Raw genomic sequence first — 115,343 nt, 5'->3', positions numbered from 1 at the left:
GGCCTGGTGGGGTCGTCGTTATTGTAGGTGCCGCCGGCAAGGATGGGCGCCTGGTAATCGACGATGAACCAGATGCGGTCGCCGTTGGCGGCCCAGCCCGAGGCTTTGAATACCCAGTCGGCCGTTTGCGGCTGTTTCGGTACGTAGTACACGCTGTCGCTGATGTTGAATGTTTCGTCCACCCCGCCTATGGTAGCGGTAATGGTGCCTTTGTCGATGGTGGTGGGCTTAACGTTCGACTTACTGACACAGGCGCACCAGGCCAGGGGCAGCAACAGGATAAGGGGCAGGAGACGTTTCATTTGGGTTGTTTGTATGATTTTTTGAGTGTTGAAGATAAGGAATTTTGGTTTGTGTTTGCAAGGGGTAACGGCAGAACGGCTTCGGGGACTCACCCGGTCGGCGCTTCGCTGGGACCACCCTCCGTGAGCGGAAAGAGGGTTTGGGGTTGATGTGCGTTGCGGCGTTGTTAGTGTTATCGCCAGGCGGGGACTCACCCGGTCGGCGCTTCGCTGGACCACCCTCTCTCCGCGAGCGGAAAGAGGGTTTTGGGTTGATGTGTTCTTTATTGTGTAGCATTTCCGGACGTTCCCGGTTCTCAGCCTGCACGAACTTCGATACACAAAGCATGTTCAGCCTGCCAAAAAAAACGCAGTTGGTTATTAGGTGTGCTTTTGTTGCCTGAAGTTGTATTTTTCGGCATAGCAGAAGCCTGAAGGGGCGTTTACAGGCTTTTTGTAAGTTGCTGTATATCAGTGAACTGGTGTTTGGCTTTTCGCAAGAGCAGGTGAAAGTACACTAAGGCCAGGGTTGGTGTATGTGTTATAATGCTGATGATCTGGTGCTTACAATGATTTGAAATCTCACGACCGGCATTTTTGTAAATACCTGGTGTAATGACAGATACCCGTAGCAGCAGCGGAAAGATCATGGTTACACCCTGTAATCATTAAGTATTTGATAGTCAATCTTTTAATCTTAGAAGGACCTGAAAAGTGTAAACCATGTTAACCGTTTGGAGTCTTAAGTCTGGAGTCGGAAGTCTTAAGTCGGATCAGGCAATTGGGCTTCTGACTTTAAGACTCAGGACTATGGACTCCAAGCTCTCTGATTCTGACATCCTGTCACCCAAAGTGTATTCTTTTATGACGATATAAACAGGGTTGAGACAGGTTTTTCGCCTAATTTCTGCCAAATGCGTATTGGCACAAGGCTTGTTAATATGGTATAGAATAAAACAGTTTAGTAAAGGAAAATCAATCATATATGTCTAAAATAATAGGAATCGACTTAGGAACAACGAACTCTTGCGTGGCCGTGATGGAAGGTAACGAACCGGTAGTTATAGCCAACAGCGAGGGTAAACGTACTACGCCGTCGGTTGTCGCATTTGTTGACAACGGCGAGCGTAAGGTGGGTGACCCTGCCAAGCGTCAGGCTATCACCAACCCAACCAAAACTATCTACTCTATCAAGCGCTTCATGGGCAACAAGTTCGACGAAGTGACTAAGGAGACCGCGCGTGTACCTTATAAGGTGGTAAAGGGCGATAACAACACCCCCCGCGTTGAGATAGACGACCGTAAATATACCCCGCAGGAAATTTCGGCAATGATATTGCAGAAAATGAAAAAAACTGCCGAGGACTTTTTGGGCCAGGAAGTAACCCGTGCGGTAATTACCGTACCTGCTTACTTTAACGATGCCCAGCGCCAGGCTACCAAGGAGGCTGGTGAAATTGCCGGCTTAAAAGTAGAACGTATCATTAACGAACCTACTGCTGCTGCCCTGGCTTATGGCCTGGATAAAGCGCACAAGGATATGAAGATCGTAGTGTTCGACTGCGGTGGCGGTACGCACGACGTATCGGTACTGGAGCTGGGCGACGGTGTGTTCGAAGTAAAATCAACCGATGGTGATACGCACCTTGGTGGTGACGATTTTGACCACGTAATTATCGACTGGCTGGCCGACGAATTTAAAAATGACGAAGGTATCGATCTGCGCAAAGACCCAATGGCTTTGCAGCGTTTGAAGGATTCGGCAGAGAAAGCTAAAATTGAGCTTTCAAGCAGCCCTCAAACCGAGGTTAACCTGCCTTATGTTACCGCTGTTGACGGTATGCCAAAGCACTTAGTTAAAACTTTAACCCGTGCCAAATTTGAGCAATTGTGCGATAGCCTGATCAAGCGTACCATCGACCCTTGTAAATCGGCTTTGAAAGCTGCCGGTCTGACAATTTCGGATATCGACGAGATCATCCTGGTGGGTGGTTCAACCCGTATCCCTGCGATACAGGAAGCTGTAGAGAAGTTCTTCGGCAAGGCTCCTTCCAAAGGTGTAAACCCCGACGAAGTAGTTGCCATAGGCGCTGCTATACAAGGCGGTGTGCTAACAGGTGATGTGAAGGACGTGTTGCTGCTGGATGTTACCCCGCTTTCATTGGGTATCGAAACCATGGGTGGTGTAATGACCAAACTGATAGAAGCCAATACAACCATCCCGACCAAAAAATCGGAAACATTCTCGACCGCGTCTGACAGCCAGCCTTCGGTAGAGATCCATATCCTGCAGGGTGAGCGCCCTATGGCCGCACAAAACAGGACACTGGGCCGTTTCCACCTGGATGGAATTCCGCCTGCACCGCGTGGTGTGCCGCAGATCGAAGTGTCGTTCGATATTGATGCCAACGGTATATTGCACGTAGCTGCTAAGGATAAGGCTACAGGTAAGGAACAGAAGATCCGTATCGAAGCTTCATCAGGTTTGACCGATGCCGAGATCAAGAAGATGAAGGACGAAGCCGAAGCAAATGCTGAAGCTGACAAGAAGGCAAAAGAGGAAGTTGAAAAACTGAACTCGGCCGACGCGCTGATCTTCACTACCGAAAAGCAACTGAAGGAATATGGCGACAAGATACCTGCTGACAAAAAAGCACCTATCGAGGAAGGTTTGACCAAGCTGAAGACGGCTTATTCGTCAAAAGACCTTGCTGCGATAGATACGGCACAAGCCGAGTTGAATGCAGCCTGGACAGCAGCTTCTGAGGACATGTACAAAGCATCAGCCGAAGGTGCCCAAGCTCAGCCTGGAGCAGGTGACGCGGGCGCCGGGGCCGGCGGTGACGCACAAGGTTCGGATCATGTAACCGATGTTGACTTCGAAGAAGTAAAATAATAACTCCATCATATAGCAAAGCCCGTCAGGATCATCCTGACGGGCTTTTTTGCTGTCAAACAAACAACCTAATCTGCATATTTATTCGTTCAGCATATATTTGGTTATACCGTCGGCTGGCTTCCAGGTGCTTTTGGGTTCGTAATAATGCCATAGCAGGGCTGATACTTTGCGGATAAGGATATCGGCCTCGTTATCCGGCACCCAGCGCTGGTCCTTATTGTTGTTGGTGATGATGGAGAATACATAGTCGCCATGCGGGGCGTTCACCAGCACCGTTTCCGATTTCGACTCGTCCAGGGCGCCCTGCTTGCTGGCGGTGTTCACATACGGCGGTATTTGGGAAAGGGCCTTGTCGTCCCAGAAGATACGTCCCAGGTTGCGGTACATGCGTTCGCTGGCTGCCGGGCTGACGGCTTCACCGTCGCGTATCATGGTGAACAGTCGGCACATCTCGCGCGGCGTGCTTACGCCCCAGCCGTAGCGGGCGCGTATCTTCTCGCGGCCCTTTACCCTTGAGTTCACGCGCATCACTTTAAACCCGTTTTGTTCGAGCCAGTTGTTGATATATTCGCCGGTTACTATCTTTTGCAGCCAGGTGCTGGCGGTGTTATCGCTCATGGTGATCATCAGCAAAACGGCCTTGCTCAGTTCTATCGTGTCTTTATCCTTAAACGACCCTAAAATGTCCTCGCCGGGATAAAGGAGAGAATCGCGGTAGATGAGTTTCTGGTTGTATTGGAGTTCGCCCTTTTCTATCTTATCCATCACCCCGCATTGAATGCTCACTTTGATCATGCTGGCAGTCGGGAACAGAGTATCGGCATTGATCTCCGCGTATTTCCCGGTTTTTAAATTCTTCACGTAAATGCCCACCTGGCCGTTGAAGCCCTTGACGGCATCCTGCAGTTGCAAGGTTAATTTTTTGTCGGTTTGGGCGAATAAGGCTGATGAGATCATCAATAACAGTAAGGACAATTTAAATTTCATGGCTGGCAGGTTTTAAGATTTCTAAGTTATAAAACTAATCACAAAATAGCTGTTAAAGCGTTTTCATATCTTTACCGTTTATATGAAGAACCTGCGCTGGCTATTACTCCCTTTCTCGCTTATTTACGGCCTGGTCGTGATTATCCGTAACTGGCTTTATGACGGGGGATTATTAAAAAGCAGGGAGTTCACCATCCCGGTGATTTGCGTGGGTAACCTTGACATCGGTGGAGCCGGTAAATCGCCCATGACAGAATATCTCATCCGCCTGCTCAAAACGCACAATAAACTCGCCACTTTGAGTCGCGGTTATGGTCGGACAACCCGGGGCTTCCTAACTGCCACTACCACTGCAACTGCCGCTGAAATTGGTGACGAACCATCTCAATTCAAACATAAATTCCCGGACATTACCGTTGCTGTTTGCGAAGACAGGGCAAACGGTATACAGCACCTGAAAAAAGAACACAACCTGGTGATACTGGATGACGGCTACCAGCACAGGGCAGTAAAGCCGGGCTTTAGTGTACTGATGTTCGATTATGGCAAAATATACGACCCGCATTGGCTGTTGCCGGCGGGCAATATGCGCGAACCATTCAGCGGGCGCTGGCGGGGCGACATATTGGTAGTAAGCAAATGCCCGGAAAATATATCGATAGCCGAGCAAACCAGTATTGCCGAGCGGCTGGAGCCATTACCCTTCCAGGCGCTGTTCTTTACCTCGATAGCTTACCAGCCTTTGCAGGATATAAACGGTAAGAAAGCTCACATCTCGCCGGATGCTGATACAATTGTTTTTTTGCTGACAGGTATTGCCAATCCTGCACCCCTGGTACGGCACATTACAAGTATCACCCCGCACATTATTCATCATAATTATCCCGATCATCACCGCTTTAGCTTAAAAAATATCGCTAAACTTGCCGATGAATTTGAAGCCTGCACAGCGCAAAAAAAAGTGATCATCACAACAGAAAAGGATGCGCAGCGTTTAGGTGAACACGAATTAAGGGCCGCGGTTGAAAAATTACCGGTTATGGTATTACCGGTTTCGGTTAGTTTTTTGAACAACAGCGGACCCGGTTTCGATCAATTAGTTACAGCATATGTTAGAGAGCATAGAACAAACCACATCATACATTAAACACCGCATCGGCGATTTTGAGCCGGAGGTGGGTATAATTTTAGGAACAGGGCTTGGCGGTCTTGTCAGCGAGATCGAGGTTGAAAAACAGCTGATGTATTCCAATATCCCCGACTTTCCGATATCCACCCTGGAGTTTCATGCCGGAAAATTGATATTCGGTACGCTTGCCGGAAAGAAGGTGGTAGCTATGCAGGGCAGGCTGCATTATTACGAAGGCTATACTATGCAGCAGATCACGTTCCCGGTTAGGGTAATGAAGATGCTGGGAATAAAAACACTGTGTGTATCCAATGCCAGCGGCGCGCTTAATCCCGAATTCCGCAAGGGCGACCTGATGGTAATCGAGGACCACATTAACCTGCAACCTTTAAACCCGCTTACCGGCAGGAACGAGTCGGAGCTTGGGCCCCGTTTCCCGGATATGAGCGAACCGTATAAAGCGCCGCTGATAAAAAAGGCATTGAAGATAGCCGCTGATAACAATATAACTTGTCATAAGGGAGTTTATGTAGCGGTTACAGGCCCCAATTTGGAGACAAAAGCCGAATACCGGTATCTCCGTATCATAGGTGGCGACGCCGTTGGAATGAGTACCGTGCCCGAAGTGATCGTAGCCAATCACATGGGGCTGCCCGTTTTCGCTATATCGGTATTGACAGATGAGGGCTTTCCGGAAAATCTTCACCCGGTTTCGCTTGAAGAAATATTGGCAGTGGCGCATGAGGCCGAACCCAAAATGACATTGATACTTAAAAAATTGATTGCCGGCCTTTAATGCTAAAGCGAATAAAATATATCCTCCTGTTGCTGTTTTGTATGTCGGCAGGCTATGCTTTTGCGCAGTATCCGCCATCGAACCAGAATTATCCCGGCAGGCAGCAGCGCCCCAGTTTTAACAATACAGATACTTCGACCAATAGGGCCAGCAAGAATTTAACTGGCGACCAGGAAATAGACGCGGAACGGAAAAAAGAAGAAAGCCGGCACGACTCGGTTGTTTTTACATCAAAGTTTATAAGAGTTACCAATGAACGCCTGTTAAGTGATAGCACCCAGGTGTTTCCGCTGGATACCGGTTTGACCAATTTTGAGAATTACAGCCCGTTGTATCAGCCACGGAGCCCAAAAATAAGTTTAGGGAGCCTTGGCTTGCCCGAAAGGCCGCTGTTATTTGAACCGGGCCGCACCATAGGATTCGATCCCGGTGTGCATTTCCTTGATGCTTATTTATTAGCGCCGGAGGATATAAATTACTACAAAGCGAGAGCACCCTATACCAATCTGTCCCTTTTCTCGAGCGGGGTGAAGGAGCAATTGTTCAAGGTTACCCATACACAGAATATAAACCCGCAGCTGAACATTGGTGCAAACCTGAATGTGATAGGTTCGCACGGGTTTTACCCGAGACAAAATGTCAGCGAAATAAGCGGTGCGGTGTTTAGCTGGTACGAATCAAAAAGTAAGCGGTACAACCTGCTGGCCAACGTTATCTGGAACAATATGAAAACGCCGGAGAACGGATCGATACTCAACGATTCGCTTTTTACCGCGCCGCAAAACTCTTATACAACGGCTCAAAACCAGCCGATACGGCTGCAAAATTCGTCGGATGTGATACGGACAAAAGGGATATACCTGAAGAATTACTATTATATCGGCAAGATAGACAGTACGAAAAAAAAGGGTGTTAGTTCCAGTGTACTGCCGACACAGCGTGTTGGTTATACTTTTTACTATAACACCAGCAAATACCTGTTCCTGCAGAACGAACCTGATACCTACGGCGTATTTCCCGATTATTATTTCAGCGCAAAATACTCGCACGATTCGCTTGCTGTCACGCATTTGCAGAACAGCTTTTCCTATAGTTTTTACCTGAGGGGTAAATCGACTGGTGTCATCAAAAATGAGGTAAAGCTTGATCTGGGCCTGGTGCAGGATATTTGGGGCTACAAGCAATTTGTGACCGATACGGGTATCATCAATACTTACGGGCGCATTATACAGCAAGACAAGAAACAAAACAATTCGTTCCAGGACCTTACAGTAAAAGCACGGGCAGGTTACCGTTTCAGCAACAGGATATTACTTGACGTAGACCTGCAGCAGGTAGCGCAGGGCCGCGATTTTGGCGATTTCCTGTACGATGCAAAGCTAACCCTTTCGGGCGGGAGAAAAGCTGGCAGGATAATATTGGGAGCCTATTCGCAGAACAGTTCGCCCCCGCTGGTTTATACCGACTGGGTATCCAACCACTTCATCTTTCATAATAAGTTCAGCAACCAAAAAATCAACAGTGTATCGTTCAATTATGTTAACGATGCCCTGCAGCTTGATCTGAAAGCTGAATATTTTTTGATAAGCGATTACCTATACTTTACCGCGCAGCCTAACGGTATCGATGCTACTCCCGCTCAGTTGCACGGGCCTATTAACCTGTTAAAAGTAAGCCTGGGTAAAAATCTTACTTTCCGTAAGTGGCATTTTGATAATTATGTAGTGTATCAGAAAACTGATAACGAGTCTGTATTGCGCACACCGGAAGTGTATACCTATAGCAGCCTGTATTATTCCATGTTCCTGTTCCATGTGCTGCACAGCAACCTGGGCACCAACGTACGTTTTAACACCGCCTATGTAGCGCCATCATACGCGGTTGGCCTGGGACAATTTTATAACAGCACACCAAACGTCACCTTTTCATCTTACCCTGTAGCTTCGGTGTTTTTCAAAGCGACGCTTATACGCACCAACCTGTTTATCCAGTACGATTATGCCAATCAGGGGTTATTCAGCAAAGGCTATTACATGGTGAACCGCTACCCCGGGCCAAACAGTTTGCTGAAGATAGGCGTGTCGTGGACGTTTTATAATTGAGGTGGGAGGTTAAGAGTCTGCAGTTAGATTCGATGCTTTCGGCCGCCCAAACTCACGTTTTCTGCTTCTTCTTCTTAGCCGCGGGGAACAGCACATTGTTCAGGATCAGGCGGTAGCCCGGCGAATTGGGGTGCAGTTTCAAATCGGTAGGGGGGTCGCCTACTACGTGCTGGTAATCCTCCGGGTCGTGGCCGCCGTAGAAGGTCCACTGGCCCTTGCCGTATTCGCCGTGTATATAGCGGGCCTCGTTGCCGGTTTTCATTTCGCCCATAATGGTTACGCCAGGTTTCAATAACTTCTCGTTAAAGGCTGTTGTCAGTCCCATAAAGCCTTTGATCACCTTGTCATGATTTTGGGTAAGCATACTGGGCACCACATCCCACTTTGCCGAAAAATCGAACAGCGTAAAAAAGTCGCGTTCCCGCTCTACCTGCCGGGTGGAAGTGACGTCGATATTGCTGAACTGGTGCGACATGGGGTTCATATCCAGCGTGAAATTCTGAAACGCGAAGGTTTGTGTAAAATCCAGTTTGCTTTGCGCATCCGGGTCGGCAGCGTCGCCATCAAACATGCTCTCGCAGATATCAGTATTTGCCGCTGCAAGGGCAATATCAAAGGTATCGGTACCCGAGCACATGGCAAACAGGAACCCGCCCCCTGCGCAAAAATCGCGTATCCGCTCAGCCACGGCGAGTTTCATTTGTGATACTTTTTTAAAGCCCAGTTTATGCGCTGTAGCTTCCTGTATTTTCACATCGTCGTTATACCATTGCGCATAGCGGAACGAGCCATAGAATTTACTGTATTGCCCGGTAAAATCCTCGTGGTGCAGGTGCAGCCAATCATACTTTGGCAGGTCGCCCCGTATTACTTCTTCGTCATAAACCACATCGTAGGGTATCTCGGCATATTTAAGGACCATGGTAACGGCGTCGTCCCAGGGCAGTTTATTTTTGGGGGAATAAACCGCCATACGGGGCGCCTTTTCCAGCTTCACCAGGTCCATATTTACCGATGGGTCGCTAACCTGGGTGATGATCTCGTTCACTTTGGCATCCGGCAGCACCTCGTAACTCACCCCGCGCACTTTGCATTCATTCTCCACCGCCTGGTTATATTTCAGCATGAAGCTGCCGCCGCGGTAATTCAACAACCAGTCGACCTCCTCACCGTTCTTAAGCGTCCAGTAGGCGATGCCGTAGGATTTAAGGTGATCCTTTTGTTCTTCGTCCATCGGGATGAGGATAGACGCGGCTTTTGCCATTATGGGCAGAAAGCAGAAAGCGAAAAACAGAAAGCAAAGGGTATTACGCTTCATATCCAAATGTAACGAATATTTGTGACAGCTATTATTGGTCGGCCGGCTTCAGTATCTGCTGAAAGGTTTTCGACTTACGTTCACTTTCCGGTATTTTCAAAAATTCCTGGTAACTGTCGTTGATGTAAGTGGTCAGGTTAAAATTGGGATCAGTATAGGTTTTAATGTCGGGCGTATAGGTGACAATAAAATTCTGCATTTCCTGCCCTTCCAATGGGATATAATCTTTCAGGCCTTTCGGGCTGAATATTTCAGCAATCTTGTTTTTGATGGCCTCATCCTTTGTCACCTGTGCCTCGTGCTTTCTCTTATTTTCGGCGCTATGCGAATCAAATATGTGCGCGGTCAGTCCGCCGGTATAGTTTCCTTTGCTATCGGTTGAATAAGTTAATGCCTGGCTGTTAATGGGCGACAGGGTAGGGGCGGCCTTAAGGTTGCCCAGTCTCGTTTCCTGGCCGGTAACCCTTACCTCATTCAACATATTAGATTTTAGTACCAGCGATATCTCGGTGTATTTCAGGCTGGTTACATACAGGGTATCAGGCACATACGAAAAGGCACTAAAAACCACCAGGTCGCCAATGTGCGCCGGTATCGAATAAGCCCCGGTGTGGTCGGAAATGGTGGTGCTTTGCGTTTTCAGGTTTTTGACGATTATTCCCGGCAGCATCACCTTGGTTTTGGCCTCGTAAATACGACCAGTCAGATTATCCTGGGCACGCACTCCGCTTACGAATAAAATCATCAAACCACAAAGAGTAATGGCCCTTGTGGCGGAGAAGAATTTAGAACAGTTTTTAAACATACTTGCTTTCAAATGTAATAATTCTGCGTCAACGGTATTATCCAATTGATTGCGATTTAACTAAATTTAACGAATCTGTCACCCAAACATTATGTATGGCAGCGTAATTCCTTTTTTCTGCTGGACAAAAAAACCGCGTACTTTAAACCTTTATCCTTTCACCTTTTGCCTTTATCCTTTTTTGTTAACTTTGCAGCCTCTTATTAAGAACAGAAATGAGCAAAGCAATAATAAAGACTGCCAAAGGCGAAATGACCGTTGAGTTTTACGACAAGGATGCGCCAAATACCGTAGCAAATTTTAAGAAACTGGCCAAAGAAGGTTTTTATGACGGATTGACTTTTCACCGCGTGATACCGAATTTTGTGATACAGGGCGGGTGCCCATACTCGCGCAGCCCCGAAACCGCTTATAAAGCCGGCAGCGGTGGCCCGGGCTACCACATTGATTGTGAACTGACCGGCGACAACCAATACCACGATCGTGGTGTATTATCCATGGCACACGCAGGACGTAATACAGGTGGTTCGCAATTTTTTATCTGCCACAGCCGCACCAATACAGCTCACCTCGACAGGAACCATACCTGCTTTGGTAAAGTGGTTGAGAACGTTGACGTGGTTGACGATATCCGCCAGGGTGATAAGATATTGAGTATCGAGGTAATTGAGGATTAAGTGAGTTGTTGAATAAGCTGAATGGTTGATATTTTTCAGTCAATCATTCAACCTGATCAACGCAATCAACTATAAAAATGAATTTACGAGGAATAGTAGCTGTAGCGGGTAAACCAGGTTTATGGAAGGCCCTGGCTCAGAATAAAACGGGCTTTATACTGGAAAGCTTGGATGTGCAGAAAATCAAGTTGGTTGTCAACCTGTCGACCGCTAAAATAGCGGCGCTGGACGAGATCACCATTTTTGGTGACGAAGAGGATATCAGGCTGGTGGATATATTCGAGCGGATGAAGACCCTTAAAAGTGTTCCCGATGCGAAGGCCGATGGTAAAGTGCTGCGCCAGCTTTTCAGGGAGGTAGCGGCCGATCATGATGAAGAAAAAGTTTATGCCTCTGATATGAAAAAGATCGTATCGTGGTATCACATCATGAAAGATATGCCGCTGTTCAGTGAAGAACCACCTGCGGAAGTTGCTGCCGAAGAACCGGTAAAAGAAGAAGTAGTTGCTACTGCCCCTGCGGAGGAAAAGAAAGAACCCAAAAAAGAGAAAAAGGGCAAAAAAGAGGGCGAAGAAAAAAAGGAAGAGGCTAAAGTAGTCAAGACTAAGAAATAAAGCCCCCGGCCCCTAAAGAGGAAGCATTTGTTCCCCTTTATGGGTTAGGGGTTTAACACCCCACCTTTACACATTTCTCATTTTCAAACTCCGGCTCGAAAGTGCTGTGGCTGATGGATAAATGTTCCAGCCGGTGACGCAGATCGTGTTTGATGTTGTCAAAAGACAACGCCGATCCTGGGTCTATCACCAAATGTGCCGTTAAGGCGTTTTCCGTGGTGCTGAGTGCCCACACATGGACATGGTGAACATCAAGCACGCCATCCGCTTTTTTGAGTTCCTGTTTGATCTTTTCCAGGTCCATTTCTTTTGGTACGCCGTCCATCTCCAGGCGAAGGCTGTCGATCAGCAGGCTCCATGTACCGCGCAGGATCACGATGGCCACAATAAGGCTCACAACGCTGTCTATCCAATATAATTTGGTAAAGTATATGATGGCACCTGATACCACCACGCCGAATGATACAATGGCATCTACCGCCATGTGCAGGTAAGCGCCTTTTACATTCAGGTCCTTATCTTTGTCTTTTACAAAAAGGTAAGCGGTAAATGCATTAACGCCTATGCCGGCAAATGCCACCCAGGCCATGGTACCGCCTTCTACGGTTTCCTGGTGGATAAAACGCATAATGGCCTCGTAGCCGATGAAGCCGACGGCGATGAAAAGCACCAGGGCATTAAAAAAAGATACGATAATGGTGGAACGTTTGTAGCCGTAAGTATATTCGCGGCTCGAACCAACTTTACTCAGTTTAAAGGCAAGCAGCGCCAGCGCAAGACCAGCAACGTCGCTTAAATTGTGGCCGGCATCGGTTAACAGGGAAAGCGAATGGCTCCACAAACCGGCTATTACTTCCAATACCACAAAAGCCGAATTCAAAATAATACCCACAATAAAGGCGGTATTCAGATGATCCAGTTTCGGGGTGTGATCGTGGTGATGATGCCCATGTCCATGGGAATGCGAATGATCGTGACCTGCTGACATGCAGCAAATTTAGTGTTTAAAAATCAGATTTATGATCCACCTGAAAAAAGCGAAGTACAGGATAACCAGCACCAGCAAGTATTTAATGGCATAATATAGCCTGCGGTTGTAAGCTTTTATAGCCTTGCCGAGCCGCCTGATAGAGTATACATACTTGAATGCCTTATTGATATTTCCTGTTTTATCGCCGCCCATGTTAGGCGATGCGCCCGAGGCCATGATAAACCAGCCGAAGAACTTATTCCATGCCCTGCCGAAAATGGTTTTTACCGGTCGCTGGATGTCGCAAAACAGGATGATCCGGTCTATATCTGTCTTATTTTCGGCCCAATGAATATAGGTTTCGTCGAAGATCACATCTTCGCCGTCTTTCCAGGCATAGCTTTGCCCGTCGACGATGATATGGCATTTTTCAGAATTCGGCGTGATCAACCCAAGGTGGTAACGCAGCGAGCCGGCATAAGGGTCGCGGTGCTGCAACAATTCGCTTCCGGCGGGCAACACGGCAAACATGGCGGCTTTTACCTGTGGAATACCTTTGATCAGCTCGCAGGTTTGCGGGCAGTATTTTTTTGCAGAAGGGTGAAAATCGTTATACCATTTCAGGTAAAACCGTTTCCAGCCGCGCCTGAAAAATGAATTGAACCCTGCATCGTTGTATTTGTCCGAGCCTTTGATCAGTTCCTCCCGCTCGAGTTGCAAAGCCTCGTCACGTATCACTTGCCAGTTGTTACGCAGGGCATCCAGTTGCGGGAAATTGGATGTTTTGATATAAGGCTTGTTCTCGACCCCCGACAGTGCATACATGGGCACGTTAATAGGCGCCATGAAGGTAGAATGGTCGGTTAATTGCCTGAAAAACTTGTAGCGAACCTTACCGCGGTAGTGAACGATAACAGTGGAAATGACCAGGATGTATAAAATGATAAATTTTACCGAGATGAGTTCGATCAGTATCTGATGCATATTTTTGGGATATCGCTCAAAATTACCAATAAACGCATTTATCAACAACTTAATTATAGTTCGGCGCGTTATTTTACAAATGCCTTACCGTTAGCCTCAATCGTGATGATAGGGCTCGCCTTTCAGGATGGTGAAGGCCCGGTAAAGCTGCTCGGCAAAAAACAGGCGTACCATCTGGTGCGAGAATGTCATTTTTGACAGCGACAGCTTATCATTAGCTTTTTGGTAAACCGATTCGTCAAAGCCGTAAGGCCCCCCGACAATAAACACAAGGTTGCTCACCGGGCTAACCGCTTTTTTGTCGAGATACTCCGCAAACTGCCGCGATGTCAGTTGTACACCTTTTTCATCCAGCAGGATAATATGGTCGGTGGGCAGCAGGCGTTTCAGGATAAGCTCCGCCTCCTTTGCTTTTTGTTGGTCCCGTGTAAGCGCTTTGGTGTTTTTTAGTTCCGGTATTTCGGCAATTTCAACCTTGCCGTAAAATTTCAGACGTTTCAGGTATTTGTCTATACCCTCTTTTAACCAGTTCTCTTCCGTTTTGCCGATTATCAGCAGCGTGATCTTCATATAACAAAGCAACGAATTATTTAAAATATAAGCGTTTAAAATTGCTTTATTTGCTTTGTATGGATAACCCGATGATTCAACAATACCAGCAAAATATTTTGCTGGCTCAGGAACAGGTAAAACTTTATGAGAAAAAGATAAACTTCTATTCGCTGATGCGGCTCACCGCGTTTGCATTGGTGCTGTTGTCGATCTACTTCTCGGTGAAATTCGAGAGCCTGGGTATGTTTTTCGCCTGTTTTATCATACTGGCGGTGGTCTTTAATTGGCTGGTATCCAAACAGGCCTGGTTTACCGCGCAAAAAGAGTATTATCAGCATTTTGAAAAGGTTAATGAGAACGAGATAAACAGTATTGAGAGTTATGCTAACCTATACGATAATGGCGCAGCTTACTATGACGAAAGGCACTATTACACATCCGACCTGGATATTTTTGCCGGTGGCTCGTTATTTAACCTGGCCAACCGCGCGGCAACATCGCATGGAAGGGACAAGCTGGCGTCGTGGCTCATGTCGCCTGCGCCGAAAGAGGTCATATCTGAACGGCAGGACGCTATCCGCGAGATCGGCCGGAAGAACGACTGGAAACTGGACATGCAGGCCCGGCTCTTTTTCGCCAATACCAACAATAGGGATGAACTGAAACAGTTTTTTACTTACCTCGATACCACGCTCGACCTGCCGGGCGAGAAATGGCTTAGCAAGTATATTATCATTGGTCCGGCCTTATTTTTTATCCTGTTGGTCGTGGCAATTTTTTATCCCGAACTTAAATACGGCGCCATTGGCATGGCGTTGATCAATTATTTCATATCGTCGTACCGGCACGAATACACCAGCAAAACCGACCTGATAGCCGGGAAGATCGGCGATACTTTAAAGCGGTATTCGGCGGTGTTCAACAGCATCGAAGGCGTCCATTGGCAATCGCGCCTGAATTCGGCTCTTGCGGGAAAGATCAGGAAGGAAAAGGATAAAAGTACTTCTGCAACAATAAAACAATTGTCTGTTCTGATTAACAACCTTAACGCAAGGCTGAATATGATGATAGGCTTTGTGCTGAATGCAACGCTGGTTTGGGATATACGGTTTGTGATAGCCATTGAGAATTGGAAACGGAGCAATCAACACGACCTGGAAGCGGCTTTTGATGTGATAGCCGAATACGAGGCGCTTATCAGCCTGGCAAGCCTGCATGTCAATTGTCCCGGGTGGTGTTTCGCGGAAATTGCGGATGGCGAACACTACACCGTCACCGCCAGAAATATAGCTCACCCGCTGATTGCCGCTGACACGAGAATTGAAAATGATTACGAACTGAATGATAGTTTAAACATCGACATCATCACCGGTTCCAACATGGCGGGTAAGAGTACCTTCCTGCGCACCATCGGCATTAACAGCGTACTGGCGCTATGCGGTGCACCGGTTTGTGCCGACGAAATGGAGGTGTCTGTCATTACGGTGATCACCTATATGCGCATCAAAGATTCGCTGAACGAAAGCACATCGACATTTAAAGCTGAGCTTGACCGCTTGCAAATGCTACTTGCCGCCGTTGAAACGCAGCCTAAAGTGTTCTTCCTGATCGACGAGATGCTGCGGGGGACGAATTCGGTAGATAAATACCTCGGCTCAAAAGCGGTTATCAAACAGCTCATCAGCAAGAAGGGTGTCGGGATGGTCGCCACGCACGACCTGCAAATAGCCCAGTTGGAAACGGAATACCCAGATTACGTGCGCAATTTTTATTTCGATATCAGGATCGAAAGCGGCGAAATGCTGTTCGATTACAAACTAAAACATGGCGAGTGTAAAACGTTCAATGCCTCGCTATTGCTCAAACGAATAGGCATTGACGTTGATGCTGTTTGAGATAAAAAAAATGTGCAGATGAGTTGAATCATCTGCACATTTTTAATTTGCTTATTAGCGCATTTTAACGGCTGCCCGGCGCGCCGCCAGCACCGCCGACGCCCTGGTCGCCTTGTTTCATGTCATCATTGTTGACACCTTTCTTCTGCTGATTGCTAAAGGTAACTTTACCAAAGCTATAGCTAAGCGTTAAGCCCACTGACCGGAACGGAAATGCGAAAGTACTTGTTTGGCTAAGTCCGGCGCTTTGTGTGCTGGTGTTGAAATTCTTGTATTTATTAAATGGCTCCAAGGTGTTGATACCTATGGATGCTTTCTTATTCAGGAATTGTTTGCGAATTCCGGCTCCCAATAAGCTGAAAGACGGACTGCTACCCTGGATAGTGCGGCGCGGCGAGCTGCCAAAGGTAAATACCTGTGCTATGAAACCATTTTTGAGATCCAGCTCTGCCGAAGCGAAACCGCTATATTGCCAGTAGACACCCGTTTGCGAAAAATATTGCTGGTACTGTGCGTAGGCGGTTGGATTGTAGGTATAAACGTTGATACTGGCGCGAAGGGTTAACGGTTTCCAGGGGCTTACTGAACCAAAGAAACTGCCACCAAAGGAGTTATTTTCTGCAGCGTTTTGATAGGTACTCAAAGTTCCCTGGTTTGCCGCTGTTCCTACCGCAATGTTTTCGATCACATTAGCCGTGTGCCTGTAATAAGCTGAGAAGTTCAGTACAGAGCCACCGATAAAGGTTATGTAGTCAAGCTCATAAGTCTGCGATATTTCCGGCGACAAAGTTGGGTTGCCTTCTGTTGCAGCCTGATTATTGTTCGTATTAACATAAGGATTCAAAAATTGCAGACTCGGGCGGGTGATACGTTTACTGTAAGCCAGCTTAACGGTTTGTGTTGTACTGATCTGTTTTTGTAACGTCAGGCTCGGAACAAACGTGTTATAATTAAGGTCAAATGGCTGTAGATTCTGCCCAAGCGATTGAGGAACAGCATGAATAGTCGTGTACTCATCGCGAACGCCTGCCAATATCGAATACCCTTTTGGCAGGGTAATGGTGAATACGGAATAGCCTGCTGTTACATTTTGATTATAGTCATAAGTGCTTGATCCAAGTGCATCAGGAATGAACCCATCCGAATTTTGCGGGTCAGGCATAAACAGGTCGGAATTACTGTTTATCCTCCTGATGATCTCCTTTCCGCCTGCTTCCAGTTTTAATTTTTTGGTCAACGGGTTGGTGTAATCCACTTGCGCGGTATATTCATTATTCAGCCCGTCTATATTATTCTTTTGGTTTGGATACTGCGCTGTATAACGCGTCATATAATCGGTTACGATCTTGCTATGGCTCCACTGGGTTGATATGTCCAGTTCATGACCTTCTTTTTTGAATTTGTGCGTATAATCCAGGTTCCAGTCAAACCCGCCGAAAGTATTGTGGCTTGTGCCGCGGCTTGTATAAGTACTGTTGGAGTCGGGATGGTTAAAATTAGTAAAGCTGGATATGTTAGTGCTATTCGGGTCAAATCCGCCCTGGTTAAGCCTGATATTGGAATGAATGCTGTTGAATGCATTAAAATCATAATTTACCGATACGTTGCCTATACCGCCGTGGCGTTTAAGATAAGTTTGACCGGCAGAACTGGTAGCATAATGCAGATTGGTTCCCTCGGGATGAATATCGTTGTTAAAAGTATTAAGCGAAGTTTGGGGCCAGGTAAGATTACCGCCGGCGTTAATGCTCAAACTGAAACGGTTCTTATTGTAATTAAAGTTTAAGTTACCGTTATTCTGACGGGTACCTATACCTCCGCTTACCGATCCACTCACACCTGACATGTTCTTTTGCTTGGTAATGATGTTGATGATACCTGCTGAGCCTTCCGCATCGTACTTGGCAGAAGGAGAGGTGATCACCTCGATACTCTTGATCTGGTCGGCAGGGATGGTTTTCAATACATCCGATAAACTTGCCGACGTAGCGCCTGATGGTTTGCCATTGATCAATACACGCACATTATTATCGCCACGCAGAGATACGTTGCCATTCAGGTCGACCGCTACCAACGGCACTTTTTGCAGTACGTCTGTAGCATTACCACCGGCTGCAGTAAGGTCTTTTTCGGCATTGTAAACGATCTTGTCGATCTTATTCTCTACCAGCGAGGCAGTTCCTGTAACCTGCACTTCTTTCAGGGACTTTGCGCTCGATACCACTAATACAGTACCCAGGTTTTTATCGGGTTTGGAGTCGGTTGTGGATATGCCCCCAACGAATTTTTCAGGATAGCCCACGTAGGTGATCCTGATCTTGTAGTCGCCGGGTTTCACACCATCTATTTTAAAGCCGCCTTTATCGTCAGTTAAAACACCGTTGATCGGCGCTTTGCCTGTCGCCCTGAACAGCGCCACCGATGCGTAACTCAAAGGCTGCTTTGTAACGGAGTCGACAAGCGTTCCTGATATTTTTCCAACGGTTGTAGAGCCGCCGCCGCCCGTACCGAACTGGGCTTTTGCGGTTATAACCGAACAGGATATGATTAAGATAAGTAAAAGTAATCGTTTCATTTGTTGCAATTTTTGTAATTGGAGGCGAAAATAGATTAAATGTTACACCGTGTTGTCCATTTTTTTGTCATAGACTGTAATTGTCATTGATTCGTTACATCTTTTGCCCGCGATGCTAAATCCTGCATTACGGAAAGGTATTTTTTCGTTGAGCAATAATTGATTTTGAGCACTATAGCATAACAAACATGCCGGCCGGAATTGGACAAGAAAATGCAGAAACGCCCTTTTTTGCGTTTCCATTAAATATGTCGGCGGGAGGGTTCTTATATAACGATATTGACGATACGCCCCTTTACCACGATAACCTTTTTAGGCGCTTTGCCATCCAGGTATTTCTGCACATCGGCACTGGCCAGAACAAAGTCTTCGATGGCCTTTGGTTCGAGTGTCAACGATATATTTAGGTTCATTTTGGTTTTGCCATTGATGGAGATCGGGTACGAGAACTCGTCTTCAATAAGATATTCCGGGTTGAATTTAGGATACGGCGCATACGAAAGCGATCCGGCTCCGTTACCTAACAGCACCCACAGTTCTTCGCAGATATGGGGAGCATAAGGTGACAACACAACAACTAAATCCTGCAAAATTGATTTCTTATTGCATTTCAGGTCGGTAAGCTCATTCACGGCTATCATAAAGCTGGATACCGAAGTATTGAACGAAAAGCGCTCGATATCTTCCTCCACTTTGCGGATGATCTTATGAAGTGATTTAAGTTCAGCCTTTGATGGCTCGGCATCCGATACGCGGAAGTTGAACTGCTCATCATGGAAAAGCTTCCAGAATTTCCGCAAAAACTTGAACACGCCTTCGATACCATTGGTGTTCCAGGGTTTGCTTTGTTCCAGCGGACCGAGAAACATCTCGTACATGCGCAAAGTGTCAGCCCCATAGCGTTCAACTAAAACATCGGGGTTTACAACGTTATACTTGGATTTCGACATCTTTTCGATCTCGACACCGCAGATGTATTTGCCATTTTCGAGAATGAATTCGGCGTCCTTATATTCTTCCCGCCATGCGCGGAACTTATCGATGTCGAGGATATCGTTATCAACGATATTCACGTCCACATGCAGTTCGGATGTTTTATATTGTTTGATGAGCCCGTGCGACACGAAGGTGTTTGTGCCGCGTCCTTCAGCATCGATCAACCTAAATACAAAATTCGACCTTCCCTGTATGTGCCCCTGGTTGATCAGTTTTTTGAAAGGCTCTTCTTCAATACCCAAACCTATATCCACCAAAAACTTGTTCCAGAAACGGCTGTACAGTAAGTGGCCGGTAGCGTGTTCGCTGCCGCCAATATAAAGGTCTACATCCTTCCAGTAGTCAATTGCTTTTTTTGATGCGAATTCCTTGTCGTTGTGCGCATCCATGTAACGGTACCAGTACCAGCTGCTGCCGGCCCAGCCGGGCATGGTGGAGTGCTCATATTGCCCTTCCGGGTGTTTCCAGTTTGAAGCTCTTGCCAAAGGCGGCTCTCCTGTTTCTGTCGGCAAATATTTATCAACTTCAGGTAATACCAAAGGCAGATCCTTTTCGTCTATCAAATAAGGCAGGCCTTCATTAAAGTAAACCGGCACCGGTTCGCCCCAATACCGCTGGCGACCGAATATAGCATCGCGCATGCGGTAGTTGATCTTGGCTTTACCCTGGCCTTTCTCTTCCAAAAAGGCGATCACTTTTGCGGTACCCTCCTTGTAGTCGAGCCCGTCCATGAAATCCGAATTGATATACCGGCCCTCTTTGGTCGGGTCGGCTTCGGTTTCAATATTTTGAATGTCCATAATGGGCACTATCGGCAAATTGAAATGTTTGGCAAAAAGGTAATCGCGCTGGTCGCCGGATGGTACGGCCATTACCGCGCCGGTGCCATATCCCGCCAAAACATAATCGGCTATATAAAGCGGCACTTTTTCGCCGTTCACCGGGTTAATAACATAACTACCCGTAAAAGCACCCGACACCGTTTTGGCATCGGCCATACGGTCAAGCTCCGATTTCTTTTTGGTTTGGGCAATATAAGCGTCAATCTCAGTCTTTTGTTCGGGCGTCGTCAAGCTTCCCACTAACTCATGCTCCGGCGCAAGCACCAGGAAGGTTACGCCGAAAATAGTATCGACACGGGTAGTGAAAACTTCGATGAAATCGGAACTCTGATTTCCGGCCTCAAAGATCTGAAATCTCACACTCGCTCCGGTACTTTTTCCTATCCAGTTCCTTTGCATTTCTTTCAAAGGTTCCGGCCAGTCAATTTTATCCAGGCCCTGCAACAGGCGTTCGGCATAGGCAGTAATGCGCATGCTCCACTGCATCATCTTCTTTTGTTCCACGGGGTAACCACCGCGTTCGCTAAAGCCGTCTTTCACTTCATCGTTAGCTAATACGGTTCCCAATGCAGCACACCAGTTTACGGTGCTTTCGCGCAGGTAGGTGAGGCGGTATTTCAATAATTCGGACTGCTGCTCGTTGTGGCTGAATGCTTTCCATTCAGCAGCGCTGAAAGTGAGTATCTCGTCATCGCAAACGGCATCAATGCCTGCCGAGCCGTTCTGCTCAAAATGTTTTACCAGCTTTTCAATACTTTCGGCCTTATCCGCAGCTTTGTTGTACCACGAATTGAACAATTGCATAAAAATCCACTGCGTCCATTTATAAAAATCGGGCGAGCTGGTGCGTACCTCGCGGCTCCAGTCGAATGAGAAACCGATCTGGTCAAGCTGGCGGCGGTAGGTGTTAATATTAGCTTCGGTAGTTAAAGCCGGATGCTGCCCCGTTTGAATAGCATATTGCTCCGCCGGCAGGCCAAAACTATCGTAACCCATCGGGTGCAACACGTTAAAACCTTTGAGGCGCTTGTAGCGTGCAAAAATGTCGGAAGCGATATAGCCCAGCGGGTGGCCTACATGCAACCCCGCGCCCGACGGGTAAGGGAACATATCCAGCACATAATATTTTGGCTTGTCCGACTGGTTATCAGCCTTAAAGGTATGATTGAGGGCCCAAAATTCCTGCCACTTTTTTTCTATATCTTTAAATTGGTAGTCCATCCGCTGTTTCGCTTTTTTTGAGGTGGCGAAATTACGAAAATTTAGTTAGTGATTTGTGATTGGTTAACCGGTGATTGGTGATTAGTTGATTTGCAGCTCGGTTTTTATAACAGCCCTAAAGCTTTTTTTACTTTAACGGGCAGCTTATTTGCGATCAATGCATGCGATTGCCTGATGTAGTGTTCCCATTCCTTTTTGCTCAGGCTGTTGATATCGGCTGCCAGCACCCATTTATACCGGGCGATATACGGCTGGGGTTGTAAACCTTCCCTGGCACTAATCTCTTCGAAAAGCTCATCCGGCACTTTGAACGAAGCCGATGGCGGAGTACCGCCCGGATAGGTAAACAAAAAGCTCTTCCCGCCCACGTTAAAACACAGGTGTTCGCCCAGCTTTATATCTTCGGTTACCCCGGGTAATTGATAGCAGATGTTTTGCAGGTCCTCGATGGTCATAAAATGCTCGTATAAAAGTAAATAATCGGAACATTTTTTTTGCAAAACTCGTTTCTATGGCTTAATGAAGATCAAAGTTATTTTTGGGGCCATTTTTCTTGTTTCTGCCATGCATCAGGCATCGGCGCAGAAACAGAATTCATCGCCTACCGAAAGCATCTTTATTATGAATGGCCGCCTGAGCCGTGCCCACCGTGATACGGTACTGATCTATTACGAAAGCAACCAGGGCGAAAGCCTTTACCAGTCGAGGCCAATAGCCAGCGACCGGTTTATTTTGACAGATAGCCTTAATCATCCCGTAAGCGCGTGGATAGCTTTTAAGGACCAGGGCGAAATGCTCGCCGACAGCGCGCTGGATGCCCGGTTGCGGGAGTTTTATATAGAACCGGGCCGGATCTATTTGTCGGGCGACCCTTCCCATCCTGATTCAATAAAACTGATCGGCTCGAAAAGCCAGGATGAATTTGTAGAGCTAAACAAGCGGACTGCCGATACCCGCAAGGAAATGCAGCCGATCTACGATCGTTATTACAAAGTGAAGGATGCGGAACAAGCGGCCCTGATAGGCACACAACTGGCGCCTTATGAGGATCGGTTAAAGATGCTTAACTATCAATTCTTTTTGACGCATCCGCGGTCCTACGTAACCTTACACGAAGCGATCTCCTTTGTACCGCAACTCGGGCTCGATTCGTCGAAGCTTATTTACGGCATGCTGCCTGCGTACATGAAACAAAGCCCCGACGGGCAACGCTTGGCCGCTGCCATCAAAAAGGTGGAGGCTGTACAGCCGGGTAACCTGGCTTCAGACTTTATATCAACCGACATCAATGGAAATGGGGTATCACTCACCGAATGCCGCGGCAGTTATATATTGCTCGATTTTTGGGCAAGTTGGAACCACAACAGCAGGCAAAACAACGCGCGATTGATGGACGTGTACAATAAATACAAGGCCAAAGGTTTTGTAGTTATCAGCATAGCCGATAATGATGCCTCGCCGAAGGCTTGGAAGAACGCAGTTGAAAAAGACAAACTTGGCGAATGGGTGAACGTGCTAAGCGGCAACGGTACCGATAACGACCTTGCCGATAAATATTCGGTGCATTACATGCCCACACAGATACTGATCGACCCATCGGGTAAGATCATAGGCCGCTACGGCGACAGCAACAATGTGCACGCCGATGTACTGCTGGACAGGCAGCTGGCGATGATTTTTAAGCAGTAGTTTTTTGGGTTTGACGGTGGATCTGTGACGTTTTAGGTTTTGAGGCGTCATAGCTTCAGGCTTGCAATTCGGCCCGGATTCTGTAAATTTATAGCTCAAGCCAAGTTATGAGAACCTTCCTGAAACACATTTTCGCCCTGCTATTCGCATTCATCGCCACCAGCGCTGCCTTTTCACAGGCCATACCCAATGCAACCGCTAAAAAGATAGACAGCCTGTTTAAATACTGGGATAATAACAAAAGTGCCGGTTTTACCATAGGCATCGTCCGTAACGATTCGCTGATCTATGCAAAGGGATACGGCATGGCCAACCTGGAATATAATATTCCCAATACGCCCGAAACCATTTTTCACATGGCTTCGGTCTCAAAGCAGTTTACTGCTTATGCCATAGTTTTGCTGGCAAGGCAGGGTAAACTGAACATGGACGACGATATCCGGAAATACTTAACATGGTTCCCCGACCTGAAACAGAAGATCACCATCCGTAACCTGCTGAACCACACCAGTGGCATACGCGATCAATGGCAGTTGCTTGCTATTGCAGGCACGCGGCTTGATGATGTGATAACAGAGGACCAGATCATCAAAATATTAAGTAAACAACAGGCGCTCAATTTTAAACCGGGCGACGAGTGGAGCTACTCGAACAGCGGGTTTACCATGCTGGGCGAGATCGTAAGATCGGTAACCGGCAAAACGCTGCGGCAGTTTACCGACTCGGCTATTTTTAAGCCGCTGGGAATGAATCACACCCATTTTCACGACGATTATACAGAGATAGAACCTAACCGTGCCTACTCTTATGATAAGGAAAAAGGGCATTTCATAAATGATGTGCTGAGCTATTCTAATGCCGGGGCCACCAGTCTGTTCACCAATATCCCTGACATGAGCCGGTGGATAATGAATTTTTATGATCATAAGGTGGGCGACCAACAGGATATTGAGACCCTGACAACCAAAGCCGTACTTAATAGCGGTAAGGTACAGGATTACGCAATGGGTATAGGTGTTGATACCTACCGTGGACAAAAGCGCTATTCGCATAACGGCGCCGACGCAGGTTTCCGCACTTCGGTCAGCGTTTTCCCCGATCTGAAAATGGGATTTATCGTATTCAGCAATGTGGGCGATGCCGACCCCTCCGGCAAATCGAACCAATTGGCTAACCTTTTTATAGCTGACCCTTCACCGAAAAAGAAAGAGGTCCCTAAAAAATATACCGACTTTAACCAAGCCGTACTAACGGATACCGTTGGTATTAAAAAGTTTACCGGCGATTACCTTTCTGCCGACGGCGCTCATTTTGCTTACCGCCTCAGCCATGGTAAATTGTATTGGATAACGCCCTACGGCGCGAGTAACCTTTTGATAAAAGCTGCGAAGGACACCTTTGAGATGTTTACCCGGCCCGAGGTTAAATTTTTATTCGGTATGGATGACAAAAAAATAAAGGTCGATCAATATTGGCCCGATAATCACCGGTTGCTGGTTAAATACGATACCACATCAAAATCCGATAAAATATTGCAAACCTATACAGGTACCTATTACTCACCCGAACTGGATTGTAATTACCGTATTGTACTGAAATACCATAAGCTGGTGCTCACTAACGCCAAATACAACGATTCGCCTTTAAAACTTTACGGTGATATCCATTTGACCAGCAATTTCTGGTGGATGGATAACCTGGACATACTGCGCGACGGTAAAAACAAGATCACCGGCTTCGAGGTCAACTCGGGCAGGGTGCAGCATGTGCTTTTTAAAAAGGTGGAGTGATTTTAAGGCGAAAGGTGGACGGCAAAAGGTTTTCGTGGGGAGTCGAATGTGGGCCTGAATTACTAAGTAAATGGTTGATTGGGTTTTGCTGAATTAACTTATTCAACCCAATCAACCTACTCAACTCAATCAACCTACTCAACTCAATCAACCGGCTACGCCGCAGACTCTGCGTACTTCTTAAAGTTATCTAAAATAGCCTGCCAGCCGCCACGCTGCATTTCAACGGGATTTTGATTTTCGGCTTCGAAGGTCGAGGTTATTTTGGTCGAATTTCCATGCCCGTCAAACAGTACCTCTACTTTCCTGCCGTCGCCAATGGTATAGGCAAGCCGTTTGTTAGGTGTAACATCGTCATAAGTGCCGCCAAAGTCGAACCCGAAGCTGCCGTCCTTTGCTTCCATACGGTACAGGAATGTGCCGCCGACACGCAGATCATTCTCAGCGCTGGGCGAATGCCAGTCGTCCGACGCGTGGTTCCATTGCGTAACGTGTTTGGGGTTGTTCCATAATTCCCATACTTTTTCTACAGGTGCGTTTACAACCGCTTCGATCGTAACCAGTGTTTTTTCTGTTGTGCTCATATTGTTGCGTGTTTTTTGATTCGTTTAACAATACAAACATACGGTGCTTGTGTTAGTTGCTGTGACAGGTGAAAACGACAATGTGACGGTAGGTTTGCGACAGGTTAGTTGAACTTTATAAAGCCGCACACCTGTGTGACAAGACAGGCAAAACCGAACATGTTCCGTCCGGTTTCATTACAAAAGCTTACGGCTGTTTTTCTTTAAAAGCTAATTATCAAATAATTATTAAATTGGAATACCGATTGCACAGTACTTACTGATTTGACCGGCCAACAACTACATATCAGCTTTTTCGACCTGCTCATGCTGGGAGCAGCCTTCACCTGCCTGGCTTTTAGTGTGCAGTTGTGGCTCAAAAAGCCGGGCGGGGACGCAAACCGGCTGCTTAGCCTTATACTGGCTGTCACAGCTTTGTGGCTGGTCGGGGGCTTTTGTGCCGATATTGGATTAGGAAACTATTTCCCGCGATGGAGCCGGGTATTATTACAATTCGTGCTTTCGGTTGGTCCGCTCGTGGGCTTTTATTTACGGAGAATTGCCCGGCCGGGTCAAAAGTTTACCCGTAAGGATCAGCTTTCTTCCTCAAAAGACAAGCTGATACAGCGGGGCTATTGGCTTCGGCATCAAATGAAGGTCAACCGCTTTTACCTGGATGCCGAGCTGAGCTTAAACTCGTTAGCCAAAGAACTCGGCATTTCCATCCACGAGTTGTCGCGGATCGTTAATACCGGCCTGCGAAAAAACTTCAATGATTTTGTGAATGAATTCAGGATACAGGACGTTGCCCGGAAAATGAAGGACCCGGCGTATGACCGGATGACCCTGTTGGGTATAGCGTATGATTGCGGATTCAACTCAAAAACTACTTTCAACCGCGCCTTCAAACAAATAACCGGGAAAAACCCCGCGGAATATAAGGCTGTATTGAAAAAAGAGCGACCAAATCATGATTTGGACCCTGTTTCGCGGTCTGCAGCGATAATTTCGCGTCACAATTCCATCGCTGCGTGGTCTTGTGAGCAATTAAATCGCAAATATATGTTTCGCAATTATTTGAAAATAGCCTGGCGCAATATGCTGTATAACAAAGGTTACAGCGCGCTGAACATTGCCGGCCTGGCTACCGGCATGGCCGTAGCGCTCCTGATCGGTTTATGGGTAACCGGTCAATATTCCTACGACCGTTTTTTACCCGATTATAAGCAATTGTACCAGGTAGAAATGAACCTGACCTCGCAGCACAACGGCACGACAACCCAAACATCCATCGCGCTGCCGCTGGTTAAAGTTTTGCGGGAGGAAATACCGGGGATAAAATATGTTGCCGAAGCCGACAATATAGGCAAGATGAACCATGACCTTTTGGTGGGCGAAAAGAAGTTTTACCTTGGCGGAGGAGCCGCGGGGCCGGATTTCTTCAAAATATTTCAATATGCCCTTATTAAAGGCAATGCCAATACGGCCTTGACGGATATTTATTCCGTCGTTTTGACCGAATCAACGGCCAAATCCTTATTTGGAGATACCGACCCGATGGGAAAAGTGGTGCGTTTCGATAACTCGCAGGATATGAAAGTTACCGGTGTTATTAAGGACATCCCTCAGAATGCGACGCTGCAATTCAATTACCTGGTGCCTTTTGCCTATTCAGAAGCAACCCAGGGGTGGATAAAAGACGGGCGCACCAAATGGACCTACAATTCATTTTCGGCCTACGTAGCGCTGGATGCCGGCGCAAACTATACGCAAATTGCACCTAAGATCAGGGATATTGTTGATAAACGAAGTCCCGAGATGCATGTGGCAAAACCCGAAGTGTTCCTGCACCCATTAAAGGACTGGCATTTATACAACGATTTTAAAAACGGGAAAGTGGCCGGAGGATTTGTGGATTATGTGCGCCTGTTCAGCATCATCGGCATACTGGTACTGGCAATAGCCTGTATCAATTTTATGAACCTTTCGACAGCACGGTCCGAAAAACGGGCCAGGGAAGTTGGTGTTCGTAAGGCCATCGGCTCGGGGCGCATCGACCTGGTTTACCAGTTTTTGCTCGAATCTTTACTGATAACTTCTATATCGTTCCTGCTGGGTTTGCTTTTTGTTCAATTGGCCCTGCCATCGTTCAATGCCTTAACCGGCACCTATACCCATGTTCCTTATGGCAGTGCCGGGTTCTGGGGTATTATGATAGCATTCGTGCTGCTTACCGGGTTGGCGGCAGGAAGCAGGCCCGCCTTTTACCTGTCGTCGTTCAATCCCGTTAAGGTGCTCAAAGGCAGCATACGGGCCGGCAAGGCAGCGTCGTTACCACGTAAGATACTGGTGGTGGTTCAATTCACCTGTTCGGTTGCGCTGATCATCAGCACGGTGATCGTTTACCAGCAAATACAATATGTTAAAAATCGGCCTATGGGCTACAGCGCCGACAGGCTGGTGATGACGGACATGAACGGCGACCTTTACCAGCATTATGATGCCTTAAAGAATGACCTGCTTTCATCGGGGCTTGTCGAAAGTGTGGCATCGTCCACATCGCCGGCAACGCAGGTATACAGCCATTTTTCATTACAGAAATGGCCGGGTAAAAATGCGGGCGAAGAGGAAGTAAACATCGGCGCCATCTGGATGTCCAATGATTATTTTAAAACCCTGGGGATGACGATGGCGGCCGGGCGTGAATTCTCGGCCGATTGGAAGAAGGATTCGCTGAACGTCATCGTTAATGAGGCCACCATCAGGCGAATAGGGCTTAAAAATCCTGTTGGTCAAATGGTATCGTGGAATGGCAGCGCCAAACCGGTAACGATAATCGGTGTGGTGAAGGACGCGCTGATGGAATCACCCTACAAACCAGTGGAGCCCGCCATCTTCGGGCACAATCCATTTGGGTTTGTAATAACATACCGGCTGCCGAAAAATGTGAATACGCATACCGCGATAGATAAGATCGGGAAGATATTTGAAAAATATAACCCGGCTTATCCTTACCTGTACAAGTTTGTGGATGATGAATATGCCTCCAAATTCAACCTGGAGGTGCTGGTAGGCAAACTGGCGGGCGTGTTTGCCGGGCTGGCCATATTCATATCCTGCCTGGGGTTGTTCGGGCTTGCCGCTTATGTTGCAGAGCAGCGCACCAAGGAGATAGGCATCCGCAAAGTCTTAGGTGCATCCATAGCGCAGGTATGGGTAATGCTTTCGCGCGATTTTGTGGTGCTGGTAATGCTCAGTTGCGTTATTGCCTCGCCGGTTGCGCTTTATTTCCTAAGGCATTGGCTCGAGAGCTATAACTACCGTGTCAGCATCGGTCCGGGCGTATTCATCGCCTCGGGCATAGCGGCAGTCGTCATTACCCTGCTCACTGTTAGTTTCCAGGCTATCAGGGCCGCGCTGGCTAACCCGGTGAAGAGTTTGCGTTCGGAATGATTTGTAGAGCCAGGAGCCGGGAATCAAGATTTGATCTGCCCGGATTCCTGACTCTTAACAAATGCCACCAACACTGGGTTAACATGGTTTACACTTTTTGATGTGCGTTAATAGCTAAGTTATTCACTATAAGTTAGTTAAACAAATATTACATTAAAAAGTGTAAACCATGAATTATTAGTTTACCTGCATCCAACTGTCACCCTCCCGTAATTTGAATATCGGCTTATTCGCACATCTGCACATTAACCTGTATCTTTGCGCTCTCAATAATTATAACCTATGCTCAAAGGATTTTTTAACGTCCCCACACCGCAGAACGAACCTGTTTTAAACTACGGTCCGCGCAGTGTGGAGCGTGCAGCGCTTAAAGCCGCATTGGACGAAGCGCGTTCGAAACAGACCGACATCCCGATGTATATCGGCGGAAAAGAAGTACGTACCGGCAATTTGCAGGAACTTCGCCCGCCGCACGACCACCAGCATTTACTGGGTAAATTTCACTACGGCGATGCCAGCCATGTTGCGGCTGCTATCGACGCCGCGCTGGCCGCTAAAGCCGACTGGGAAGAAATGCCATGGGAGCACCGTGCCGCCATCTTCCTTAAAGCCGCCGACCTGCTTGCCGGTCCGTACCGCGCTAAGGTGAACGCGGCTACCATGCTGGGCCAGTCAAAAAATGCGTACCAGGCCGAGATCGATTCGGCTTGCGAGCTGATCGACTTCCTGCGCTTCAACGTGTTTTACATGACGCAGATATACCAGCAGCAACCGCCAATTTCGGGCAAAGGTGTCTGGAACAGGGTTGAGCAGCGCCCGTTGGAAGGTTTTGTATTTGCTTTAACGCCATTCAATTTCTCGGCGATTGCCGGTAATTTGCCATCGTCCGCAGCTATGATGGGCAACGTGGTAGTTTGGAAACCTGCCAACACGCAGGTGTATGCGGCGAATGTCATCATGCAGGTATTCCAGGAAGCTGGACTGCCCGATGGTGTGATCAACCTGGTATATGTTGACGGCCCGACTGCGGGCGAGGTTATTTTTAATCACCCCGATTTTGCCGGCATTCATTTTACAGGTTCTACAGGTGTATTCCAGAATATCTGGAAGACCATTGGTAACAACATTCATAAATATAAAACCTACCCGCGCATTGTGGGCGAAACTGGCGGTAAGGACTTTGTGCTGATACACCCAAGCGCCGATGTTGATGTAGCGAACATAGCCCTTATACGCGGTGCATTTGAATACCAGGGACAGAAATGTTCCGCAGCTTCAAGGGCCTATATCCCGAAATCGTTGTGGCCCGCTATTAAGGAAAGGATGCAACGTGATATTGCAACTTTCAAAATGGGCCCGGTTGAGGATTTTGAGAACTTTATTAATGCCGTTATCGACGAAAAGTCGTTTGACAAACTGGCAAAATATATCGACGCTGCCAAAAAAGATAAAGGTGTCGAGATCATCACCGGCGGTAACTATGATAAGAGCAAGGGCTGGTTCATTGAGCCGACTGTCATCAAAGTTGACGACCCGCATTACGTAACCATGTGCGAGGAGCTTTTTGGCCCGGTACTGACGGTTTACGTGTATGATGATAAGGATTTTGACAAGGTAGTGGATATTGTCGACAACACTTCCATCTATGCCTTAACGGGCGCCATCATCGCGCAAGACCGTTACGCCATTGCCGATATGACTCACCGCCTGCGCAATGCAGCCGGTAACTTCTACATCAACGATAAACCGACAGGCGCCGTCGTTGGTCAGCAGCCGTTTGGTGGTGCAAGGGGTTCGGGTACGAATGACAAAGCCGGATCGATGATCAATTTATTGCGCTGGGTATCGCCAAGAACGATCAAAGAAACATTTGATCCGCCGAAAGATTACAGGTACCCGTTTTTGCAGAAAGAGATTTAGTGGTTCGTGGATCATAGTTCATAGTAAAATCTGCTATGAACTATGATCTGTCAAACCAACTTATTTAAACTTAAACACCTGGTCCAGGCTGTCGTTACTGGAGGTGCTTACTTTCAGATCGGTAATAATACCGGTGCTCAGGCTGTACACCCAGCCGTGTACGCTTAGTTCCTGCCCGCTTTTCCAGGCGTTTTGTACGATGGAAGTTTTGCAAAGATTGTTGACGTTTTCAATCACATTAAGCTCCACCATGCGGTTGGTCCGCGCTTTTTCGTCGCTTATGCTGTCCAGTTCAGCGGCGTGCAGACGGTACACATCTTTAATGTGGATCAGCCAGTTGTCTATCAATCCGAATTGCTGATCGCTCATGGCGGCAATTATACCACCACAGCCGTAATGCCCGGTTACGATAACATGTTTTACCTTTAAAACATTCACGGCATAATCCAGCACCGACAGCATATTCATATCGGTATGGATCACCATGTTCGCGATGTTACGGTGCACGAATATTTCGCCCGGTTTGGTGTTGGTTATCTGGTTTGCAGGCACGCGGCTATCGGCGCAGCCTATCCATAAAACAGGCGGGTTTTGCACCGTAAGTTTGTCAAAATATTCAGGATCTTCCTTTAATGCATTTGCAATAAATTCTTTGTTGCCTTCCAGCAGGCCTTCGTAGCTGATGTGGTTTGTTGTGCTCATCGCCGCAAATATACTAAACTCTGTTATACCTGCTTTTATCTGATAATTGCTATTTTTAGCGAATTCATTACTAACCAACCGGGACCGTGAACAAGAAGATCAAGACATTACGACATAAAAAGGAACATGCCCTGCTTGGCGGCGGCCATGCCCGTATTGAAAGTCAGCATAAAAAAGGAAAGTTAACCGCCCGCGAGCGCCTTCATTTTTTACTGGACGAAGGTTCGTTCCAGGAAATTGGGATGCTGGTTACACACCGCTCCACTGATTTCGGTATGGAAAAGGAAATATACCCCGGCGATGGTGTGGTGACCGGGTACGGAACGGTCAATGGCCGGCTGGTTTATGTTTTTTCACAGGATTTTACCGTGTTTGGCGGGTCACTTTCTGAGACCCATGCCGAAAAAATATGCAAGATCATGGACCTGGCCATGAAGAACGGTGCACCTGTAATAGGCTTGAATGATTCTGGCGGCGCACGTATACAGGAAGGGGTGGTATCGCTGGGCGGCTATGCCGATATATTTTATAAGAACACCATGGCATCGGGCGTGGTGCCGCAAATATCAGCTATCATGGGTCCCTGTGCGGGCGGCGCAGTTTATTCGCCTGCTATTACCGATTTTATATTGATGGTGGAGAACACCTCCTATATGTTCGTAACCGGGCCTAACGTGGTAAAAACAGTCACACACGAGGTGGTGACCTCGGAAGAATTAGGCGGCGCGACAACACACGCCACCAAATCGGGCGTTACACATTTTGCATGCGCCAACGAGATAGATGCAATTCAGCATGTAAAAAAACTGCTGAGCTATATGCCGCAAAACTGCGAGGATAAGGCACCGTCATTACCTTATGAAGGTAAGAATGAATCGCGCCCGGAGCTGAACGACATTATGCCCGAAAATAACTCACAGCCTTATGATATAAGGGATGTGATCACCCATGTTATTGACAGCGACTCGTTTTTAGAAGTACATAAGGACTTTGCCGAGAACATTGTAGTTGGTTTTGCGCGTCTTGCGGGTAGGAGCATAGGTATTGTGGCCAATCAGCCGGCATTTTTGGCGGGGGTACTGGATATTCATTCATCCACCAAAGGGGCGCGTTTTGTGCGTTTCTGCGATTCGTTTAATATACCATTGCTGGTATTTGAAGATGTGCCGGGTTTTTTGCCGGGTACCGACCAGGAGTGGAACGCTATTATCACCAACGGAGCCAAATTACTGTATGCTTTCAGCGAGGCTACCGTACCGCGCATAACCGTTATTACCCGCAAAGCCTATGGCGGCGCTTATGATGTGATGAATTCCAAGCACATCGGTGCGGATATGAACTTCGCCTGGCCAACGGCCGAAATAGCGGTAATGGGCGCCAAGGGTGCTGCCGAGATCATCTTTAAACGCGAGATCAATGCTGCTGAAGATAAAGAAGCCAAATGGCTGGAGATGGAACAGGCCTACTCCGATATTTTTGCCAATCCCTACCGTGCGGCCGAACGCGGCTTTGTGGATGAGGTTATAGAACCATCCGAAACCCGTATCAAACTGATCCATGCGTTCAAAATGCTGGAGAATAAGGTGGTGAATAATCCGAGGAAGAAACATGGGAATATACCACTTTGAGGTTAGGCGATGAAAAAGCCGGGCCCGTGCGATTCCTTCCCTCGGGAAGGGGAGGAAGGGGTGACGATTTCTTTCGGTAAGGAAATTATAGTTCATGAGTAAAATCATTCCATATAATCCAAATTTAAAGCGACTCGCACGTAAGCTTAGAAAAGATATGACCTTTGGTGAAGTGCTGCTTTGGAATGAACTAAAAGAAGATAAATTATGGGGCTTTGATTTTGACAGGCAGCGATGTATTGATAATTATATAGTCGATTTTTATTGTAAAGAATTAATGCTTGTTATTGAAATCGATGGCATGACGCATAACGGCGAAGAGGCTTTTTTAAATGATGAACTGCGACAAAATAAATTGGAAAGTTTAGGAGTTAGATTTTTGCGCTTTACTGAATCGGAAGTGAAGTACGATATGAATAACGTATTCAGGGCGATTGAAAGCAAAATAATAGAGATCATAAAAAATGATCCATGTGTCAAATTGCCTAAAAATTTTGATAATGGTTTAATAGCATAGCGGCGAAACCCCTCCCTGCCCTCCCCGGGGAGGGAAGGCCATCCCGCAGTCCCATAACCCATGAAATGAATCTCTCCATCGAACAGATCCGCCCTGAACTAACCTGGTATCTGCGCCAGAAGGTTTTATATCCTGCTCAAAAGCTGTACGAAATGGAGATGGACGAGGATATGGATGGCATCCATTTCGGTGCGTTTACTGATAATAAGCTGGTGGGTATTGTTTCTCTTTTTCAGAAGGATGACGATTACCAGTTCCGCAAATTTGCCGTCGATCCGGACTACCAGGGAAAAGGTACCGGTAATAAATTATTAGCTTACATTACCGATTTTGCTGCAACGGAAGGCGGAAAACGCTTGTGGTGCAACGCCCGTTTATCAGCTACCGGCTTTTACGATAAAAATGGATTTAGCCATACCGGGCAATTCTTTTCAAAAAACGGGTTTGACTACGAGATACTGGAAAAGCCGCTTACTCGTCCTTCAGATCCTGCAGCATTGTAGTAGCGTATTGGTTATTGAATTTATTGAGCGATAAAGAGGCCATTTCCCCTGCTTTTTCAATATTTCCTTTGCTTTCGTAGGCAATGGCCAGCATGTAAGCAGCTTTTCCGGCCTTCTTTGCATTTTTGTCCTGCACATATGGTTCAAATAGCTTGATAGCTCCATCCGGGTCGCCGGCGTACAGTTTTTCGACCCCTTTTTTCAAAAAATGGTCGGTATACAGCGGCCGATCGTGCGAAATGGTATTCGGGAAATAATCCTTAAGGGCATCCATCGCAGCGTTTTCTGATGACGTGTCCACGGCGGCCTTATACCGGTCAATTGACGGACTTACAAATACTTCGCCGGCAGACAGGTGTTTGTAATTCTCGCCCGATATCAGGTCACTTGCCGTGCCATGCAGCTTTTTAGAGAAAAGCCCGTTACTTTCATAAAGCTTGAAATCGGCATTGACCAGCGTATTAAGGTATATCTCTGAACTTTGAATATCGCTACGGATGATACTGGCATCGAAATTTTTTAGCGCCAGCACTTGTGTGGCATTGTATTTTGAAGCCAGGTTCTTTATTGAATCTTTGTTTACCCTGAAGTTTAGAGAATCTACCAGGTTGATTACACGTGTATGCGGCAGCAGATCGATCTGCGACCCGATAAATTTCAGCGATGTGTAAGCGGCGCCTTTGAGTGCGTCAATTTTTTTGGCGCTGGTATCTTTGGTGGCTTGTACATCAAATTGATTGATCACCAGTATAGTAGCGGTGTCCCTGCCAAAATAGTACCTGGCGGCGTAGGTTATCGGCACGTTGATGGCGGATGGTGCAGCGGGACCCTTGCTTACTATTGTGACGAAAATAGCAAGCAATAAACCTGCTATGGTTTTGGCGGTTTCCATATTGCATTCTAATATACTGCTATAATATGAAAACCCGGTGAAAAAAGCCGGTCTGATACATCAAGCCGGCCCGGTCAACTAAACTAATCTTTTGAAAAAATTTACTCATTCAAAATAATAAATGATGTGTGAAATTAATGTTAACCTGTTGACAATAAATTGAGGACGCCGCTAAAATTTGTTAACATACGCCATTCTCACAAGCTTTGCTATATTTGCTCCATTACTATAAAAACAGTCGCATAACATGGCTAAAAAAAAGGATGACAAGAAAAAACATGTAGGGGTGGTTAATAAAACCTCACTGGCATTTTTCGAAAAATATATCAATAATCCCTCACCAACCGGCTTTGAATGGACCGGGCAAAAACTCTGGCTCGATTATATCAAGCCTTATATCGATGACCATTACGTCGATAATTATGGCACCGCGGTAGGCATCATCAACCCAAAAGCCAAATACAAAGTAGTTATTGAGGCACATGCCGATGAGATATCGTGGTTTGTTAATTATATCACCAGCGATGGGTTGATCTATGTGATCCGCAATGGCGGTTCCGACCACCAGATAGCGCCCTCAAAAAGGGTAAATATTCACACGGATAACGGTATTGTAAAAGCTGTGTTTGGCTGGCCCGCTATCCATACCCGTTCGGGTGAAAAGGAAGAAGCGCCCACGCTGAAAAATATATTCCTGGATTGCGGTTGCACATCCAAAGATGAGGTCGAAAAACTCGGCATTCACGTGGGCTGCGTTATCACCTACGAAGATGAATTTATGGTGCTGAATGATCGCTATTATGTCGGTCGTGCGCTGGACAATAGGGCAGGAGGTTTCATGATAGCCGAAGTTGCGCGCCTGCTGAAAGAGAATAAAAAGAAATTACCATTCGGCCTTTATATAGTAAATGCTGTTCAGGAAGAAATAGGTTTACGGGGTGCAGAAATGATCGCCCACCATATCAAACCAAACCTGGCTATTGTTACCGATGTAACGCATGATACACAAACCCCTATGATCAGTAAAACCACCCAGGGCGACCTGGCCGGTGGTAAGGGTCCGGTAGTGTCATACGCCCCTGCCGTACAGAATAACGTTAACAAATTGTTGATCGAAACGGCTAAGAAGGCAGATATTCCTTTCCAGCGCCAGGCGTCGTCTAGGTCGACCGGGACGGATACGGATGCTTTCGCTTACTCTAACGATGGCGTGCCTTCGGCATTGATCTCCTTACCATTGCGGTACATGCACACTACGGTCGAGATGATACATAAAGAAGATGTGGATAACGTGATCCGCCTGATCTATGAAGTGTTATTGAGTGTTGAAGACGGACAGGATTTCAGATATATCAAATAAGTAATAGATAATTGTCATAAATACATTTATAATTAACTTTGAAAGGCTAACTTTACTAAAACAAATTAAGTATAAATGCCTTTTGAGATATAATTAAACTAAAAACACTCCATACAATACCTTTTTGAAAATATGAAACCTACACTACTGATACTGGCCGCAGGAATGGCCAGCCGCTACGGCAGCATGAAACAGGTAGACGGCTTTGGCCCCAATGGCGAAACCATTATCGATTATTCTATTTATGACGCTATTAACGCCGGCTTTGGTAAGATCAGCTTTATTATTCGTGAAGAATTTGCCGATCAGTTCAAATCCATATTCGAGCCGAAATTAAAGGGCCGTGTCGAGACCGATTATGTTTTTCAAAGCTATGACCTGAAACCTTTCGGCATCGATAAAACCATTGAAAGGGCGAAACCCTGGGGCACGCAACATGCGGTGCTTTCGGCACGTAACCAGGTACACGAACCTTTTTGCGTGATAAATGCCGACGACTATTATGGCAGGGAGGCCTTTGAAAAAATGGCTAAATTCCTGACCACCGAGGTCTCTGACAGTTTATATTCCATTATAGGGTATCAAATAGATAAAACCTTATCCGATTACGGTTCTGTATCGCGTGGTGTTTGTAAGGTTGATGACGACGGCAACATGGTTGAGATAAACGAACGCACCGAAGTATATTTTAAAGAAGACGGTACTGTAGCCTATAAAGATGCCACCGGCGAACATTCGTTATCGAACGATACCCGCGTATCAATGAATTTCTGGGGCTTTACACCGGCTATATTCAAACAAAGCGAGCCGATGTTCAAAAGGTTTGTTGAGGCAAATGAGAATAATCCCAAGGCTGAATTCTTTATCCCGCTTGCAGCCGACGAACTGATCAAAAGCGGAACAGCGGCATTTAAGGTAATACCGACGTCGTCCAAGTGGTTCGGCGTTACCTATAAAGAAGATAAACCGATTGTGCAGGCAAGCATATCCAAACTGGTAAACAGCGGGGTATATCCTGAGAATTTGTGGACATAAGATTAACAGATCCCGATAAAAACAAAAACGCCCGAACGAAAGTCCGGGCGTTTTGCATTGTTATATAGTTGGTCGGTTTAGTTCGATGCCAAAGTACTTGTCGCAGCAGGCGCAACCGGTTTGTAAATGATGCTGATGAAATTGGCGCCTTTTTTTGGATTGGCTACCAGGGTAACATTGTATGAATTATCCTCATCGCCCCAGATGGTGGTGCCCAGGCGGCAAAATTTACGGTCGAAACGCCATACTACTTCGTTCATATCTTTCTTATCGTAAGTTTCAATGTATGAAGTACAAACACCTTCAAAGTTGAACAGGAAGGTATAATCGCCTATAACGCGAACCTTGGTAAAGCAAAGTGCCTCGGTGCCGTTGGCGGTTTTAAATTCCTGCACATTGGCGTACGAAACATTTTCGCCAAAATAGGTTTTGATCTCCTCTTTGGTAGCACCCAGCGGGAACTGCGCAAATGCTGATACTGACAATACTGATAATGCGATGAGTAATAATAACCGTTTCATGCCGGCTATAATGCAACAGTTGCGCCAGCATGAAATAGTTTTAATTGACCCTTAAAGTGTATTGATTTACAGCTATTTATAAAATTAACTAAAAATCAATAAAATTCTCAAAAAGAAAAAAAGTGGGTAATTAACACAGCAATATTGTGTAATGCGTTCCACAGGCTGCCTGGTTAGCCTGTGGAAGGAAAGGGTTATTTTAGGGCTTACGAGTCCAGTTTATGGCCGGTAAGGAATACTTTGCCGCTGTTAGGTTCGCGTATAAGCGTGGTCTCTCCTTTTTCGTTTTTTGCGATCTTCAAAGTTTGGGTGATGTAGAAGCCTTTGTAATCCATCAGTATGTTCAAACCATCGTTGTTTACAGTAAGCTTTACGGTGCCGCCTATCATGTCCTTGCTATCGTCGTTTGTAACGCTGAAAGTTCCCTGGTTTTCCGAAGTAAAATTGAATGTAAACTGCTGTCCTGCACCCATATCCAATTTCTTCATCAACAATTCTCTGTACTCTTTGTAAATATCTTCCGGCTTAGCCATATCAATCTTTTTTTTGTCAGTTAAATAGGTATTTAATCTATGCTGAATCCTTATACGATTACCTTAAAAAAAAGATGCAATGATTTTTGAATTTTTGGGTAGTCGCGGGTACGGTGGGGCAGAACGGCAAAATAGTGGTATGATTGTTGAATTTAGGGTTGATTCAGACTATGCATTATACCTTTAATAAAAAGAGGATATAATTATTTAATAACAATTTGTTGCAGGCAAAACATAATTTGTGGACAGGTTTTTGTATCTTAAACCGTTGAATTGCCATATCTTAGCGAAAAAATAGAATTATTAAAAATCACAATTTAGCGTATGAAAATTAAACTTTACCTTATCGCGGCACTCGCAGCAGTGACATTAACTTACACATCGTGTAAAAAATCGGGAAGCGGACCCGCTAATACCGTTTCATCCAAACAGGTGAGCCAGCAAATAGCGCTTAATCTTTCGCAGACCCTTTATGGCGGACTTGGCGGCTTCAGTATTTTTGATGGTATCAACCCACCGTCAAATGTAAACATAGCCCGCAGGGGACGCGGGCTCAAATTAAATGATGATGGTGTTGACTTTGGCTGCGGAGCGGTTATTGACACCACTTTAACGTACAGCACCACGCTGGATGACGGCGGCTCGGCATCCATCAGCGGGGAGTTTAAATTTTCCGTTTTGTGTGCAAATGGTACGCCTAACGGCCTTAGCTTTTATACCAAGCTAAAGGTGACGGAAAGTACCGCGCAAATAGGCGCCACTTATAACCTGGGCGAAAACCTGATGATAACAGCGGTTAACCCTAACGATGACAATACATCTATTTTGATGAACGGATCGGTAAATGTGGACGCCAACGTTCAGCAAAAAACAGGCTCGAAATCAACGGACGCGGAGACGTTCGACTATGTATTTAAAGATGTAAAAATAGACCCTAACGTGGGCGACATTGTGAGCGGTTCGGCAACTTTCGCCACAAAGGGCGCCACCCCTTCGGGTACATGGAACTACAGCGGTACAATTACCTTCCTGGGCAATCACCAGGCTAAGATCGTTATCAATGGAACGACTTACACGGTCGACTTGCAAACAGGTACTGTTTCTTAAAATATTTTTCAGTAAGTCAAAGGCTTTCCCCGGCAGCGGGGGAGGCCTTACTTATTTTTTGTCGTTGATATGTTCGATCCCGTCTTCTAAAAACTGTTGCCATACAGTGTTAGGCTGCCATACATCTTCTACAAAGTCCTGTAGTTCCTCTTCGGGAAGTTTGCCTGCGGCAAAAAGATAAAGTCCTGTAAATACCGATGCCCGGTAATTTGCTGCACAGTGTACAAATACCCTTTTATCAGCATTTTGATCCATCAGGGTGATGAACTTATCAAGTTCAGTTAGTTGAGGGTTTTCAAACACTACCGGTATATGGTAATAGCGTATGCCCAGTGAAGCAACCAGCGCAGCTTCATCAGGCAACGCATATTTGGTGTTCAGCAAGCCGAGATTGATGACTACCTCGTACTGCCCGTTCACTAACTGGCTGAACTGTTCTTCGGTCGGCTGCCCGGCGCATGCCAGCGTGTCAGATATTTTTTCGAAATGATAAATGCCTCTCATCAGGCTGCTAAGGTATAAAAATGCACCGTTCCGGTTTAGCTAAATATTGAAAGGTAAATTGTATTATTGTTACTCCATGAAACGCCTGCTATCCAATCTCACCTTCCAGGTTATTACCGCTATTATTTTAGGCGTTATCGTCGGCTATTATTTTAGGGGCTTTGGTCCGACCGCTCAACTGATCAGCAAAAAGTTTGTCGACCTGATCACCATGTTGATCGCGCCTATTATTTTCCTTACCATCATATTAGGTATTGCAGGTATGAGCGACCTGAAAAAAGTGGGCAGGGTCGGTGGAAAGGCATTATTATATTTCGAGATCGTAACCACCTTTGCGCTCATTATAGGTATTACAGTTGCCAATGTTATCAAGCCTGGCGAAGTTAGCACGGTTACGGCATTAGCCCACAACACAGCCGATGCAGCAAAAATAGCAACCTATCAGAAAGCTGCCGCCGAAATGCACTGGGGCGATTTTTTTGCCCATATTATTCCTTCCAATGTGTTCGACGCTTTTGCTAAGGGCGACATCTTACAGATACTTTTCTTCGCCATCCTGTTCGGTTTTGGCTTAAGCAGAATGGGGGAGACGGGACAATCGCTCATTGGTTTCTTCGAAAAGCTGTCAAAGGTTTTCTTTAATATCATGCACGTTGTGATGCGCCTGGCCCCGGTTGGCGCTTTTGCCGGTATGGCCTTTACGGTTAGCACCTACGGCGTAGCAACGCTTAAACCGCTTGCATGGCTAATGGTTTCAGTGTATGCCACTATGGCTATCTTCATTTTCGTAGTGCTCAATATTGTTTGCCGCCTTTATAAATTCAGCCTCTGGCATTACCTGAAATTCATAAAAGAGGAGATCGTGATCGTTTGGGGCACCTCATCGTCCGAATCGGTGCTGCCCAGCATGATGGAGAAGATGGAGAAATTCGGCTGCTCGCGTTCGGTAGTAGGTTTGGTCATCCCGGCAGGCTATTCCTTCAACCTCGACGGTACAACCATTTATCTTTCCATGGCGGTTATTTTCCTTGCTCAGGTTTTTCATATCCCCTTATCTATCGGTCAGCAGCTCACCATCATCGGCATCCTGATGATAACCTCGAAGGGAGCTGCGGGTGTTACCGGCAGCGGCTTTATCGTGCTGGCGTCTACGCTTACCGTAATCAAAGTGATACCTGTCGAGGGGCTTGCAATTCTTTTTGGCGTCGATAAATTCATGTCCGAAGCGCGGGCCATTACCAATATGATCGGCAACGGGATAGCGACGATTGTGATAGCGAAGAGTGAGAAGGAGTTTAGCACGCCACCTGGAGCCGAAGCGCACTAATTACGATCTTAAAATTACGACTTACGATTTGGCGCCCCCTGGAATTAAGGACTATTGTCGATCTGAAATCCTAATTCGTACATCGTAAATAAACCCTGCAATGGGGCTTTGAGATTACCAACAATAACTTTAGCTTTGCGCGTACATTTTTAATCTATGAGCGTTCTCGTCAATAACGATTCCAAAGTAATAGTCCAGGGTTTTACAGGTAACGAAGGCACCTACCATGCCTCGCAGATGATCGAATACGGCACCAACGTAGTTGGCGGCGTAACACCGGGCAAAGGCGGCCAGAAACACCTTAACCTTCCTGTTTTCAATACGGTTAAAGAAGCGGTTGATATTACCGGTGCCAACGTATCCATCATTTTCGTACCGCCGCCCTTTGCTGCCGACGCTATTATGGAAGCTGCCGAGGCTGGTATCAAACTGATCGTCTGCATCACCGAAGGTATCCCGACCAAGGATATGATCATGGTGAAGGAATACATCAAGGATCGGGACACCCGCCTTATTGGTCCTAACTGCCCGGGTATCATAACCGCCGGCGAAGCTAAGATCGGTATTATGCCGGGCTTCATTTTCCGTAAAGGTCATGTAGGGGTGGTTTCCAAATCGGGTACTTTAACTTACGAAGCCGTAGACCAGGTGGTAAAGGCTGGTTTAGGCATCACTACGGCCATCGGCATTGGCGGCGACCCGATCATCGGCACACCAACCAAAGAAGCTGTTGAGCTGTTGATGAACGACCCTGATACCCATGGCATTATCATGATAGGCGAGATAGGCGGCGGTATGGAAGCCGAAGCTGCCCGCTGGATCAAAGCGAACGGCACCAAGCCCGTTGTGGGTTTCATCGCCGGGCAAACCGCCCCTGCGGGGCGCCGTATGGGTCACGCCGGAGCAATAGTAGGCGGAGCCGACGATACCGCGGCAGCAAAAATGAAGATCATGGCCGAATGCGGCATACGCGTGGTACAATCGCCTGCGGAAATAGGCGCTGCGATGGCAGAGGAACTGGCGAAGAAAGGTTAAAGCTGAAAGGTAAAAGCTTTTTTTCAACCTAATAAAATATAAATCCTGGTTTCGGCCGGGATTTTTTATTTTTATTTTGAATTACCTGAAACGATGAAGAAAACAAAGGAGTTTGTCTTTAAGAAAAAAAGTATCGTCATTGAAATATTTGCATTAATAATATTCCTGATAGGCATTATTTTCTCATTAATCAAAACCCATCATAATCCTACTTTCTTCTTATTTGCTTCTGCGATACTAGCGGCTCTTGCCTATTTGCAATTTTATGAGCTATACATGATTAGACAATTCAATTTTCTAGATAAGGGTAAAAAAATGATAATCAACAGCGATAATTCAAAACTTACAATTACAAAAAATGGAAAGGAGATTTCGATTGATCGTGATGATGTAAATAAAGTTGAAATTTTCGAACAAAAGTCATTAGGAAAGTTTGGGACTTATAATTACATAATTATATATACCTCGGATTTTAGAAAATTACTGGTAACAAAATTTACTATTCCTCTTTTGGCTTATGATACAGCGCTTCAATCTTTTTTAAGAAAGAAGCCAAGAATTTGTTATAGAAAATTCTTTAATTATATTGACAAACGTCAATTTGATATATGATCGCCTTTCATGTCCTTAGTCAACCCATTGTAAACAAGCCCCTCCTCAAAAATCAAAACGCCAAACCTGCCGTATATTTGTTATAATCAGTGAAATCAAATACCACATCGGTGTAATCAAAAATAATATGGAATACAATCAATTAACACCCCAGGAAGAAAGGGTAATATTATACAAAGGAACTGAGCGTCCGTTCACCGGCTCGCTGTTAAATAATCATGCACATGGGCTGTACGTATGTAAAAGATGCGATACGCCGTTGTACACTTCAGAAACCAAATTTGAATCGCATTGCGGCTGGCCAAGCTTTGACGACGAGATAGCCGGCGCAGTAAAACGTGTTCCGGATGCTGATGGTCGGCGCGTGGAGATAGTATGCGCCAATTGCGGCGCCCACCTGGGCCACGTTTTCGAGGGTGAATATCTAACCCCGAAAAACGTAAGGCATTGCGTTAACTCGGTAAGTTTGAAGTTTGTGCCGTTGGAGGGTTGATTAAGTTAAGTAGTTGATTAAGTTGGGGTCAAATTCTGTCAACTTGATCTAACCCAATCAACCATTCAAGCTGCCTTGTTCATAACTCCGGCCCTTGTTTAAAACTATCCTTAACATCGTAAGACCCCTGCAGCTTATCTTTGAATCCACAAGTTCTTTAACAAACGCTATAAAAGGTTGCCGGGTTAAAAACCGGCATTAAAAGGGAACCATGTGCAAATCATGGGCTGACGTGCAACTGTGAGATGGTGAATTGTGAGTAGTGAATAGTGATTGGTTAATGGTGAATAAAATTCGCCGCTGCCATTGACTATTGACCATTGACTATTGACCACCAGCCAGACACCTGCCATTATGGCTTGTCAAAACTTTCACGAATAAGGTTTTGATAAAAGCCCTGTCCCCGGTACTGCCGTAAAAGTGCCCGGTTCATTGTCTTTTGTCGACTCCGCTAAAATTAAAAAGACAAGGCATGAATCAGGAAAATGAAGTATTACTTCGGGAGAACAAGGACCGGTTTGTTATCCTCCCCATCAACTACCCCCGCATCTGGGAAATGTACAAAAAGCACGAGGCCAGTTTCTGGACCGCGGAAGAGATCGACCTGTCCGACGATCTGAAGCATTGGGAAAACCTCAACAGCGGCGAGAAGCATTTTATATCGCATATCCTGGCTTTCTTCGCCGCAAGCGATGGTATTGTAAACGAGAACCTCGCCGTAAACTTCATGAGCGAAGTCCAGGTGCCTGAGGCACGGTGTTTCTACGGCTTCCAGATCATGATGGAAAATATCCACTCAGAAACGTACGCACTGCTGATAGATACTTATATTAAAGATCCCGCCGAAAAAGACCATCTTTTCCACGCCATTGATACGGTGCCCGCTGTTCAGAAAAAGGCAGAGTGGGCATTGAAGTGGATCAATAACGGAACATTTGCACAACGGCTGGTGGCATTCGCGGCGGTAGAAGGGATTTTCTTTTCCGGCAGTTTCTGTTCCATCTTCTGGCTGAAAAAACGCGGACTGATGCCGGGCCTGACTTTCAGTAACGAATTGATCTCGCGCGATGAAGGCATGCATTGCGAGTTTGCCTGTTTACTGTACAGTATGCTGACAGAAAAGCTTTCCAAAGCAGAAGCGACCAAGATCATCACCGATGCGGTTGAAATAGAAAAGGAATTCGTGACCGACGCCCTGCCGGTAAACCTGATAGGCATGAATGCCAAACTAATGAGCCAGTATATCGAATTCGTCGCCGACCGATGGCTGACAGAATTGGGCTATGATAGGGTATATAATGCAAGCAATCCATTCGATTTTATGGAAATGATATCCCTGCAGGGAAAGACGAATTTCTTCGAAAAACGCGTAGGCGATTACCAGAAAAGCGGTGTGCTTAACACCGAAGTAAAAAGCCAGGCATTCTCGCTGGACGAGGATTTCTGAGCCCCGATCAGTTCAACAATATAACAGTAAAACAATTTATCAAGAGACACCATGTTCGTAATAAAAAGAGACGGTAAAAAAGAAACCGTAAAATTTGACAAGATAACGGCACGCATAGAGAAGCTGTGCTATGGTTTGAATCCGGCATTAGTCGACTCGATAGATGTGGCCAAAAAGGTTATCGAAGGTTTGTACGACGGCGTAACCACATCCGAACTGGATAACCTGGCGGCCGAAACTGCTGCTTCGTTAACTACCAAACATCCGGATTACGCCCTGCTGGCATCGCGTATAGCGGTATCCAACCTGCATAAAAACACCATTAAATCCTTTTCAGAAACCATGCGCCGCCTGCATGAATATACTGACGCAAAAACGGGCAAGAACGCGTCACTGCTGGCGGATGACGTTTGGGAGGTGATCAAAGAAAACGCTGAACTTTTGGACAGCACCATCATATATGATCGTGACTTCGGCTTTGATTATTTCGGCTTTAAGACGCTTGAAAAATCTTACCTGCTGAAAATAGAAGGCAAAATAGCCGAGCGCCCGCAGCACCTGTTTATGCGGGTATCGGTTGGTATCCACAAGGATGATGTGGACAGCGTGATAAAAACCTATAACCTGATGAGCGAGCGCTGGTTTACACACGCCACGCCGACGCTGTTCAACGCCGGTACGCCAAAGCCGCAAATGTCGTCCTGCTTTTTGCTGACGATGAAGGATGACAGCATCGACGGTATTTATGACACGCTGAAACAAACCGCCAAAATATCACAAAGCGCCGGTGGTATCGGGCTGAGTATCCATAATGTGAGGGCAACCGGTTCGTACATCAGCGGCACCAACGGTACCAGTAACGGCATTATCCCGATGCTGCGGGTATTTAATGACACGGCCCGTTATGTCGATCAGGGTGGCGGCAAGCGTAAAGGTGCGTTCGCTATATACCTGGAGCCGTGGCATGCCGATGTATTTGAGTTTTTGGACCTGCGCAAAAATCATGGCAAGGAAGAAATGCGCGCCCGCGATTTGTTCTATGCCCTTTGGGTATCGGACCTGTTTATGAAAAGGGTAGAGGCTAATGAAGACTGGAGCCTGTTCTGCCCCCACGAGGCGCCTGGCCTGGCTGAATGTTTTGGCCAAGAATTTGAAACGCTTTATGAGCAATACGAAAAAGAAGGCCATGCCCGCAAAACGGTAAAAGCCCAGGAACTTTGGTTTGCGATACTCGATGCCCAGGTAGAAACCGGCACGCCTTATTTGTTATATAAAGATGCAGCCAACAGCAAATCGAACCAGCAAAATTTAGGGACGATCAAAAGCTCGAACCTATGTACCGAGATCATGGAATACACCTCGGACAAAGAAGTTGCAGTTTGTAATCTCGCTTCGCTGGCGCTGCCGCGGTACGTTATCAACGGCATATTCGATCACCAGAAATTATACGAGGTAACTTACCAGGTAACATTGAACCTGAACCGCATTATTGACAATAACTATTACCCGGTTGAAGAGGCACGTTATTCAAACCTGCGCCACCGGCCGATAGGTTTAGGTGTACAGGGTTTGGCCGATGCATTTATTCAGCTGCGTTTGCCCTTTGAAAGCGATGAGGCCAAACAATTGAACAAAGAAATATTTGAGACCATCTACTTTGCCGCAATGACGGCCTCAAAGGACCTGGCGATCAAGGAAGGCGCTTATGAAACTTTCAAAGGCTCGCCCTTATCCAAAGGAAAGTTCCAGTTTGATATGTGGGGTGTTACGCCCAATAGCGGTCACTGGGATTGGGAAAACCTGCGGTTGGATGTAATGAACCACGGGGTACGCAATTCGCTGCTGGTGGCGCCGATGCCAACTGCTTCCACTTCGCAGATATTGGGCAACAATGAATGTTTTGAACCCTATACCTCTAATATTTATACCCGCCGGGTATTAAGCGGCGAGTTTATCATTGTCAACAAATTCCTGCTGCGCGACCTGGTCAATCTTGGCTTGTGGAACACGACAATGAAGGATAAGATAATTACCGCAAACGGTTCGATACAGGAAATTGCTGAGATTCCGCAGGAATTGAAGGACCTGTACAAAACCGTGTGGGAGATCAAGATGCGTAACATAATCGATATGGCTGCCGACAGGGGCGCTTATATCTGCCAGTCGCAGTCGCTAAACCTGTTCATCAACTCGCCAAATGCATCCAAACTAACCTCCATGCATTTTTACGCCTGGAAGAAGGGCCTCAAAACAGGCATGTATTACCTGCGCACACAGGCGGCATCGCAGGCTATTAAATTCACAGTAGAGAACCAGGGCGGCAAAAATATGGATCCGGTTATACCGGAACATGTGGAACAGGTTGCTGACGAAATACCCGCCGGGCCAAGCTGTTCGATGGATGAGGGATGTGTGACGTGTTCCGCATAAAAAATGCATTGTAGAGACGCATAATTATGCGTCTCTACCTATTATTATAATCATGCCAGTTCACCAAAAACACGAGATCGTTCGTTGCGAACGTTGTGGTTCGCCGTTTGAATGTAAGGCCAATTCATTCACCAAATGCCAGTGCGCCAAAGTGTCGCTCACGCTGAATGAAACTCAATATGTCAGCGAACAGTATGATGGGTGTTTGTGTGCGGGTTGTTTGATGGCGTTGAAAGAAGAGTTTGCTATCTTGTTAAACATTAGATGAGTGTACACTTTTGTCACGCAAGACGCTCTTAATTATGGGCTGTATGTACCAAATACCAATGGGGAAAAACCAAATATATAAGAAGCTTTTAAGCGAGTCACTGCGATTTGCCATCTCATTACTACGCGCTGATTCAAGCATTCGTGCAGCGAATCCGAAAGAATAAAATGAACTAGCGATTGTCAACCCAAAGAATACCCAGAAAATATATGCGTTGCTGCCGCCTGCAAAAGGGTCAGAAAACGCGAAAGGATTAAACAGACAACTTAATATTACTATCACAGCCATGCTAAAGCAGGTTATTTTGAAATAGATAATATTCGGTTTTGTTTTAGCTAAAATTAGCGAGTGCATTGTACTTCCAATAGCAAATATCCATGTTATATAAATGCTGTATCCAAACAGAACTATAACCTGGTATATGAAACCATTTGGTTGAAAGAGTAGCGGAATAACGATTAATATAAAAAGTTGCCAGGATTTAAGTTGTAGTAGTAATTTCATTATTATGATTTGGGATGAATAAAATTATAACTATCTGGCGGGTTTTTCCACTTTCCGACTAATTATCTATCTTCGACCCCCGAAACCATTCTGAAAATTATGAAATTACTGGAAGGAAAAACAGCACTGATAACCGGCGCCTCGAAGGGCATAGGCCGTAAGATAGCCGAGAAATTTGCCGAGCATGGCGCAAATGTAGCTTTCACCTACTTGTCGTCTGTAGAAAAAGGGCAGGCGCTGGAACAGGAACTGCAAAGCTATGGTACCAAAGTTAAAGGTTACCGGTCTGACGCTTCCAAATTTGATGAGGCCGAAAAGCTGATCAATGATATCATAGCCGATTTCGGCACGCTGCAAATTGTCGTAAACAACGCCGGCATCACAAAAGATGGTTTACTGATGCGCATGACCGAAGAACAGTGGGACGACGTATTGGATGTGAACCTGAAATCGATATTCAATGTCACCAAAGCTGCATCAAAGATCATGATGAAGAACCGGGATGGCGTATTTATTAATATGAGCTCGGTAGTTGGTGTCAACGGTAATGCCGGGCAATCCAACTATGCAGCATCCAAAGCAGGTATCATCGGTTTCTCTAAATCCATCGCAAAAGAATTAGGTTCAAGAAATATACGCACCAACGTGGTGGCCCCTGGTTTTATCAAAACCGAAATGACCGAAGTGCTGGACCCGAAAGTAGTTGAAGGCTGGGCGCAGGCCATCCCACTAAAACGTGGCGGCGAAACCGAAGATGTAGCCAATGCCTGCGTTTTCCTGGCATCGGACATGGCGGCATATATTACCGGGCAGGTAATTCCGGTTGACGGGGGAATGTTGTAGGCGAGGCCCATCATGAGTATTGGTTTTGAAAATCTTGATGATCATGTAATTCCAATGGCCGAATTCCTTTTGAAGTATCGTTTCACCGATCCCGACTATGAGGAACTTCCGCAGTCGCATTTAGCCCAGCTAAAACCATTAGATACTCACGGCTCTAAGTTTTTGTGGAATTACATCAAAGAAGCTAATATTCACCTTGATTTCCCTTTTAAGCGCGACTTGTTTAACGTTATTGATAAGTTTATGATAACAGGTGACGACGAGCAGGAAACAAAAAAATGGCTTTATAAACGTGGTTTCCCTTTTGACAAACCAGTTTATTTATCATGGCAGCCTGATTTGGCGATGATAATACCCTGGGAATTATTAATAAAATATTTTGACGCGTTTTATTACAGCATCGCGGACGATCTTACGGTGATAGATCAAAACTTAAATTGGGCATTGCTTTTTTTTCATGAACACGAAATCTATTTTGGTTCAAACGAGAAATATACACCGCATGAGGTGTCAGAAGATACAAGTTTCCTTTGATGACAAACTTTCAATCATCTCACAATAATTTCGCATTTTGCACCATAACGTAAAACGTATTACGTTTAACGTCAAACCCAAAGGATGCAGCTTTTATTTTCAGTAACATGGGGAACAGTTTCAGGATGGTGGACACCTATTTGCCTGTTGCTGGGTTTGCTTTATGCCTGGCTGCTGTACCGCAGTCCTTCTGGCCTGGCTAAAAAAATACGCTACGCGTTATTTGCCGCCAGGACCATTGCCGTTTTTATCACTTCATTTTTACTGATCGCGCCGCTTGTACGGTCGGTAAGTTATACGCAGCAAAAACCGCTGGTGCTGATAGTGCAGGATAATTCACAATCCATCGGCACGTTTAAGCCGGGCGGTTTTAAACCGGATCAATTTGTTGGCGAACTCGCAAAGCTGAAAGAACAGTTAGGCGATAAGTACGACGTTCGTGAGTTCAATTTTAGCCGCGACCTGAAAGATAGCCTTTCAAACAAATTCGACGGAAAGCAAACGAATATCTCATCGGCGCTGGATAAGTTGAACGAACGTTTCGCCAACCAGAACATCGGCGCTTTGGTGTTGGTTACGGATGGCTTGTACAACCAGGGCAGCGATCCGCTATACGAGGCGAAAAATCTTAAAACAAGCGTTTACACCGTTGCTTTGGGCGATACTACTGCCAGGCGTGATCTGTTGATAGGTAATGTCAACTATAACAAAACCGCTTTTTTAGGGAATGATTTTGTGATCGAAGTTTTGGCAGAGGCCTTCCAGGCAAACGGGGAGACTATAAGGCTTAACGTATCCGAAGACGGCAAGCAGGTGGCTAACCAAAATGTTGAGGTTAATTCGGATAACTTCCGCAAGGTAATACCACTGAAACTGAACGCCGATAAAAAAGGTATCCGGAAATTTACCATCGATATTACTCCCGTAAAAAACGAGTTATCGGTTCAGAATAATTCGGAAACTATTTATGTGGATGTGCTGGATGCCCGGCAGAAGATATTGCTGCTGTATGATGGTCCGCATCCGGACATCAGCACGATCAAGCAGGGTATAGAGGTTAACAAGAATTACGAAGTAAAAACCAGCCTGCTTACTGATGCGGCGTCGCTTAAACTGACTGATTATAGCCTGGTTATCCTTTACCAGTGTGTCTCAAATGGTTCAGGAGCCCTGCAGAGTTTTATCACGAAAGGTAAGGTGCCCGTATGGTATATGCTTGGCGCGCAAACCGATCTGCCGCAATTCAACAATGAACAAAAGGCTATACAGGTATACTCTAACCGTAACCAGGTGCAGGAGGTGTTCCCGATGCCGGCTAGCGACTTTTCACTATTCACCCTTTCCGACTCGACCAGGAACAAATTAAGCAAATTACCACCACTGATAGCGCCTTTTGGTAACTACCGTACGGCGGGAAACGATCAGCTGCTATTAAAACAGCGCATAGGCGAAGTCCCAACGCCGTACCCTTTACTCCTGTTCGGTGACGACAACGGGCGCCGTATAGGGGTATTAACGGGCGAGGGCCTCTGGCGCTGGTCGCTGGCCGAATACCAGTCGTACGGAAATCACCATGCTACAGAAGAGCTATTGGGCCAGTGTGTGCAATATCTTACGGCTAACAGCAACCGCCAGCGTTTCCGGGTCTATCCTGCTAAAAATGTATTTGATGAAGGCGAAAATATCATCCTGAATGCTGAACTATACAACGAAGCGCTGCAACTGGTAAACACCCCTGATATAAAGATCAACCTCAAAAGTGATTCGGGCAAAAATTATAGCTTCCTGTTTACCCGCAGCGGGCAAAGTTACCAGTTGGATGCAGGGACTTTACCCGTTGGCGATTATGGCTATACTGCTTCGGCGAAACTGGGCGATCAAAATCTGACAGCCAATGGCCGCCTAACCATTAAACCTTTAAATTTGGAGACCCGCCAAACGGCCGCAGACCATAAGCTTTTAGCGGCTTTGGCACAACAATCGGGCGGACAAATGCTGCAGCCATCGCAGGTTGGCCAACTGGCGGATCTGATCCAAAAGAACGAGAATATCAAAACGGTTGTGTATGAGGATAAGCATTATAGCGACCTCGTGGGTGTGAAATGGATATTTGTATTTATTGTAGCTTTGTTGAGCGCCGAATGGTTTTTGCGCAAGCGCGAAGGCGAAGTATGATGATCAACATTTCACCGGCCATAGAAATTGCAGGCACAGTGGCTTTTGCTGTCTCCGGCTCTTATTCGGCAATGCTGAAACGGCTGGATGTTTTCGGTGTGCTGATCATGGGTTTTGTAACGGCGATTGGTGGCGGCACCATACGGGATGTAATGATAGGTGATACACCAGTGGCGTGGATGCGTGATTACCGTTTGCTGCTGATCATATTGGGGACAGTAATAGCAACCATACTTTTCAAAAAATACATCAAAACACTCAAAACGACGCTGTTCCTTTTCGACGCGCTGGGCCTTGGGCTGTTTACAATCATCGGCACGCAAAAAGGCATTGCCGCAGGGCTTAACCCGGGTGTTTGCGTTGCGCTGGGCACCATAACAGGTTGCTTTGGCGGCGTTATCCGCGATATTTTGCTGAACGATATACCTTTGATATTCCGTAAGGAAATTTATGCTACGGCCTGCATTGTCGGCGGCACATTATACGTGCTGCTGGTGGATCATATGGATCCGCAGTTGGTAAAAATAATAGCTGTTGTGATGGTATGCGCGATCAGGATAGTAGCGGTGAGGTATAAATTATCGTTACCAAAATTTTACGCCTGACAGGGGTCGGAAATCTGATGTCTGCCCTCTGATCTCCGAAATCACTCCGCCTTTTTATCCTTTACGATAACGAAAACATCCTCATTGGCTTTCTTCATCAGGTATTTTTCGCGGGCGAATTTTTCGAGTTTTTCCTTGTTGGAGGTTAGTTCGTCCAGGTCCTGGGTAGCTTTGGCGGTCTCTTTCTGGTAAAAATCGCGCTCGTGTTTCAGCTTGCTCAGCTGCTGGTGATATTGATATTGCGAGAACAGGTCGTTTTTGTCAAAAAATACCATCCACACCAAAAAGGCAAGGCTCACCACGAAATACTTGTTCCTTAAAAGATGCAGCAGACGCTTCATTTCAAACCAAAATAATTTTCGTTTAAAGCTATTTATTTATTTTGAATGCCACAAGTGGGTTTATTAACTTGTTAACAGGGCAAACGTAGAGACGCATAATTATGCGTCTCTACAAAAATGTTATCTTCTTTTGCCCCAGCGCTTTTTGCCATCGCGGTGACCGGATGAACGCTGCTGTTTTGGTGCGGAAGTTCCGTTTTTGACAGTGGTGTCCATCTTCTTGGCCACAAATGTTGGGCTCATCGGGTAGGGGTGTGCGTCGTTTACCGGTATGGTTTTGCCTATCAGCTTATGAATATCCTTTAGGAAGTCAATCTCCTCAGCCTCGCAAAACGAGAAGGCAATGCCATCCTGCCCGGCGCGACCAGTACGACCGATACGGTGTACGTAAGTCTCCGGGATGTTAGGCAGTTCGTAATTGATCACGTGCGTAAGGTCATCAATATCGATGCCGCGGGCCGCGATGTCGGTTGCTATCAATACCCGTGTGGTGCGGTTTTTGAAGTTTGTCAACGCGCGCTGCCTGGCGTTTTGCGATTTATTTCCGTGTATCGCTTCGGCGGTAATGCCCGCGCGGGTAAGGTCCTTCACCACCTTGTCGGCGCCATGTTTGGTGCGGGTAAATACCAGCGCAGTTTTGATGGTCTTATCTTTCAGAATGTGCAGCAGCAGCGATTTCTTGTCCGTTTTTTCCACATAAAACAATTGCTGTTCTATTGTATCCGCAGTGGATGATACCGGTGTAACCTCCACCTTTTCAGGATTGCTCAATATTGAGTTCGCCAGTTGCTGTATCTCGTTGGGCATAGTGGCCGAGAAGAACAGCGTTTGCCTGCGTGAAGGTACTTTGGCGATAATCTTCTTTACATCGTGCACAAAACCCATGTCCAGCATGCGGTCGGCCTCGTCCAGCACCAGGAACCTGATGTGGTCCAATCTTACATAGCCTTGGTTCATTAAATCGAGCAAACGGCCCGGCGTGGCTACTAAAATATCTACGCCACGGCGCAAAGCGTCGGTCTGTGGATTCTGGGAAACACCGCCGAAAATCACCAGGTGTTTTAAGCCTGTGTGACGACCATAAGCAGCAAAGCTTTCGTCTATCTGTATGGCCAGTTCGCGTGTTGGGGTTAGTATCAGCGCCTTAATTGTTTTCTGCTCTTTGTGCTGCAGCCTGTCCTGGTATAAAAGCTGCAAAATAGGGATGGCGAAGGCGGCGGTTTTACCGGTGCCGGTTTGAGCACAGCCCAACAGGTCGCGCTGTTTTAATAAAATGGGTATGGCCTGTTCCTGTATCGGGGTGGGCGTGGTATATCCCTCGGTTTTTAGGGCCCTGAGGATAGGCTCAATTATATTTAAATTGTCGAATATCATGTAATGTATCTGCTATAATGTGCTAACGCGAATGCATAAGCGGATCTGAAGAGTCGTCCTGAGAAATCAAAACCGTAAGCGAACGGGTACTATATTTTTTGCAAAGATACGGTTTTTTGGTGAGGTAAAGGATAAAGGTTAAGTGCGAACGATTGACTGAGTTGGATATTACAAAAAGAAAGCCCCGGCAAAAGCCGGGGCCCGCTAAACGTAAAGTTGATCTGTTATGTAGTAATAGTTTGGGTAAGCAGGTTTACGTGGTAGATGGTGCTATTGCCGTCGATGATCATATCGGCCATGTGGTTGCCCAGGAAGGTCATGGTGCCGGTAATGCTCCAATGGTAGCCGTAAGCCTTAAAGGTTGCGGTACCGCTCAGGATATCCTTTTTGCACACATCTATTGTCAGGTCCTTCAGGTAGTACACCGAGTTTTCGATGTCGGCGTAAGTCTCGTCACAGCCGCATGATATGTTTATCAGCTGGTAAAAATAGTTGGTGCCGTTAACGCCGATGAATTGGTGCTTATCGTCCTTGCATTCGATGGTATAGTATTGTTTTACGTAATAATTTTGGAACAAGCCTTTGGGTGTAGTGCGGGTAGTGCCCAGCGAATCGTACGCGGTATAACCAGCATGCTTGCCGTCGACACAATTAAAAAAGAAGTTAAGGTTGCCGCCTGTGTGCGATACGGTATCGCCTTCCATCGAGTCAACGCTTACCAACGAATCTGTAAAAAATCCGCAAAGGGCGTTGGTGTTTAAACCGTGGTGCGGCCCCATGTGACCTGATAGCGAAACAGAATCGACGCCGTCCATCAGGTTTGCGCCGCCCAGTTTGCCGTAAAGCGAATTCGCCATATTTAACGCCAGCTGGCTGCCAATAGCTTTTGTATCTACTGTGTTTTTAGTAGTGGTTGTTGTGGTTGAAGGAACCGGGGTATTCTCATTTTTCCGGCACGAAGAGTAAACCAGCAATATGCAAACTGCGATTGCTATAAGCGGGTTTATGTTAATTTTTTGTTTCAGACCAGGTAACTGTTTCATCATGTTTGGTATTTAATCAATATTAAATAAATTCTCAAATTAGGTAGCCGGTAATTAACCGGCGAGAAAATTAGTGCGAATAGCATGCCACTACCTGCATATTTATGCAAGTGCAAGTTTCGGGCCACTTTAACAATATTTTATAAGTTGCTAATAACAGGCGTTTTATGCATAACATGCTGAAGTTCAATTTATCCTAAGCCGCTTTAACCCAGGTTTTGCAGGTAGCCGGATACCTTTAAACAACGCGGTGGGAAATTGGGGGAATTGTTTCCCCAGAATGGAAGGCGGCAGGCCCCAATGGCGTACCTGTTTATAAATAATAAAAGCCCCGGTTTTGCCGGGGCTTAGATAAAATAGCTTTTAGCTTTATACTTTCCGCTTTTAGCTTATTTGCGGTTCTTAAAATATTTAAAATCCTTACCGATAAACTTTGCGGTATCGCCCAGTTCTTCTTCAATACGCAGCAACTGATTGTATTTGGCGATCCTGTCCGACCTTGAAGCCGAACCGGTTTTGATCTGGCCGCAGTTTAAGGCAACTGCCAGGTCGGCGATAGTTGAATCTTCAGTTTCGCCCGAACGGTGACTCATTACCGAGGTGTAGCCATTGGTTTGTGCCAATGTAACCGCATTGATGGTTTCAGTTAAGGTGCCTATTTGGTTTACTTTTACCAGGATAGAATTGGCAATATCATTATCAATACCTTTTTGCAGGCGCTGCACATTGGTTACAAACAGGTCGTCGCCAACAAGCTGCACTTTGCTGCCTAGCTTTTCGGTCAATATTTTCCAGCCGTCCCAATCGTCCTCGGCCATAGCGTCTTCAATGGAAATGATCGGGTATTTTGCAGCAAGTTCGGCCAGGTAATCAGCCTGCTCGGCGCTGGTGCGGATAGCTCCTTTTTCGCCTTCAAACTTGGTGTAATCGTATTTGCCGTTAACATAAAATTCAGAAGCGGCGCAGTCGAACGCCAGACAAATATCAACCCCCGGTTTGTAGCCGGCTTTTTCGATCGCTTTTAAAATAGTTTCAACGCCATCTTCCGTACCGTCGAAAGTTGGTGCAAAACCACCTTCGTCGCCAACTGCGGTCGAAAGGCCGCGGTCGTGCAATATTTTTTTCAGGTTGTGAAACACTTCCGACCCCCAGCGCAATGCTTCGGAGAATGAAGGAGCGCCAACCGGCATGATCATAAATTCCTGGAAGGCGATAGGCGCATCGGAGTGCGAACCGCCGTTCACGATGTTCATCATCGGGATGGGCAGCGTATTGGCATTAACACCACCGATATAACGGTACAGCGACTGGCGGCTTTCCTGTGCAGCAGCTTTAGCCACAGCCAGCGATACACCTAAAATCGCGTTAGCGCCCAGTTTGCCTTTATTTTCGGTGCCGTCAAGTTCGATCATCAAAGCGTCTATCGCATTCTGTTCGAATACATCAACGCCCTGCAGTTCTTTGGCAATAATATCGTTTACGTTGGCAACAGCTTGCGAAACGCCTTTGCCCATATATTTTGTTTTGTCGTTGTCACGCAGTTCAACAGCCTCGTGTGCGCCGGTTGATGCACCGGACGGCACCGCAGCACGGCCCAAAGCGCCGTTTTCGGTCAAAACATCTACTTCGATAGTAGGGTTACCACGCGAGTCGAGTATCTGGCGGGCGTGAACGTCAATAATTAAGCTCATTTTGTATTGTTTTAGGTACTGAAATTAGTTAGTGTCAAAAGTACACTAATTATGTTTTATTTTCCAAATATAATAAGGATATTTAGTAGAGGGGTAATTTACTTGAATATTAACGGTAATTTAATGTGGATCGATGAGTGATTTGTCGATATACCAATCGTCTTTGTAATGTTTAAAATCGCTGGTAATCTTTAAGGAGTTAAGATTTGATTTTTTAGCTAAGCGGATAAGACATGGTGGATGACCCGCATAAAAAGGATTGATAAAAACGTCGCTGTCATCGTCGACACTTAAAAATTTGAAATCGAGTTTTCGGAATTTATTTATAAGTACATCAATTTGGCTTGCTGTAAAGTAATCCTTACCTTTTTGCTGTTGCAATTCCGGGTTTGTTATACCGGTAATTTTGTTTTTCGATTCATTAACCGTTACAAAGTACACCGCGGAATTTTTGTTGAATCTATTTAGTGTATAGGTTGTTTTAAAAGAGTCACTTAACCCGATGGTAATTACGACATTTTTAAACGCTGAAAAATCTTCGGTTTGATATTTTTTAACTAAGTTGTCAATTTCGGCTTTGGGTATCTTCTTATTATCGGCACCGACTACGTCTGTAAAGTTATTCTTATTGCCATGCCGGCAAGAACATATTAAGATGGCAATGAAAATATAAGCCAGATTTTTCATCTCTAATAATAGCCTACTCCCACTTAAACGTCTTAACCGCTGCGGTGTAAACGATAACGAACCAGATGGCCAGTATCAGCAGGTCGTGGGTTACATCGCCTAAGCCGGCGCCTTCAAAAGCTACATCGCGCATAGCCTTGTTAAGGTAGGTGAGGGGTAATATATTACTAAGCGATTGCAGCCACGACGGGAAGGCCGTGGTGGCGAAAAATGTACCTGATAATAAAAACTGCGGCAGTGTGATGATATTGGACAGCGGCGGTACCGTGCTCTCGTTTTTGGCGAGGCCCGATATAATAAATCCGAAGCCCATGAACACGATAAGCCCAAGTGCCGACAATATGAGCATATTAATTACCGTGGTAACGCCATGAATAAGGGTAAACCCAAACAGGAAATGCCCTACCAGGATAATGAACAAGGCGCCTATCCACGAGAATACCAGCCGTGCAATGGCCTCGCCCAGAACAATGCTGTAGCGCTTTACCGGGGTGGCAAAAAAACGCTTGATGACCAGGGTTAACCTTAAACTCAGGAATACAAATGCGGTACCGAATACCCCGCTGCTTAACAGCGAAAAACCCAGCATGCCGGGCAACAGGAAGTCGATGTATTTGTATGCGCGGCCCCTGATGGTGGTCTCCTGTAATTCAACTATCGGCGAAGGCTCTTTTTGGGCAGGCTTGTTTGCGTTGTAGGCGATATTGGTAAGGATCATTTTAAAGATATTTCCTTTATCGCCGGACGCAGTGCTGTATTTGGTATTCACCGTGATATAAGGCGGCGTCATGCTTTTTTTGATGTCTATGATAGCAGCAAGGTTACCCTTTGACAGATTTTTTTCCATTTCGGCGGTGCTCTGACTGGTTATCAGGTTTGCCACCTTATGGGTTTTGAGTCCCCTGTAAAAATCATTGGCCGTGTCGCAGGTTTTAGCTACCCCTACGTCGGCAGTAACAGCACTGCCGCCGATGTTGGCAAAAACCACGATAAATATCAGCGGAAATGCCAGGCTAAATACCACGGCCGACGGGCTGCGTAATATGGACCGAAAACTGGCTTTGGCTATGGCCAGTGTGGCCTTGGTATTGCTGTAGGGTTTGGTATTATTTGTCATTGGGTCATTGGTCATTAGGTCATTGATTTTATAGCCTGCTGCTGCAACTGCCACTGCTACTCAAAGTTTATTCCGGTCGCCATTCCTTGCCGGTCATATTGATGAAAACATCTTCCAGGTTGGCTTCTTTTACCTGTTTCTTTCGCTCAAATCCCGTAGCAACCAGGTTATCGATAAAGCTGTCGGGCGTGTCAATGCCGATCACATGCCCGCCGTCGATAAAGGCTACGCGGTCGCAAAGCACTTCCGCTTCATCCATGTAATGGGTTGTTATCACAACGGTGGTGCCGCGGTCGCGTATCTCCCGTATCAGGTCCCAAAGGTTACGGCGTGCCTGTGGGTCGAGGCCGGTAGTTGGCTCATCCAGGAAAATGATCTTGGGGTCATTAATGAGCGTGGTAGCTATGGAAAAGCGCTGCTTTTGGCCGCCGGACAGGTCTTTATATTTGGCCTTTGCTTTTTCAACCAGGGCCACTTTCTCCAGCATTTCCTTTGGTGTTTTATCCACACCATAAAGGCCGGAGAACAGCACGATCAGTTCGGAAAGGTTCAGGTTGGGATAATAGCCTGCTGCCTGCAATTGCACGCCGATACATTTTTTAATGCCGTCCTCATCCTTGTCGACCGAAAAGCCGTTGACAGTGACCTCGCCCGAGGTTTTTTCGCGAAGGGTTTCGATGATCTCGAGCGTGGTGGTTTTGCCGGCGCCGTTCGGGCCAAGCAGGCCAAATATTTCGCCCTCATAAACCTCGAAACTGATATCGTTGACGGCTGTAAAATCACCGTATTTTTTAACAAGGTTTTTTACGGTGATGATAGGTTGTTTTGCCATGGTGTAAAAATGGCAACGAAAAACGGAATATCAATGAAGTTTTCGGTAAATGGCCGAATTTTTTAGGTAAAAAGCTTCAGCCACGCTGCCCCGGTGGGGAGGGCATTCAAACCCTGCCCTATAGCGGGAGATTAAGAAGCGGGCTATTTCTTCAACTCGCTTTCCGATTTCAGTACTTTACTGCCGTCTTTTTGCTTAATATCATAGACTGGCTCGTCCTTGCTGGCGTTGCGTTTTACTTTTGTCCCTTTGATAGTTTTTTCGACTGGTTTATCGTGCTTGCCGGTTATTTTTCCTTCGGCTTCGTGTGCGCCCCATTTCCAGTGTACGGTGTCTCCCTTTTTCATAAGTTAATATTTAAAAGTTAAACACGCCAAACCGGCGTTAGTTCGCCGTTACCACAATAAGTTTTTCTTTTTTTGCCGGCAGCCTGAAACTGCCGATCACGATTTTGCCTGCCTGCATCGCTAATTTTCCGCCCGGTTTGATCGACTGATCGTTCGGGTCAAAATAACTGATAGTATAATTTTTGTCACTTGCCGCGAATGAAACCGGGGTGCTAACAGTTGCATCGGTATTGTTAAGTAAATAGATGAAATACTTATTACCGCATTTCACGCCATAGGCTTCAATATCACCCGAGGACACCGGGAATTGCTCAAAGGATCCCTTACCTGCTCTCAGCATTTCGTCGCTTATCTGGCGTAAGCCTTTGAAATAAGGTTCCATGTTCTGTTCGTCGAACATTTCCCACCACCAGCTCATAGGTAAAATAGGGCATGGGCTGAAAAGGCCGTACCACAGCCCGCGTTTAAAATCATAATCAGCTTCTACGGCATACTTACGGTCATCGTCCTCCCAACGGTATCCAAACTCGCCGACAACGTAAGGTTTTCCGAATCCATTAATATAATTCCAATAAATACCTGGAATTTTGTCGGTATGCTTATAAATGTGTTTCTGGTTAAAATCGATATAGGCAATTGAGTTCATCCCGGGAATATCCCTATGCGAAACGCTGGTGGTTACCAAATGCCCGTAAGGATCGATATCCTTCAAATAGCGGCTCATCTCATCATGCCATTCGGTAATGTAATGAAGGGGTATCAATACGCTGTCGGCGCCATTGAAAGCGGCGTTGTCTATCTCGTTAAAAAACTCAAAAGCCGCAATGCTGGTACTGTATCCCCACCGCGCAACAATGTAGCGCAGCTTATTTTTGTACATGGCGCGAGCTTTTTGCGAGGTAAAGTATTCGGTTGGTGTTTTGGCCGGACCTCCGTTTGCCGCGTTGTAATTGCTGTTCTTCCAGCCACCTTCTTCCATTAAGTGACCGTGCCAGTCCATCGTCAGCATAAATTTAAGATTTAACGAGTCTGTAAGGTTCACCAATTCATCCATCCGTTTAATGGCGCCGGGATTGTAGTAAGCATCGCTGTTGCTATAGCGTTTGGTCGAATGAACCTTCTTCCACTCCAGCGGCAGGTTCCAGTAGCACATCCAGGTGCGGAAAAAGTTTGCGTCGTTGCCACTCAGTTTGGGCAGCAGGTAATCATAAGTCCATTTATCCTTTTCGAACGAGCGCGATTCCCAGCCTACATTTTCGCCGATACCACGGAACAATTCACCGTTATCATATTTAAAGGTCCAAAGATTGTTTTTATGCAGGAAGCCTTTCTCGCTGCCCGGTTCTGCGATGAATGAGCCATTGGCCGATTCCAACCCTTTTCCACTGGTGTGCAGGACAAAATGATACTCGTATCTTCCGACTTCCTGCGGCGCAAAGCGTGCTTTCCATAACGAGGCCTTTTCATCACCGCTTTCGTAATAGCAAGGCAAAACAATTGGTTTTCCGGAAGGCGAGGTCATTACCATGTTAAGACTGATATCGGCTTGGTCGTAAGCATTGTTGAACGGCGCGGAGATATGAATATTCCACTCTGCTTTCTGATACTCTTTTACCTTGCCAGTTGTCAATTTGTAATCAGCAATACCAGGCTGGGCATAGCTTGTAAAAGCCATTAACGCGGCAAAGTATAGGAAGATGAGTGTTTTGGCTGCTTTCATTAGGTTTATTGGTTGGTGAAGCAGCTATAAAGATAGGGTATTATTGCCGTCGGCCTCCTGACGAAAAGCAACGAATGCTGGTATTAATTTAACATGTTCGCGAACGAACGAGTAAAGGTCTCCGCCCTTTCCAGCAGGTAATTGTAAAATTGTATTAATGTTTTCATTGTATAAGTAGTTGTGCAAAGTAAGGCAACTGCTATTAAGCTGATGAGTAATTGGTGTTAAGATATTGTTGCTTTATGTTAAGGCGTTTGATATCGATTCATCATGGACTCACCCGACCGACGCTTCGCTGGGTCACCCTCTCTACCGCGGGCGGTAAAGGGGGTATTTGTATTTTCCCTGAATTTAAAAAGCCCCCTCTTTACGAAGGAAAGAGGGGGCAGAGGGTGAGTCGACTCGCCGCTTTATTATATATTGAACCCCTTACTTCACCAAATGGCCCAATGTATGCAATATGGCATGCAGGTGCTGTGCGGTGTCGTGAACGAGGTGGAAGAGCTGTATGATCAATATGGTTTTCATGGTTTTATTTGTTTTGCGGTACAAATATGCCCTCACGTACAGGAAACCGTGATATTTATTTGGCGAACAGCCCGAAATTGTCGGTGAATGGATTAAGCGGGGGGATGAACCGGCGAAAAAACCCTGGTCAATAGCTCACCCTGTACCAACTATTACCGAGCTTTTTAACATTGCCGCCACCGAACGGGTCAATCCCACTGTTGTACTCTCGAATCTCGGCCGGATCATTTGTGTAGATAAAGGCGGAAAAATGGCCAAGAGACCCCCGGTCAATGAAAAATTCTACTGAAACAATACCGTGGGCTTTTTCTTTTATCAAAATATTGTCGCCACCATTTGAAATGGGCAAGATCGAATTTCTTGATAAGTGGTATATCCTGTTGTTTAAAAGGTTATTTGGTTTTAACAGGCCGTTCTTTACATCAATAATAATTTGCTCCCTTTCAGTTCGTCTTAATGTCCAGTCCAGGTATTCCATCGCCCGGTTCCCTCCAATGGTAGTAAAATAGCCGGTAACAACAACCAGCGTTACTGCGATAACATGATAAGGCAACGTTGTCGACCTGTATTTGATCAATTTTATGAGGAGGACAATTGTTAGAATTAACCCAAGCAATGCGTATGGAGCGAGGAACAGCAATTTTTCAAGACCGGAGGTATAATAATAGAAGAAAACGGCCTGAAAGATCACCATAATCAACAGAATATTTGAAAATATGGTTTTATGGGTCTTGCTCACGGCGATAAAGTTCGATGCAAAGTACTTAAAACTTTTCAAACAGAAAAGACCTGCGTTTGTGCAAGCCTTTTGATATTCTGTTTGAGCCGGTGTTCTTGACCAGCCATCACTATTTCATCAACTCAATAAAATCATCGAACAAATAGCGGCTATCGTGCGGGCCGGGCGATGATTCGGGGTGATATTGTACCGAGAATGCTTTTTTGCCCTTTACGCGGATACCCTCTATCGATTTATCGTTCAGGTTGACGTGGGTGATCTCAACCTTGTCCGATGCTCTAACGGCTTCGGGCACTACACCAAAACCGTGATTTTGGGAAGTTACCTCGCAATGATCTTTAATAATATTTTTTACCGGGTGGTTCAGCCCGCGGTGACCGTTGAACATCTTTTTGGTCGGGATGTCATTAGCCAGCGCCAGTAACTGGTGACCCAGGCAAATACCGAACATCGGCTTTTCTGATTTTAATATCTCTTTAACGGTTTCTACAGCATAAGGCATGGCAGCCGGGTCGCCGGGACCGTTGGATATGAAATAACCATTCGGCGCAAAATCTTTCTCCATTTCGGCAAAAGTGGTTTTGGCCGGGAAAACCTTAGCGTATATATCACGGTCGTGAAAATTGCGCAGGATATTCTTCTTTACACCCAGGTCAAGCACGGCCACTTTATATTTGGCGTTCTCATCGCCGAAGGTATAAGTTTCTGTAGTTGATACTTTGGACGACAGCTCCAGCCCGTCCATGGATGGCACTTCATCCAGTTTCTTTTTCAACTCGTCAATATCCAGTATCTCGGACGAAATGATGGCGTTCATGGCACCCTTATCGCGGATATGCCTTACCAACTGGCGGGTGTCAATGTCCGATATAGAAACGATGTTCTGCTCCTGGAAATAATCCTGTATCGATTCCTGCGCCTGCTTGCGGGTATAGTAAATGTTGTAATTCTTACAAACCAGTCCGGCTATCTGTATGTGGCCCGATTCAACTTCCTCGTGTGCGATACCGTAATTGCCGATATGCGCATTGGTGGTCACCATGATCTGCCCGAAATAGGATGGATCGGTAAATATCTCCTGGTAGCCGGTCATGCCGGTATTAAAGCAGATCTCGCCGGTAGTGGTGCCTATTTTGCCCGCGGCTTTGCCATAAAATACGGTCCCGTCAGCCAGCAATAAAACAGCCGGTAACTTGGTGAAGTTGGTGATCATATACGTAAAAAATTGAATGGTTAATGCGCCGGTAATACTGGTGTTCAGTTCCGTGAAATTCTTTGCAAGAAGTGCAGCCGGCAAAACTTGAATTCACGCCGCAAAAGTAAGGAATTATTTCGAATGCCGGATGCGGAATTTTGAATTTTTAAAAAGAGTCTTTGGGCGTTTCCCTGCGGGTCGCGCTATACGCTTATACGCCACGCGCTTTAAGCACTGGGCCGGTATTCCTGCCCTGCCGGCGGGCAGGCGCTTCTATCGCTAACGCATTTACCTGGCACTGAGATTTAGAAGATCAGAAGGTTGCGGGATAATTTGCCCGGGGATCATGGTAAGCCAATTGTAAATAAATCCGAAATTGAACATTCGAAACGGCAAAGCCTTCTTGAGCGCCAAAAACAAAATACATGCGAAAAATTCGAAATCACAAAAGAGTTTTACCTTTACCGCATATTTGCACACATCATGTCTGTCAATAAAGAGATCAAACGGGTTACTACCAATAGTTTGCAGGAAATGAAAAAGCGCGGCGAAAAGATAGCCATGCTTACGGCCTATGATTATTCAATGGCTACTATTGTGGACGAAGCCGGTATGGACATCATCCTCGTGGGCGATTCAGCCTCCAACGTAATGGCCGGGCACGAAACAACACTGCCCATTACACTCGACCAGATGATCTACCACGCATCGTCGGTGGTAAGGGCCGCCAGGCGGGCGCTGGTTGTTGTCGATCTGCCATTCGGTTCGTACCAGGGTAATTCAAAAGAAGCGCTCAATTCGGCCATCCGCATTATGAAAGAGGCAGGCGCGCATAGCGTTAAAATGGAAGGCGGCGTTGAAATAGCTGAATCGATCACCCGCATACTGGCAGCGGGCATACCCGTTATGGGGCATTTGGGACTTACACCGCAATCGATCTATAAGTTCGGTACTTATACCGTACGGGCCAAAGAAGAGGCCGAAGCACAAAAATTGCGCGAAGACGCGCTTAAACTGGAAGAACTGGGCTGCTTTGGTATTGTGCTGGAGAAAATACCCGCGCAGCTGGCCAGGGAAGTGACCGAAAGCATTCATATCCCGACCATCGGCATAGGCGCCGGTAAATATTGTGACGGGCAGGTGCTGGTAATACACGATATGCTTGGTATTAACAAAGGTTTTAAACCGAGATTCCTGCGACAGTACGCCGATCTGAACAATGTGATGAATTCTGCGTTTAAAGCATATATCGATGACGTGAAAGCTAAAAACTTCCCGAACGATAAAGAGCAATATTGATGTGCAGATGCGTAGATATGCAGATGTGCGGATGAAAGCTGTTTAGTGCATGGTTTTGCAAGTGCCATGAACTATTATCTATGAACAATATGCCTTACCTATGTGCGCAAGAGTTAATATAAAGTACGTCGACCGTGATATTACAGACAACGATATCCTGTATGAGGATAATCACCTGATTGCGATCAATAAAAGAGCGGGGGATATTGTACAGGTGGATGAAACCAACGACGAGCCGCTGGATGAAAAGGTAAAGAAATATATCGCCCAAAAATATAAAAAGCCCAATGGCGCTTTCCTTGGCGTGGTGCACCGGCTGGACAGGCCGGTAAGCGGTGTTATCCTTTTCGCCAAAACCAGCAAGGCGCTCGACCGGATAAACCTGCTTTTTAAAAACCGGGAGATGCAAAAAACGTATTACGCAGTTGTCCGCAAACGCCCCGAGCCGCCTGAAGGTAACCTGGTGCACTGGCTGCTAAAAAATCCGCAGAAAAACGTTACCCGTGCCTACGACCAAATGGTACCCGACGGGCAGCGGTCGGAATTGAATTACCGCCTGGCAGGCGAACTGGAAGGGTATTATTTGATAGAAGTAAATCCCATAACCGGGCGGCCGCACCAGATAAGGGTACAGCTTTCAACTTTGGGCTGCCCCATTGTCGGCGATAATAAATACGGCTACCCGCGCGGTAGTCTGCGAAAAAGCATTTGCCTGCACGCGCGCAGGCTGCGCTTTATCCACCCGATAAAAAAAGAGCCGGTAGAAATTGTTGCCCCTTTGCCAAAGGATGGTTTTTGGGAAAAGTTTGAGGGGATGGTGGACTAGACATCCTATAGTCCGTGCGCTTTCAACAATTCGCTGATATTCACCTGCCAGATATAGTTCTCCGTCGGTACTTTTACCCCGTCTTTATTAATCTGATTTGAAAAATAAAGTGTTTTGAGATCGGGAGAGAGGCGGGCCTCGACGCCAAATACCTTATCCGAAACCGCTTCGCGCAGGTCGATCGGTTCGCTCCAGCCATTCGGAGTTCGAAAGACGATGAACAGGTCGGAAGTTTTAGCTGGCGCCGGTGGCCGGGGTGATGAGAATACCAGGAAAGATTCATCGGGTGCTACCGCGGGGTCAAAATCTCCATGTTTGTCGATACAAAAGGACGCGCGTACAGGGGTTTGATATTGCCCTCCCTTCAATTGCGAGCGGTAGATGTGAAATACCCGCCGCTATCGGCCCGCATAAAGTACAGGCTGCCGTCGCCCGCAACAGCCGGACTAAATACGGAACCGTTTTGATTAATGATGTCGGGTAAACGCTCAGGCTCGCTCCATCCTTTTTTGTTGTGATTTGTCCTCCATAAATTGCCGCCGTGACCGGGATAAGCGTGTCCGCCCCAGTTTCCATCAAGCAAGGACCCTCCGGCTGTTTTTGGACGACTTGAGGCGAAGATCAAATATTTTCCATTAGGGGCAAACGCTGGTTCGAGGTTTGCATAAGTGCCGGAAAAAGGGGCGACGACCGGGTTGGTCCAGGCGCCGTTTTTAAAATAAGAAGCTACAATAGTAATGCTCTTTCTGTCCTCTGTTTGCCCGAGATAGACCGATCTCCCGTCGGGCGAGAAAGCGGGCGCGGCAACGACATTCGTTGTGCCCGGGAGTATTCCCGGCGCGAACATAACCACCTCCGGTTTTGCTTTCGCGGTGGTATCTGCTAAAATTGGCGTAAGGTTAGTTGTGCTATGCGCCAATATGGGTAGCAGGAAAATGGGAAATATTATCGGGTAAACCTTCATAATGATAGTTGCTGATCTATCAAAGGTTTTGAATTACGTGCGACTGGAAGAATCAATTCAACCACTGGGTGGTAATATTCAATAGCTTCGCACGAATATTTAGTAAACGGAATGGTTTAAAGAGTTAATACCTTTTCCCAAACTTTTTCATCCACCCAAACACCTTCTTTCAAACTTTTTTCACGGGTTCTCAAAGTGTTTTCGCCAGGGTAGAAAATAGTGCCGCCTTCTTTCCCGGGGCGGCTGCTTTTGGAATAAGCTATTATTTCTTCAATAAGACTTTCGGTTTGTGAGCCGGTTGGTCTGATCGCTATGAAAACCTGCGAAACACCTGATTCTGGTCCGGAATGGGTTATTGCAGCGGTTGAGCGCCCCTGGCTAAGCACGGTCGCCAACAGATCGAGCACCAGGGAAAGACCCGATCCTTTCCAAAAACCTACAGGTAAAACCCGGCCTGATTCAAGAATAGCAGCAGGATCAGTACTAAGAGTACCTTCGGCATCATAACCTCCCGGTAGAGGGAGCTGTTCGCCTTTTGATTTATAAAAATTCAGCTTACCGATGGAGTACTGTGATATGGCCATATCCAGAACTACGTGGCCACCTTTTCGGGGAACAGCGATGATAAGCGGGTTGTTCCCAAGCCTCGGATCAATACCGCCCCAGGGGGGCATATTGGCTATTGTATTAGTAAAACAAATGCCGATCATCCCGGCATCCGCTGCGTGCCAGCCGTAAGTGCCGCCGCGCATCCAGTGGTTAGTGTTTTTTATAGCGACGCAGCCAATCCCGTTTTCGCCGGCAAGGACGATGGCCCGGTCCATACAAATGCGCGCATTCAGCATACCGGGACCCAAATTTCCGTTCCAATGCTCCAGGCTGCCAAAGCCACCTTCTTTTACCGGCCCTGCATCTGGGATCACATACCCATCCTTCACATACTGAACAAAAGTTGGGAAGCGGTTAAGGCCGTGCGTATGCACCCCATCGCGACTGTTTTCGGCAAATATCTGCGCAATCTGATCGGCTTTATCGTGATCGAACGCAAGCGCAAGCAATATGCGTTTGAATTCGGATTTGAGCGTTGGGAATGGTATCAGCATAAGTTGATTTAGTTGATTAAGTTAGACTAAGTTGATCGGGCTGGATATGATTTAACTAAATCAACCACTCTCTCAATCAACTCAATCTAACTAAACTACAAAGAAGCCATATCGATCACAAAGCGATAACGCACATCGCCTTTTATCACGCGCTCAAACGCTTCGTTAATATAATCCATACTGATCACTTCCACTTCGGAAACAATGTTGTGTTCAGCGCAATAGTCCAGCATTTCCTGGGTTTCTTTTATGCCGCCGATCATGGAACCGGCCAGCCGCCTGCGTTTGGAAATCAGGTTAACAGCTGAAACCACGGGCGCTTCGGGCGGGATGCCCACCAATACCATAGTGCCATCCAGTTTAAGCAGTTGCAGGTAATCGTCATATTCATGCTGGGCCGAAACCGTATTGATGATAAAATCGAGCGAGCGGGCCGTAGCGGCCATTTGGTTGGGGTCTTTGGTTACAACGAAGTGATGCGCGCCTAATTTTTCCGCATCGGCTTTTTTTGACGGAGATGTACTTAGTACTGTTACTTCGGCGCCCTTTGAAACAGCGAATTTCACCGCCATGTGCCCGAGGCCACCTAAACCAACCACACCAACTTTGTGTCCCTTGCCCATTTGCCATGTTTGAATAGGCGACCACGTGGTAATGCCCGCACAAAGCAGGGGCGCCACGCCGGCAAGGGGTAATTTTTCAGAGACGCGCAGGGTGTATTTTTCGTCGACTACGATCTGGTTCGAATAACCGCCGTAAGTTACGTTGCCGTCCTTATCGATGCTGCTATAGGTAAAAACCGGACTCTCATCGCAATATTGTTCCAGCCCGGCAACGCAGCTTGGACAATGACGGCACGAGTCGACAAAAACCCCGACGCCCGCAATGTCGCCGGTTTTAAACTGCGTAACCTGGTCGCCCACCTTAACCACCCTGCCTACTATCTCGTGACCGGGCACCATCGGGAATATGGCGCCGCCCCATTCGTCGCGGGCCTGGTGAATATCGGAGTGGCAAACGCCGCTGAATAATATTTCTATCTGTACGTCGTGCGGACCAACGTCGCGGCGCTCGAACTTAAACGGCTCTAAAGGAATTTTCGCACCGGGTGCGGCGTAGCCTTTTGCTGGTATCATAAGTTTTTGGTTTTAGTTTACAGCAAACTTAATCGAATACCGTCAAAATAATTGTAATAAAAAGTACATATTATAAATTGATATTGTAAATGTTACACTTACACTAAACGAGCATTTTAAAAGTTATATAGGATGATGCGGCTATTGAGCCGGATTTCCTATTTTTGGCGATATTAATTTCATGAGAAATAAACTGCTGCTGTTGTTTTTGTCCGGAGCCCTGTTCGTCGGGTTTATCTCTAATTCGTGCAAAAAAACGCCTGATTATTTGCCCACGCTGATAACAGCGGGCCCGTGGCAGCTGGCTTCGACCCAGGTTGACCATTTGGTTGGCGATACGCTTAAATCGACCGATACTTTATATGCGGATTGCTCGCAGACACAAGTATTTACTTTCAATGCTGATGGCACCTGTACCTTTACCAATTTTTCCTGTAAAGAGCAAAAAACCACCGGCCATTGGTCTTTTTCAGCAGACAAGCTTAGCCTCAATTGCGATATGGTTTGCGACTCTGCAGGTAAATCAATAAAACCATTTGAAGTTGCGCAGATACGTAATCTCGGCCAATATTCATTGGTATTGCGAACGGGTAACCTACAGGCGTATTATCCGCCTAATGCCGCAAGGATAATCAGGCGCTATGGTTTTGTTCGGGTAAAAACACAATAACTTGTTGATTAAAAACGGTAAACCATTATCTTTGGGTCGGTGTCACGCCCGGGAGAACGTTTTAGCGCTTCCCGTCGTATAAACGATTAACTTTGCGAACAAAAGCCTTGTTTTGCAGTTTATTGCAGTTAACAAGAAACATTAATGAAAAAAAGGATTGCGATTTTTGCTTCTGGTTCCGGTTCAAATGCTCAAAAAATAATGGAGCATTTTAAGCGCAGTTCAGAAGCAGAAGTTGTTTTGATACTGACAAACAATCCCCAGGCCTACGTTTTACAGCGCGCCGACAACTTCGAGATACCTTCACATATTTTTTCGCGGCACGAGTTTTATGAGACTGACGGAATCATTCGCCTGCTCAAAAATCTGCAGGTCGACCTGATCGTGCTGGCGGGTTTTTTATGGCTGGTGCCTGCAAACCTGCTTAAAGCGTTCCCTAACAAAATTATCAACCTGCACCCGGCCCTCTTACCCAAGTACGGCGGCAAAGGCATGTACGGCGACCATGTACACAAAGCTGTGCTGGAAGCTAAAGAAGAGGAATCGGGCATTACCATCCACTTTGTCAATGAGAAATTTGATGAGGGCGAGATACTGCACCAATCCCGCTTTAAGATCGAACCAGGCGATAACCTGGAAATGATCAAGTTCAAAGGCCAGCAACTAGAGCACCAGCACTTTCCAAGAGTGATAGAGAGTTTGCTAAAGAAGATGAAGAGCTGAAATAAGAGGTCTGAAGTCAGATAATGGAAATGCTTTCCTTCTTTATTTCACAAACACAACTGAACATCCTTCGATACACCTGTTAGGCGCGATGGGCGACATCTTAAGCGTATCCTCGTTGATCTTATAAATGAAAGTTCCGTAATCGGTGCCTGTGCCCGTCAACTTAATGGTTATACTGTCTATCAGTGTGTAGTGATCAAAACCGGGGAAGGACGTTCCGGTTAAACTGCCATCCGTATTGAAAGTTGTTTTTGTTTGGGTCACCGCCGGTACAAAATATTGCGGCCCGCCGGCGCTTAAATAGTTGCCGATAAACTTCCAGTCGCCGTATAGCGAAGCATTGACCTTTTTGATATGGGTAGTAACAGGGTTCTCATTCTTTTTACACGCATAAAGCTGTACAGCGATAGCGATGATCAATAAGGCGGTTAATTTTTTCATGTTCAGGGCCGGTTTCTAACTAATACGAGGAGTAATACCCGCTTCGCGACACGGTGTTAAAGTTATCTTAAATTTTTCTTAATTAATCCCTAAAAAAACTAAACCCTTGTCTCAAATCTCTGATCTCAAATTACTACCTTTGCGGCTCAAAAAACAGTGTGCCCATGAGTCAGCCCGTGCAAATAAAGAATGCCTTAATTTCAGTCTATTACAAAGACAATCTTGAACCGATCATCCACGAATTACACCGCCTCGGGGTGAAGATATATTCGACCGGCGGAACGGAAACCTTTATCCGCAGCTTGGGTGCCGAGGTGATAGCGGTGGAGGACCTGACATCATACCCTTCTATACTCGGCGGACGTGTGAAAACCCTCCACCCAAAGGTGTTTGGCGGTATACTCGGCCGCAGGAATTTTGATAGCGACGAACAGCAGATGGAGCAGTACGAGATACCGGAGATTGACCTGGTGATCGTAGATCTTTATCCTTTTGAAGAAACGGTTAAGTCGGGCGCCGGCCAGGATGATGTGATCGAAAAGATAGACATTGGCGGCATATCCCTTATCCGCGCAGCGGCAAAGAATTTTAAAGACGTCGTTATCGTTGCATCGAAAGATCATTATACCGAACTGGCTGAAATTTTGAAAACGCAGAATGGCGAAACAGGTATAGAACAGCGCAAATCCTTCGCGCAGCGGGCGTTTAACATTACATCGCATTACGATACGGCGATATTCGAATACTTTAGCCAGGGCGAGCAATTGCCGGTTTTTAAACAAAGCATACAGCAAAGTTCGGTTTTGCGTTATGGCGAGAATCCGCACCAAAAGGGTGTTTTCTATGGCAACCTGGATGCGATGTTCACTAAACTAAACGGCAAGGAACTTTCTTATAATAACCTGGTGGATGTTGATGCAGCGGTAGCACTAATAGACGAATTTACCGAGCCGACCATCGCTATTTTAAAGCATACCAACGCCTGCGGCATCGCAAGCCGCTCGTTTATTAAAGAAGCCTGGATAGACGCTTTGGCCTGTGACCCGGTATCGGCTTTTGGTGGGGTGATTATATCTAACGAAGAGATCGATGCGGAGACCGCGGCCGAGATCAATAAGTTGTTTTTCGAGGTGCTGATAGCACCCGCTTATACCGACGAAGCGGTGCAGATATTCAAGGGAAAGAAGAACCGGATCATCCTGGTCCGTCAGCCTGTTGAATTACCTGTAAAGCAATTTAAAACACTTTTGAACGGGGTGATAGAGCAGGATAAAGACATGACCGTTGAAGGGCCTGACCAGATGCGGACGGTGACCGACAAACAACCGACGGAACATGAGTTAAAGGACCTCTACTTTGCCAATAAAGTGGTAAAACATACCAAATCAAATACAATAGTTTTCGCAAAAAATGCCCAACTGATGGCCAGCGGCGTTGGCCAAACCTCAAGGGTCGACTCGTTGAAACAGGCTGTGATTAAGGCAGAAAGCTTCGGCTTCGACCTAAAAGGCGCTGTAATGGCATCCGATGCGTTCTTCCCGTTCAGCGATTGTGTTGAGCTGGCCGCCGAAGCAGGTATCACCGCTGTGCTGCAACCTGGCGGTTCGGTGAAGGACCAGGACTCCATCGACATGGCTAATCAAAAAGGTATCGCCATGGTAATGACCGGGGTACGCCATTTTAAGCATTAATTAAAAGTTAAGGGCAATAAGTTGAATTTTTATTCGCTTTTAATAACAACTGTTAATACTATTACGTATAATTTTTTTCAACTTAGCAGATAAATTTTCGAAGTAACAAAACATGGGTTTATTTAATTTTTTCACGCAGGAAATTGCCATTGATCTTGGCACAGCGAATACCCTCATCATACATAACGACAAGGTAGTGGTTGACGAACCGTCCATTGTCGCTTTTGACCGCACGACGAATAAGGTGATAGCAATAGGGAGGCAGGCCATGCAGATGGAGGGCAAGACCCATGAGAACATACGTACCGTGCGTCCATTGAAAGACGGTGTTATAGCCGACTTTAACGCGGCCGAACACATGATACGCGGCATGATAAAAATGATCAACAAAGGCAAGGGCTGGTTCTTCCCGTCGCTGCGTATGGTGATCTGTATCCCATCAGGTATTACCGAGGTGGAGAAACGTGCCGTTCGCGACTCGGCCGAAATAGCCGGGGCAAAGGAAGTTTACCTGATACACGAACCAATGGCAGCCGCCGTAGGTATCGGCATCGACGTAGAGGAGCCTATGGGTAACATGATCATCGATATCGGTGGGGGTACTACCGAAATCGCGGTTATCGCTTTATCGGGTATCGTTTGCGACCAATCTATCCGTGTTGCGGGTGATAACTTCGACTCAGACATTGTACAATACATCCGTCGCCAGCACAACATTATGATTGGCGACCGTACTGCTGAAAAGATAAAAATTGAAGTGGGTGCGGCGCTGCCGGAAATTTCAGATCCTCCGGGCGACTTCGCCGTACAGGGTCGCGACCTGATGACCGGTGTGCCAAAACAGATCATGGTATCGTATACCGAGATTGCGCATTGCCTTGATAAGTCGATCTCCAAAATTGAAGAAGCTATCCTGAAGGCGTTAGAAATAACACCGCCGGAACTTTCGGCAGATATTTACCAGACCGGTATTTACTTAACAGGCGGCGGGGCGTTGCTTCGCGGCCTGGATAAACGGGTTGCGGCTAAAACCAAGCTGCCGGTTCACGTAGCCGAAGACCCGCTTCGCGCCGTTGTACGCGGTACGGGCACGGCGCTGAAAAATATCGGAAACTTTAAGTTTCTTATGCAATAATTCAGATGTGAGATTTGAGATATGAGATTTGAGACAGGCCGGTTTTTATCTCATATCTCAAATCTCATATCTCAAATCTTGATAGCACAATGCGTAACCTCCTGATTTTTATCACCAAGTACAACGCATTCTTTTTATTCCTCATTTTCGAGATCATCTCGCTTGTCATTTATATCAAATACAATTCGTTTCAAAAGGCCACTTTTATCAATTCTACGTCGCAGGTAACGGGCGCTTTATATACCCAGGTTAACGGCGTTCAGGACTACCTGTCGCTGAAGGAAGTAAACGACAGCCTTGCCCGCGAGAATGCCCGGCTCCGTACCCAGCTTAAAACTGCATTTTATACCGACACGGTTGCAAAGCATAAGGTGGACGACACTGTTTTTAAACAGCAGTACACCTATATCGAGGCTAAAGTGATCAATAACTCTACCAACCGGAGCAACAATTACCTCACAATCAACCGGGGAAGCCGCCAGGGCGTGGCTAAAGGCATGGGAGTTATATGCAGCTCGGGTCTGGTAGGCAAGGTTGTTTTTGTGGGCGAACACCTGTCGGTAGTACAATCGATGCTGCATAAGGACTCGCGCTTCAGCGCCATGCTGGCGAAGGATAAAGAGATCGGGTATGTGGAATGGAGCGACGACATGGACCCCCACAAAGGCATTCTGAAAGACGTGTCCAACAACGCTCAACCAAAAATAGGCGAAGCAGTATTAACATCTCAATATTCGCTGTTCCCGGCAGGTATCATGATCGGAAAAGTCACCAACCTGCATAGCAGGGCTGGCGGGTACACCCTCAATATGGAATTAGCGCTTTCGGTTGATTACAGCCGGCTGCATTATGTAAACGTGGTGGTAAATAAATACGCAGAAGAACAAGCGGGACTGGAGGCGCAGGAAAAGAAAGATGAGTAGAACGATCTTCATTAACCTTGTAAGGTTCATTGTGCTGGTTTTTCTGCAGGTTTTCCTGCTGAAGAATGTTACCCTATACAACCTTTCGACGCCCTACCTGTACATCCTGTTCATTTTGCTGCTGCCGTTTGAGACACCGAATATTTTACTGTTCGCGCTTTCGTTCATTATCGGCATCACTATCGATGCCTTTTACGATACACCCGGCCTGCATGCGGCATCGTGCGTGCTGTTGGCATTTGTACGGATATTATTTATCAGCATTACCGTTCAGAAGGACGGTTTTGACAACGAGCCCGAACCAACGCTGAGCAACATGGGTATCCGCTGGTTTTTTACATACGCTTTGATATTAACCTTATTTCATCACTTTTTCCTTTTCAACCTCGAAGTTTTTCGCCTTTCAGAAATACCTTACACACTTAGCCGGTTTGTTTTGAGTTCGATATTTACCGTATTTTTGATGCTGTTAACGGGGTTTTTATTTTTCAGAAGGAAAGAGCGTAAATGAACAAGTTTTTCGGGCGGCGATACATCATTTCCGGGATTTTTATTGTACTGATACTCACACTGCTCGGCCGCCTGTTTTACCTCCAGATCATCGACGACCGGTACTTGCTGTACGCCCAGGGCAACGTTTTGCGCCGCATTTACGTGAACCCTGCGCGTGGCCCGATACTTGACCGTAACGGTAAGATACTGGTGCAGAACCAGGCCTTTTACGATATTATGGTAACGCCCAGCCAGGTAAAGCCATTTGATACAGCCGAATTTTGCAAGCTGCTTGACATTGACACGGCCGAGTTCAACAAACGATTTGCCAAAGCTGTAAAATACTCGCGCAACCAGCAGTCGGTATTTGATAAACAGCTAACACCTGAAGATTTTGCCGCTGTCCAGGAAAGGCTTTCAGAGTTTCCCGGATTTAACTTTTCGCCCCGCTATTTGCGTACTTATCCCGACTCTACAGCGGCGCAGTTCCTGGGTTTCATCGGTGAGGTACACGATAACGACATAAAAAAATCGGGCGGATACTATCATCCCGGCGACTTTATTGGCGTTACCGGAGTGGAGCGCTCGTACGAAAAGGTGCTGCGTGGAAAACGCGGTGTGCAAAACCTGATGTACGATTCACATAACCGGGCAAAAGGTATCTACGCCGGCGGCGCTTATGATACGGCGGCAGTTGCAGGTGAGCGCCTGACATCGTCGCTGGACATACGAATACAGAAGCTGGGCGAGCAGCTGATGGAAAACAAGGTGGGCAGTATTGTGGCAATCGAACCCTCGACGGGCGAGATATTATGCTATGTAAGCAGCCCCACCTATGACCCTAACCTGATGGTGGGGCACGACCGGGGTAACAATGCAGCCGAACTTTATAAAGACCCTTACAAGCCATTTTTTATCCGCCCGATACAGGCGGCTTATCCCCCGGGTTCGTCGTTTAAGCCTATAGATGCCCTGATTGCAGAACAGGAGGGGCTGATAACACCTCAAACTACATATTTTTGCCCAGGATATTATGTATCGGGTAACCGGCATATCAAATGTTATCATAGCGAAGCACATGGAACCGTGAATCTGGCTAGAGCCGTAGCCGAATCATGCAACGGTTATTTTTTTATGGTGTTTGAAAAACTGGTAAACCGCTATGGCTGGAAAAACACAGATTCTACTTTCAATATTTGGAGGAATAATGTAAGCAAGTTTGGGCTTGGGGGGAGGCTGGACCTGGATATGCCCAGCGAAGCGAGAGGAAATTTGCCAAAAGCATCCTATTATGACAAAATATACCGTAAAGGCGGGTGGCGGTCTAGTACGGTTATCTCATTGGGAATAGGACAGGGTGAATTATTGGCGACACCGTTACAACTGGCCAATATTGAGTGTACGATTGCAAATCATGGATTTTACTATCGGCCGCACCTGATTAAAGGCATTGGCGACAAAAACATTATAAAGGCCGAATACACGCAAAAAAATTATGTAGGGATCGATTCACAATATTTTGAGCCGGTTATTGATGGCATGCAAGCTGTAGTTGAGAACGGCACAGCAGCCGCATCGAAAATACCGGGTATTGTTATGTGTGGCAAAACGGGTACGGCGGATAATAGTCACGGCGAGGCCCACTCGGTTTTTGTCGCATTTGCGCCGCGCGACAATCCCAAAATCGCGATAGCAGTTATCGTTGAGAACTCGGGTCAGGGTGCCAGCTGGGCGGCGCCGATCGCCAGCTTTATCGTCGAAAAATACTTGAGGGACAGTATTTCCACACGACCTTCGGGTCTTACCCCACAGTATTTTATGGATGCAAACCGTCTGCCGGATTTGAGTACTTATGAACAAAAGCTCAAATCAAAGCCAGTGCCCAAGGATACCCTGAATAAGTTGGGAATCGATACATCAGACAGGAAAAGAACGATAAAAGATACGTTGCCCGGGAAGGAGAAAAAAGGGTCGCGGCCGCATGCTGTTGCAGCACTGCCAAAAAAGGAGGAAGATGAACACTAACCAGCAGCGCAGCTTTTTTTTTAATGTGGATTGGCTGATGGTTTTCCTTTACCTCGCCCTGTGTGCCATTGGCCTGGTCAATATCCATTCGGCAGTATTCGATGATAAGCATCCGGGCTTTTTCGATCTCAGTACCGATTATGGCAAGCAACTGATCTACATTATTATTGGTATTACCGTTGGCATTGTCATTTTATTGCTCGAAAGCCGGTTCTTTAGCGCATTGTCGCCATTCTTTTATGGCGTTACGGTGCTGCTGCTGATGCTGGTACTGGTCGTCGGGCGTAACGTGGGCGGTAACCAGGCGTGGATTTCATTGGGAGGTGGTTTCAGGCTGCAACCCTCCGAATTTGCCAAACTGACCACCTGTTTGCTGCTGGCAAGGTATTTAAGCGGCACTAATATTAAGGTGACGGACACCAAATCGTTCCTGGTGGCGGGCGCCATTATCGGTTTCCCCATGGTGCTTATTATGCTGCAGCCCGATGCGGGGTCCACGCTGGTTTTCAGTTCATTGATATTCGTTCTATACAGGGAGGGGCTTTCACCTTATTTCCTGATACTTGAGGGATTGTTCATAGCACTCTTTGTGCTGACATTGAAATTGAACAACACCATGCTGCTCTCGGGCATACTGGTGGGTATAGCGGCATTGGTCATCCTGGTTACCCGCCGGAACCGGAAGCTGATGAAAGTTATAGCCATTGGCGCTGGTATATGTATTGCCTTTGTCTTTAGCGTTAATTTTCTGTACACTAAAGTTTTGAAACCGCATCAGAAAGTGCGTATCGATATTGTGCTTGGTATAACCAGCGACCCAAAGGGAAAAGGGTACAATGTCAATCAATCCAAAATTGCCATCGGTTCCGGAAAAATGTGGGGCCGCGGTTATATGAAAGGCACGCAAACCAAATATTCCTTTGTGCCGGAGCAGGGCACCGACTTTATCTTTTGCACCGTAGGCGAGGAATGGGGCTTTGCCGGCTCTATTGTGGTATTGGGCCTTTATCTTTTTATGGTACTGCGCATTATCCGCATGGCCGAACGGCAGCGGTCGCCGTTTTCGAGGATATATGCTTACGGGGTGGCTTCTGTTATCTTTTTCCATGTCATCATCAACATTGGTATGACCATTGGGATAGTGCCTTCCATCGGGATTCCGTTGCCGCTTATCAGCTATGGCGGCTCTTCGTTGCTAAGTTTTACCGTGATGCTGTTCATCCTCATCAAACTGGATTCGAACAGGATGGGAATAATTTGATGAGTGGCAGTAGCAGTTTAAAGTTGCAGTAAACCTTCACTAACTATTAAGCCTAAGTGCCACTGCTACTGCAACTGCCGCTTAAGAATACCTTCTCTTCAGCAACGCATAAAATTTCTCAACGGTACTCTCTTTAGCGTCCCAGTTGTTCTTGGTAGCGTAATTAGTTTTCAGGAAATCTTCCGCTTCCGCAAAAGTAGAGAATCTGTTTAACAGGTCGATCGCTTCGCTGTAAGCCAGGTTATAGCCGTTAAACAGGTCTTTAATATAAAGCAGCTTATCGTTCAGGTTGATGGCCTGTTTCAGATCGGTGATGGCCGGGGCATGCAGTTGTTCGGCCACCTTTGCTGTTTTATTCAGCTGGGCCGATATCATTTGGTTGATGGTCAATGGCTCTTCGGTAGCAGTGTCAGTTTTAACCTCAACCGGGGCCTTTGCCATTTGCAATTCAACGGATGGTGCCGGTTTGGGTGTTTCGGTTATCGGTGCTTCTTTCGCCAGTTCCGGCTGCTTTACAGGTTCGGGTTCTTTCACCGGCTCTTCTATAATCTCAGGTTGTTTTATGGGTGATGCTGATACCGGCTCTTCTTCAATTTCTGCTGTCTCATCAATCTCAAAACCAGTATCGTCTTCATCTTCCCACACCTCCGACTCGTCCAGCACCAATTCATGTTTGATCACTTCCGGTTCGGGCCGGATGTAAGAAAAATCGTCATCGGCACCGTTGGCCGACAGGTCGATATGTGGCGCGGGGCTGTCATCAACCTGGCTTGTTGTTTCAACTGGGGCTGGCTCATCGGCAGTTTCAGGTTCGGGCACCGATTTGGCCTGCTGAACTACAGGTTCGAAAAATTTCTCATCCGTTTTGGGCGTTTCTTCCTTAACAGGCACGGGTGGAGTAACTGTATTCTGCATGTTAAGTTTGCGGAGTACCGAGGAGTGGTCGGCGAGGAAATGCGCATTGGCGACGAACAGTTCAAGTTCGAGGTCGTTCAACTGGTTATCGGCGCTTTCCAGGTATTCATACTGGTCGTTTAATTCCTTTAATATGGTGCCTATCTTTTTAAAAACTTCCTGTTGCTTCATGGCAGTGTATCGAAAATCCTTATCAAAAGTAGGATTAAATTATGATATTTGCCCGCTATAAATGAGTTGAGCATGCTGTACACCGAGGATGTTTTTAGGCGAAGAAGTGAACTGGGCGGCAGCATCGAGGTTATTTGCGGGTCGATGTTCTCGGGGAAGACCGAGGAGCTGATACGTCGCCTGCGTCGCGCGCAAATAGCCCGGCTGTCGGTAGAAATATTTAAACCGCGCACTGATACCCGCTTTGACGAAACGGCTGTAGTATCGCATAACGCCAATTACATCCAGTCGACCCCGGTTGAAAATTCTTCATCCATTTTACTGCTTGGCAGCGACGTGCAGGTGGTGGGTATTGACGAGGCCCAGTTTTTTGACGATGAGTTGCCGAATGTTTGCAATATACTGGCAAACAGGGGTGTGCGTGTGATTGTGGCGGGCCTCGACATGGATTTCAAAGGAAAGCCTTTTGGCCCTATGCCACAACTGATGACTATCGCTGAGTCGGTGACTAAAGTACATGCCGTGTGCGTTCGCTGCGGTAACCCTGCCCTTTATTCCTACCGCCTCGTAGCCGATGAGGCAACAGTTTTGTTAGGCGAAAAGGAAAGCTACGAGCCCCGCTGCCGTGCTTGTTATAACCTTCCGGCGTAGTTTTATGCCATTCAAATCCTTTGGGAATAATTTTATTTCGCGGCTTTTTGCCATTTAATCAAAAAATCACTTTAAATTTAGAAGCCAATTTTATAGACACGCAAAAGATGAAATTCAGAAATTTATACCTGTTACTGATTGTTGTACTGCTAATCGGTGGTACTTCATGCAAGAAGACGCCTAAAAACGACAACGGCTCCGGGAACGTTACCGGAAACAAGGATGGCGTAGATCCGCCTGCCGGTTCAAAGGACGGCGTAACCTTTATCAACGCGGGCAAATCGGTAATATTCAACCTGTATGCCCCCAAGAAAAAGAATGTTTCAGTAATAGGCGAGTTTAACGGCTGGTCGCCAACAGCTATGAAAAATTCCAAAGACGGCAACCGTTGGTGGGTGCAGGTGGATAATCTTGATCCCTCCAAAGAATACGCTTACCAATATGTGATTGACGGCTCCATCAAAGTTGCTGACCCGTACACTGAAAAGGTGCTCGACCCGGATAATGATAAAAACATACCTACAACGGTGTATCCAAACCTGAAAGCTTACCCTGCGGGGGAAACGGGTATTGTAAGTACTTTCTGGTATAGCCAACCAACTTATAGCTGGACCACCACATCGTTCACCCGCCCCGACCCTAAGAACCTGGTGATCTATGAGTTGCTGGTTCGCGATTTTGTAGCTACGCACGATTACAAGACTATAAAAGACACGCTCAGCTATTTCAAAAATCTCGGCGTGAACGCTATCGAATTGATGCCGGTGAATGAGTTTGAGGGGAACGATTCGTGGGGATATAACCCTAATTTCTATTTTGCACCGGATAAATATTACGGCACCAAAAACGACCTGAAGGCCCTGATAGATGCCTGCCACAGCAAAGGCATAGCCGTGATACAGGATATCGTGCTGAATCACTCTTTTGGTTCGTCGCCTATGGTGCAGATGTACTGGAACGGTACCGCGCCATCGTCCACCAACCCCTGGTATAACACCAACCCCACTCACCCATACAATGTGGGTTTCCAGTTTAACCATGAAAGCGCCGCTACAAAAACTTTTGTCAAAAACGTGCTTAAATGGTGGGTACAGGAATACCATGTAGACGGGTTCCGGTTCGACCTGGCTAAGGGTTTTACCCAATTTAACAGCGGCAGCGATGTAAACCTTTGGGGACAGTATGATGCGAGCCGTGTTGCCATCTGGAAGGATTACAACAGCTATATGCTTAGTCTCGATCCTAAGCTTTACGTGATACTTGAAGATTTTGCCAGTCCGCAGGAAGAGTCGGAACTGGCTAATCAAGGTATGATGACCTGGCAAAACCTTTCGGGCCCGGCCGAGCAGGCGCTGATGAGCTATAACGATGCTGGCGGTTCGTGGGATTTTTCGGGTATCTTTTACGACCAGATGGGCTTTACCAATCCTTATGCGCTGGTAACTTATTTTGAGAGCCATGATGAGGAGCGCCTGCAATATAAAAACGGCATGTATGGCAACTCGAACGGCAGCTACAGTATCAAAGACTTAGCCACCGGTCTTAAGCGGGATGAAATGGGTGCGGCCTTTATGTTCTCATCGCCTGGGCCCAAGATGCTTTGGGAATTTGGCGAACGTGGTTACGATTTTAGCATCAATGACTTCGGCGGCCGCCTCAGCGACAAACCCCCGCACTGGGAATATATGGCCGATGCCAACCGCCATCAGCTGTATGCCACCTATGCCAAAATGATCAAATGGAAAATAAACAATGCCGTGTTTACCACCACTAATTTTCATTATGGACTAGGCAGCACGGTAAAATATATCCAGCTAATAGGAACCGATAACAATGTGGAAGTGGTAGGTAATTTTGGCGTCACCAGCCAGACCGCCAATGTGCCTTTCCCGGCGGTGGGTACCTATATTGACAACTTTACCGGCGGAACAATTAATGTGACTGCCTTGCCCATGTCTATGACGCTGGCGCCAGGCGAGTATCACCTGTATAGCACAACGGCGCTGCATTAGGGGTTTAAAGCATAAAGCTGAAAGACTAAAACGAGCGAAGTCCGGCTTTCAGCTTTGGTCTTTCTGCTTTCCGCTTCATCCGGCAAAGCCGGATGTGGATAACTGCCTGAACGTTAGTAACTTTTTGTAAACTATTCGGGGTGTTTGTAGTCTTAGTAGTAAATGTTCATTAAGACTAAACATCATGAGAGATCAGATCACTGATATATCGGAAGAATTTCCGCTGTTTAAGCAATTGCGCGAACAGGACAAAAAGCCGGTGTCTTACCCAGACCCGGCTTTTTGGCTTTTTATATATCCTGCTGCCGGCGAGCATCATAACATCCTTATACCCGGTTCGCGCCTGTTGTGCCCCTGGGCCATGGCTGCCGAGTACGGCGACGATAAAACATCACCTGAACGAAAACAGAACCTGCTTGAAGCGCTAAAAACCGGCCTTAAAACCTTGAGGGAATATCACCTGCCGGCCTGCCGTATTCTTTTTGCGGAGGATAATTCAACGAGGCAGATAACCGTTTGGGTGAATTAGAGGGGATGAGTTGAGCGGGACGGGAACGTCCTCGGTCGGTTTACATCGGCCTTCTCGGGCGTTTTTTCTTTAAGGGTTCGCCGGGTTTTGGAAGCTCTCTGAACACGCGTGGCGAAAACCGTTCGGCTGGGGCCGCAGTGCGGGGTGCAGGAGCAGCCGGGGCTGCAGGAGCTTCAGGCTCATCCTCACGAATATTGATGGTGAGCTTGCGGTCGCCCATTGGTTCACCATTTAGCGCGGCGATGGCATTTTCTGCCGAGGCCATGTCGGCCATTTCGATAAAACCGTAGCCTTTGCATACCCGCGTCTTTTTATCCCTCACCAGCTTTATCGTCTTGACATCGCCATGCAGGCTGAACATTTTTACCAGTTCTATTTCGTCCATATTCAGCGGGAACCCGCTGACAAATAGTTTTACCATGAGCGTAGATTACTCTGCTAAAGTAAAGCAAAAGTTTGTAATGCGGTAATTTTTGATAAATACAGGTGTTTTCACTGTGGCGCACAGCCGGAACGGGTTGACCAGGCGGGAATAAGCCAACTTGGTTTGCAGTGCCGGAACCCCGATGTGTAACCATGCCGGCCGGAAATTGCCCTGCCAACCGAAGATACCCCATCGATTAAAAACGGGGCTCGGTCGGCAAAATGCTCCCGAATGTCTAATAGATAATTTTCAGTGACTTTAATTGCATTGCTTTGTGTGTATAAATAACACAATGACACATGAAGCAAATTCTTACCCTCATATTACTAACAGTTATGACACTAACAGTTAGGGCCCAGTTTCCGGCAGGCGGTGGCCCAAACAGGCCCGGCGGCTCGTCGGTTGTAGGCAGGATAACGGGAACGGTGATCGATTCCATCTCAAAAAAACCTATTGATTATGCAACTATCGCCTTGTATGCTGAAAATGTAAAAGCGCCTATAAACGGCGTTATTACCGACGAAAAAGGAAATTTTAAATTTGAGAATGTGCAGGCAGGAACTTACAAAGTTACCGTCAGCTTCCTGGGCTATCCTTCAAAAACTATCAATTCGGTAATCACAACGCCAGGCAAACCCGACAGGAACTTAGGCGACATATTTTTGGCGCCAAGTCAGCGGAGTTTAAACGAGGTAACGGTAGTGGGACAGGCTGGTCTTGTCGAAAATAAGATAGACAAACTGGTTTATAATGTCGAGAAGGATATCACCGCATCGGGTGGTACGGCCAGCGATGTATTGGGCAAGGTGCCTATGGTATCGGTAGATATCAACGGCAATGTATCGGTAAGGGGCGACCAGAATGTGCGCTTGCTGATCAACGGAAAGCAAACCGGTTCATCGGCTGCAAACCTGGCCGACGTTTTGAAGTCTATCCCAGCCGACCAGATCAAGAATATCGAAGTGATCACCTCGCCGTCGGCCAAGTACGATGCAGAGGGTTCCGCCGGTATCATCAACATCGTTACCAAGCAAAAAAATGTTTCGGGTATCAGCGGCTCCATCAACGGCGGTGTGGGCACACGGCAAAATAACGGCAACATGAACCTGAACTATAACAAGGGCCGGTTCCACGCTTCGGCAAACCTGGGGTCGTTTTTAAGCTGGCCAGCAACCAGTACATCCGATTTTGAACAGCATATCCAGAACGATACCATCAACACAACCACATCAACCAAAGGCACAAGCCGGGTGGCACGTCATGGTATTTTCAGCTCGGCCAGCGCCGGTTACGATTTTAACGCGTACAATAGCATCAATACCACCTTCAGGCTGATGCATTTTAGCTTTACAACCAACGGTAGTTCAAATACCGATTCGGCCGTGCCATATTCCTTTACATCCGACGGTAAAAACTCGTTCAGCAATTTCGACTGGAACATGGACTATACGCACAAATTTGACGAGAAGGGGCACGAATTGGTTTTTTCAACCCAATGGAGCCGCGGATCAGGGGTGAACAATTATGCCAATACCTACACGGCGGCATTCTCCGACCTTACAAATAACATCAACAGCATCAATAACGAGTACACGTTCCAGTTGGATTACAGCCTGCCGGTTAGCAAGGTATTAAAAGTTGAGGCGGGTGGTAAAACCATCATCAGGCGCATCAACAGCGTTTCGGACTATTACGATTTTAACCAGGACCCGTCGAACCTCACGTTCGACCCTGTTCTGTCCAATATCTATAAATATAACCAGGATGTGTATGCGGGTTACACCGTGCTTACCTTTACCCTGCCGGATAAATGGGCCATTTTGGCGGGTATACGCGACGAGAATACCAATATTCACGGCGACCCGGTAAACGCCTCACAGAACCTGTCGCCTTTCGATCAGAGCTACAATACCTTTATCCCGAGCCTGACGCTGCAAAAACAATTGGGTGGTAATAATACCCTGAAAGTGATCTATTCGAAACGTATTGCCAGGCCGAGCCTGCAGTTCCTGAACCCGTTTATCAATACAAGCTCGCCGCAGAGCCAATCGGTGGGCAACCCCGAGCTTAACCCGGAAACGTCCAACACGTACGAGCTGGATTATAACGCTTTCTTCGGCACATCGTCGCTCAATACCAGTATTTATTACCGGCATACCACCGGCCTGATAGAAGGCATTGCGACCCCGATCTCGGTAATTGTGGACGGCACACCCGAAGGCGGTACGCTTACCCGTTTTCAGAATGTGGGGGTTAATAACTCCATTGGAGGCAGCTTGTTCGGCAGCGTTACGCCGTTCAAAATATTTACCATAACCGGCAATGTTAACATGTACACCTATAAACCCGACCCAACAGGAGAGTTTAGCACCGACAAAACACAAAACGGCACTTATATAATGTATAACGGGTTTTTGCGTGGTACGCTTACCCTGCCCAACAACTACCTGGCCGAAATGTTCGGCTTTGGCGGCTCGTCGCGCCGCACCATACAGGGTACCAACCCGGCGTTTGCCATGTACGGCATAGGTGTGCGCAAGCAACTGATGCAAAAGAAAATGTCGGTGGGCATCAATGTGGTGCAGCCCTTTGCTAACGACAAACATTTCGATAGCAAGATCAGCAGTCCCGGCTTTACGCAAACCAGCACCAATGTAGTGCCGTTCCGTTCGTTCGGCGTTACGTTTAGCTACAGCTTTGGCAAGATGACGTTTAGCCAGCCGCGCAAACAAGGCATCCAGAACGATGACCTGAAACAAGGCGACTCGAACCAGCAGCAGGGAGCCGGCGGCGCAGGTGGCGGCAACAGGTAATAATAGCCCGACGATACTCAATAATAACTAAACTAACCGTCCGTGGTGCATAAGCCCGGGCGGTTTTTTTGTTTGTCTGAACTATGATTTTTGTGATGGAATGAGGGCTATGATTCCAACGTATTGCCCGAAATCGTCATTGAGAACTTGTCCGGCAGGCAGGCGAGTAGTTACGACGAAGCAAAGCGACCGTCATTGCGAGGAGGAACGACGAAGCAATCTCCGAACTATGCTGGTCAGCGGACCAGGATTATTTAAAGGAACGAAAGCATTCGACTTTTACCATCCTCCCAACAATTCAACAATAAAACAATTTAACAATAAAACAATCCAGGAGTCCCCCGCCAACAAATCCGGCATCGGACACCCGATATTCGAAATCTTCCGTTAAATTGCGGTATCAATTTATAACCCATTTTTCATGCAGGCATTATTCGGAGTAATTTTTCACTTCATCGGCGGCTTTGCGTCGGGCAGTTTTTATATACCGTACAAAAAGGTGCGCAACTGGGCCTGGGAAAGCTTCTGGATAGTTGGCGGGCTCTTTTCATGGCTCATAGTCCCGTTCATAGCGGCGTGGCTTACGGTGCCGGGCTTTATGGATATTATCCGCCATGCAAGTGGCAGCGTGCGGTTCTATACTTATTTGTTTGGGGTGTTATGGGGTATCGGCGGGCTCACTTACGGGCTGGGTGTACGGTATTTGGGGGTGTCGCTGGGTAGTACCATTATACTGGGGCTATGTTCCATCTTCGGCGCGCTGATACCGTCGTTCTATTATGATTTTTACCCAAAGCAGGGTAAGGACAGCTTCAGCATGATGCTGCACAGTCATTGGGGGCAAATGGTGCTGCTGGGTGTACTGGTGTGTGTACTGGGCATTGTAATATGCGGCAAAGCGGGCACCATGAAGGAACGCGAGCTATCAAAAGGTGATGTAAAGAGCCATAACGCGGAGTATAAGTTTGGGCTGGGGTTGTTTGTATCGATAATTAGCGGTGTGCTGAGCGCCTGTTTTGCTTTCGGTATTGATGCCGGCAAGGATATGGCGAACGTAGCCAACGAGGTCTGGAAGAGTACTCACGCCGGGCAGGGCGAGTTTTTATTCCAGAATAATGTGACCTATATTGTGATATTGCTGGGGGGCCTCACCACAAATTTTATCTGGTGTATGGTGCTTAACGCGCGCAACCGTACCTTTGGTAACTATACCGACGGAAAAACGCCACTGGCGGCCAATTACCTGTTTTCGGCACTGGCGGGTACCACGTGGTTTATGCAGTTCTTTTTCTATGGCATGGGCGAAAGCAGGCTGGGCAACGGCGCCAGCAGTTGGATATTACACATGGCGTTCATTATCCTGACGGCCAACCTTTGGGGACTTGTGCTGAAAGAATGGAAAGGCGTAAGCCGCAAGGCCATGATGACCGTGATTGCCGGGATAGCCACCATTATGCTTTCGGTGCTGATTGTGGGGTATGGGAACTCCATAAAGTGAGCTGAAAGCTGAGAGACCAAAGCAGAAAGCTAAAAGAGGGTAAAGCTGAAAGAGCATAAGCCGAAAGACTAAGGCGAAAAGCTAAATGAAAAATGAAACTAACTAATGATAATAAATGATATGAAAGCTTAGAAGTTTAAAGGACAAGCCAAATAGCTTTGGACTTTATGCTTTCAGCTTTCAGCTAAAAATAACACCTATGAAATTCAAGCATGTAAGTTACCTCTGGGATGATGCGAAAGCGGCTGAGCTGGCCGGCGACGAGGTTGCTTTGTTAATATACCGGTCGAACCTGTTAGGGGCCGATCTGCGGCTGACGAATTATGGCGGCGGCAATACCTCGTGCAAAGTTATGAGTCCAGACCCGCTGACTGGTAAGGACGTAGAAGTGATGTGGATCAAAGGCTCGGGCGGCGACCTGGGCACGCTGAAAAAAAGCGGCCTGGCGGCTTTGTATGAAGATAAACTGCTTAGCCTGAAGAATATTTACCGCGGTATTGAGCACGAGGATGAAATGGTGGGCCTTTTCAATCACTGCATTTACGACCTCGACTCGAAGGCGCCGTCGATAGATACACCACTGCACGGATTTTTACCCTTTAAGCATATCGACCACCTGCACCCCGATGCAGCCATAGCCATTGCGGCGGCAAAGGATGGGAAACGTATAACGCAGGAGTTATTCGGAGGCAAAATAGGCTGGGTAGAATGGCAGCGCCCGGGTTTCGACCTGGGGTTGAAATTGAAACAGTGTTTGGATGATAATCCCGGCATCAGGGGAATTATGCTGGGCTCGCATGGACTATTTACCTGGGGCGATACGGCCTACGAAAGCTATGTAAATACGCTGGAAGTAATCGAGAAATGCGCTGAATATTTAGAAGCCAACTATGGCAAAACCCGGCCGGTTTTCGGCGGACATAAAATACAGAGCCTTGATGAAGCCGGGCGAAAAAACCAAGCTGCCGCCATTGCCCCGGTACTGCGCGGGTTTTGCTCGAGCCAGCGGCACATGATCGGTCATTTTACGGATGATGCGCGTGTACTGGAATTTATCAATTCGAACGACCTTGACCGCCTTGCGCCGATGGGTACCAGCTGCCCCGACCACTTTTTGAGGACAAAGATAAGTCCGCTGGTGTTGGAGCTTAAAGCAGATGACGATCTAAGCGATACCAAAGCACTGAAAGAAAAACTTGCGCCAGCATTTGAGGCCTACCGTAAAATGTATACGGAGTACTATGATAAGTGCAAACACCCGAATAGTCCGGCGATAAGGGACACCAACCCGGTGATCATTTTATATCCCGGCGTTGGTTTATTCTCGTTTTCAAAGGACAAACAAACGGCGCGCGTGGCAGCAGAATTCTATACCAATGCCATTAACGTGATGAAGGGTGCCGAAGCTATTTCGGAATATACATCGCTGCCGCGGCAGGAGGCCTTTGATATTGAATACTGGTTATTGGAAGAAGCCAAATTACAACGCATGCCGAAGCCCAAGGCTTTATCGGGCAGGATAGCCCTGGTAACGGGCAGTGCGGGAGGTATTGGCAAAGCTATCTCCAAAAAATTCGCCGAAGAAGGGGCGGTGGTTATCCTGAATGATATGAATGCCGAACGCCTGCAGGGAGCCGGTGAGGAGTTTAAGAGTAAATTCGGAAAGGATGCTTATACAACCGCGTTGTTGGATGTAACCAGAGCAGAGCAGATAAAGCAGGCTTTTGAAACGGCTGCGCTGGAATTTGGTGGGGTGGATATCGTGGTGAACAATGCAGGCTTATCTATCTCGAAGTCTATCGCCGATCATACTGAAAAAGATTGGGACCTGCTGTACGATGTGCTGGTGAAGGGCCAGTTTATGGTGACGCAGGCTGCAGTCGCTGTGATGAAAAAGCAGGACATTGGCGGTGATGTGATCAATATTGTCAGCAAAAACGCATTGGTATCCGGACCGAACAATGCAGGCTATGGCAGCGCCAAAGCAGCACAATTGCACTTAAGCAGGCTGAATGCAGCCGAACTGGGCGGAGATAAGATACGGGTAAACGCGGTGAACCCTGATGCGGTGATCAGCGACAGCAATATCTGGGCGGGCGGCTGGGCCGAGGGCAGGGCCAAAGCTTACGGTATTACGGTAGAAGAGCTGCCTGCCTATTATGCCAAACGTACATTACTGAACGAGGTGATTCTACCGGATGATATAGCTAACGCTTGTTTCGCGTTGGTAGGTGGTTTGCTGAATAAATCAACGGGTAATGTGCTGAACGTGGATGGTGGTTTGGCAACGGCGTTTGTAAGGTAGTTTTTTATTTACCGTGACCAATATAAATCAATAGTATGCAATTAGACAGATCGGTTATTGATGGGCATAACCAGCAGCGTATAAAAGAGCATCAGCGTAAATTTGAATTTGTATCGGCTGATGTGGCCAACCTTGACGAAGTGTTGCAAAAGCTGACAGCGTTCAACATAGCTATACCAAGCTGGGCCCTTGGAACGGGCGGCACGCGTTTTGGCCGTTTTAGCGGCGGTGGCGAGCCGCGCAATCTGGAGGAAAAGATAGAAGATGTGGGCCTGCTGCATGCGTTAAACCGTTCAAGCGGGGCTATATCCTTACATATTCCCTGGGATATTCCGAAAGACTATAAGGCTACAAGAGAACTTGCGGCACAATATGGTATCCAGTTCGATGCAGTAAATTCCAATACTTTCCAGGATCAGCCGGGGCAGGCGCTGAGTTACAAATTTGGCTCGCTACATCATGTCGACCCGAAAGTGAGAAAGCAGGCTGTTGAGCATAATATTGAAGTCATAAGACACGGGGTCGAATTAGGCTCGAAGGCGTTGACGGTTTGGCTTGCGGATGGATCGAGTTTTCCAGGTCAGCTTAACTTTAGAAAAGCCTTTCAGCGAACGCTCGAAAGCTTGCAGGAAATATACCAGGCCTTACATGCCGACTGGAAAATGCTGATCGAATACAAGGCTTTCGAACCAAGTTTTTATTCCACTACCATTGGCGACTGGGGGCAATCGTTTACGCTGGCCAATAAATTGGGGCCAAAGGCCTATACTTTGGTCGACCTGGGACATCATTTGGCCAACGCCAATATCGAGCAGATCGTAAGCCTGCTGCTGATGGAAGGTAAACTGGGCGGTTTCCACTTTAATGATTCCAAATATGCGGATGATGACCTGACCGCTGGTAGCATCAAACCTTACCAGCTGTTCCTGATATTTAACGAATTGGTTGAAGGCATGGACGCGCGCGGGATGGATCATGCCACGGGTTTGGGATGGATGATAGATGCTTCCCATAATTTGAAAGACCCGCTGGAGGACCTGATGCAATCGGTTGAGGCCATCAAGATTGCTTATGCGCAGGCGCTGATCGTCGACCGGGATGCTTTGAACACGGCACAGGAACAGAATGACGTAACCCAATGCCAGGAAATATTGCAGCAGGCGTTCCGTACCGATGTACGGCCCTTGGTAGCGCAGGCAAGAATGACAGCAGGCGGTGCACTGGATCCAGTTCAACTATTCAGGGAAGCAGGGATAAGAAAAACGCTTATCGGCAGTAGAGGGGAAAAGACAGTGGCCACGGGTTTGTAAATCATCAGCGTGAGACCCGTCATCGCTATATTCGACATCGGCAAAACCAACAAAAAGCTTTTCCTTTTTGATGAGGATTATCATATTGTTTATGAGCGGTCGGTGCGGCTTGCTGAAATAACCGACGAAGATGGTTTTCCATGCGAGAACGTACATGAGCTTGGAAAATTGGTGCTTGTAGAGTTTAAGGAAGCATCGGAGCAAAAAGAATTCGATATAAAAGCAGTCAATTTCTCGGGTTACGGCGCAAGTTTGGTTTATGTTGATGAAAAAGGTAAGCCACTCGCTCCGCTTTACAATTATTTAAAGCCTTATCCTGAAAAACTACAGGAAGAACTTTACTCGAAATATGGCGGACAGGAGCAGTTTTGCATTGATACTGCTTCGCCGGCGTTGGGCAGCCTGAACTCGGGCCTGCAATTGTACCGCATTAAAAAAGAACAGCCTGAATTATTCGGTAAGATCAAATACGCTTTGCATTTGCCTCAGTATATCAGCTCACTTATTTCCGGGCAATTTGTAAATGACATTACTGGTATCGGTTGCCACACCGCGATGTGGGATTTCAAAAAGAACGACTACCACCAATGGATAAAGCAGGAGGGGCTGACATCGAAATTCCCGCCGATTATATCAGCTGAAAGTGTCTTTGAAAACCATGGTTATAAAGTTGGAAGCGGTCTCCACGACAGTTCAGCGGCGTTGATACCGTACCTGGTAAGCATCAAAGAGCCATTTGTGCTGCTTTCTACAGGTACCTGGTCTATCAGCCTAAATCCGTTCGACCATTCAGAACTGACCGCTGATGAATTAAATAAAGACTGTCTTTGTTACTTGCAATACACCTGCAAGCCTGTAAAAGCATCGCGCCTGTTTGCCGGGCACGAGCACGAGGAACAGGTAAAGCGGATAGCTGCGCATTTCAATCGAAGTGCCGGTGAGTTTAATACGTTATCATTTAATAATGGATTGATCCCGAGACTTCAGCAAAATTTTAAGCAAGACCTGAACCCGGTAGATTTTACCCGCTCCTCTGGCTTTGAACAGTGGGATTTGACCATGTTCGGCAATCATAACGAAGCTTATCACCAATTAATGCTCGACCTGGTTAGGCAACAGCGTTACTCCACACAATTGGTTTTGAAGGACACTAGGGTGAAAAGGTTATTTGTGGATGGCGGTTTTAGTCATAACGAAATTTATATGAACCTGCTGGCGCGGGAATTCCCAAAAATGGAAGTGTGCGCAGCCTCAGTGGCGCAGGCATCAGCTATTGGTGCGGCACTGGTTATTCACTCCTTATGGAACCAAAAATCCATTCCCGGCGATATTATCGGCCTCAAAAGCTATTCAAACGGAAGCCATTAAACGACTCAATCCTTAAATTATTCGTATATTTTCTCGGGTTGATTTGTTTTTAAACATTTGGTATTGAGGTATTTAATGATAATGCATAGGTGATTTTCTTTATAAAATCTCCAAAGCCATAGCCAAACGTAACCGCTTGATTATTAAAGCAATTATTTTTATATCCATATAGGTTTGCTGCCTTTATCCTAATTATCGCCTTAATGCTGAGAAGATTTTTTATAACGCTATACCTGGCGGTTGCTGTTAGCTGTGCATGGGCACAGATAAAAACCCCGCGTCAATTATTCCCCGGTTTGTTCGAGACAGTGCAGATGTCGGATATTTTCCCGGACAACAAAACGTTTGTCGATGCCACTGCTAAACGCGATCCGGCACTTATTATGAAGGATTATAACGACCTGAAAGATAAACCCGGGTTCGATCTTAAAACCTTTGTGACTGCTAACTTTTTTATTCCCGGTACGCATAACGACGCATTCAAGAGCGATATACAGGCTGGTATTCGTAAGCATATCGACACTTTGTGGCAGGTATTGTACCGCAAACACGACACTGTTTCAAAATATTCCTCTTTGTTGCCTGTACCAAATGACTTTGTGGTCCCCGGCGGGCGTTTCCGTGAAACCTATTATTGGGACTCATATTTCACCATGTTAGGTTTGCAGGAGAGCCACAAAACCAAGATCATCCATGATATGATCGGTAATTTTGCGTACCTGCTGGATACATACGGGTTTATTCCAAATGGTATCCGCACTTATTATTTAACAAGGTCCCAACCACCTTTTTTTTCGATGATGATCGATATCCTGGCAAAGGACGAGGGCGCGAAAGTTTATACGCAATACCAACCCGAGCTTTTAAAAGAATACACTTTTTGGATGAAGGGCGCGGATAAATTACAACCGGGGCAGGCTTACCGGAATTCGGTACGGATGCAGGGCGGTGAAATACTGAACCGTTATTGGGATGAATCGGACCTGCCGCGGGAAGAGTCGTATAAAAAAGATGTGACCGCGGTAAAGGACACCAAACAAAAACCCGGCGATTTTTACCGTAATATTCGTGCGGCTGCGGAATCGGGTTGGGATTTCAGCACACGCTGGATGGATACTACCGGCCGGCTCGAAACCATACAAACCACGCTCATCATCCCGGTGGATCTGAATTGTCTTCTTTACCATCTCGAACTCGATATTGCCAAATCCTATAGTATACAAGGCAACATGACTATGTCCAAACTTTATCAAACCAAGGCGTTGAAACGCCGCAACGCGATTCAGAAATATTGCTGGAGTGCAAAAGACGGCTGGTATATGGATTATAACTGGGAGTTGAAACATACCACAACGCATATATCGCTGGCAGGTGTTTTCCCGCTTGAATTCAGGATAGCTGACACTAAACAGGCAGCCAGTGTCGCGAAGGTGCTTAAATCAAAATTTTTCAAATCGGGCGGACTGGTCACTACCCTGGATCGATCGGGCCAACAATGGGACAGCCCCAATGCTTGGGCGCCGCTTCAGTATATGGCTATCGACGGTCTGAATAATTACCAGGAATATAAACTGGCGCGTTCTATTGCCGAAAACTGGGTTCGCATCAATATCAGTGTTTTCAATTCGACCGGTAAGTTGATGGAGAAATACAATGTAATAGACACCGATGTGAAGGCCGGTGGCGGTGAATACCCTTTGCAGGACGGCTTCGGCTGGACGAACGGTGTTTTGCTCAATTTGCTTAATCATTATCATATCGATCAGCTGTGATTTTCTTTTTTAGCTTATTAATTAGCGATTTATTGGTTATTGCATTTAAAATTACCCCAAAATCGCTTTTTAATATTATTTTTATCCTATAGCTTAGCAGCTACTGATAAACCAATTTTATGAAGAGATCTTTTCTACCTGCCTTGTTATTGGTATTGCTTTTCCATTGCGCTTTTTCGTCGGTACCAGCTTCAAGGGTCGACAGCATTATGGCGGTACTAAAGAACGAGTTAGCCCACCGGAAGGATTATGACGATAAAAAAGAGGCCCGGATAAAAACACTAAAAGAAAGGCTGGCGGCGGTGCCGGCTAATAATTACGAGCGGCAATACGATCTGTGCGAACAGCTTTATGAAGAATATAAGGTGTACCAGTTCGATTCGGCTTATGTTTACACGCAAAAGCTGCTCAATATTGGTATTATTACCAAGGATGTGGCCAAAGTAAACAATACCAAAATAAAACTTGGGTTTATTTTACTCTCGTCTGGTATGTTCAAAGAGTCCTTTGAATGCCTTAACCAGATAAATGACCATCTTCTCAACGATAAATCCAAGTTAGAGTATTATTCCACAAAGTCGCGCGCTTATTCTGACCTGGCTGAGTATAACAGCGATAAAAATTATGCGCTGTACGATCAGAGCCAGGCCATCAAACTGATTGACTCGGCTATAGCTTTAGCTCCGCCAAACTCGTTCGAGAAATTGTATTATACGGGCAATAGGCAGGTAATCTCGGGCCAGTCCCAAACACCCTCGCCCACCTATATCAGGTTATTGACCCAATATAAACTTACAGATCACCAAAAGGCGATGGTGGCCACCGGGCTTTCTTTTTTTTATTCCGGCCCTTACCAGGATTCGGACCGTATTTTTTTAATGGCCGAAGGCGCGATCAATGATATCCGGTCGTCAACCAAAGAAACGACAGCTATTTTTAAGCTGGGCTGGCAATTGTATCTTGATGGCAACCTGAGCGACGCCTATACATTTATTCAGCAGGCCATGGACGATGCGCAGTTTTATGGCGCCAGGCTGCGAAAGGTAAAAATAGGAGCGGTTTTGCCGGTTGTTGCCGCCCAAAAGATCATTATTACCGAAAAAGAAAAAGATAGGTTCCTGGTTTACTTACTATCGATAGCGGTGATAGCTGTGGTAATTTTATCCATCTCGTTCATCGTATTTTATCAGCTAAAGCGGCTTAAGGCTAAGGAAAAGATCATTGAAGAAAAGAATGTACTGCTTGAAAAGATCAACGGGAAACTTTCGGAAGATACGCACATCAAGGAAGAGTATATCGGGTACTTTTTTAATGTGATATCCGGTTATATTTTAAAATTGGAGAAACTGAAACGAAGCATTGAGCGAAAGATCACGACAAAAAAATATGATGATATATTACTATCAGTCAACGAGATCAATATAAAGAAAGAGCGGGAAACCTTGTTTTATACCTTCGATCATATATTCCTGAAGATATTCCCCAATTTTATTGATTCGTTTAACGCGATGTTTAAGGAAGAGGACCAGATATGGCCAAGGGATCATGAGGTATTAAATACCGACCTGCGTATATTTGCGCTGATGCGATTAGGTATTAACGATAATGAGACCATCGCCAATATCCTTGAATACTCAGTAAATACCATTTATGTTTATAAAATGCGTATCAAGGCCAAAGCGCTTGTCCCGAGCGATCAGTTCGATCATCGCATCATGGATATCAAGGCAGTTGACCTGCTCAATAAATCCTGAATTCCACACAGAAGCTTTGGCCCGGTTTCCTGATACTTATTTTGCAAAAGCCGATATAATATTGCCCCCCATGCCTTTCTTTTAAAAAGTGTTTTCTGCTAAATTTTTGCTTGAAAAAGTTAAATTATAGTTATATTTTTCTTAGGCTATTATTTTATAATTCAATGATTATTAATTAATTAACTTTAAAAAAGTTAATTTTTACTTATATTTTTAATATAGGAATAGGTAATTTTCCAATGTCTTTCTTACTTTGTAATGTATAGGTACAATAAAAAGTTTGCTACCTGTGCCAATTTAGATAAACCAAATAATATTTTTTATTGAAGCTACCGGGCGGAATATTAATGCCTGATCACGAAGTAAGTTTGCAGAAGCGCTTATAGTTTACTATAAAATCTCTGCGACCGAAAACGTTCCCGGTAACTGTATGAAAGCACAGGCGAAAAGCTTTTAATGAATTAGTTAGTGAATACTAATTTTAGGATAAAGTGCAGGGTGGTATTCATTTGACGAAATTTTAGAAAAATTCATTGCATTTTTTTAATTAATAGTTATATTTAATCAGCCAATTAAAACTCAACCCAAATTCTATGCACTTTAAAAATTTACTCAAAGTAAGTTGTTTTATCCTGCTAAGCTTGTTTTCGCTGCAATCAATGGCGCAGACTGTAGTTACAGGTAAAGTAACCGACTCAAAAGACGGTTCGGGGATCCCCGGAGCCTCGGTAGTCGCAAAGGGTACCACAGTTGGTACAGTTACCGATGTTAATGGTAACTTCAGATTATCAGTAGCTTCATCAGTTACTACACTATCAGTTTCTTATGTTGGTTACACAACAAAGGATGTGACCTTAACAGGAGCCCCTTTAAACATTGCGCTTGACCCCACAAGTACATCACTAAACGAAGTGCTGGTAATTGGTTACGGTACCGTGCGTAAAAAGGACGCTACTGGGGCCGTAGTTAAAGTAAACGCCGGCGATTTTGTGCAGGGTGTTACCACTAACCCATTACAGCAACTGCAGGGCCAGGCACCTGGTGTTGTTATTACGACCAGTAGCGGCGACCCGAACGATGCACCTACTGTACGTGTACGTGGTACTACCTCATTATCCGGTGGTAACGATCCGTTATATGTAATCGACGGAGTAGCAGGAGCGGATATCCGTTCAGTAGCTCCAAGCGATATTGAATCGTTTACTATTGAGAAAGACGCTTCGGCTGCTGCCATTTACGGTTCACGCGCTGCGGGTGGTGTGATCCTGGTAACTACTAAACAAGGAAAAGCCGGCAAATCACAGGTTACATTCAATAGCTATGTTGCCTCTGAGTCGCCTGAGCACCTGATCAAATTTATGGACCGTAACCAATACTTGAGCGCATACCAGGATTTTTACGGCCATGCTATGCCTACCGGTACTTCAACCACCAGCGACCAGGGCGCCAACACAGATTGGTTCAGGGAAATTACCCGTACTGGTTTTACCCACAACGAAAACCTTGCGTTGAGCGGTGGTACCGAGCAGGGCCACTATAGAGCTTCAGTTGCATATACCGACCAGGATGGTATCGCAATTAATTCAGGAAGAAAAGACCTTTACGGCCGTTTCAACTTCGACCAGAAGACACTGGATAATAAATTGCTGATAACAATGAATGTATCAGGTTCACAAACCAATTCGTTATTTACTGATAAGAATGCGTTCCTGAACGCCGCAGCTGTTCCTTCAGTTATCGGCACAATGGACCCTGTAAATGCCGGTTACTACCAGTACATAAACAATACCCAGGAAAATAACCCTATTCCGCAATTAGTTTACCTGACCAACATTGGGCGCCAAGACCGACTAACAGGTAACCTAAAAATGGATTTTAATCCGATCAAACAGATCACCATCAGCCCTTATGCAAACGCTTCCCATGGTGTAAACGTTACTAACATTTATTACCCTCCTGCAGTTGCTCTGAGCCCTGTTGGTGGTTTGCTTAACGCAGTGGGCGACCAGTTTGGTTACACGCCGCAGCTTTCAAACCATGGCGATGTGGATAAAGGCTCGTCAGATTATACCAACAAAACCTATGGAGCTACAGTAGCTTATAAGGATGAATTTGGTAAACTGCGTTTAAGCGCGTTAGGTGGTTATGAGTTCAACTCATTCGACTACAGTGGTTTCCGCGTAGGTGCACACGATTTTAATGACATTTATCTCCCCGATGAAAATATCGGCTCGGCCAACTCTATATCTACTGCAGATATCGGTTCTGACAGGGGCGGCTACCAGTTGAAGTCATGGTTCGGAAGGGCTGAATTGAATTGGAATGATAAATATTACCTGACTGGTAACGTACGTTACGACTGGTCGAATAAGTTAGGTTTGAATAATCAATCAGGTGTGTTCCCATCTATCGATGCAGCGTGGGTTATCAGCAATGAAGATTTCATGAAAGGAGTATCATGGATCAGTTCGTTAAAATTGCGTGGCGGTTACGGACAGATAGGTAACCAGGATGTTATTGGACCGTACCTTTCACAGTTTTTATTTTCTTCAGGCAGACTGTATTACAATGGCTCACTTGGCCAATTTGTATCGAGCAGCAGCCCCGTTCAAAATCAAAATGCCAATTTGAGATGGCAAGTAAATACCACGACTAACGTAGCGGTCGATTTCAGTCTGTTTAATAGCCGCTTAACCGGTAGCTTGGATGTTTACAGCGAAAAAACCAATCACTTATTGTTTACGTACACTGTACCAACAGGTAGTACATTCTTTGTAAATACCATCGTTGCAAACATAGGTAGTATGAGCAATAAGGGTTTTGAATTAAGCCTGAATTACAAGATCCTTAGCAAGTCAGACCTCACCTGGACTGCAGGTGGTAACTTCAATGTTAACCGCAATAAGATCGTATCGCTTTCCGGTCAGTTTGCAGGCCTCGACTTTAACGTAACCCAGGCAAACGTTGGCAGCACCGGGGGGTTAGGTATCAGCGGTCAGATATCGCAGATCGGCTACCTGAAAGTTGGCTACCCAATCGGAACATTGTTATTACCTGAATATGCCGGTAAAGATGCCAATGGTAACCAGCAATTCTGGAAATATAATGCCGATGGATCGCGTACCGCAGTCACAGACGTAAGTTTGTTGAATTACGCTGATGACGGTAGCACCCAGGACAGGAAGTTTTATACCACTGATCCAAAATTTACTTATGGGCTTTCAACCAGCTTGACCTATAAACAGTTTGATTTCAGCATCTTTGCCCGTGGTCAGTACGGCAGCAAGGGCTTTAACGAAACCTATATGGACTATACGAGCTTAGCTAAATTAGGTACTTACAGTGTATTAGCCGATGCTTCGAAATTAGGTATCAAGAGTTCGTCTGAACCATCAAATTACTGGTTGCAGGGTACTTCTTTCCTGAAAATTCAGAGTGTTAATTTAGGATACAGCTTAAAGATAAATCAGAACAGGTATATCGATAAACTGCACTTCTATGTAGCAGGCAATAACCTGTACACCTTTACATCATATAAAGGTATCGACCCCGAGTTGACCACAGCCGGCGGCCAGACAGGTATCGATAGCAGGCAGCTTTATCCACGTTCGCGTCAGTTGTCATTCGGCGTTAACTTAACATTGAAATAATTAAAAAATTCATTATAAATGAAAAAGAGACACTTATTAATCGCAGCAGCACTTTTGGTTGTCGTAGGTACGTTTTCCTGCAAGAAGCAACTAAATTCGCCAAAGGATGCTGTTACCAAGGCGGCGGCATCAAATAGTGCCCGCTACCTCCAATCAATCGTATTAGGTACCTACACCCAATTACAGGGGCTGACCGCAAACAATGCCATGTTGCTTACTGCTGAAGAAACTACTGACGCCCTTATAGTTCCGGGCCGTATCGGTGGCGACTGGGCCGACGGTGGCGTATGGCAGCAATTGTGGCTGCACACCTACACTGCTTCGCACGGTAATATTTCAGGTGCGTGGGACAATGCCTACAATACCATTGGTTCAATCAACATTACCATCTCGTTATTGCAGGGCTTACCACAAACCGACGCTACCGCTTATTCTATTTCTGAGTTGAAGGTTTTGCGTGCGTACTTTTACTACTTATTGGTTACCAATTTCGGTAATGTTCCTTTGCTTACATCTACAGAGCAGGATGCAAGTAAGGTTGCAACAAGTTCAGCTTCGGATGTATTCAACTTCCTGATAACCGAGTTGAAAACAAACGGCCCGGTATTGAGTTCAAAGACCCCTTCACAGGATCCGGCCCAATACGGACGTCTTAACAAATGGGGTGCCTATTTCCTGCTTGCCAAGCTTTACCTGAACCAGAACGTAATTACAGGTTCGTCAGATAACAGTGGATACCAGGCTTGTTCATCCTACTGCGATTCGTTGCTGAATTCAGGTTATAGCCTGCAGGCTAACTTCCTGGATAACTTTGCAAGTTCAAACAATTCAGGTAACAACGAGAATATTTTTGTGATCCCTTACGACCATATTTATGCCCAGGGACTGCAAATACAAATGATGAGCTTCCACTACAACCAGGCTGCCAAATACAACTGGGGTAGTACAGGTGGCCCATGGAACGGTTTCTGCGCCAACGCCGACTTCTACGGTAAATTCAGTAATTCTGACTCACGTAAAGCCGGCTGGCAAGAGGGTATACAGTATGCCGCAGACGGTACTACACCATTGACGACTCGTGGTAGTGATAGTTCGCTGGTATTGAACTTCAGGCCGCAGGTATCAAATCTGTACACTGCTACCGAATACGACGGTGTGCGCCAGCAAAAATGGCAGCTTACACCAGGCTACCAGAGCCAGGATGCTGACTTTGCATTGTTCCGCTATTCAGACGTATTGCTGATGAAAGCTGAGTGTTTATTACGCCAGGGCGATGCCGCAGGCGCGTTAACTTACACAGCTCCGGTAAGGCAGAGAGCTGGTGTTGCTAATTTTAATATTGCAGCATTCAATGCAGACAGTTTGTTGTCCGAAAGGGGCCGCGAGTTTGCATGGGAAGGTTGGAGAAAAGAAGATTTGATCCGTTTCGGTCACTTTGGTGATAAAAAACAATTCAAAGCAGCTGATGCTGATGGGCACACCAAACTGTTCCCTATCCCGACTGAGGCTATCCAAAAGAATCCAAACCTGACACAAAATCCAGGATACAATTGATTAATATAGAACACTGATTTGAGATTGATGGAGTAGTATTAAATTACTACTCCATTTTTAATTTTATATATTAGCCTTTCCAATGAAACCTGCTAATTTTTTCTTCCCGGCTCTTGTACTATCCGTTTTTGCCTTTTCGTGCCGGAATAAAAGTGAAGCGCCAACGGCCGATCCGCTTTTTCAATTACAGCCATCATCATCTACGGGCATTACTTTCGATAATAAGGTTATAGATGACGGGGAGTACAATGTGTTCAACTACCGCAACTTTTATAACGGTGGTGGTGTGGCTATCGGCGATGTGAATAATGATGGCAAACCGGATGTTTTTTTTACCGCTAACCAGGGCGAAAACAAGCTATATATCAACAAAGGGGGTTGGAAATTTGAAGACGTTACGGCAAAAGCCGGTCTCAAAGGTTATCACCGGTGGCATACCGGTGTTACGATGGTGGATATAAATGGCGATGGCTGGCTGGATATTTATGTGTCAAACAGTGGCGGATTAGGCGGTGCTGACAGGGCGAACGAACTTTACATCAACCAGAAAGACGGTACATTTAAGGAAGAAGCCGAAAAATATGGTTTGGCCGACAAGGGATTATCAACCCAGGCTATATTTTTTGATTTCGACCATGACGGCGACCTGGATTGTTTTGTATTGAACAATAGCTACCGTTCCATCGAAAGTTTTGGGTATAGTCCCGATCTGCGAAATGTCCGCGACCCTCAGAATGGCGACCGGCTCTACCGGAATGACAATGGAAAATTTGTCGACATAAGTGCACAGGCCGGTATTTATAGCAGTGAGATTGGCTTTGGCCTGGGCGTGACGATAGGCGACATGTTCAACACCGGATGGGACGACATGTATGTATCGAACGATTTTTTTGAGCACGACTATCTGTACCGTAACCAGCATAATGGTCAATACAAGGAGATAAGCGGCAATGCCATCGGCCACATGAGCCTGGCTTCGATGGGGTCGGATATGGCAGACATTAATAACGACGGCAAACTGGATGTGTTTACTACTGACATGTTGCCCGAGGACGATTATCGCCTCAAAACTACCACCAAGTTTGATGAATACGATATATACAATGCCAAGCTGAAGAACAGTTATCATCACCAGTTTACCTCCAACTGTCTGCAGTTGAACAACGGCGACGGCACTTTTAGCGAGATTGCCTGTTTTGCCGGGGTCAACGCCACCGACTGGAGTTGGGGCGCACTTGCTTTTGATTTTAATAACGACGGCTGGAAGGATATTTTTGTGAGCAACGGCATTAGCCGCGACCTGACCAACCAGGACTTTCTTGCCTATTTCAGCAGCGACCAGGTGCGGAACCAGATCATTCACGGTGGTTTTAAGGCCAAGGAATTGCTTGATAAAATGCCCAAAACTCCGATAAAGAGTTATGGCTTTGTTAATCAGAAGAATCTCAGGTTCAAAAATGAGTCGGCATCGCTTGGGTTTATTACGCCAGGTTTTAGCAATGGCTCAGCTTACGGGGATTTGGACGGCGACGGTGATCTTGACCTTGTAGTTAATAATGAGAACGGCCAGGCATTCATTTACAGGAATATGACCTCCGAACGTACGCATGCGCATTATCTCAAAGTAGCGCTGAAAGGCAATGGCATGAATACTTTTGGTGTTGGTGCAAAGGTTACTATTTATACAGGTGCAATGCAGCAGTTGCTGGAGCAAACACCGACCCGGGGTTTCGAAAGCAGCGTCGACCCGGTATTGAATTTTGGTTTGGGGACTGCAAAAAAGGTAGACAGTATTAGGGTAGTTTGGCCTAACATGAAAATGCAGGTATTGAAAAGCATTGCCGCCAATACCAAACTTGATTTAAAAGAATCGGATGCTAAATTAACCTATGTACCGGCAAGTGTCGGCGCAGATAGCTATTACAAAAATATAACCGCGGAAGACATTAAAGGTGACATCAAGCATAAAGAGAACGATTACAAAGATTTCGACAACCAGCGGCTGATACCTAAAATGTTATCAACCGAGGGACCCAAACTGGCCGTTGCTGATGTGAACGGCGATGGCTTGCAGGATTTTTTTATGGGCGGGGCTACCGGTGATACGGCTAAATTATTTATACAGCAAGCCAACGGTACCTTTACTCAATTACGCCAGTCGGCTTTTGAACAGGACAAATTGAGCGAAGATATAGGCGCACTGTTTTTTGATGCCGACCATGACGGCGATATGGACCTGGTGGTGGCTTCGGGCGGAAACCTGGAAAAGGAAGGCTCGCTTAACCTTTTAACCCGGTTGTATATCAATGATGGGAAAGGGAACTTTAAACGTAAGTTCAATGGCTGGCCGCTGGTTTCTATCAATGCGTCCTGTGTTAGGCTGAACAGCAACAACGGCGACCTGTTTATCGGCGGCCGAAGTGTGCCTGATTCCTATGGCCTTGCACCGACAAGTAAGTTGTTGCGGAACGATGGGCATGGGAATTTTGCCGATATAACCGCGTCGTCGCCCGACTTGCTAAAACTCGGCATGGTGACCGACGCACAGTGGGTGGATATTGACGGTTCGGGTAAAAACTCGCTAATTGTAGTTGGCGATTGGATGCCGGTAACCATCCTGAAATATATTGACGGGAAATTGAAAAAAACAGGCGAAATAGCTAATTCATCGGGCTGGTGGAACTGCCTTAGTGTAGCTGATCTGGATGGCGACGGCAAACCGGACCTGGTTGCAGGTAACGATGGGCTGAATTCAAAAATAGAAGCGAGCCCGCAACAACCCGCTAAAATATATATCGCCGATTTTGACAACAACGGCCAGGTGGAATGTATCCCCGTTTATTACAAAAGCGATGGAAAAGCCTATCCGTTTAACCTGCACGACGATATCATCAGGCAATTGCCAGCAATGAAAAAGAAATTTCTGAGGTACGACGCGTATGCTGGTAAGTCTATAGAGGAAATATTTACCCCGGAACAATTGGAAAAGGCACTGGTTTTAACTGTCAATCAAACCCAAACCTGTGCGTTTTACAATAAAGGTAACGGCGAATTTACCATGACTCCTCTTCCTGCCAGGGCGCAGTTCTCGCCTGTTTACAGCATACTTGTGACGGACATCAATAATGATGGTAAAAAGGACTTGTTTTTAGGTGGCAACTTTTATGGGGTAAAACCCGAGGTTGGCCGGTACGACGCCAGCTACGGCGTTACCTTGCTGGGCGAAGGGAAACGCCGGTTCAACTATGTTCCACCATATCAAAGCGGATTGTTCGTAACAGGCGAGGTTAGGGATGCAGCTGCCATCGATACAAAAACAGGCATGTATGTTATCATCGCCCGTAATAACGATGCGCTCGAAATATTCCGGAAACAAAAGTAGAAATCAGAAATAAGTGGAGAAATTTACCTGGATATTCACCTTGCCGGTATCAGAAACCGGGAGTTTGTTATCCAGGTAAAATTCAAACGGTAAAATTGCCTGCTGGTATAGATGATCGGTAAAATATTGCTGTAATCCGGCATAAACTTTCATCCGATCCTTAAACCGCCCGCCGAATTTTGCAACGTAAAGCGGCCCGCCTTTAGGCATACGTGTAAAAACTATATTCTTTTCTGAAACGGTCTCTTTGTCGATAAATAACCCGACTTTCAATTGGGTCGAGTCGGTTTTCGGTTTGTCGAAATATTGAGCGATGACCGGTTGGGTTTGCTTAAGCCCATGTTTTTTTACGAATGTCTGTAGTTCTGCGAACATTTTTTCGGCTTCAACAAACTTATCTTTTTTCTGTACGGTCTCGTTGATAACAACGAGATTCGCGTCGGGTACCCTTGTTTTTGTAATGTTGCAGCCGTATTTCAGGCTGTCCGTTTCCATAAAGGTTTTTAAATCGTCAATGTGTGTGTCGGTAAATGTCGACTCATCAAAATGCTGGAACAGGTAACTGATAGCGGCGATCTTTTTATCGACTGTAACAATAGTTGTTTTCGGGTCTTTCGCAGGTACCGCATAATAACTGTACGCTACATTTTTATTTTTGGAATAATCATCCACACTGAATAAGCCGTCCGAAGCTTTTACTTTCAGCAAAAGGTTTGTAAACTTTATTTCGAATGCCCCGGTGTCTTTATAAATGGAGATCTTCGCGGTGTCTGCATACGGTATTTTTCTGAGGTCGGAACGCCATTCTTTCCACCTTGCAGGGGTTGCCAGTACATGATAAACATTGAAAAATGACGCGTTAACAGCGATGGTCTTTTCTTCGGTGATAGGGATAAAACACGCAATTAAAATAACGGCAAGTAGTACCAGTAAAATAACTTTTTTCTTCATCAGGGGTTATAAATGATAGCAGGCATCGAAAATAAGCAAAAAAGTCCGGCCGGAGCCACAAAATCCCTGTTTTTACGTTCAAAAAATTGGTTTCCTCAGCATTAATCAATATTTTTAGGCACCAAATAATTCCTAAAATTTTGCCCTGATGATACCTGTTACCACATATAAAAGCCGTCTTCTGCCGTCACTGCGTTTCCTTGATTTTGTTCCGGTGACCGCACCTTGAAAAGGATATTAACGACAATGGGTTTTGTCAATAATAACCGGAGGGGAAGGCACATTTCCCTGCTTTGCCTGTTGCTATCGGTAATGTCAGCCGGTTTGTTCTCGTGCGGGCGAAAAAAGGGCGCTGTCCCGGCATTATTTGAGCTACTGGATTCGACAAAAACCGGTGTTACTTTTAATAATAAATTAACCGACGACGACTACCCGGGCATACTGAACTACCTGTATTTTTACAACGGCGGGGGTGTTGCGGTGGGCGATATTAACAACGACGGGTTACCCGATCTTTTTTTTACATCGAACAAAAAAGGGGGCAACAAATTATACCTTAACAAGGGGAATTACAGATTTGAGGATGTTACCGGAAAAGCGGGGGTTGCAGGCGATGCCGATTGGTGTACCGGGGTTACAATGGCTGACGTTAATAACGATGGCTACCTTGATATTTATGTTTGTGCGGTTGCCGGCAAGCTGCAATTTAAAGGGCACAATATGCTCTATATCAACAATCATGATGGCACCTTTACCGAACGGTCCGCAGAATATGGACTCGACTTCTCGGGCTATTCAACCCAGGCTGTATTTTTTGACTATAACCACGATGGCAAGCTGGATTGCTACCTGCTGAACCAATCGAACCATTCGGTAGATACTTACGGGGACACGTCGCTGCGCCGTAAGGTAAATAACCTGGCGGGCAGTAAATTGTACCTGAACGATAACGGGCATTTTAAGGATGTAACCGAAAGGGCGGGTATTTACAGCAGCGCTTTAGGCTATGGTTTGGGCGTAGCGGTAGGTGACGTGAACAACGACGGGTGGGAAGATATTTATGTAGGAAATGATTTTCACGAAAATGATTACTACTATATCAATAATCATGACGGCACTTTCACCGAATCGGGAGCGAAGCATTTTAACCACTATAGCCGCTTTAGCATGGGCGATGATATGGCCGACTTTAACAACGATGGTCAATTGGACATTGTAACGGCCGATATGCTACCCGGCGATGAGAAAGTCCTGAAAAGTTATATGGGCGATGAGTCGTATGATCAGTACAAATACAAGATCACAAGCGGTGGTTTCCAATACCAGTACTCGCGCAATTGCCTGCAGAAGAACCTGGGCAACGGCGAGGCTTTTTGCGAAGTCGGGCTGATGGACGGCGTGTATGCCACCGACTGGAGCTGGAGCCCCTTGTTGGCTGATTTTGATAACGACGGTATTAAGGACATTTTTGTGGCGAACGGTATAAAACGCCGGCCTACGGACATGGACTACATCAGTTTCATTTCCAGCCTGTCGGTACAGGGGATGCTGATGAGCGGGCATGGACTTGATGCTACAGCTGTATCGAAAATGCCTGATGGCGAATCGCACAGCTATATTTTTAAAGGGACAAAGAGCGAAAAATTCATTGATGAAAGCGCGGCATGGGGCATTAAAGATGCAATGCTTTCCAACGGCGCTGTTTATGCTGACCTAAACAACGACGGTCATCTGGACCTGGTAACCAACAACCTGAACCATGCAGCCTGTATCTATAAAAATATTGCGACCAATAGTCATTACCTCGAATTGAAATTTACCGGTAACCCCGATAATGACTTTGGCATTGGCGTAAAGGCCTATGTTTTTTGCGGGAAGCAGATGCAATACGAGCAATTGATGCTGACGCGCGGATTCCAGTCGTCGGTTGAACCGAAACTGCACTTCGGGCTGGGCGGCAATAAAAGTATCGATAGCCTGCTTATCGTCTGGCCAAACCAATCGTACCAGGTCATCAAAAATGTAAAAGCAGATCAGTTGCTTAAGATCGGGGAAAAAAATGCCGGCGGACAATTCAATTATAGTAAGTTTTTCCCTTCACCCTCCCCGGCACTTAGAGATGTCACTACAGAGATGCGGGTGAATTGGTCGCACCATGAGGATGATTTTGTCGATTTCAACCAGCAGCCGCTGATACCTCACATGCTGTCGAGGGAAGGCCCGCGTGTGGCGGTTGCCGATGTGAACCACGACGGCCTCGATGATTTTTATGTTTGCGGAGGAAAGGACCAGCCCGGCGCATTGTTCATTCAGAAACCGGGAGGAGGTTTTGCAGAATCGGCTCAGCCTGATCTGGTAAAAGATGCTGCCAGTGAAGACGTTGACGCTGTTTTTGTCGATGTAAATAAAGACGGCAACCCCGATCTTTACGTCGCAAGCGGCGGCAGCGAACTACGGGATGGTGCACCGGCCCTCGCCGACCGCCTGTACCTGAATGACGGCAAAGGACATTTCAAACGGTCGGACAATATTCCGTCAATGCTGTTCAATAAGGCCGCTGTTGCCGTTGCCGATGTCGACCACGACGGGTACCCGGACATATTTGTGGCAGGCGCCTCAGCTGGTTTCGGGTTTGGGAAAATGCCCGATTCGTACCTGCTGATGAATGATAAAACCGGGCATTTTAAACCGGTGGAAATACCAGAAGAGCTTAAACAAGCAGGCATGATACGCTCGGCCGCTTTTGCCGACCTGGACAATGATGGCTGGCCTGACCTGGTGGTAGCCGGCGAGTGGATGCCGGTGAAAGTGTTTATGAATAAAAACGGTCATTTTGTTTTACAGCATAATGCCGGGATGGATAATTTATCGGGCTGGTGGCAAAAAGTACAGCTTGCCGACATTGATGGGGACGGGAAAATCGACATCATCGCCGGCAACTACGGTATGAACTCTAAACTTAAGCCAACCGCTCCCGACCCCATCAAACTATACCTGGCGGATATTGATAAGAACGGCACCATCGATCCGTTAATGACCTACAGCATAGGACAGCAGGAATACACCTTCCTGGGCAAGGGCGATATTGAAAAGCAGGTGCCTATTATCAAAAAGAAATTTCTTTACTACCATGACTTTGCCGGTAAGACCGTCGGCGAGGTTTTTGGCGACTCGCTGAAAGGGGTTAAACCGTTAATGGTTAATTCATTTGAATCAGGTGTTTTCTATAACAAAGGGAACGGTAATTTTGCCTTCAAAGCGTTCCCTGCATCGGCACAATGTTCACCGCTGTTTGGTTTTGCATCGTTAACAGGGAATAAAAAAGGGTTACTGGCAGGTGGCAACTTTGGGGGGGTAGTGCCTTACGAGGGCAGGTATGATGCCGACTATGGCGACGTGATGCTTTTGGACAAGAACAAAAGTTTCGCAGGCCTGTCGCCGGTTTCTTCTGGTTTCCTGTTGAGGGGCGAGGTGCGGGATATTAAACCTGTAAAAATAGCAAGCGGCAGGGTATACGTAGTCGCATTTAATAATAAGCCGCTTAGGTTTTTTAAGCAGATAAATAATTGAAGATGAATAAATTGTATTTAAGGTTATTCAGTATATGCCTTTTTTTCAGCACGATAGCGAGTGCCCAGGATGAATGGATAGTCAAGGCAGATAAAATAAATCCTTCGAATTACTACGGCGTAACTGTGGCCAATGGTATGATAGGCATTGTATCCTCGCCGGAGCCCTTTAAGGTAAAAAATGTGGTGTTAGCCGGCGCCTATGATCTTTACGGGCGCGGGCGCGTGAGCAACTTCCTGAACAGTTTTAACCTGCTCAATATGTACCTGGAGATCAATGACAAACGTATTGACGCGGGTAACATCAGCAATTTTAAGCAGGAACTGGACATGCAGCATGCTGCGTTTACCACCAGTTTTGATTTTGGGGACGAAGCCGCTGTAAAATACACTTACTACTCGCTGCGTAATTTACCCTTTACGGTTTTGATGGATATTTCGGTAACCGCCAAAAAGCCGATCAAAATAACCGCTGCCAGCGTGATGGAGGCGCCGGATGCCTTGAAAGATGTTCAGAATTACTATAACGAGATAGACCGGCCGCATGTAACCATCAGTTTGCTGACATCGACGGCAAAAAGCCCGACTGGAAAACTGCAACTATGTGCATCTAATACCTTTTTGTTTAACGAGCAGCACGGGCAGGAGCCCAGGGTGATACACGAGATGTGGGATAACAATATGCACCTGATGAAGTTCAGTAAAACCATCGCTGCGGGGCAAACCTACCAATATGCTGTGGCGGGTTCGTCGATTACTTCGGCACACGATGCCGACCCGCTGAACCAGGCCGAACGATTGACCATGTTTGCCAAGTTGGAGGGCCGTGACCGGCTGATACAATACCATAAGCAAGCATGGGACGAGCTTTGGAAAAGCGACATCAAAATTGAGGGCGACCCGCAGGTGCAGCAGGATGTACATAGTATGTTGTATCATTTGTATTCGTTCTCTCGCGCGGGAACAGCTTATTCCCCATCGCCGATGGGATTATCGGGGTTAGGATACAACGGCCACGTTTTTTGGGACGCCGATCTATGGATGTTCCCGGCGGTACTGGTGTTGCACCCTGATATTGCAAAATCGATGGTCGAGTACCGGTTTCAGCGATTAGCCATGGCAAAGCAAAATGCTTTTGCACACGGATACAAAGGGGCGATGTTCCCCTGGGAAAGTGCCGACAGCGGGGTGGAGGAAACTCCGGTTTGGGCATTGAGCGGCCCTTTCGAACATCATATTACAGCTGATGTTGCGCTGGCGGCCTGGAAATATTACTGCGTAACGCAGGATAAACAATGGTTGCAGGAAAAAGGCTGGCCCATATTATCAGCCACAGCCGACTTTTGGACAAGTCGTGTTGAGCGGAACGGCCCCGGCCATTACGACATTAAGGACGTGGTAGCTGCGGACGAATGGGCCGAAAATGTTGATAACAACGCCTTTACCAACGCGGCAGCGAAAGCGAACCTGCAATTTGCCACAGAAGCTGCCAAAATCCTCGGCCTTAAAGCTGATCCCGATTGGCAGGTAGTAGCCGATAATATCCCGATCCTGAAATTTCCGGATGGAGTGACCAAAGAATTTGCTGCTTACCATGGCGAAGGTATTAAGCAGGCCGACGTAAACCTGCTGGCTTACCCGCTGAATACGATAACTGACCCGGCACAAATAAAAAAAGACCTGGAGTATTATGAAACCCGGGTTCCGAACGCGGGTACGCCCGCGATGACGCAGGCGGTGTTCGCCCTGCTGTATGCAAGGCTGGGAAATGGCGAGAAGGCTTACCACTTTTTTAAAGATGCCTATGAACCGAACCTGAATCCGCCTTTCAGGGTAATTGCCGAGACCAAGGGCGGAACAAACCCATATTTTGCCACAGGTGCTGGGGGTATTATCCAAAGCCTGCTGATGGGGTTCGGCGGTTTGGATATAACGGACAAGGGGATTGTCCAGGTCAAAAGCAAGCTTCCCTCAAAATGGAAATCGATCACCATAACCGGGGTTGGTCCTGACAAAAAGACTTATATTGTTAAATGATCCAAAGAATAAATAAAATGAAACGCTATTTGCTAATTTTTGCCGCAGCCGGTCTGTTTTTTACATCGTGTAAAAAAGCCGATTATCAAAAGATACTGCACGATCCGACGCTTTACAGCCGCACCGTTTTTGCATTGAACGATGTGGTTATGGGTAATAATTTTACACCACCTGTTGCTTCGCGCAATTACGCCTATGCCAATGTAGCAGGTTACGAAGTTATTGCGGCAGGAGATCCCGAGCATTATAAATCGTTGGTAGGACAGCTGAATGGCTTTAAAGAAGTAGCAAAACCGGGTAAGGACGAGGCAATAGATTACGAATATGCATCGCTGCTCGCATTTTGCCGGGTAGGCGAAGCCGTGACTTTCCCCGAAGGAAGTCTGAAGTTTTATACCGACAGCCTGCATAAGATCGCGGTAGATCATGGAATGCCTTCGGATATGATCGCCAATTCTGAAAATTTTGCAAAGGATGTGGCCACATCAATTTTGGCATGGAGCAAGGGTGACAATTATTCCCAAACGCGGACGATGTCTAAATTTGCCATTAATGACTCAGCCTGGCGCTGGGTACCTACCCCGCCGGGATATTTTGAAGCAGTTGAGCCGCACTGGGGCGAAATAAGAACAATGGTAATGAGCAACGCTAAACAATATAAAGTGCCGCCGCCGCCTGTTTTTAACATTACAGACAAAAATAGTCAGTATTATAAGGAGGTGATGTATATTAAAAATACCGGCGACAGTTTAACTAAGGACCAGATACATAACGCTGATTTTTGGGATGATAACCCACAAAAGATGAATGTATCGGGGCACGTGATGTTTATTACCAAAAAGTTTTCGCCGCCAGGGCATTGGCTAAGCATTGTGGGGATAGGGGCACAAACGGTACATGCCGATTTCAATACAACGGTATGCGCCTATGCAAAAACGTCCATTGCATTATTCGATGGATTTATCGAATCGTGGGCGGCAAAATATATCTACAAAACTGTTAGACCCGAGACCATAATCGACAAATATTTCGATGCGAACTGGCGCCCTCACCTGCAAACACCGCCGTTCCCCGAATATACCTGCGGGCACTGTACTATATCTGCGTCGGCGGCAGAAGCGCTCACCAGCGTTTTAGGAGATAATGTAGCTTACACCGATACTTCGGAACTTCAATTTGGTATAAAGAACCGCTCGTTTAAGTCGTTCAGGGACGCCGCAAACGAGACAGCTTGGTCGAGATTTTACGGCGGAATACACTTTCATAACTCATGTGTTATATCAAATAAGTTTGGAAGAATAGTCGGCGACTCGGTAGCGACCAGATTAGTGATGAAGAAGTAGATGAAAATTTGACCAATAATTAAAATGTGTCTATATTTTTGACTATTTAATTGTTTGTAGTTGCTTAATTATCAAATAGTTGTATTGTATTTTTATTGATTTTACTTATATTTTTTTTATAAAAAAAGTACAGCGACTATGAATGATGTACACCAAATAATATTAGTCGTAATTTTATATTACACTCAGTTACTCAATAAATTGTGTGTATGTAAAATTGGTTTAGTTATTAGGTAGCCAGCGATTGGCTACCTTTTCTTTTTTAAAATCAAACCATGCTCAAACCATTACTATTCATCTGTTTAGTTTTATTATCGGTAAATACATATACCGCAAAACCGGTTCATCATAAACCTGCTACAAAAAGCACGATCAGCAAGGACACCGCTGATTCGTGGGCGCTGCTTCCTTTTATCAAACTGGACAAAGCAAACCCGATTCTTGGGCCGGGAAAAGGGGTATTTACCGACCCGATACGGAAGGCAAAAGTAGCCTGGGAAGAAAAGGATGTTTTTAACCCGGCCATTGTTACCCGTAACGGGAAAGTTTACATGCTTTACCGCGCACAGGATAAAGCCGGCACGTCACGTATCGGGCTGGCCACCAGCACGGATGCGGTGCATTTTGTACGGTCGCCGCATCCTGTTTTTTACCCGGATAACGATGCCCAAAAGCCACAGGAATGGGAAGGCGGTTGCGAGGACCCAAGGGTAGTAAGGGACGACAAAGGTTTTTATTATATGACCTATACCGCATACGATGGTAAATTGGCCAGGCTTTTCATAGCTACATCAGTAGATCTTTTACACTGGAGAAAATGCGGGAACGTATTTAGCAAAGCCTATCATGGTAAATACCTTAATAAGTGGGCGAAGTCGGGATCCATCGTATCAAAATATGTTGACGGGCAAGCCGTCGCCGTCAAAATAAACGGGAAATACTGGATGTACTGGGGCGATACGCAAATATTTATAGCCACTTCGACCGACCTGATCAACTGGACACCTGTTGAAATGAAAAAAGGTGAACATCCGCCCGTTCCTTTGCGGGATGCGGCGCTTACCGTATCCGACCTGAAAGTAGTACTGCCAACCCGAACAGGGAAATTCGATAGCGATTTGGTAGAATCAGGTCCGCCTGCAATGATCACCGATAAAGGTATTCTACTGATCTATAACAGTAAGAACCTCGCTACCGGAGGGGATAAATCGCTTCCGGCAGGCACCTACGCTGCCGCCCAGGCTTTGTTCGATAGAAATGACCCTACTAAAATACTCCACCGCATGGATCACTATTTTATTAAGCCGGAAAAGCCTTATGAAATTACCGGCCAGGTTGGGCAGGTTTGTTTTTTGGAAGGGCTTACGCAATTTAAAGGCGCATGGTATATCTATTATGGCACAGCCGATTCAAAGATCGCGGTAGCGAAACACTAATCAAACACTACTTTGTAAGCTTAAAAACGTATTCCATTGTTGCCGGCGTAACGCCGTTGATGGCAATGTTCCTGGTGTGGCTAAAAATAAATTGAGCGGGCGTTAACGCATATATTTTGCACGTTTCAGAATAGGCAAATTTTCCTGTATCGGACAGCGTAAAACTCGTGTCGGATAGCGGAGTATAGAAGCCCCGGTTATTAAGGTCGATCGTAGGGTCATCCAGGAATTTTGAAGCCCAGGTGCCGTTTTTATTGAATTGATAAAAAGAGCCCGACGGGTTAGCGTAAACCATGCCGGAAGGAATGATATTACCGGCAGTATCGCGGAAAACGGTTGTTACTGAAATAAAATTCCATTTGCCCAGCATTTTGTTTTTTAATGATGATACGGGAGCCCCGATATCGTTTTTCTTGCAGGATACGATCGCAGCAGCTATAAACGCGAGGCACAGCAACTTTTTCATAACTGATTATAAGGTGATTCTATTGTTTTATTATTATCCAGGGGCCAATAAATTGTAAAATATTTATTAAAATCCCACATTTGATCACAACGATGCCGTCCGAAACGAGCCGGGCCATCCACATAAACCATACGTTCAGAAATACCCAATTGTAACCCGATGAAACGCAGTATATCAATATTGTTACTTTTTTGCCTGTGCGGCAGCCAGTTATTTGCCCAACGGCAGGCGAAGAAGCCCGTCGTTCATGCTACGATCAAGCCGGTTGGTATTGTCAAAAATATTCCCGATTCGGTTTTGCTGGATATTGTACAGCGGCAGACCTTCCGCTATTTCTGGAATTTCGCGCACCCGGTTAGCGGACTGGCGAGAGAGCGCGACAATACGGTACACGCTGAATATTACTGGGACTATATCAATGAAGCTGATGATGTGCCGAATTTCAGCAAGGGAACATTCGGCCCGGAAGCATGCGCTATCGGGGGAAGCGGTTT

93 protein-coding genes and 1 riboswitch (2 of these 94 only partly in view) are annotated in these 115,343 nt (G+C 46.3%); of the genes, 56 read left to right on the top strand and 37 right to left on the bottom strand.

The window, feature by feature from the left end:
• A protein-coding gene (locus tag FRZ54_RS23080) for a hypothetical protein (RefSeq protein WP_147034162.1) crosses the window boundary here: on the bottom strand, window positions 1-302 show its 5' portion. 208 nt of this gene lie to the left of the window's left edge; the window shows 302 of its 510 coding nt (coding positions 1-302); it begins with the start codon at window positions 300-302; the stop codon falls past the left edge of the window.
• Between the two features lie 422 nt (window positions 303-724).
• Window positions 725-931 (bottom strand): hypothetical protein, encoded by a 207-nt coding sequence (locus tag FRZ54_RS23075; protein WP_147034161.1) that lies wholly within the window; start codon window positions 929-931, stop codon window positions 725-727.
• 335 nt (window positions 932-1,266) lie between these two features.
• Here FRZ54_RS23075 and dnaK point away from each other — a divergent pair, with 335 nt between their 5' ends.
• Window positions 1,267-3,177 (top strand): molecular chaperone DnaK, encoded by a 1,911-nt coding sequence (dnaK, locus tag FRZ54_RS23070; protein ID WP_147034160.1) that lies wholly within the window; start codon window positions 1,267-1,269, stop codon window positions 3,175-3,177.
• Between the two features lie 81 nt (window positions 3,178-3,258).
• Here the strand turns inward: dnaK and FRZ54_RS23065 are convergent, their stop codons facing one another.
• On the bottom strand, window positions 3,259-4,167 hold the full coding sequence (locus FRZ54_RS23065; RefSeq protein WP_147034159.1) for a serine hydrolase: 909 nt from the start codon (window positions 4,165-4,167) through the stop codon (window positions 3,259-3,261).
• Window positions 4,168-4,249: 82 nt separating this feature from the next.
• Between FRZ54_RS23065 and lpxK the strand changes: the two genes are divergently transcribed.
• Genes lpxK through FRZ54_RS23050 form a run of 3 tightly spaced genes read left to right on the top strand, consistent with a single transcriptional unit; the run spans window position 4,250 to window position 8,194 of the window.
• The gene (lpxK, locus tag FRZ54_RS23060) at window positions 4,250-5,314 is read left to right on the top strand and encodes a tetraacyldisaccharide 4'-kinase (protein WP_147034158.1); all 1,065 of its coding nucleotides are present in this window, start codon (window positions 4,250-4,252) and stop codon (window positions 5,312-5,314) included.
• Entirely contained in the window at window positions 5,277-6,092 is an 816-nt protein-coding gene (locus FRZ54_RS23055) for a purine-nucleoside phosphorylase (RefSeq protein WP_147034157.1), read from the top strand. Before lpxK ends, FRZ54_RS23055 begins: the two co-directional genes overlap by 38 nt.
• Window positions 6,092-8,194, top strand: a complete 2,103-nt coding sequence (locus FRZ54_RS23050) for a putative porin (protein WP_228462576.1) — start codon at window positions 6,092-6,094, stop codon at window positions 8,192-8,194. The genes FRZ54_RS23055 and FRZ54_RS23050 overlap by 1 nt, the downstream gene beginning before the upstream one ends.
• A gap of 52 nt (window positions 8,195-8,246) precedes the next feature.
• Here FRZ54_RS23050 and FRZ54_RS23045 read toward each other — a convergent pair whose 3' ends face one another.
• Both FRZ54_RS23045 and FRZ54_RS23040 read right to left on the bottom strand, forming a co-directional pair.
• Window positions 8,247-9,512: an asparagine synthetase B gene (locus FRZ54_RS23045; RefSeq protein ID WP_377026786.1), complete on the bottom strand. Its 1,266-nt coding sequence runs from the start codon at window positions 9,510-9,512 to the stop codon at window positions 8,247-8,249.
• A gap of 31 nt (window positions 9,513-9,543) precedes the next feature.
• Window positions 9,544-10,260: a hypothetical protein gene (locus tag FRZ54_RS23040; protein ID WP_147034156.1), complete on the bottom strand. Its 717-nt coding sequence runs from the start codon at window positions 10,258-10,260 to the stop codon at window positions 9,544-9,546.
• 272 nt (window positions 10,261-10,532) lie between these two features.
• Between FRZ54_RS23040 and FRZ54_RS23035 the strand changes: the two genes are divergently transcribed.
• Window positions 10,533-10,994: a peptidylprolyl isomerase gene (locus FRZ54_RS23035; RefSeq protein ID WP_147034155.1), complete on the top strand. Its 462-nt coding sequence runs from the start codon at window positions 10,533-10,535 to the stop codon at window positions 10,992-10,994.
• Between the two features lie 77 nt (window positions 10,995-11,071).
• On the top strand, window positions 11,072-11,608 hold the full coding sequence (locus FRZ54_RS23030; RefSeq protein WP_147034154.1) for a DUF5606 family protein: 537 nt from the start codon (window positions 11,072-11,074) through the stop codon (window positions 11,606-11,608).
• A 52-nt stretch (window positions 11,609-11,660) separates the two neighbouring features.
• Here the strand turns inward: FRZ54_RS23030 and FRZ54_RS23025 are convergent, their stop codons facing one another.
• The 3 genes from FRZ54_RS23025 to rlmH all read right to left on the bottom strand — a co-directional run bounded on the left by FRZ54_RS23025 (window position 11,661) and on the right by rlmH (window position 14,132).
• Window positions 11,661-12,596, bottom strand: coding sequence for a cation diffusion facilitator family transporter (locus FRZ54_RS23025; protein ID WP_147034153.1), 936 nt, complete (start codon window positions 12,594-12,596; stop codon window positions 11,661-11,663).
• A 9-nt stretch (window positions 12,597-12,605) separates the two neighbouring features.
• Window positions 12,606-13,562, bottom strand: a complete 957-nt coding sequence (locus FRZ54_RS23020) for an aspartyl/asparaginyl beta-hydroxylase domain-containing protein (RefSeq protein WP_147034152.1) — start codon at window positions 13,560-13,562, stop codon at window positions 12,606-12,608.
• Window positions 13,563-13,658: 96 nt separating this feature from the next.
• A complete protein-coding gene (rlmH, locus tag FRZ54_RS23015; RefSeq protein ID WP_147034151.1) occupies window positions 13,659-14,132 on the bottom strand; it encodes a 23S rRNA (pseudouridine(1915)-N(3))-methyltransferase RlmH in 474 nt (157 codons plus the stop codon).
• Window positions 14,133-14,203: 71 nt separating this feature from the next.
• Here rlmH and FRZ54_RS23010 point away from each other — a divergent pair, with 71 nt between their 5' ends.
• Window positions 14,204-16,009, top strand: coding sequence for a MutS-related protein (locus FRZ54_RS23010; protein WP_187359701.1), 1,806 nt, complete (start codon window positions 14,204-14,206; stop codon window positions 16,007-16,009).
• Between the two features lie 64 nt (window positions 16,010-16,073).
• Here the strand turns inward: FRZ54_RS23010 and FRZ54_RS23005 are convergent, their stop codons facing one another.
• The 3 genes from FRZ54_RS23005 to FRZ54_RS22995 all read right to left on the bottom strand — a co-directional run bounded on the left by FRZ54_RS23005 (window position 16,074) and on the right by FRZ54_RS22995 (window position 22,098).
• On the bottom strand, window positions 16,074-18,584 hold the full coding sequence (locus FRZ54_RS23005; RefSeq protein WP_147034149.1) for an outer membrane beta-barrel family protein: 2,511 nt from the start codon (window positions 18,582-18,584) through the stop codon (window positions 16,074-16,076).
• A gap of 266 nt (window positions 18,585-18,850) precedes the next feature.
• A complete protein-coding gene (gene leuS / locus FRZ54_RS23000; RefSeq protein ID WP_147034148.1) occupies window positions 18,851-21,643 on the bottom strand; it encodes a leucine--tRNA ligase in 2,793 nt (930 codons plus the stop codon).
• A 104-nt stretch (window positions 21,644-21,747) separates the two neighbouring features.
• Window positions 21,748-22,098 (bottom strand): MmcQ/YjbR family DNA-binding protein, encoded by a 351-nt coding sequence (locus tag FRZ54_RS22995; protein WP_147034147.1) that lies wholly within the window; start codon window positions 22,096-22,098, stop codon window positions 21,748-21,750.
• Between the two features lie 64 nt (window positions 22,099-22,162).
• On the opposite strand from FRZ54_RS22995, the gene FRZ54_RS22990 reads away from it, so the two are divergent.
• Together FRZ54_RS22990 and FRZ54_RS22985 are read left to right on the top strand one after the other, a co-directional pair.
• Window positions 22,163-23,332, top strand: coding sequence for a TlpA disulfide reductase family protein (locus tag FRZ54_RS22990; protein ID WP_147034146.1), 1,170 nt, complete (start codon window positions 22,163-22,165; stop codon window positions 23,330-23,332).
• Window positions 23,333-23,439: 107 nt separating this feature from the next.
• A complete protein-coding gene (locus tag FRZ54_RS22985) occupies window positions 23,440-25,122 on the top strand; it encodes a serine hydrolase domain-containing protein (protein ID WP_147034145.1) in 1,683 nt (560 codons plus the stop codon).
• Window positions 25,123-25,277: 155 nt separating this feature from the next.
• On the opposite strand, the gene FRZ54_RS22980 is transcribed toward FRZ54_RS22985, so the two are convergent.
• Window positions 25,278-25,706, bottom strand: a complete 429-nt coding sequence (locus tag FRZ54_RS22980; protein ID WP_147034144.1) for an SRPBCC family protein — start codon at window positions 25,704-25,706, stop codon at window positions 25,278-25,280.
• Window positions 25,707-25,970: 264 nt separating this feature from the next.
• Here FRZ54_RS22980 and FRZ54_RS22975 point away from each other — a divergent pair, with 264 nt between their 5' ends.
• On the top strand, window positions 25,971-29,138 hold the full coding sequence (locus FRZ54_RS22975; RefSeq protein ID WP_147034143.1) for an ABC transporter permease: 3,168 nt from the start codon (window positions 25,971-25,973) through the stop codon (window positions 29,136-29,138).
• A 282-nt stretch (window positions 29,139-29,420) separates the two neighbouring features.
• Entirely contained in the window at window positions 29,421-31,058 is a 1,638-nt protein-coding gene (gene pruA, locus FRZ54_RS22970; protein ID WP_147034142.1) for an L-glutamate gamma-semialdehyde dehydrogenase, read from the top strand.
• 60 nt (window positions 31,059-31,118) lie between these two features.
• Here the strand turns inward: pruA and can are convergent, their stop codons facing one another.
• Window positions 31,119-31,760, bottom strand: coding sequence for a carbonate dehydratase (can, locus tag FRZ54_RS22965; protein WP_147034141.1), 642 nt, complete (start codon window positions 31,758-31,760; stop codon window positions 31,119-31,121).
• Window positions 31,761-31,846: 86 nt separating this feature from the next.
• On the opposite strand from can, the gene FRZ54_RS22960 reads away from it, so the two are divergent.
• From FRZ54_RS22960 to FRZ54_RS22950, 3 genes are all read left to right on the top strand, one after another.
• Entirely contained in the window at window positions 31,847-33,388 is a 1,542-nt protein-coding gene (locus tag FRZ54_RS22960) for an acyl-CoA carboxylase subunit beta (protein ID WP_147034140.1), read from the top strand.
• A 94-nt stretch (window positions 33,389-33,482) separates the two neighbouring features.
• A complete protein-coding gene (locus FRZ54_RS22955; RefSeq protein WP_147034139.1) occupies window positions 33,483-33,905 on the top strand; it encodes an endonuclease domain-containing protein in 423 nt (140 codons plus the stop codon).
• 65 nt (window positions 33,906-33,970) lie between these two features.
• A complete protein-coding gene (locus FRZ54_RS22950; protein ID WP_147034138.1) occupies window positions 33,971-34,408 on the top strand; it encodes a GNAT family N-acetyltransferase in 438 nt (145 codons plus the stop codon).
• Here FRZ54_RS22950 and FRZ54_RS22945 read toward each other — a convergent pair.
• A complete protein-coding gene (locus tag FRZ54_RS22945; RefSeq protein WP_147034137.1) occupies window positions 34,377-35,300 on the bottom strand; it encodes a DUF6340 family protein in 924 nt (307 codons plus the stop codon). The two genes, FRZ54_RS22950 and FRZ54_RS22945, sit on opposite strands and share 32 nt — an antisense overlap.
• 247 nt (window positions 35,301-35,547) lie before the next feature.
• Between FRZ54_RS22945 and FRZ54_RS22940 the strand changes: the two genes are divergently transcribed.
• Together FRZ54_RS22940 and FRZ54_RS22935 are read left to right on the top strand one after the other, a co-directional pair.
• On the top strand, window positions 35,548-36,660 hold the full coding sequence (locus FRZ54_RS22940; RefSeq protein ID WP_147034136.1) for a M42 family metallopeptidase: 1,113 nt from the start codon (window positions 35,548-35,550) through the stop codon (window positions 36,658-36,660).
• Between the two features lie 132 nt (window positions 36,661-36,792).
• Entirely contained in the window at window positions 36,793-37,695 is a 903-nt protein-coding gene (locus tag FRZ54_RS22935) for a nucleotidyltransferase family protein (RefSeq protein WP_147034135.1), read from the top strand.
• 77 nt (window positions 37,696-37,772) lie between these two features.
• On the opposite strand, the gene FRZ54_RS22930 is transcribed toward FRZ54_RS22935, so the two are convergent.
• Window positions 37,773-38,216, bottom strand: coding sequence for a hypothetical protein (locus tag FRZ54_RS22930; RefSeq protein ID WP_147034134.1), 444 nt, complete (start codon window positions 38,214-38,216; stop codon window positions 37,773-37,775).
• Between the two features lie 206 nt (window positions 38,217-38,422).
• Window positions 38,423-38,749, bottom strand: a complete 327-nt coding sequence (locus FRZ54_RS22925) for a hypothetical protein (RefSeq protein ID WP_147034133.1) — start codon at window positions 38,747-38,749, stop codon at window positions 38,423-38,425.
• Window positions 38,750-39,073: 324 nt separating this feature from the next.
• On the opposite strand from FRZ54_RS22925, the gene FRZ54_RS22920 reads away from it, so the two are divergent.
• Window positions 39,074-39,856: a hypothetical protein gene (locus FRZ54_RS22920; protein ID WP_147034132.1), complete on the top strand. Its 783-nt coding sequence runs from the start codon at window positions 39,074-39,076 to the stop codon at window positions 39,854-39,856.
• 51 nt (window positions 39,857-39,907) lie between these two features.
• Here FRZ54_RS22920 and FRZ54_RS22915 read toward each other — a convergent pair whose 3' ends face one another.
• Entirely contained in the window at window positions 39,908-40,360 is a 453-nt protein-coding gene (locus FRZ54_RS22915) for a protein tyrosine phosphatase family protein (RefSeq protein ID WP_147034131.1), read from the bottom strand.
• A gap of 76 nt (window positions 40,361-40,436) precedes the next feature.
• Between FRZ54_RS22915 and dctA the strand changes: the two genes are divergently transcribed.
• The 11 genes from dctA to FRZ54_RS22860 all read left to right on the top strand — a co-directional run bounded on the left by dctA (window position 40,437) and on the right by FRZ54_RS22860 (window position 52,633).
• Complete coding sequence (gene dctA / locus FRZ54_RS22910) at window positions 40,437-41,687, top strand: C4-dicarboxylate transporter DctA (RefSeq protein ID WP_147034130.1); 1,251 nt, start codon at window positions 40,437-40,439, stop codon at window positions 41,685-41,687.
• 156 nt (window positions 41,688-41,843) lie between these two features.
• Window positions 41,844-42,722 (top strand): succinate--CoA ligase subunit alpha, encoded by an 879-nt coding sequence (gene sucD / locus FRZ54_RS22905; RefSeq protein WP_147034129.1) that lies wholly within the window; start codon window positions 41,844-41,846, stop codon window positions 42,720-42,722.
• Window positions 42,723-42,815: 93 nt separating this feature from the next.
• A complete protein-coding gene (locus FRZ54_RS22900; protein WP_147034128.1) occupies window positions 42,816-43,334 on the top strand; it encodes a hypothetical protein in 519 nt (172 codons plus the stop codon).
• A 127-nt stretch (window positions 43,335-43,461) separates the two neighbouring features.
• Window positions 43,462-43,827, top strand: a complete 366-nt coding sequence (locus FRZ54_RS22895; RefSeq protein WP_147034127.1) for a methionine-R-sulfoxide reductase — start codon at window positions 43,462-43,464, stop codon at window positions 43,825-43,827.
• 156 nt (window positions 43,828-43,983) lie between these two features.
• A riboswitch (cobalamin riboswitch) is annotated at window positions 43,984-44,195 on the top strand.
• A 104-nt stretch (window positions 44,196-44,299) separates the two neighbouring features.
• Window positions 44,300-45,274, top strand: a complete 975-nt coding sequence (locus FRZ54_RS22890) for a ribonucleoside-diphosphate reductase small subunit (RefSeq protein WP_147034126.1) — start codon at window positions 44,300-44,302, stop codon at window positions 45,272-45,274.
• A gap of 51 nt (window positions 45,275-45,325) precedes the next feature.
• Window positions 45,326-47,704, top strand: coding sequence for a ribonucleoside-diphosphate reductase subunit alpha (locus FRZ54_RS22885; protein ID WP_147034125.1), 2,379 nt, complete (start codon window positions 45,326-45,328; stop codon window positions 47,702-47,704).
• A gap of 52 nt (window positions 47,705-47,756) precedes the next feature.
• The gene (locus tag FRZ54_RS22880) at window positions 47,757-47,972 is read left to right on the top strand and encodes a cysteine-rich CWC family protein (RefSeq protein ID WP_147034124.1); all 216 of its coding nucleotides are present in this window, start codon (window positions 47,757-47,759) and stop codon (window positions 47,970-47,972) included.
• Between the two features lie 603 nt (window positions 47,973-48,575).
• Window positions 48,576-49,319: a 3-oxoacyl-[acyl-carrier-protein] reductase gene (gene fabG, locus FRZ54_RS22875; protein ID WP_147034123.1), complete on the top strand. Its 744-nt coding sequence runs from the start codon at window positions 48,576-48,578 to the stop codon at window positions 49,317-49,319.
• Window positions 49,320-49,331: 12 nt separating this feature from the next.
• Window positions 49,332-49,853, top strand: coding sequence for a hypothetical protein (locus tag FRZ54_RS22870; RefSeq protein ID WP_147034122.1), 522 nt, complete (start codon window positions 49,332-49,334; stop codon window positions 49,851-49,853).
• 84 nt (window positions 49,854-49,937) lie between these two features.
• Complete coding sequence (locus FRZ54_RS22865) at window positions 49,938-52,028, top strand: vWA domain-containing protein (RefSeq protein ID WP_147034121.1); 2,091 nt, start codon at window positions 49,938-49,940, stop codon at window positions 52,026-52,028.
• A complete protein-coding gene (locus tag FRZ54_RS22860; protein WP_228462575.1) occupies window positions 52,025-52,633 on the top strand; it encodes a trimeric intracellular cation channel family protein in 609 nt (202 codons plus the stop codon). The genes FRZ54_RS22865 and FRZ54_RS22860 overlap by 4 nt, the downstream gene beginning before the upstream one ends.
• A 41-nt stretch (window positions 52,634-52,674) precedes the next feature.
• On the opposite strand, the gene FRZ54_RS22855 is transcribed toward FRZ54_RS22860, so the two are convergent.
• The 11 genes from FRZ54_RS22855 to carA form a co-directional block, all read right to left on the bottom strand.
• A complete protein-coding gene (locus FRZ54_RS22855; protein WP_147034120.1) occupies window positions 52,675-52,974 on the bottom strand; it encodes an FtsB family cell division protein in 300 nt (99 codons plus the stop codon).
• Window positions 52,975-53,094: 120 nt separating this feature from the next.
• Entirely contained in the window at window positions 53,095-54,348 is a 1,254-nt protein-coding gene (locus FRZ54_RS22850) for a DEAD/DEAH box helicase (protein WP_147034119.1), read from the bottom strand.
• Between the two features lie 224 nt (window positions 54,349-54,572).
• Window positions 54,573-55,394, bottom strand: coding sequence for a hypothetical protein (locus FRZ54_RS22845; RefSeq protein WP_147034118.1), 822 nt, complete (start codon window positions 55,392-55,394; stop codon window positions 54,573-54,575).
• Window positions 55,395-55,780: 386 nt separating this feature from the next.
• The gene (eno, locus tag FRZ54_RS22840) at window positions 55,781-57,082 is read right to left on the bottom strand and encodes a phosphopyruvate hydratase (RefSeq protein WP_147034117.1); all 1,302 of its coding nucleotides are present in this window, start codon (window positions 57,080-57,082) and stop codon (window positions 55,781-55,783) included.
• A gap of 120 nt (window positions 57,083-57,202) precedes the next feature.
• Complete coding sequence (locus tag FRZ54_RS22835) at window positions 57,203-57,769, bottom strand: hypothetical protein (protein WP_147034116.1); 567 nt, start codon at window positions 57,767-57,769, stop codon at window positions 57,203-57,205.
• Between the two features lie 13 nt (window positions 57,770-57,782).
• A complete protein-coding gene (locus FRZ54_RS22830; RefSeq protein ID WP_228462574.1) occupies window positions 57,783-58,940 on the bottom strand; it encodes an ABC transporter permease in 1,158 nt (385 codons plus the stop codon).
• A 13-nt stretch (window positions 58,941-58,953) separates the two neighbouring features.
• Entirely contained in the window at window positions 58,954-59,718 is a 765-nt protein-coding gene (locus FRZ54_RS22825) for an ABC transporter ATP-binding protein (protein WP_147034115.1), read from the bottom strand.
• Between the two features lie 143 nt (window positions 59,719-59,861).
• Window positions 59,862-60,065, bottom strand: coding sequence for a hypervirulence associated TUDOR domain-containing protein (locus FRZ54_RS22820; protein ID WP_147034114.1), 204 nt, complete (start codon window positions 60,063-60,065; stop codon window positions 59,862-59,864).
• A gap of 37 nt (window positions 60,066-60,102) precedes the next feature.
• A complete protein-coding gene (locus tag FRZ54_RS22815; RefSeq protein ID WP_147034113.1) occupies window positions 60,103-61,785 on the bottom strand; it encodes a DUF5060 domain-containing protein in 1,683 nt (560 codons plus the stop codon).
• A gap of 655 nt (window positions 61,786-62,440) precedes the next feature.
• Window positions 62,441-63,052 carry a hypothetical protein gene (locus FRZ54_RS22810; RefSeq protein WP_147034112.1) on the bottom strand — a complete coding sequence of 204 codons (612 nt, stop codon included), beginning with the start codon at window positions 63,050-63,052 and terminating at the stop codon, window positions 62,441-62,443.
• Window positions 63,053-63,161: 109 nt separating this feature from the next.
• The gene (gene carA, locus FRZ54_RS22805) at window positions 63,162-64,265 is read right to left on the bottom strand and encodes a glutamine-hydrolyzing carbamoyl-phosphate synthase small subunit (protein ID WP_147034111.1); all 1,104 of its coding nucleotides are present in this window, start codon (window positions 64,263-64,265) and stop codon (window positions 63,162-63,164) included.
• Window positions 64,266-64,730: 465 nt separating this feature from the next.
• Between carA and panB the strand changes: the two genes are divergently transcribed.
• On the top strand, window positions 64,731-65,546 hold the full coding sequence (panB, locus tag FRZ54_RS22800) for a 3-methyl-2-oxobutanoate hydroxymethyltransferase (protein ID WP_147034110.1): 816 nt from the start codon (window positions 64,731-64,733) through the stop codon (window positions 65,544-65,546).
• A gap of 100 nt (window positions 65,547-65,646) precedes the next feature.
• Window positions 65,647-66,372, top strand: coding sequence for an RluA family pseudouridine synthase (locus tag FRZ54_RS22795; protein ID WP_147034109.1), 726 nt, complete (start codon window positions 65,647-65,649; stop codon window positions 66,370-66,372).
• Window positions 66,373-66,377: 5 nt separating this feature from the next.
• Here FRZ54_RS22795 and FRZ54_RS22790 read toward each other — a convergent pair whose 3' ends face one another.
• The 4 genes from FRZ54_RS22790 to FRZ54_RS22775 form a co-directional block, all read right to left on the bottom strand.
• Entirely contained in the window at window positions 66,378-66,740 is a 363-nt protein-coding gene (locus FRZ54_RS22790; RefSeq protein ID WP_147034108.1) for a hypothetical protein, read from the bottom strand.
• Entirely contained in the window at window positions 66,737-67,336 is a 600-nt protein-coding gene (locus tag FRZ54_RS22785) for a TolB family protein (RefSeq protein WP_147034107.1), read from the bottom strand. The genes FRZ54_RS22790 and FRZ54_RS22785 overlap by 4 nt, the downstream gene beginning before the upstream one ends.
• 116 nt (window positions 67,337-67,452) lie before the next feature.
• Entirely contained in the window at window positions 67,453-68,439 is a 987-nt protein-coding gene (yiaK, locus tag FRZ54_RS22780; protein ID WP_147034106.1) for a 3-dehydro-L-gulonate 2-dehydrogenase, read from the bottom strand.
• A gap of 95 nt (window positions 68,440-68,534) precedes the next feature.
• Window positions 68,535-69,575, bottom strand: a complete 1,041-nt coding sequence (locus FRZ54_RS22775; protein WP_147034105.1) for an NAD(P)-dependent alcohol dehydrogenase — start codon at window positions 69,573-69,575, stop codon at window positions 68,535-68,537.
• A gap of 181 nt (window positions 69,576-69,756) precedes the next feature.
• On the opposite strand from FRZ54_RS22775, the gene FRZ54_RS22770 reads away from it, so the two are divergent.
• Together FRZ54_RS22770 and purN are read left to right on the top strand one after the other, a co-directional pair.
• Complete coding sequence (locus FRZ54_RS22770) at window positions 69,757-70,245, top strand: lipocalin family protein (protein ID WP_147034104.1); 489 nt, start codon at window positions 69,757-69,759, stop codon at window positions 70,243-70,245.
• Window positions 70,246-70,389: 144 nt separating this feature from the next.
• Entirely contained in the window at window positions 70,390-70,968 is a 579-nt protein-coding gene (purN, locus tag FRZ54_RS22765) for a phosphoribosylglycinamide formyltransferase (RefSeq protein ID WP_147034103.1), read from the top strand.
• Window positions 70,969-71,010: 42 nt separating this feature from the next.
• Here the strand turns inward: purN and FRZ54_RS22760 are convergent, their stop codons facing one another.
• Entirely contained in the window at window positions 71,011-71,412 is a 402-nt protein-coding gene (locus FRZ54_RS22760) for a hypothetical protein (RefSeq protein ID WP_147034102.1), read from the bottom strand.
• Between the two features lie 164 nt (window positions 71,413-71,576).
• Between FRZ54_RS22760 and purH the strand changes: the two genes are divergently transcribed.
• The 6 genes from purH to rodA all read left to right on the top strand — a co-directional run bounded on the left by purH (window position 71,577) and on the right by rodA (window position 78,939).
• Entirely contained in the window at window positions 71,577-73,103 is a 1,527-nt protein-coding gene (gene purH / locus FRZ54_RS22755) for a bifunctional phosphoribosylaminoimidazolecarboxamide formyltransferase/IMP cyclohydrolase (RefSeq protein WP_147034101.1), read from the top strand.
• A gap of 112 nt (window positions 73,104-73,215) precedes the next feature.
• A complete protein-coding gene (locus tag FRZ54_RS22750) occupies window positions 73,216-74,238 on the top strand; it encodes a rod shape-determining protein (protein ID WP_147034100.1) in 1,023 nt (340 codons plus the stop codon).
• Between the two features lie 89 nt (window positions 74,239-74,327).
• Complete coding sequence (gene mreC, locus FRZ54_RS22745) at window positions 74,328-75,161, top strand: rod shape-determining protein MreC (protein WP_147034099.1); 834 nt, start codon at window positions 74,328-74,330, stop codon at window positions 75,159-75,161.
• Window positions 75,154-75,672 (top strand): rod shape-determining protein MreD, encoded by a 519-nt coding sequence (locus FRZ54_RS22740; protein ID WP_147034098.1) that lies wholly within the window; start codon window positions 75,154-75,156, stop codon window positions 75,670-75,672. The genes mreC and FRZ54_RS22740 overlap by 8 nt, the downstream gene beginning before the upstream one ends.
• Window positions 75,669-77,678 (top strand): penicillin-binding protein 2, encoded by a 2,010-nt coding sequence (gene mrdA / locus FRZ54_RS22735; protein WP_147034097.1) that lies wholly within the window; start codon window positions 75,669-75,671, stop codon window positions 77,676-77,678. Before FRZ54_RS22740 ends, mrdA begins: the two co-directional genes overlap by 4 nt.
• On the top strand, window positions 77,668-78,939 hold the full coding sequence (rodA, locus tag FRZ54_RS22730) for a rod shape-determining protein RodA (RefSeq protein ID WP_147034096.1): 1,272 nt from the start codon (window positions 77,668-77,670) through the stop codon (window positions 78,937-78,939). Before mrdA ends, rodA begins: the two co-directional genes overlap by 11 nt.
• A gap of 81 nt (window positions 78,940-79,020) precedes the next feature.
• On the opposite strand, the gene FRZ54_RS22725 is transcribed toward rodA, so the two are convergent.
• Window positions 79,021-80,025 (bottom strand): hypothetical protein, encoded by a 1,005-nt coding sequence (locus FRZ54_RS22725; RefSeq protein WP_147034095.1) that lies wholly within the window; start codon window positions 80,023-80,025, stop codon window positions 79,021-79,023.
• A 72-nt stretch (window positions 80,026-80,097) separates the two neighbouring features.
• Here FRZ54_RS22725 and FRZ54_RS22720 point away from each other — a divergent pair, with 72 nt between their 5' ends.
• The 3 genes from FRZ54_RS22720 (at window position 80,098) to FRZ54_RS22710 (ending at window position 83,217) form a co-directional block, all read left to right on the top strand.
• A complete protein-coding gene (locus FRZ54_RS22720; RefSeq protein ID WP_147034572.1) occupies window positions 80,098-80,676 on the top strand; it encodes a thymidine kinase in 579 nt (192 codons plus the stop codon).
• A gap of 107 nt (window positions 80,677-80,783) precedes the next feature.
• Entirely contained in the window at window positions 80,784-82,688 is a 1,905-nt protein-coding gene (locus FRZ54_RS22715) for an alpha-amylase family glycosyl hydrolase (protein ID WP_147034094.1), read from the top strand.
• A gap of 184 nt (window positions 82,689-82,872) precedes the next feature.
• Window positions 82,873-83,217 (top strand): hypothetical protein, encoded by a 345-nt coding sequence (locus FRZ54_RS22710; RefSeq protein WP_147034093.1) that lies wholly within the window; start codon window positions 82,873-82,875, stop codon window positions 83,215-83,217.
• 40 nt (window positions 83,218-83,257) lie between these two features.
• On the opposite strand, the gene FRZ54_RS22705 is transcribed toward FRZ54_RS22710, so the two are convergent.
• Entirely contained in the window at window positions 83,258-83,638 is a 381-nt protein-coding gene (locus tag FRZ54_RS22705) for an RNA recognition motif domain-containing protein (RefSeq protein WP_147034092.1), read from the bottom strand.
• Window positions 83,639-83,976: 338 nt separating this feature from the next.
• Here FRZ54_RS22705 and FRZ54_RS22700 point away from each other — a divergent pair, with 338 nt between their 5' ends.
• From FRZ54_RS22700 to FRZ54_RS22655, 10 genes are all read left to right on the top strand, one after another.
• Entirely contained in the window at window positions 83,977-86,454 is a 2,478-nt protein-coding gene (locus FRZ54_RS22700; protein WP_187359700.1) for a TonB-dependent receptor domain-containing protein, read from the top strand.
• Window positions 86,455-86,875: 421 nt separating this feature from the next.
• A complete protein-coding gene (rhaT, locus tag FRZ54_RS22695; RefSeq protein ID WP_147034090.1) occupies window positions 86,876-87,952 on the top strand; it encodes an L-rhamnose/proton symporter RhaT in 1,077 nt (358 codons plus the stop codon).
• Window positions 87,953-88,151: 199 nt separating this feature from the next.
• Complete coding sequence (locus tag FRZ54_RS22690) at window positions 88,152-90,257, top strand: bifunctional aldolase/short-chain dehydrogenase (protein ID WP_147034089.1); 2,106 nt, start codon at window positions 88,152-88,154, stop codon at window positions 90,255-90,257.
• Between the two features lie 35 nt (window positions 90,258-90,292).
• Window positions 90,293-91,567 carry a TIM barrel protein gene (locus tag FRZ54_RS22685; RefSeq protein WP_147034088.1) on the top strand — a complete coding sequence of 425 codons (1,275 nt, stop codon included), beginning with the start codon at window positions 90,293-90,295 and terminating at the stop codon, window positions 91,565-91,567.
• Between the two features lie 9 nt (window positions 91,568-91,576).
• Window positions 91,577-92,935, top strand: a complete 1,359-nt coding sequence (locus FRZ54_RS22680) for an FGGY-family carbohydrate kinase (protein ID WP_317131598.1) — start codon at window positions 91,577-91,579, stop codon at window positions 92,933-92,935.
• 203 nt (window positions 92,936-93,138) lie between these two features.
• On the top strand, window positions 93,139-94,707 hold the full coding sequence (gene treF, locus FRZ54_RS22675) for an alpha,alpha-trehalase TreF (RefSeq protein ID WP_147034086.1): 1,569 nt from the start codon (window positions 93,139-93,141) through the stop codon (window positions 94,705-94,707).
• A 119-nt stretch (window positions 94,708-94,826) separates the two neighbouring features.
• A complete protein-coding gene (locus FRZ54_RS22670; RefSeq protein WP_147034085.1) occupies window positions 94,827-96,461 on the top strand; it encodes a DUF6377 domain-containing protein in 1,635 nt (544 codons plus the stop codon).
• A 593-nt stretch (window positions 96,462-97,054) separates the two neighbouring features.
• A complete protein-coding gene (locus FRZ54_RS22665; RefSeq protein ID WP_147034084.1) occupies window positions 97,055-100,111 on the top strand; it encodes a SusC/RagA family TonB-linked outer membrane protein in 3,057 nt (1,018 codons plus the stop codon).
• An 18-nt stretch (window positions 100,112-100,129) separates the two neighbouring features.
• Window positions 100,130-101,665 carry a RagB/SusD family nutrient uptake outer membrane protein gene (locus FRZ54_RS22660; RefSeq protein WP_147034083.1) on the top strand — a complete coding sequence of 512 codons (1,536 nt, stop codon included), beginning with the start codon at window positions 100,130-100,132 and terminating at the stop codon, window positions 101,663-101,665.
• A gap of 82 nt (window positions 101,666-101,747) precedes the next feature.
• A complete protein-coding gene (locus FRZ54_RS22655; protein ID WP_147034082.1) occupies window positions 101,748-105,047 on the top strand; it encodes a VCBS repeat-containing protein in 3,300 nt (1,099 codons plus the stop codon).
• A gap of 3 nt (window positions 105,048-105,050) precedes the next feature.
• On the opposite strand, the gene FRZ54_RS22650 is transcribed toward FRZ54_RS22655, so the two are convergent.
• Entirely contained in the window at window positions 105,051-105,998 is a 948-nt protein-coding gene (locus tag FRZ54_RS22650) for a hypothetical protein (protein ID WP_147034081.1), read from the bottom strand.
• A 225-nt stretch (window positions 105,999-106,223) separates the two neighbouring features.
• On the opposite strand from FRZ54_RS22650, the gene FRZ54_RS22645 reads away from it, so the two are divergent.
• The 4 genes from FRZ54_RS22645 (at window position 106,224) to FRZ54_RS22630 (ending at window position 114,383) form a co-directional block, all read left to right on the top strand.
• Window positions 106,224-109,568, top strand: a complete 3,345-nt coding sequence (locus FRZ54_RS22645) for a VCBS repeat-containing protein (protein ID WP_147034080.1) — start codon at window positions 106,224-106,226, stop codon at window positions 109,566-109,568.
• Window positions 109,569-109,570: 2 nt separating this feature from the next.
• Window positions 109,571-111,604 carry a glycoside hydrolase family 65 protein gene (locus FRZ54_RS22640; RefSeq protein ID WP_147034079.1) on the top strand — a complete coding sequence of 678 codons (2,034 nt, stop codon included), beginning with the start codon at window positions 109,571-109,573 and terminating at the stop codon, window positions 111,602-111,604.
• Window positions 111,605-111,621: 17 nt separating this feature from the next.
• Window positions 111,622-112,947: a vanadium-dependent haloperoxidase gene (locus FRZ54_RS22635; protein WP_228462573.1), complete on the top strand. Its 1,326-nt coding sequence runs from the start codon at window positions 111,622-111,624 to the stop codon at window positions 112,945-112,947.
• Between the two features lie 275 nt (window positions 112,948-113,222).
• Window positions 113,223-114,383: a glycoside hydrolase family 130 protein gene (locus FRZ54_RS22630; protein WP_147034077.1), complete on the top strand. Its 1,161-nt coding sequence runs from the start codon at window positions 113,223-113,225 to the stop codon at window positions 114,381-114,383.
• A 7-nt stretch (window positions 114,384-114,390) separates the two neighbouring features.
• Here the strand turns inward: FRZ54_RS22630 and FRZ54_RS22625 are convergent, their stop codons facing one another.
• On the bottom strand, window positions 114,391-114,849 hold the full coding sequence (locus FRZ54_RS22625) for a hypothetical protein (RefSeq protein WP_147034076.1): 459 nt from the start codon (window positions 114,847-114,849) through the stop codon (window positions 114,391-114,393).
• Between the two features lie 159 nt (window positions 114,850-115,008).
• Between FRZ54_RS22625 and FRZ54_RS22620 the strand changes: the two genes are divergently transcribed.
• A protein-coding gene (locus FRZ54_RS22620; RefSeq protein WP_147034075.1) for a glucoamylase family protein crosses the window boundary here: on the top strand, window positions 115,009-115,343 show its beginning. The gene runs 1,084 nt beyond the window's last position; only the first 335 of its 1,419 coding nucleotides appear in the window; its start codon is at window positions 115,009-115,011; its stop codon lies off the right edge, out of view.

The sequence above is a fragment of the Mucilaginibacter ginsenosidivorans genome (genome assembly GCF_007971025.1).
GTDB lineage: Bacteria > Bacteroidota > Bacteroidia > Sphingobacteriales > Sphingobacteriaceae > Mucilaginibacter > Mucilaginibacter ginsenosidivorans.
Note: the sequence above shows the minus strand (reverse complement) of the source record. Positions and strands in the feature narration are given on the sequence as shown.

Bases quoted from the DNA above. Each gene is read 5' to 3' on its own strand.
- pruA (WP_147034142.1), top strand. From the start codon at position 29,421: ATGCTCAAAGGATTTTTTAACGTCCCCACACCGCAGAACGAACCTGTT.
- FRZ54_RS23020 (WP_147034152.1), bottom strand. From the start codon at position 13,562: ATGCATCAGATACTGATCGAACTCATCTCGGTAAAATTTATCATTTTA.
- purH (WP_147034101.1), top strand. From the start codon at position 71,577: ATGAGTCAGCCCGTGCAAATAAAGAATGCCTTAATTTCAGTCTATTAC.
- FRZ54_RS22865 (WP_147034121.1), top strand. From the start codon at position 49,938: ATGCAGCTTTTATTTTCAGTAACATGGGGAACAGTTTCAGGATGGTGG.
- FRZ54_RS22710 (WP_147034093.1), top strand. From the start codon at position 82,873: ATGAGAGATCAGATCACTGATATATCGGAAGAATTTCCGCTGTTTAAG.
- FRZ54_RS22665 (WP_147034084.1), top strand. From the start codon at position 97,055: ATGCACTTTAAAAATTTACTCAAAGTAAGTTGTTTTATCCTGCTAAGC.
- FRZ54_RS22705 (WP_147034092.1), bottom strand. From the start codon at position 83,638: ATGGTAAAACTATTTGTCAGCGGGTTCCCGCTGAATATGGACGAAATA.
- FRZ54_RS22785 (WP_147034107.1), bottom strand. From the start codon at position 67,336: ATGAAGGTTTACCCGATAATATTTCCCATTTTCCTGCTACCCATATTG.
- FRZ54_RS22635 (WP_228462573.1), top strand. From the start codon at position 111,622: ATGAAACGCTATTTGCTAATTTTTGCCGCAGCCGGTCTGTTTTTTACA.
- rlmH (WP_147034151.1), bottom strand. From the start codon at position 14,132: ATGAAGATCACGCTGCTGATAATCGGCAAAACGGAAGAGAACTGGTTA.
- FRZ54_RS22930 (WP_147034134.1), bottom strand. From the start codon at position 38,216: ATGAAACGGTTATTATTACTCATCGCATTATCAGTATTGTCAGTATCA.
- FRZ54_RS22950 (WP_147034138.1), top strand. From the start codon at position 33,971: ATGAATCTCTCCATCGAACAGATCCGCCCTGAACTAACCTGGTATCTG.
- FRZ54_RS22945 (WP_147034137.1), bottom strand. From the start codon at position 35,300: ATGGAAACCGCCAAAACCATAGCAGGTTTATTGCTTGCTATTTTCGTC.
- FRZ54_RS22940 (WP_147034136.1), top strand. From the start codon at position 35,548: ATGGCTAAAAAAAAGGATGACAAGAAAAAACATGTAGGGGTGGTTAAT.
- FRZ54_RS22860 (WP_228462575.1), top strand. From the start codon at position 52,025: ATGATGATCAACATTTCACCGGCCATAGAAATTGCAGGCACAGTGGCT.
- FRZ54_RS22995 (WP_147034147.1), bottom strand. From the start codon at position 22,098: ATGACCATCGAGGACCTGCAAAACATCTGCTATCAATTACCCGGGGTA.
- FRZ54_RS22760 (WP_147034102.1), bottom strand. From the start codon at position 71,412: ATGAAAAAATTAACCGCCTTATTGATCATCGCTATCGCTGTACAGCTT.
- leuS (WP_147034148.1), bottom strand. From the start codon at position 21,643: ATGGACTACCAATTTAAAGATATAGAAAAAAAGTGGCAGGAATTTTGG.
- FRZ54_RS22655 (WP_147034082.1), top strand. From the start codon at position 101,748: ATGAAACCTGCTAATTTTTTCTTCCCGGCTCTTGTACTATCCGTTTTT.
- FRZ54_RS22650 (WP_147034081.1), bottom strand. From the start codon at position 105,998: ATGAAGAAAAAAGTTATTTTACTGGTACTACTTGCCGTTATTTTAATT.
- FRZ54_RS22895 (WP_147034127.1), top strand. From the start codon at position 43,462: ATGGAATACAATCAATTAACACCCCAGGAAGAAAGGGTAATATTATAC.
- rodA (WP_147034096.1), top strand. From the start codon at position 77,668: ATGAACACTAACCAGCAGCGCAGCTTTTTTTTTAATGTGGATTGGCTG.
- FRZ54_RS23035 (WP_147034155.1), top strand. From the start codon at position 10,533: ATGAGCAAAGCAATAATAAAGACTGCCAAAGGCGAAATGACCGTTGAG.
- FRZ54_RS22720 (WP_147034572.1), top strand. From the start codon at position 80,098: ATGCTGTACACCGAGGATGTTTTTAGGCGAAGAAGTGAACTGGGCGGC.
- FRZ54_RS23075 (WP_147034161.1), bottom strand. From the start codon at position 931: ATGATCTTTCCGCTGCTGCTACGGGTATCTGTCATTACACCAGGTATT.
- FRZ54_RS22890 (WP_147034126.1), top strand. From the start codon at position 44,300: ATGAATCAGGAAAATGAAGTATTACTTCGGGAGAACAAGGACCGGTTT.
- FRZ54_RS23010 (WP_187359701.1), top strand. From the start codon at position 14,204: ATGATTCAACAATACCAGCAAAATATTTTGCTGGCTCAGGAACAGGTA.
- FRZ54_RS22880 (WP_147034124.1), top strand. From the start codon at position 47,757: ATGCCAGTTCACCAAAAACACGAGATCGTTCGTTGCGAACGTTGTGGT.
- FRZ54_RS23045 (WP_377026786.1), bottom strand. From the start codon at position 9,512: ATGAAGCGTAATACCCTTTGCTTTCTGTTTTTCGCTTTCTGCTTTCTG.
- FRZ54_RS22900 (WP_147034128.1), top strand. From the start codon at position 42,816: ATGAAGAAAACAAAGGAGTTTGTCTTTAAGAAAAAAAGTATCGTCATT.
- yiaK (WP_147034106.1), bottom strand. From the start codon at position 68,439: ATGCTGATACCATTCCCAACGCTCAAATCCGAATTCAAACGCATATTG.
- FRZ54_RS23065 (WP_147034159.1), bottom strand. From the start codon at position 4,167: ATGAAATTTAAATTGTCCTTACTGTTATTGATGATCTCATCAGCCTTA.
- dnaK (WP_147034160.1), top strand. From the start codon at position 1,267: ATGTCTAAAATAATAGGAATCGACTTAGGAACAACGAACTCTTGCGTG.
- FRZ54_RS22870 (WP_147034122.1), top strand. From the start codon at position 49,332: ATGAGTATTGGTTTTGAAAATCTTGATGATCATGTAATTCCAATGGCC.
- FRZ54_RS22985 (WP_147034145.1), top strand. From the start codon at position 23,440: ATGAGAACCTTCCTGAAACACATTTTCGCCCTGCTATTCGCATTCATC.
- treF (WP_147034086.1), top strand. From the start codon at position 93,139: ATGCTGAGAAGATTTTTTATAACGCTATACCTGGCGGTTGCTGTTAGC.
- FRZ54_RS22855 (WP_147034120.1), bottom strand. From the start codon at position 52,974: ATGAAGCGTCTGCTGCATCTTTTAAGGAACAAGTATTTCGTGGTGAGC.
- FRZ54_RS22690 (WP_147034089.1), top strand. From the start codon at position 88,152: ATGAAATTCAAGCATGTAAGTTACCTCTGGGATGATGCGAAAGCGGCT.
- FRZ54_RS22850 (WP_147034119.1), bottom strand. From the start codon at position 54,348: ATGATATTCGACAATTTAAATATAATTGAGCCTATCCTCAGGGCCCTA.
- FRZ54_RS22955 (WP_147034139.1), top strand. From the start codon at position 33,483: ATGAGTAAAATCATTCCATATAATCCAAATTTAAAGCGACTCGCACGT.
- FRZ54_RS22990 (WP_147034146.1), top strand. From the start codon at position 22,163: ATGAAGATCAAAGTTATTTTTGGGGCCATTTTTCTTGTTTCTGCCATG.
- FRZ54_RS22815 (WP_147034113.1), bottom strand. From the start codon at position 61,785: ATGAAAGCAGCCAAAACACTCATCTTCCTATACTTTGCCGCGTTAATG.
- mrdA (WP_147034097.1), top strand. From the start codon at position 75,669: ATGAACAAGTTTTTCGGGCGGCGATACATCATTTCCGGGATTTTTATT.
- FRZ54_RS22915 (WP_147034131.1), bottom strand. From the start codon at position 40,360: ATGAGAGGCATTTATCATTTCGAAAAAATATCTGACACGCTGGCATGC.
- panB (WP_147034110.1), top strand. From the start codon at position 64,731: ATGTCTGTCAATAAAGAGATCAAACGGGTTACTACCAATAGTTTGCAG.
- fabG (WP_147034123.1), top strand. From the start codon at position 48,576: ATGAAATTACTGGAAGGAAAAACAGCACTGATAACCGGCGCCTCGAAG.
- FRZ54_RS22750 (WP_147034100.1), top strand. From the start codon at position 73,216: ATGGGTTTATTTAATTTTTTCACGCAGGAAATTGCCATTGATCTTGGC.
- purN (WP_147034103.1), top strand. From the start codon at position 70,390: ATGAAAAAAAGGATTGCGATTTTTGCTTCTGGTTCCGGTTCAAATGCT.
- FRZ54_RS22775 (WP_147034105.1), bottom strand. From the start codon at position 69,575: ATGATACCAGCAAAAGGCTACGCCGCACCCGGTGCGAAAATTCCTTTA.
- FRZ54_RS22670 (WP_147034085.1), top strand. From the start codon at position 94,827: ATGAAGAGATCTTTTCTACCTGCCTTGTTATTGGTATTGCTTTTCCAT.
- mreC (WP_147034099.1), top strand. From the start codon at position 74,328: ATGCGTAACCTCCTGATTTTTATCACCAAGTACAACGCATTCTTTTTA.
- carA (WP_147034111.1), bottom strand. From the start codon at position 64,265: ATGATCACCAACTTCACCAAGTTACCGGCTGTTTTATTGCTGGCTGAC.
- FRZ54_RS22715 (WP_147034094.1), top strand. From the start codon at position 80,784: ATGAAATTCAGAAATTTATACCTGTTACTGATTGTTGTACTGCTAATC.
- FRZ54_RS22980 (WP_147034144.1), bottom strand. From the start codon at position 25,706: ATGAGCACAACAGAAAAAACACTGGTTACGATCGAAGCGGTTGTAAAC.
- FRZ54_RS22625 (WP_147034076.1), bottom strand. From the start codon at position 114,849: ATGAAAAAGTTGCTGTGCCTCGCGTTTATAGCTGCTGCGATCGTATCC.
- FRZ54_RS23025 (WP_147034153.1), bottom strand. From the start codon at position 12,596: ATGTCAGCAGGTCACGATCATTCGCATTCCCATGGACATGGGCATCAT.
- FRZ54_RS22700 (WP_187359700.1), top strand. From the start codon at position 83,977: ATGACACTAACAGTTAGGGCCCAGTTTCCGGCAGGCGGTGGCCCAAAC.
- FRZ54_RS22630 (WP_147034077.1), top strand. From the start codon at position 113,223: ATGCTCAAACCATTACTATTCATCTGTTTAGTTTTATTATCGGTAAAT.
- FRZ54_RS22660 (WP_147034083.1), top strand. From the start codon at position 100,130: ATGAAAAAGAGACACTTATTAATCGCAGCAGCACTTTTGGTTGTCGTA.
- FRZ54_RS22885 (WP_147034125.1), top strand. From the start codon at position 45,326: ATGTTCGTAATAAAAAGAGACGGTAAAAAAGAAACCGTAAAATTTGAC.
- can (WP_147034141.1), bottom strand. From the start codon at position 31,760: ATGAGCACAACAAACCACATCAGCTACGAAGGCCTGCTGGAAGGCAAC.
- FRZ54_RS22770 (WP_147034104.1), top strand. From the start codon at position 69,757: ATGAGAAATAAACTGCTGCTGTTGTTTTTGTCCGGAGCCCTGTTCGTC.
- FRZ54_RS22925 (WP_147034133.1), bottom strand. From the start codon at position 38,749: ATGGCTAAGCCGGAAGATATTTACAAAGAGTACAGAGAATTGTTGATG.
- FRZ54_RS23030 (WP_147034154.1), top strand. From the start codon at position 11,072: ATGAATTTACGAGGAATAGTAGCTGTAGCGGGTAAACCAGGTTTATGG.
- FRZ54_RS22820 (WP_147034114.1), bottom strand. From the start codon at position 60,065: ATGAAAAAGGGAGACACCGTACACTGGAAATGGGGCGCACACGAAGCC.
- FRZ54_RS22845 (WP_147034118.1), bottom strand. From the start codon at position 55,394: ATGATGAAACAGTTACCTGGTCTGAAACAAAAAATTAACATAAACCCG.
- FRZ54_RS22835 (WP_147034116.1), bottom strand. From the start codon at position 57,769: ATGAAAAATCTGGCTTATATTTTCATTGCCATCTTAATATGTTCTTGC.
- FRZ54_RS23055 (WP_147034157.1), top strand. From the start codon at position 5,277: ATGTTAGAGAGCATAGAACAAACCACATCATACATTAAACACCGCATC.
- FRZ54_RS22935 (WP_147034135.1), top strand. From the start codon at position 36,793: ATGAAACCTACACTACTGATACTGGCCGCAGGAATGGCCAGCCGCTAC.
- FRZ54_RS23050 (WP_228462576.1), top strand. From the start codon at position 6,092: ATGCTAAAGCGAATAAAATATATCCTCCTGTTGCTGTTTTGTATGTCG.
- eno (WP_147034117.1), bottom strand. From the start codon at position 57,082: ATGAGCTTAATTATTGACGTTCACGCCCGCCAGATACTCGACTCGCGT.
- FRZ54_RS22725 (WP_147034095.1), bottom strand. From the start codon at position 80,025: ATGAAGCAACAGGAAGTTTTTAAAAAGATAGGCACCATATTAAAGGAA.
- FRZ54_RS22685 (WP_147034088.1), top strand. From the start codon at position 90,293: ATGCAATTAGACAGATCGGTTATTGATGGGCATAACCAGCAGCGTATA.
- FRZ54_RS22640 (WP_147034079.1), top strand. From the start codon at position 109,571: ATGAATAAATTGTATTTAAGGTTATTCAGTATATGCCTTTTTTTCAGC.
- FRZ54_RS22920 (WP_147034132.1), top strand. From the start codon at position 39,074: ATGAAAATTAAACTTTACCTTATCGCGGCACTCGCAGCAGTGACATTA.
- dctA (WP_147034130.1), top strand. From the start codon at position 40,437: ATGAAACGCCTGCTATCCAATCTCACCTTCCAGGTTATTACCGCTATT.
- lpxK (WP_147034158.1), top strand. From the start codon at position 4,250: ATGAAGAACCTGCGCTGGCTATTACTCCCTTTCTCGCTTATTTACGGC.
- FRZ54_RS22825 (WP_147034115.1), bottom strand. From the start codon at position 59,718: ATGGCAAAACAACCTATCATCACCGTAAAAAACCTTGTTAAAAAATAC.
- FRZ54_RS22795 (WP_147034109.1), top strand. From the start codon at position 65,647: ATGTGCGCAAGAGTTAATATAAAGTACGTCGACCGTGATATTACAGAC.
- FRZ54_RS23005 (WP_147034149.1), bottom strand. From the start codon at position 18,584: ATGAAACGATTACTTTTACTTATCTTAATCATATCCTGTTCGGTTATA.
- sucD (WP_147034129.1), top strand. From the start codon at position 41,844: ATGAGCGTTCTCGTCAATAACGATTCCAAAGTAATAGTCCAGGGTTTT.
- rhaT (WP_147034090.1), top strand. From the start codon at position 86,876: ATGCAGGCATTATTCGGAGTAATTTTTCACTTCATCGGCGGCTTTGCG.
- FRZ54_RS22740 (WP_147034098.1), top strand. From the start codon at position 75,154: ATGAGTAGAACGATCTTCATTAACCTTGTAAGGTTCATTGTGCTGGTT.